86 protein-coding genes, 1 tRNA gene and 9 pseudogenes are annotated in these 114,350 nt (G+C 70.7%); 54 read left to right on the forward strand and 42 right to left on the reverse strand.

Translation table 11 applies throughout. From position 1 onward, the window contains the following. Nucleotides 1-119 precede the first annotated feature (119 nt). The 13 genes and pseudogenes from AB0J04_RS10765 (at nucleotide 120) to AB0J04_RS10825 (ending at nucleotide 14,952) form a co-directional block, all read left to right on the forward strand. Entirely contained in the window at nucleotides 120-1,025 is a 906-nt protein-coding gene (locus tag AB0J04_RS10765; protein WP_363168020.1) for a universal stress protein, read from the forward strand. A 36-nt stretch (nucleotides 1,026-1,061) separates the two neighbouring features. Next, entirely contained in the window at nucleotides 1,062-2,084 is a 1,023-nt protein-coding gene (adhP, locus tag AB0J04_RS10770; protein WP_363168021.1) for an alcohol dehydrogenase AdhP, read from the forward strand. Further along, nucleotides 2,081-2,963 (forward strand): annotated as a pseudogene (locus AB0J04_RS10775) (universal stress protein). Before adhP ends, AB0J04_RS10775 begins: the two are co-directional and overlap by 4 nt. Nucleotides 2,964-3,159: 196 nt before the next feature. Further along, on the forward strand, nucleotides 3,160-5,568 hold the full coding sequence (locus AB0J04_RS10780) for a phosphoketolase family protein (RefSeq protein ID WP_363168022.1): 2,409 nt from the start codon (nucleotides 3,160-3,162) through the stop codon (nucleotides 5,566-5,568). Between the two features lie 52 nt (nucleotides 5,569-5,620). Continuing rightward, nucleotides 5,621-6,406 (forward strand): glyceraldehyde 3-phosphate dehydrogenase NAD-binding domain-containing protein, encoded by a 786-nt coding sequence (locus AB0J04_RS10785; protein WP_363168103.1) that lies wholly within the window; start codon nucleotides 5,621-5,623, stop codon nucleotides 6,404-6,406. 153 nt (nucleotides 6,407-6,559) lie between these two features. After that, nucleotides 6,560-9,268: a GNAT family N-acetyltransferase gene (locus AB0J04_RS10790; protein WP_363168023.1), complete on the forward strand. Its 2,709-nt coding sequence runs from the start codon at nucleotides 6,560-6,562 to the stop codon at nucleotides 9,266-9,268. Between the two features lie 13 nt (nucleotides 9,269-9,281). Continuing rightward, nucleotides 9,282-10,019: a CBS domain-containing protein gene (locus AB0J04_RS10795; protein ID WP_363168024.1), complete on the forward strand. Its 738-nt coding sequence runs from the start codon at nucleotides 9,282-9,284 to the stop codon at nucleotides 10,017-10,019. Nucleotides 10,020-10,035: 16 nt separating this feature from the next. Next, on the forward strand, nucleotides 10,036-10,533 hold the full coding sequence (locus tag AB0J04_RS10800; RefSeq protein ID WP_363168025.1) for a flavodoxin domain-containing protein: 498 nt from the start codon (nucleotides 10,036-10,038) through the stop codon (nucleotides 10,531-10,533). Between the two features lie 186 nt (nucleotides 10,534-10,719). Then, nucleotides 10,720-11,790 carry a zinc-dependent alcohol dehydrogenase family protein gene (locus tag AB0J04_RS10805; RefSeq protein WP_363168026.1) on the forward strand — a complete coding sequence of 357 codons (1,071 nt, stop codon included), beginning with the start codon at nucleotides 10,720-10,722 and terminating at the stop codon, nucleotides 11,788-11,790. A gap of 19 nt (nucleotides 11,791-11,809) precedes the next feature. Then, nucleotides 11,810-12,484: a pyridoxamine 5'-phosphate oxidase family protein gene (locus AB0J04_RS10810; protein WP_363168027.1), complete on the forward strand. Its 675-nt coding sequence runs from the start codon at nucleotides 11,810-11,812 to the stop codon at nucleotides 12,482-12,484. A gap of 112 nt (nucleotides 12,485-12,596) precedes the next feature. Next, complete coding sequence (locus tag AB0J04_RS10815; protein ID WP_363168028.1) at nucleotides 12,597-13,037, forward strand: pyridoxamine 5'-phosphate oxidase family protein; 441 nt, start codon at nucleotides 12,597-12,599, stop codon at nucleotides 13,035-13,037. A 179-nt stretch (nucleotides 13,038-13,216) separates the two neighbouring features. Beyond that, a complete protein-coding gene (locus AB0J04_RS10820; RefSeq protein ID WP_363168029.1) occupies nucleotides 13,217-14,047 on the forward strand; it encodes a universal stress protein in 831 nt (276 codons plus the stop codon). Between the two features lie 50 nt (nucleotides 14,048-14,097). Next, nucleotides 14,098-14,952 carry a universal stress protein gene (locus AB0J04_RS10825; RefSeq protein ID WP_363168030.1) on the forward strand — a complete coding sequence of 285 codons (855 nt, stop codon included), beginning with the start codon at nucleotides 14,098-14,100 and terminating at the stop codon, nucleotides 14,950-14,952. 6 nt (nucleotides 14,953-14,958) lie between these two features. Here the strand turns inward: AB0J04_RS10825 and AB0J04_RS10830 are convergent, their stop codons facing one another. The 6 genes and pseudogenes from AB0J04_RS10830 to AB0J04_RS10855 all read right to left on the reverse strand — a co-directional run. Further along, on the reverse strand, nucleotides 14,959-15,423 hold the full coding sequence (locus AB0J04_RS10830) for a pyridoxamine 5'-phosphate oxidase family protein (protein ID WP_363168104.1): 465 nt from the start codon (nucleotides 15,421-15,423) through the stop codon (nucleotides 14,959-14,961). Nucleotides 15,424-15,888: 465 nt separating this feature from the next. Continuing rightward, a complete protein-coding gene (locus AB0J04_RS10835; protein WP_363168031.1) occupies nucleotides 15,889-17,460 on the reverse strand; it encodes an oleate hydratase in 1,572 nt (523 codons plus the stop codon). Nucleotides 17,461-17,853: 393 nt separating this feature from the next. Next, nucleotides 17,854-18,048: pseudogene (locus AB0J04_RS10840) on the reverse strand (hypothetical protein); the annotation flags it as partial. A 159-nt stretch (nucleotides 18,049-18,207) separates the two neighbouring features. After that, nucleotides 18,208-18,399 (reverse strand): annotated as a pseudogene (locus tag AB0J04_RS10845) (hypothetical protein); the annotation flags it as partial. Between the two features lie 111 nt (nucleotides 18,400-18,510). After that, the gene (locus tag AB0J04_RS10850; protein WP_363168105.1) at nucleotides 18,511-18,879 is read right to left on the reverse strand and encodes a CBS domain-containing protein; all 369 of its coding nucleotides are present in this window, start codon (nucleotides 18,877-18,879) and stop codon (nucleotides 18,511-18,513) included. A 57-nt stretch (nucleotides 18,880-18,936) separates the two neighbouring features. Further along, nucleotides 18,937-19,172: pseudogene (locus AB0J04_RS10855) on the reverse strand (PEP/pyruvate-binding domain-containing protein); the annotation flags it as partial. 228 nt (nucleotides 19,173-19,400) lie between these two features. Between AB0J04_RS10855 and AB0J04_RS10860 the strand changes: the two are divergent. Next, nucleotides 19,401-21,119, forward strand: coding sequence for a GAF domain-containing sensor histidine kinase (locus AB0J04_RS10860; protein WP_363168032.1), 1,719 nt, complete (start codon nucleotides 19,401-19,403; stop codon nucleotides 21,117-21,119). 12 nt (nucleotides 21,120-21,131) lie between these two features. Here the strand turns inward: AB0J04_RS10860 and AB0J04_RS10865 are convergent, their stop codons facing one another. Both AB0J04_RS10865 and AB0J04_RS10870 read right to left on the reverse strand, forming a co-directional pair. Further along, the gene (locus tag AB0J04_RS10865; RefSeq protein WP_363168033.1) at nucleotides 21,132-21,608 is read right to left on the reverse strand and encodes an FMN-binding protein; all 477 of its coding nucleotides are present in this window, start codon (nucleotides 21,606-21,608) and stop codon (nucleotides 21,132-21,134) included. A 7-nt stretch (nucleotides 21,609-21,615) separates the two neighbouring features. Then, nucleotides 21,616-22,968 carry a ferric reductase-like transmembrane domain-containing protein gene (locus AB0J04_RS10870; RefSeq protein ID WP_363168034.1) on the reverse strand — a complete coding sequence of 451 codons (1,353 nt, stop codon included), beginning with the start codon at nucleotides 22,966-22,968 and terminating at the stop codon, nucleotides 21,616-21,618. Between the two features lie 234 nt (nucleotides 22,969-23,202). Between AB0J04_RS10870 and AB0J04_RS10875 the strand changes: the two genes are divergently transcribed. From AB0J04_RS10875 to AB0J04_RS10895, 5 genes and pseudogenes are all read left to right on the forward strand, one after another. Next, complete coding sequence (locus AB0J04_RS10875) at nucleotides 23,203-23,952, forward strand: response regulator transcription factor (RefSeq protein ID WP_363168035.1); 750 nt, start codon at nucleotides 23,203-23,205, stop codon at nucleotides 23,950-23,952. Further along, nucleotides 23,949-25,466, forward strand: coding sequence for a HAMP domain-containing sensor histidine kinase (locus tag AB0J04_RS10880; protein WP_363168036.1), 1,518 nt, complete (start codon nucleotides 23,949-23,951; stop codon nucleotides 25,464-25,466). The genes AB0J04_RS10875 and AB0J04_RS10880 overlap by 4 nt, the downstream gene beginning before the upstream one ends. 411 nt (nucleotides 25,467-25,877) lie before the next feature. Next, nucleotides 25,878-26,075, forward strand: coding sequence for a hypothetical protein (locus AB0J04_RS10885; RefSeq protein WP_363168037.1), 198 nt, complete (start codon nucleotides 25,878-25,880; stop codon nucleotides 26,073-26,075). Nucleotides 26,076-26,336: 261 nt separating this feature from the next. Further along, complete coding sequence (locus tag AB0J04_RS10890; RefSeq protein ID WP_363168038.1) at nucleotides 26,337-27,251, forward strand: universal stress protein; 915 nt, start codon at nucleotides 26,337-26,339, stop codon at nucleotides 27,249-27,251. Between the two features lie 294 nt (nucleotides 27,252-27,545). Continuing rightward, nucleotides 27,546-27,737: pseudogene (locus AB0J04_RS10895) on the forward strand (Hsp20/alpha crystallin family protein); the annotation flags it as partial. Nucleotides 27,738-27,839: 102 nt separating this feature from the next. Here AB0J04_RS10895 and AB0J04_RS10900 read toward each other — a convergent pair. The 3 genes from AB0J04_RS10900 to AB0J04_RS10910 form a co-directional block, all read right to left on the reverse strand. Then, nucleotides 27,840-28,496, reverse strand: coding sequence for a CBS domain-containing protein (locus tag AB0J04_RS10900; protein ID WP_363168039.1), 657 nt, complete (start codon nucleotides 28,494-28,496; stop codon nucleotides 27,840-27,842). Between the two features lie 114 nt (nucleotides 28,497-28,610). After that, complete coding sequence (locus AB0J04_RS10905) at nucleotides 28,611-28,832, reverse strand: hypothetical protein (RefSeq protein WP_363168040.1); 222 nt, start codon at nucleotides 28,830-28,832, stop codon at nucleotides 28,611-28,613. Between the two features lie 30 nt (nucleotides 28,833-28,862). Then, the gene (locus AB0J04_RS10910) at nucleotides 28,863-29,588 is read right to left on the reverse strand and encodes a CBS domain-containing protein (protein ID WP_363168041.1); all 726 of its coding nucleotides are present in this window, start codon (nucleotides 29,586-29,588) and stop codon (nucleotides 28,863-28,865) included. Between the two features lie 196 nt (nucleotides 29,589-29,784). Between AB0J04_RS10910 and AB0J04_RS10915 the strand changes: the two genes are divergently transcribed. From AB0J04_RS10915 to AB0J04_RS10940, 6 genes are all read left to right on the forward strand, one after another. Further along, nucleotides 29,785-30,660, forward strand: coding sequence for a universal stress protein (locus tag AB0J04_RS10915; RefSeq protein WP_363168042.1), 876 nt, complete (start codon nucleotides 29,785-29,787; stop codon nucleotides 30,658-30,660). Nucleotides 30,661-30,727: 67 nt separating this feature from the next. Beyond that, the gene (locus AB0J04_RS10920) at nucleotides 30,728-31,453 is read left to right on the forward strand and encodes a beta-phosphoglucomutase family hydrolase (RefSeq protein WP_363168043.1); all 726 of its coding nucleotides are present in this window, start codon (nucleotides 30,728-30,730) and stop codon (nucleotides 31,451-31,453) included. After that, a complete protein-coding gene (locus AB0J04_RS10925; protein ID WP_363168044.1) occupies nucleotides 31,450-33,819 on the forward strand; it encodes a glycosyl hydrolase family 65 protein in 2,370 nt (789 codons plus the stop codon). The genes AB0J04_RS10920 and AB0J04_RS10925 overlap by 4 nt, the downstream gene beginning before the upstream one ends. Before the next feature lie 121 nt (nucleotides 33,820-33,940). Further along, the gene (locus tag AB0J04_RS10930) at nucleotides 33,941-34,372 is read left to right on the forward strand and encodes a universal stress protein (RefSeq protein ID WP_363168045.1); all 432 of its coding nucleotides are present in this window, start codon (nucleotides 33,941-33,943) and stop codon (nucleotides 34,370-34,372) included. A gap of 78 nt (nucleotides 34,373-34,450) precedes the next feature. Continuing rightward, nucleotides 34,451-35,347 (forward strand): universal stress protein, encoded by an 897-nt coding sequence (locus AB0J04_RS10935; protein WP_363168046.1) that lies wholly within the window; start codon nucleotides 34,451-34,453, stop codon nucleotides 35,345-35,347. A gap of 162 nt (nucleotides 35,348-35,509) precedes the next feature. After that, on the forward strand, nucleotides 35,510-36,514 hold the full coding sequence (locus AB0J04_RS10940; protein ID WP_363168047.1) for a hypothetical protein: 1,005 nt from the start codon (nucleotides 35,510-35,512) through the stop codon (nucleotides 36,512-36,514). On the opposite strand, the gene AB0J04_RS10945 is transcribed toward AB0J04_RS10940, so the two are convergent. The 3 genes from AB0J04_RS10945 to AB0J04_RS10955 are packed head-to-tail and all read right to left on the reverse strand — an operon-like array spanning nucleotide 36,486 to nucleotide 38,333. Next, the gene (locus AB0J04_RS10945; protein WP_363168048.1) at nucleotides 36,486-37,115 is read right to left on the reverse strand and encodes an ABC transporter permease; all 630 of its coding nucleotides are present in this window, start codon (nucleotides 37,113-37,115) and stop codon (nucleotides 36,486-36,488) included. The genes AB0J04_RS10940 and AB0J04_RS10945 overlap by 29 nt on opposite strands. A 33-nt stretch (nucleotides 37,116-37,148) precedes the next feature. Continuing rightward, on the reverse strand, nucleotides 37,149-37,337 hold the full coding sequence (locus AB0J04_RS10950; protein WP_363168049.1) for a hypothetical protein: 189 nt from the start codon (nucleotides 37,335-37,337) through the stop codon (nucleotides 37,149-37,151). Nucleotides 37,338-37,343: 6 nt separating this feature from the next. Continuing rightward, nucleotides 37,344-38,333 carry an ABC transporter ATP-binding protein gene (locus AB0J04_RS10955; protein ID WP_363168050.1) on the reverse strand — a complete coding sequence of 330 codons (990 nt, stop codon included), beginning with the start codon at nucleotides 38,331-38,333 and terminating at the stop codon, nucleotides 37,344-37,346. A gap of 239 nt (nucleotides 38,334-38,572) precedes the next feature. On the opposite strand from AB0J04_RS10955, the gene AB0J04_RS10960 reads away from it, so the two are divergent. After that, entirely contained in the window at nucleotides 38,573-39,793 is a 1,221-nt protein-coding gene (locus tag AB0J04_RS10960; RefSeq protein WP_363168051.1) for an IS110 family transposase, read from the forward strand. Nucleotides 39,794-39,874: 81 nt separating this feature from the next. Here AB0J04_RS10960 and AB0J04_RS10965 read toward each other — a convergent pair whose 3' ends face one another. Continuing rightward, entirely contained in the window at nucleotides 39,875-40,753 is an 879-nt protein-coding gene (locus tag AB0J04_RS10965) for a universal stress protein (protein WP_363168052.1), read from the reverse strand. A gap of 293 nt (nucleotides 40,754-41,046) precedes the next feature. On the opposite strand from AB0J04_RS10965, the gene AB0J04_RS10970 reads away from it, so the two are divergent. Both AB0J04_RS10970 and AB0J04_RS10975 read left to right on the forward strand, forming a co-directional pair. Further along, nucleotides 41,047-41,877 carry a universal stress protein gene (locus AB0J04_RS10970; RefSeq protein ID WP_363168053.1) on the forward strand — a complete coding sequence of 277 codons (831 nt, stop codon included), beginning with the start codon at nucleotides 41,047-41,049 and terminating at the stop codon, nucleotides 41,875-41,877. Continuing rightward, on the forward strand, nucleotides 41,874-44,621 hold the full coding sequence (locus AB0J04_RS10975) for a cation-transporting P-type ATPase (protein ID WP_363168054.1): 2,748 nt from the start codon (nucleotides 41,874-41,876) through the stop codon (nucleotides 44,619-44,621). The genes AB0J04_RS10970 and AB0J04_RS10975 overlap by 4 nt, the downstream gene beginning before the upstream one ends. Before the next feature lie 936 nt (nucleotides 44,622-45,557). Here the strand turns inward: AB0J04_RS10975 and AB0J04_RS10980 are convergent. The 3 genes and pseudogenes from AB0J04_RS10980 to AB0J04_RS10990 all read right to left on the reverse strand — a co-directional run. Further along, nucleotides 45,558-46,559 (reverse strand): nitroreductase family protein, encoded by a 1,002-nt coding sequence (locus AB0J04_RS10980; protein ID WP_363168055.1) that lies wholly within the window; start codon nucleotides 46,557-46,559, stop codon nucleotides 45,558-45,560. A gap of 174 nt (nucleotides 46,560-46,733) precedes the next feature. Further along, nucleotides 46,734-47,030 (reverse strand): SHOCT domain-containing protein, encoded by a 297-nt coding sequence (locus AB0J04_RS10985; protein ID WP_363168056.1) that lies wholly within the window; start codon nucleotides 47,028-47,030, stop codon nucleotides 46,734-46,736. 477 nt (nucleotides 47,031-47,507) lie between these two features. Then, nucleotides 47,508-47,636, reverse strand: a pseudogene (locus tag AB0J04_RS10990) (CBS domain-containing protein); the annotation flags it as partial. Between the two features lie 334 nt (nucleotides 47,637-47,970). Here AB0J04_RS10990 and AB0J04_RS10995 point away from each other — a divergent pair. From AB0J04_RS10995 to AB0J04_RS11020, 6 genes are all read left to right on the forward strand, one after another. Then, nucleotides 47,971-48,840 carry a universal stress protein gene (locus AB0J04_RS10995; RefSeq protein WP_363168057.1) on the forward strand — a complete coding sequence of 290 codons (870 nt, stop codon included), beginning with the start codon at nucleotides 47,971-47,973 and terminating at the stop codon, nucleotides 48,838-48,840. Further along, on the forward strand, nucleotides 48,833-50,353 hold the full coding sequence (locus AB0J04_RS11000; RefSeq protein WP_363168058.1) for an AAA family ATPase: 1,521 nt from the start codon (nucleotides 48,833-48,835) through the stop codon (nucleotides 50,351-50,353). Before AB0J04_RS10995 ends, AB0J04_RS11000 begins: the two co-directional genes overlap by 8 nt. Nucleotides 50,354-51,165: 812 nt before the next feature. Beyond that, a complete protein-coding gene (locus AB0J04_RS11005; protein ID WP_363168059.1) occupies nucleotides 51,166-51,507 on the forward strand; it encodes a metalloregulator ArsR/SmtB family transcription factor in 342 nt (113 codons plus the stop codon). Next, nucleotides 51,504-53,258, forward strand: a complete 1,755-nt coding sequence (locus tag AB0J04_RS11010; RefSeq protein WP_363168060.1) for a SulP family inorganic anion transporter — start codon at nucleotides 51,504-51,506, stop codon at nucleotides 53,256-53,258. The genes AB0J04_RS11005 and AB0J04_RS11010 overlap by 4 nt, the downstream gene beginning before the upstream one ends. Next, the gene (locus tag AB0J04_RS11015; RefSeq protein ID WP_363168061.1) at nucleotides 53,255-53,506 is read left to right on the forward strand and encodes a hypothetical protein; all 252 of its coding nucleotides are present in this window, start codon (nucleotides 53,255-53,257) and stop codon (nucleotides 53,504-53,506) included. Before AB0J04_RS11010 ends, AB0J04_RS11015 begins: the two co-directional genes overlap by 4 nt. Nucleotides 53,507-53,692: 186 nt before the next feature. After that, nucleotides 53,693-54,118, forward strand: coding sequence for an ATP-binding protein (locus tag AB0J04_RS11020; RefSeq protein ID WP_363168062.1), 426 nt, complete (start codon nucleotides 53,693-53,695; stop codon nucleotides 54,116-54,118). Between the two features lie 653 nt (nucleotides 54,119-54,771). Here the strand turns inward: AB0J04_RS11020 and AB0J04_RS11025 are convergent. Next, nucleotides 54,772-54,906 carry a hypothetical protein gene (locus AB0J04_RS11025; RefSeq protein ID WP_363168063.1) on the reverse strand — a complete coding sequence of 45 codons (135 nt, stop codon included), beginning with the start codon at nucleotides 54,904-54,906 and terminating at the stop codon, nucleotides 54,772-54,774. Nucleotides 54,907-55,116: 210 nt separating this feature from the next. On the opposite strand from AB0J04_RS11025, the gene AB0J04_RS11030 reads away from it, so the two are divergent. Together AB0J04_RS11030 and AB0J04_RS11035 are read left to right on the forward strand one after the other, a co-directional pair. Then, nucleotides 55,117-55,467, forward strand: coding sequence for a metalloregulator ArsR/SmtB family transcription factor (locus AB0J04_RS11030; RefSeq protein ID WP_363168064.1), 351 nt, complete (start codon nucleotides 55,117-55,119; stop codon nucleotides 55,465-55,467). A 115-nt stretch (nucleotides 55,468-55,582) separates the two neighbouring features. Further along, nucleotides 55,583-55,825, forward strand: a pseudogene (locus AB0J04_RS11035) (transposase family protein); the annotation flags it as partial. Between the two features lie 82 nt (nucleotides 55,826-55,907). On the opposite strand, the gene AB0J04_RS11040 reads toward AB0J04_RS11035, so the two are convergent. Next, complete coding sequence (locus tag AB0J04_RS11040; RefSeq protein ID WP_363168065.1) at nucleotides 55,908-56,387, reverse strand: adenylyltransferase/cytidyltransferase family protein; 480 nt, start codon at nucleotides 56,385-56,387, stop codon at nucleotides 55,908-55,910. 251 nt (nucleotides 56,388-56,638) lie between these two features. Here AB0J04_RS11040 and AB0J04_RS11045 point away from each other — a divergent pair, with 251 nt between their 5' ends. Further along, a complete protein-coding gene (locus tag AB0J04_RS11045) occupies nucleotides 56,639-57,388 on the forward strand; it encodes an isocitrate/isopropylmalate family dehydrogenase (RefSeq protein WP_363168066.1) in 750 nt (249 codons plus the stop codon). A gap of 251 nt (nucleotides 57,389-57,639) precedes the next feature. Here the strand turns inward: AB0J04_RS11045 and AB0J04_RS11050 are convergent, their stop codons facing one another. The 10 genes from AB0J04_RS11050 to AB0J04_RS11095 all read right to left on the reverse strand — a co-directional run bounded on the left by AB0J04_RS11050 (nucleotide 57,640) and on the right by AB0J04_RS11095 (nucleotide 75,039). Beyond that, on the reverse strand, nucleotides 57,640-60,309 hold the full coding sequence (locus AB0J04_RS11050; protein WP_363168067.1) for a glycoside hydrolase family 78 protein: 2,670 nt from the start codon (nucleotides 60,307-60,309) through the stop codon (nucleotides 57,640-57,642). A 5-nt stretch (nucleotides 60,310-60,314) separates the two neighbouring features. Further along, nucleotides 60,315-61,892 (reverse strand): DUF4038 domain-containing protein, encoded by a 1,578-nt coding sequence (locus AB0J04_RS11055; RefSeq protein WP_363168068.1) that lies wholly within the window; start codon nucleotides 61,890-61,892, stop codon nucleotides 60,315-60,317. Nucleotides 61,893-61,899: 7 nt separating this feature from the next. Beyond that, entirely contained in the window at nucleotides 61,900-64,434 is a 2,535-nt protein-coding gene (locus AB0J04_RS11060; protein ID WP_363168069.1) for a glycoside hydrolase family 3 C-terminal domain-containing protein, read from the reverse strand. Beyond that, complete coding sequence (locus AB0J04_RS11065; RefSeq protein WP_363168070.1) at nucleotides 64,431-66,611, reverse strand: beta-galactosidase; 2,181 nt, start codon at nucleotides 66,609-66,611, stop codon at nucleotides 64,431-64,433. The genes AB0J04_RS11060 and AB0J04_RS11065 overlap by 4 nt, the downstream gene beginning before the upstream one ends. A gap of 204 nt (nucleotides 66,612-66,815) precedes the next feature. Next, on the reverse strand, nucleotides 66,816-68,333 hold the full coding sequence (locus AB0J04_RS11070) for a glycoside hydrolase family 43 protein (protein ID WP_363168071.1): 1,518 nt from the start codon (nucleotides 68,331-68,333) through the stop codon (nucleotides 66,816-66,818). Next, nucleotides 68,330-69,247, reverse strand: a complete 918-nt coding sequence (locus tag AB0J04_RS11075; protein ID WP_363168072.1) for an ATP-binding cassette domain-containing protein — start codon at nucleotides 69,245-69,247, stop codon at nucleotides 68,330-68,332. The genes AB0J04_RS11070 and AB0J04_RS11075 overlap by 4 nt, the downstream gene beginning before the upstream one ends. Beyond that, nucleotides 69,244-71,109 carry a dipeptide/oligopeptide/nickel ABC transporter permease/ATP-binding protein gene (locus AB0J04_RS11080; protein ID WP_363168073.1) on the reverse strand — a complete coding sequence of 622 codons (1,866 nt, stop codon included), beginning with the start codon at nucleotides 71,107-71,109 and terminating at the stop codon, nucleotides 69,244-69,246. The genes AB0J04_RS11075 and AB0J04_RS11080 overlap by 4 nt, the downstream gene beginning before the upstream one ends. Then, entirely contained in the window at nucleotides 71,106-72,047 is a 942-nt protein-coding gene (locus tag AB0J04_RS11085) for an ABC transporter permease (RefSeq protein WP_363168074.1), read from the reverse strand. The genes AB0J04_RS11080 and AB0J04_RS11085 overlap by 4 nt, the downstream gene beginning before the upstream one ends. Nucleotides 72,048-72,137: 90 nt before the next feature. Continuing rightward, nucleotides 72,138-73,667, reverse strand: coding sequence for an ABC transporter substrate-binding protein (locus tag AB0J04_RS11090; RefSeq protein ID WP_363168075.1), 1,530 nt, complete (start codon nucleotides 73,665-73,667; stop codon nucleotides 72,138-72,140). Between the two features lie 376 nt (nucleotides 73,668-74,043). Continuing rightward, a complete protein-coding gene (locus AB0J04_RS11095; protein WP_363168076.1) occupies nucleotides 74,044-75,039 on the reverse strand; it encodes a LacI family DNA-binding transcriptional regulator in 996 nt (331 codons plus the stop codon). 287 nt (nucleotides 75,040-75,326) lie between these two features. On the opposite strand from AB0J04_RS11095, the gene AB0J04_RS11100 reads away from it, so the two are divergent. The 5 genes from AB0J04_RS11100 (at nucleotide 75,327) to AB0J04_RS11120 (ending at nucleotide 78,772) form a co-directional block, all read left to right on the forward strand. Beyond that, nucleotides 75,327-75,839 carry a hypothetical protein gene (locus AB0J04_RS11100; protein ID WP_363168077.1) on the forward strand — a complete coding sequence of 171 codons (513 nt, stop codon included), beginning with the start codon at nucleotides 75,327-75,329 and terminating at the stop codon, nucleotides 75,837-75,839. Between the two features lie 441 nt (nucleotides 75,840-76,280). Next, nucleotides 76,281-76,796, forward strand: a complete 516-nt coding sequence (locus AB0J04_RS11105; RefSeq protein ID WP_363168078.1) for a hypothetical protein — start codon at nucleotides 76,281-76,283, stop codon at nucleotides 76,794-76,796. Nucleotides 76,797-77,093: 297 nt separating this feature from the next. Then, nucleotides 77,094-77,696, forward strand: coding sequence for a peptidoglycan-binding protein (locus tag AB0J04_RS11110; RefSeq protein WP_363168079.1), 603 nt, complete (start codon nucleotides 77,094-77,096; stop codon nucleotides 77,694-77,696). A gap of 132 nt (nucleotides 77,697-77,828) precedes the next feature. After that, on the forward strand, nucleotides 77,829-77,990 hold the full coding sequence (locus AB0J04_RS11115) for a hypothetical protein (RefSeq protein ID WP_363168080.1): 162 nt from the start codon (nucleotides 77,829-77,831) through the stop codon (nucleotides 77,988-77,990). Next, nucleotides 77,987-78,772 carry a peptidoglycan-binding protein gene (locus tag AB0J04_RS11120; RefSeq protein ID WP_363168081.1) on the forward strand — a complete coding sequence of 262 codons (786 nt, stop codon included), beginning with the start codon at nucleotides 77,987-77,989 and terminating at the stop codon, nucleotides 78,770-78,772. The genes AB0J04_RS11115 and AB0J04_RS11120 overlap by 4 nt, the downstream gene beginning before the upstream one ends. A gap of 322 nt (nucleotides 78,773-79,094) precedes the next feature. Here AB0J04_RS11120 and AB0J04_RS11125 read toward each other — a convergent pair whose 3' ends face one another. Beyond that, a complete protein-coding gene (locus tag AB0J04_RS11125) occupies nucleotides 79,095-80,588 on the reverse strand; it encodes a tyrosinase family protein (RefSeq protein ID WP_363168082.1) in 1,494 nt (497 codons plus the stop codon). A gap of 239 nt (nucleotides 80,589-80,827) precedes the next feature. Continuing rightward, complete coding sequence (locus AB0J04_RS11130; protein WP_363168083.1) at nucleotides 80,828-81,577, reverse strand: hypothetical protein; 750 nt, start codon at nucleotides 81,575-81,577, stop codon at nucleotides 80,828-80,830. Between the two features lie 294 nt (nucleotides 81,578-81,871). Here AB0J04_RS11130 and AB0J04_RS11135 point away from each other — a divergent pair. Then, nucleotides 81,872-81,948 (forward strand) — tRNA-Met (locus tag AB0J04_RS11135). A 551-nt stretch (nucleotides 81,949-82,499) separates the two neighbouring features. On the opposite strand, the gene AB0J04_RS11140 is transcribed toward AB0J04_RS11135, so the two are convergent. After that, nucleotides 82,500-83,375 carry a LysR family transcriptional regulator gene (locus AB0J04_RS11140; RefSeq protein WP_363168084.1) on the reverse strand — a complete coding sequence of 292 codons (876 nt, stop codon included), beginning with the start codon at nucleotides 83,373-83,375 and terminating at the stop codon, nucleotides 82,500-82,502. A 122-nt stretch (nucleotides 83,376-83,497) separates the two neighbouring features. On the opposite strand from AB0J04_RS11140, the gene AB0J04_RS11145 reads away from it, so the two are divergent. The 5 genes and pseudogenes from AB0J04_RS11145 to AB0J04_RS11165 all read left to right on the forward strand — a co-directional run bounded on the left by AB0J04_RS11145 (nucleotide 83,498) and on the right by AB0J04_RS11165 (nucleotide 88,066). Further along, entirely contained in the window at nucleotides 83,498-84,496 is a 999-nt protein-coding gene (locus AB0J04_RS11145) for an NADP-dependent oxidoreductase (protein WP_363168085.1), read from the forward strand. Further along, the gene (locus AB0J04_RS11150; protein WP_363168086.1) at nucleotides 84,493-84,894 is read left to right on the forward strand and encodes a nuclear transport factor 2 family protein; all 402 of its coding nucleotides are present in this window, start codon (nucleotides 84,493-84,495) and stop codon (nucleotides 84,892-84,894) included. Before AB0J04_RS11145 ends, AB0J04_RS11150 begins: the two co-directional genes overlap by 4 nt. A gap of 492 nt (nucleotides 84,895-85,386) precedes the next feature. Further along, a pseudogene (locus AB0J04_RS11155) lies at nucleotides 85,387-85,679 on the forward strand (IS701 family transposase); the annotation flags it as partial. A 475-nt stretch (nucleotides 85,680-86,154) separates the two neighbouring features. After that, nucleotides 86,155-87,648 (forward strand): APC family permease, encoded by a 1,494-nt coding sequence (locus AB0J04_RS11160; RefSeq protein ID WP_363168087.1) that lies wholly within the window; start codon nucleotides 86,155-86,157, stop codon nucleotides 87,646-87,648. Between the two features lies 1 nt (nucleotide 87,649). Further along, nucleotides 87,650-88,066, forward strand: coding sequence for a universal stress protein (locus tag AB0J04_RS11165; RefSeq protein ID WP_363168088.1), 417 nt, complete (start codon nucleotides 87,650-87,652; stop codon nucleotides 88,064-88,066). 542 nt (nucleotides 88,067-88,608) lie between these two features. Here the strand turns inward: AB0J04_RS11165 and AB0J04_RS11170 are convergent. The 4 genes and pseudogenes from AB0J04_RS11170 to AB0J04_RS11185 all read right to left on the reverse strand — a co-directional run bounded on the left by AB0J04_RS11170 (nucleotide 88,609) and on the right by AB0J04_RS11185 (nucleotide 92,127). After that, nucleotides 88,609-89,394, reverse strand: a pseudogene (locus AB0J04_RS11170) (sulfite exporter TauE/SafE family protein). 146 nt (nucleotides 89,395-89,540) lie between these two features. Next, nucleotides 89,541-90,002, reverse strand: coding sequence for a GNAT family N-acetyltransferase (locus AB0J04_RS11175; RefSeq protein WP_363168089.1), 462 nt, complete (start codon nucleotides 90,000-90,002; stop codon nucleotides 89,541-89,543). Beyond that, the gene (locus AB0J04_RS11180; RefSeq protein ID WP_363168090.1) at nucleotides 89,990-90,598 is read right to left on the reverse strand and encodes an aspartate carbamoyltransferase; all 609 of its coding nucleotides are present in this window, start codon (nucleotides 90,596-90,598) and stop codon (nucleotides 89,990-89,992) included. The genes AB0J04_RS11175 and AB0J04_RS11180 overlap by 13 nt, the downstream gene beginning before the upstream one ends. A 131-nt stretch (nucleotides 90,599-90,729) precedes the next feature. Continuing rightward, nucleotides 90,730-92,127 carry an MFS transporter gene (locus tag AB0J04_RS11185; protein ID WP_363168091.1) on the reverse strand — a complete coding sequence of 466 codons (1,398 nt, stop codon included), beginning with the start codon at nucleotides 92,125-92,127 and terminating at the stop codon, nucleotides 90,730-90,732. 103 nt (nucleotides 92,128-92,230) lie between these two features. Here AB0J04_RS11185 and AB0J04_RS11190 point away from each other — a divergent pair, with 103 nt between their 5' ends. Then, nucleotides 92,231-92,851, forward strand: coding sequence for a TetR/AcrR family transcriptional regulator (locus AB0J04_RS11190; protein WP_363168092.1), 621 nt, complete (start codon nucleotides 92,231-92,233; stop codon nucleotides 92,849-92,851). Between the two features lie 291 nt (nucleotides 92,852-93,142). Further along, entirely contained in the window at nucleotides 93,143-93,364 is a 222-nt protein-coding gene (locus AB0J04_RS11195; RefSeq protein ID WP_363168093.1) for a hypothetical protein, read from the forward strand. A gap of 392 nt (nucleotides 93,365-93,756) precedes the next feature. On the opposite strand, the gene AB0J04_RS11200 is transcribed toward AB0J04_RS11195, so the two are convergent. Continuing rightward, nucleotides 93,757-93,921 (reverse strand): hypothetical protein, encoded by a 165-nt coding sequence (locus AB0J04_RS11200; protein ID WP_363168094.1) that lies wholly within the window; start codon nucleotides 93,919-93,921, stop codon nucleotides 93,757-93,759. Between the two features lie 239 nt (nucleotides 93,922-94,160). Between AB0J04_RS11200 and AB0J04_RS11205 the strand changes: the two genes are divergently transcribed. Beyond that, entirely contained in the window at nucleotides 94,161-94,877 is a 717-nt protein-coding gene (locus tag AB0J04_RS11205; RefSeq protein ID WP_363168095.1) for a hypothetical protein, read from the forward strand. Between the two features lie 314 nt (nucleotides 94,878-95,191). Here the strand turns inward: AB0J04_RS11205 and AB0J04_RS11210 are convergent, their stop codons facing one another. The 3 genes from AB0J04_RS11210 to AB0J04_RS11220 all read right to left on the reverse strand — a co-directional run bounded on the left by AB0J04_RS11210 (nucleotide 95,192) and on the right by AB0J04_RS11220 (nucleotide 98,746). Then, entirely contained in the window at nucleotides 95,192-96,145 is a 954-nt protein-coding gene (locus tag AB0J04_RS11210; RefSeq protein ID WP_363168096.1) for a 5'-nucleotidase, read from the reverse strand. A gap of 193 nt (nucleotides 96,146-96,338) precedes the next feature. Then, on the reverse strand, nucleotides 96,339-96,923 hold the full coding sequence (locus AB0J04_RS11215; protein WP_363168097.1) for a GNAT family protein: 585 nt from the start codon (nucleotides 96,921-96,923) through the stop codon (nucleotides 96,339-96,341). 338 nt (nucleotides 96,924-97,261) lie between these two features. Continuing rightward, complete coding sequence (locus AB0J04_RS11220; RefSeq protein WP_363168098.1) at nucleotides 97,262-98,746, reverse strand: alpha/beta hydrolase; 1,485 nt, start codon at nucleotides 98,744-98,746, stop codon at nucleotides 97,262-97,264. Nucleotides 98,747-99,447: 701 nt separating this feature from the next. Here AB0J04_RS11220 and AB0J04_RS11225 point away from each other — a divergent pair. From AB0J04_RS11225 to AB0J04_RS11235, 3 genes are all read left to right on the forward strand, one after another. Then, the gene (locus AB0J04_RS11225; protein WP_363168099.1) at nucleotides 99,448-100,377 is read left to right on the forward strand and encodes a L,D-transpeptidase family protein; all 930 of its coding nucleotides are present in this window, start codon (nucleotides 99,448-99,450) and stop codon (nucleotides 100,375-100,377) included. A 190-nt stretch (nucleotides 100,378-100,567) separates the two neighbouring features. After that, nucleotides 100,568-107,113 carry an RHS repeat-associated core domain-containing protein gene (locus tag AB0J04_RS11230; protein ID WP_363168100.1) on the forward strand — a complete coding sequence of 2,182 codons (6,546 nt, stop codon included), beginning with the start codon at nucleotides 100,568-100,570 and terminating at the stop codon, nucleotides 107,111-107,113. Between the two features lie 429 nt (nucleotides 107,114-107,542). Further along, nucleotides 107,543-108,208, forward strand: coding sequence for a hypothetical protein (locus AB0J04_RS11235; protein ID WP_363168101.1), 666 nt, complete (start codon nucleotides 107,543-107,545; stop codon nucleotides 108,206-108,208). Between the two features lie 116 nt (nucleotides 108,209-108,324). Here the strand turns inward: AB0J04_RS11235 and AB0J04_RS11240 are convergent, their stop codons facing one another. Then, on the reverse strand, nucleotides 108,325-113,277 hold the full coding sequence (locus AB0J04_RS11240) for a LamG-like jellyroll fold domain-containing protein (protein WP_363168102.1): 4,953 nt from the start codon (nucleotides 113,275-113,277) through the stop codon (nucleotides 108,325-108,327). Nucleotides 113,278-114,350 lie beyond the last annotated feature (1,073 nt).

Below are 114,350 nucleotides of genomic sequence, written 5' to 3' on the forward strand. Positions count from 1 at the left end.
ATCGGGGCCGACCGGCCCCCTGCACGGCTCGGCCCCGATCCGGGACCAGTGGCCCCTGCACGAGGAACCGCCCGAAGACGATTCTGTAATCGGATCCCTCGCCCCTGGAGGTGGAGATCATGCTCCGTACCATCACCGTAGGTCTCGACGGCTCGCTCGAGAGCCGGGCCGCCGCGGAATGGGCGGCTCGCGAAGCGGAACTGCGCGACCTGCCTCTGAAACTCGTCCACGTGTGGGAGCCGGTGCCCGAGCCCATGGCTCAGGCCCCGCTTCTCGGAGCGGAGACCCAGCAGCACTGGACCGAGAGGATCCCGCGCGAGGCTGCGGAGGGCATCAGCCTGCGCCACCCCGGCGTCGAGGTGATCCGCGAGCAGATCGCCGGCCACCCGCGTGACGTCCTCGCGGAGGCGGCGAAGAGCGCCGACCTGCTGGTCCTGGGATGCCGAGGCTTCAGTGGAATCGGCGGGTTCATGGTCGGCTCGGTCGGCCTGGCCGTCGTGGCGCACGCGGACCGCCCGGTGGTGCTGGTCCGCGCGCTGGAGGTCGCCGCCGACGAGCACGAGCCGGACCCGGTCGGTATTCCCTCCGCCGCGACCCCGTTCCGGCCCGTGGTTCTCGGACTCGACGTCGAGCACCCGGACGAGACGCTGATCGAGTTCGCGTTCGACGCTGCCAAGCGCCGCGCGACGTCTCTGCGGGTCGTGCACGGCTGGAACCCGCCTCCGTACTACGCGTACGGCGCGCCCGCCAACCCCGCACTGCACGAGGCGCTGGCCCTCGGCGACGCCGAGGCGCTGGCCGAGGTGGTGCGGCCCTGGCGGCACAAGTACCCGGACGTCGAGGTCGTCGAGGAGTCCCGCTACGGCAGCGCTGCCGTCCACGTCGTGGACGCCTCCCGCGAGGCCTCCCTCGTCGTCGTGGGCCGGCGCGTCCGCCGCAGCCCGTTCGGCGCCCACATCGGCCATGTCACGCACGCCGTCCTGCACCACTCCACCGCCCCCGTCGCCGTCGTCCCCCACGGCTGACCCACCCCCACCCACCACTTCGAGGAGAAGAGAACCATGAAGGCAGCGGTCGTACGAGCGTTCGGCGAGCCTCTGGTCATCGAGGAGCGCCCCGATCCGGAGCCCGGCCCCGGCCAGGTCCGTGTCCGGGTGGAGGCGTGCGGGCTGTGCCACACCGACATCCACGCGGCGCACGGCGACTGGCCGGTCAAGCCGAACCCGCCGTTCGTCCCCGGACACGAGGGCGTCGGCCTGGTGGAGGCGCTCGGCGCCGGCGTCACCCACCTGTCCGTCGGGCAGCGGGTCGCCGTCCCGTGGCTCGGCAAGGCCTGCGGGCGATGCGAGCACTGCCTGTCCGGCTGGGAGACGCTGTGCGAGCAGCAGGTCAACACCGGCTACGGCTGCGACGGCGGGTACGCCGAGAAGATGCTGGCCTGGGCCGACTTCGCCCAGCCCGTGCCCGACGGGATCACCGCCCTGGACGCTGCTCCGCTGACCTGCGCGGGGGTGACGACGTACAAGGCGCTCAAGGTCGCCGACGTCAGGCCCACGCAGCTCGTCGCGATCTCCGGCGTCGGCGGCCTCGGCCACCTCGCCGTGCAGTACGCGAAGATCGCCGGAGCCACGGTCGCGGCGATCGACGTCACCGACGAGAAGCTCGCGCTGGCCGCCGAACTCGGCGCGGACATCGTCATCGACGCCCGCAAGGAGAACGTCGGCGAGGTGCTCAAGCGGCACGGCGGCGCCCACGCGGCCATCGCGCTCGCGGTGAACGACGCGGCCTTCGAGGCGGTCAACTCCGGTCTGCGGCGCGGCGGCAAGCTGGTCATGGTGGCTCTGCCCGCGCACGGCACGGTCCGCGTCCCCATCTTCGACACCGTCCTGAACGGCACCTCGGTGATCGGCTCGATCGTCGGCACCCGGCAGGACCTCGCCGAGGTCTTCCAACTGCACGCGGCCGGCCGCACCAAGGTCATCTACGAGGCCCGCCCTCTCGCCTCCGTCAACGACTGCATCGACGAGGTGCTGCGCGGCGAGGTCAAGGCCCGGATCGTCTTCGACCTGGACGCGGGACGGTGAGCGCCGTGGTTCTCCCGATCGTCGTCGGCGTGGACGGCTCCGAACCGAGTCTGCGGGCCGTCGACTGGGCGGCCGACGAAGCCGCCCTGCGCGGGGCGGCCGCTGCGGCTGGTGTACGCCTCCCTCTGGGAGCGCTACGAGGGCGAGTCCCTCGCAGGGGATCTCGACAAGCCGGCCGAGCAGGTCACGGCCGAGGACATCGTGCGGACCGCCGCGCAGCGCGCCCGCATGCGCCGCCCGGACGTCGAGGTGTCCACCGACGTACTGCCGGAGGAGCCCGAGTACGCCCTGGTCCGCGAGGGACGCAACGCCTGCGCACTGGTGCTCGGCACCCGCGGCCGCAGCGGCTTCGTCGAGATGCTGCTCGGCTCGGTCAGCCTGACCGTCGCCGCCCACGCGGACTGCCCGGTGATCGTGCTGCGCGGCAGCCACGACAACCGGGTCCGGGCAGCCGCGCGCGGTCGGGTCGTCGTGGGCGTCGGCGAGCAGGCGACGGACTCCGCCGCCCTGCGATTCGCCGTCCAGGAGGCGAAGCTGCGCCACGCGACCCTCGACGCCGTACGGGCCTGGCGGTGCCCCGCGCACGAGACCACCGACCACCCCCTGCTCGCCGGGGAACCCGCGCGGCTCCACGAGCAGCATGCCGTCGAGGTCCTGGACAAGGCGCTGAAGGACGCACCGGCGGATGTGGACCTGCACCGACGCACGGTCGAGGGCCCCGCCCGCCGGGTCCTGCTGGACGCCTCGCACGAGGCGGACCTGCTGGTGGTCGGCGCCCGGCGCAACCCAGGACACCTCGGGCTCCAGCTGGGGCGCGTGGCCCACGCGGTGCTGCACCACTCCGCCTGCGCCGTCGCGGTCGTACCCGAGCAGGTGTGAGATGAGAGAGGGCCGGCTGCTCAGAGGCTCTCCGCGTGGTCGGGGACGCGGGTCCTCGGATCACGCGGCGGGCGTACGCAGCCGGTCCGCTGCCCGCCTTCTCCCACGCCTGCTCCGGCACCGCCGCCTTCTTGCCCGCCATACCGCCGTCCACCGCCCGATGAACGCCACGCCGACGACTTCCGGAGTGCCACCCATGTCCAAGGTCGAACACCAGGACGCCCCCGTACTTTCCGAACTCTCCGAACTCTCCGAACTCTCCGACGAGGAACTGCGCACCCTGGACGCGCACTGGCGGGCCGCCAACTACCTGGCCGCCGGACAGATCTACCTGATGTCCAACCCGCTGCTGACCGAGACCCTGAAGCCGGAGCACATCAAACCGCGACTGCTCGGCCACTGGGGCACCTCGCCCGGCCTCAACCTCGTGTACACCCACCTCAACCGGGTGATCAAGGCGCGCGGACTCGACGCGCTGTGCGTCTGGGGACCGGGCCACGGAGGGCCGTCCATCCTGGCCAACGCCTGGCTGGAGGGCAGCTACAGCGAGACGTATCCGGATGTGCCGAGGGACGGGGAGGGCATGGCGCGGCTCTTCCGGCAGTTCTCCTTCCCGGGCGGTGTGCCGAGTCATGTCGCCCCGGAGACGCCCGGCTCGATCCACGAGGGCGGTGAGCTCGGCTACTCCCTCTCCCACGCCTACGGCGCCGCCTTCGACAACCCGGACCTGCTGGTCGCCTGTGTGATCGGGGACGGCGAGGCCGAGACCGGGCCGCTGGCCGCCTCCTGGCACTCCGACAAGTTCCTGGACCCGGTGCACGACGGCGCCGTCCTGCCGATCCTGCACCTCAACGGCTACAAGATCGCCAACCCGACGGTGCTCGCCCGGATCCCGGAGGCCGAACTCGACGACCTGCTGCGGGGATACGGCCACGACCCGATCCATGTGACCGGCGACGACCCGCTCCAGGTCCACCGGGCCATGGCGGCGGCGATGGACGACGCCCTGGACCGCATCGCCGTGATGCAGCAGACCGCCCGCGAGGACGGTGTCACCGAGCGCGTGCACTGGCCGATGATCGTGCTGCGCACCCCGAAGGGCTGGACCGGCCCCGCCGAGGTGGACGGGGAACCCGTCGAGGGCACCTGGCGAGCCCACCAGGTCCCGCTGGCCGGCGTCCGGGAGAACCCCGAGCACCTCCGCCAGTTGGAGGCCTGGCTGCACTCGTACAGGCCCCGGGAACTCTTCGGCGCCGACGGCAGTCCCGTCGCCGACGTCCTCGCCTGCGTCCCCGACGGCGCCCAGCGGCTCGGCGCCACCCCGCACGCCAACGGCGGGCTGCTCGTGCGCGACCTGCCCATCGCACCGCTGGACGAGTTCGCCGTGCCCGTCGACAAGCCGGGCACCACCTTGCACGAGCCGACCCGGGTCCTGGGGGACCTCCTGGCCCGGGTGATGAAGGACACGGGTACACGCCGGGACTTCCGTCTCGTCGGCCCCGACGAGACCGCCTCCAACCGTCTTCAGGCCGTCTTCGACGTCAGCGGAAAGGCCTGGCAGGCCCAGCACCTGCCGGTCGACGAGCACCTCGAGCATCACGGCCGGGTCATGGAGATCCTGTCGGAGCACACCTGCCAGGGCTGGCTCGAGGGCTATCTGCTGACCGGCCGGCACGGACTGTTCTCCTGCTACGAGGCCTTCGTGCACATCGTCGACTCCATGGTCAACCAGCACATCAAGTGGCTGAAGACATCGAGGGAGCTGCCGTGGCGCGCGCCCATCGCCTCCCTCAACTACCTGCTCACCTCGCACGTGTGGCGTCAGGACCACAACGGCTTCTCCCACCAGGACCCCGGCTTCGTCGACCACGTCCTCAACAAGAGCCCGGAAGTCGTGCGCGTCTACCTGCCGCCGGACGCCAACACCCTGCTGTCCGTGGCCGACCACGCCCTGCGCAGCCGCGACTACGTCAACGTCATCGTCGCCGGCAAACAGCCCTGCTTCGACTGGCTGTCCATGGACGCGGCCCGCGAGCACTGCGCCCGGGGCGCCGGTGTCTGGGAGTGGGCAGGCACGGAGAACGGCGGCGAGCCGGACGTCGTCCTCGCCTGCGCCGGCGACGTGCCCACCCTGGAGGTGCTGGCTGCCGCCCAGCTGCTGCGCCGACACCTGCCCGACCTCGCCGTCCGCGTCGTCAACGTGGTCGACATGACCCGGCTGCTGCCGCGCGAGGAACACCCGCACGGCATGAGCGACTTCGAGTACGACGGCCTGTTCACCACCGACAAGCCGGTGATCTTCGCCTACCACGGCTACCCGTGGCTGATCCACCGCCTGGCCTACCGCCGCACCGGTCACAGGAACCTGCACGTGCGCGGCTACAAGGAGTCCGGCACCACGACCACGCCCTTCGACATGGTCGTCCGCAACGACCTCGACCGCTACCGGCTGGTCATGGACGTCATCGACCGCGTCCCCGGGCTCGCCGTGCGCGCCGCCGCCGTACGGCAGCAGATGGCCGACGTCCGCACCCGGCACCAGGCCTGGATCCGCGAGCACGGCACCGACCTGCCCGAGGTCGCCGACTGGACCTGGAACGCCTGACCCCGCCCCTCATTTCCGGAAGGAACTCACCGCCACGACCGTACGCGTCGGAATCAACGGCTTCGGCCGCATCGGCCGCACCTGTCTGCGCGCCGCCCTCGACCGGGCCGAGGAAGGCACCCAGGACGTCGAGGCGGTCGCCGTCAACGACATCACCTCACCCGCCACCCTGGCCTCCCCCAGACTTCGTCCGGGGGGACCCCAGCTGGAGTACGACTCCACGTTCGGACGCATCGGACGCGCGACGTCGAACACGAGGCGGTTCCGGGACTGGATCGTCTCCGCCGCCTCCTGCACCACCAACCGCGTCGCCCCGATGGTGAAGGTGCTCCACGAAGCCTTCGGCAGCGAGCGAGGCATGATGACCACCATCCACGGCTACACCAACGACCAGTCCCTGCTGGTCGGCCCGCACAAGGACCTGCGCCGGGCCCGCTCGGCCGCCCTGAGCAGCACCAGCACCATCACCGGTACCGCCCGCGCCGTGGGCCTCGTGGTGCCGGAGCTGGCCGGCGCGCTGGACGGGGTCGCGGTCCGGGTGCCCGTGGAGGACGGCTCGCTCACCGACCTCGCCATCGTCCTCACCCGGGAGGCGAGTGCGGACGAGATCAACGCCGCGTTCGGGGCGGCCGCGGACGGTCCGCTCAATGGCATCCTGCGCGTCTCGAAGGCCCCGATCGTCTCCCGCGACGTCATCGGCGACCCCTCCTCCTGCATCTTCGACCCGGCACTGACCCAGGCCAACGGCACGCTGGTCAACGTCTTCGGCTGGTACGACAACGAGTGGGGCTATACCAACCGCCTCCTGGACCTGACGGCGCCGGTGGCTGACGACTGACGCGTCCCGACCGCTCGTCGTAACAGCGGAAGCGGGGCCGGTCGGCGGCCACAGGAGGGCCGACCGGCCCCGGGGCGGCCCCGTACAGCCCATGCGCTCCTCCTCCGCTCCGCCGGACGATCGAAGTATCGAGAGTTATGGAGGAGACCCGCGATGACGGACGACCTGCTCGACCGGCCCACGGTCCACGCCCTGCTCGCGGACGGCGCCACCGTGTGCATCCGGCCTGTGCTGCCGGGTGACCGCGAACAGCTGCGAGGGCTCTACGCGGAGATGTCGCCGGAGAACCTCCGCCTGCGCTTCTTCGCGGCGAGTCGGCGCTCGGCCGCGATGGCCGCCGACCGGGCCTGCGCCCCGGCCCGCCCGGGGTACCGGGCCCTGCTGGCGGAGGTGGACGGCAGGGTGATCGGCCTCGCCGAGTACGACACCGGCGGTGCGAAGGACGGCGCGGACAAGGCCGGCGCGGAGATCTCCATCGCTGTCGCCGACGGCCTGCACCACCGGGGCGTGGGCACCCTGCTCGTCGAGCACCTGGTCTCGGCGGCGCGGGCGGAGGGCATCACCACCTTCACCGCCGACGCCTTGAGTGAGAACCACGAGGTGCTCCGCCTCTTCGCCGACCTCGGCCTGCGCACCTCCCGCCGCTTCGAGGGGCCGGAGGTGCGCTGCACCGTCCACCTCGACCAGGACGACACCTACCTGTCGGCCGTCGAGGCCCGGGGCCGGTCCGCCGACGTGGCCAGCCTGCTGCCCCTGCTGCGGCCGTCCGTGGTCGCCGTGGTCGGCGCCGGACGGACCCCCGGGTCTGTGGGCCGGGCCATCCTGCACCACCTGCACACGGGCGGCTTCACCCGGCGCTTGTTCGCCGTGAACCCCAAAGTCACGTCGCTGCTCGGGGTGCCGTCCTATCCGTCCGTCGCGGCGCTGCCCATGCCCCCCGACCTGGTGATCGTGGCCGTGCCGGCCACCGCGGTACCGGCCGTCGCCGACGAGTGCGGCCGGGCCGAGGTGCGCGCCCTCGTCGTCGTCACCGCCGGCCTCGACCACACGCAGGCGGAGGCCCTGCTGACCGCCTGCCGCACCTACGGCATGCGCCTCGTCGGCCCCAACTGCCTGGGCATCTCGAACACCGAGCCGGAGGTGAGCCTCGACGCGACCTTCGCCGCCGAGCACCCCCGCCCCGGGACGGCCGGAGTCGCCGTGCAGTCCGGCGGGGTCGGCATCGCGCTGCTCGACGGACTGTCCCGACTGGGCATCGGCGTCTCCTCCTTCGTCTCGCTCGGCGACAAGTACGACGTCAGCGGCAACGACATGCTCCAGTGGTGGGAGAGCGACGGACGCACCGACCTCGCCCTGCTGCACCTGGAGTCCTTCGGCAACCCGCGCGCCTTCTCCCGCACCGCCCGCCGCGTCACGCGCCGCATCCCGGTGCTCACCGTCGACGCCGGCCGCACCGAGGCGGGACGCAAGGCCGCCGCCTCCCACACGGCGGCCGCCGCCACCCGCACCATGACCCGCGGCGCGCTGTTCACCCAGGCCGGCGTCACCGCCACCCGCTCGGTCGGCGAGCTCCTCGAAACGGCCGCCCTGCTGCACTCCCAGCCGCTGCCGGAAGGCAGCCGCGTCGCGATCGTCACCAACGCGGGCGGCGCCGGAGTGCTCACCGCCGACGCCTGCGCGGAGGCAGGACTCACGCTTCCCCCGTTCACCCCCGCGGTGATCGACGAACTGCTCGCCGTGCTGCCGGACGGCGCCGCCATCGGCAACCCGATCGACGCCACCGCCGCCGTGTCGGAGGAACAGCTCACGGAGTGCGTCGACCGCCTGACCCGGTGCTCCGGCATCGACGCCGTCATCGTCGCCCTCGTGCCGACGGCGGTCGCCGCCGCCACCGGTGACGACCTGGTGCGGGCCGTCACTGCCGCTCCCGGCCGACGGGCGCGGCCCGTGCTCGCCGTCCGTCTGGAGCAGGAGCGGTCCGTCCGGTTGCTGCCCGCCGCGGACGGCGGCACGATCCCCTCCTATGCCGAACCGCAGGGGGCGGCCCGCGCGTTGGCGCACGCCGCAGAGCGTGCCGCCTGGCTCGCCCGGCCCGCCGGCGTCGTCCCCCACCTCGACGACATCGAGACCGAGCGGGCGCGCACCGTCGTGGCCGAGTACCTGGCCACGCGGCCCGACGGAGGCTGGCTCGACCCGCGCACCTGCGCCGACCTGCTGGCCTGCTACGGCGTCCCACAGATCCCCTGGGCGTGGGCCGAGAGCGAGGACGAGGCCGTGCTCGCCGCCGACCGGCTGCGTGGCGTCGACGGCCGGGTGGTCATGAAGGCCCACTGGCCCGGGCTGCTGCACAAGTCGCAGCACCGAGCGGTCCACCTGGACCTGCGTGGTGACGCTCAGGTGCGGGCCGCGTTCCGCGACCTGGACACCCGCTTCGCCGGGCTGATGACCGGCGTGGTCCTGCAACCCCTCGCCACCCGAGGCACCGAACTCTTCGCCGGCGTCGTCCAGGACGAGGTCTTCGGGCCGCTCGTCCTGTTCGGGCTCGGCGGCACCGCCACCGAGGTCCTCGCCGACCACGCGGGCCGTCTCGCCCCGCTCACCGACCGCGACGTCCACGAGCTGATCACCTCGCCGCGGTGCGCCCCCCTGCTGCTGGGCGCGGGCGGAAACGCACCCGTCGACCTCGAAGAACTGGAACAGCTGCTCCTGCGGCTGTCCCGGATGGCGGCGGACCTGCCGCAACTCGCCGAGGCCGACTTCAACCCCGTCCTGGCGACACCGGACGGCGTGACCGTGCTCGACGCACGGATACGCCTGCTGCCGCGCCGCCCCCAGGACCCGTATCTGCGCCGACTGCGCTGAGGAGGCAACGACCATGAGGCACGACAAGGTCGGCTCCGTGATGATCACGGACGTCGTCCGCGCCGAGTACGGCACCCCGTTCAAGGAGGTGGCCCGACTGCTGGCGGCCCACCGGATCAGCGGACTGCCGGTCGTGGACGAGGACGACAAGGTCGTCGGGGTCCTGTCCGAGACGGACCTGATGATGCACCAGGCGACCGCTCCGGACCCGTACGAGCCGAAGCACCGCGCGAGGTTCTCCGAACTGACGCCCGGCGCCAAGCGTCGGACCGCGAAGGGCAAGGCACGCACCGCCGGTGAGCTCATGACACGGCCACCTGTCACCGTGCACGCCGACGACACCATCGTCCAGGCCGCTCGCGCCATGGCCCAGCGGCACGTGGAACGGCTTCCCGTCCTCGACGAGGAGAACCGGCTCGTCGGGATCGTCACCCGCCGCGATCTCCTCCAGGTCTTCCTGCGACCTGACCAGGAGATCCGCACCGAGGTGATCCAGGAAGTCCTGGTGCGCGCGCTGTGGCTGCCGCCGCGCAGTGTCCAGGTCTCCGTGGAGGAAGGCGTCGTCACGCTCACCGGACACATGGAACGCAAGAGCGAGACGGAGATCGCCCTGTCCATGACCCGCCGGATCGACGGCGTGGTCGACGTGGTCGGAAAGCTCACCTACCGACTGGACGACGCCCGTCTGCGCACCGAGGAACAGGCACAAGCAATGCACGGTGTGGCCGACGACTGGCTGCGCCGACTGTGAGAGGAGGCGGATCACCATGACCGACACCGTGTTGGTCACCTACGGAACGACGAACGGATCCACGGCGGAGATCGCCGAAGCCGTCGCCGAAGTCCTGCGCAAGAGCGGAGTGACCGTCGAGTCGAGTCCGGCCCGGTCCGTGACGAGCGTGGCGCGGTACGACGCCGTCGTGGTCGGCGGCGGGCTCTACGCGGGGCGGTGGCACAAGGACGCGCGGCGGTTCGTCCGCCGCAACCGCGTCCTCCTCGCGCAGCGGCCCGTGTGGTTCTTCAGCAGCGGCCCGCTCGACGCCTCCGCCTCCGAGCGGGACATCCCGCCCGTGCGGGGCGTGCAGAAGGCCATGAGCCGACTGGAGGTCCGAGACCACGTCACCTTCGGAGGGTGCCTGGAGGACGGTGCCAAGGGGTGGGTGGCCGGGATGATCCTCCGCTCCGGAAAGGGCGGCGACTTCCGGGACTTCGGCGCGATCGAGGCCTGGGCGGGAGGCATCGCCGACGCCCTGACGCACGCGTAGGGGAGGAGAGGAGCTGCTCGGCCCCTGTTCAGGTGGGCCCGACGGGGTCTTCTCACCGCTCGCGGACGGTAGGGACCGTCCGGCGGGCGAAGGGGGCCGGACGGCCCAAGCGGATCAGGCGATTACCGGACAAGATGGGCGTATGGGGCAATCTCTTCAGTCGAGCGAAGGACGGTGAGAAGCGTCATGAAAGGCTTCGTGTTCCACGGCCCCGGGCAGTCCGCCTGGGAGGAGGTCCCGGACCCTGCAGTCAAGGAGCCCACCGACGCCATCGTGCGGGTGGGCGCCGTCACCATCTGCGGCACGGACCTGCACATACTCAAGGGTGATGTCCCCGAGGTGCGCTCGGGCACGGTCCTGGGCCATGAGGCCGTCGGCGAGATAGTGGAGGTCGGCGGGGACGTCCGGACCGTACATCCGGGCGACCGGGTGCTGGTCTCCTGCATCAGCGCCTGCGGCCGCTGCCGCTACTGCCGTGAGGGCAGTTACGGCCAGTGCCGGGGCGGTGGGGGGTGGATCCTCGGCCACCTGATCGACGGCACTCAGGCCGAGTACGTCCGCGTCCCCTACGCCGACCTGTCCGTGCACGCCCTGCCCAGCTCGGTCGAGAGCAAGGACGCAGTCCTGCTGGCGGACATCTTCCCGACCTCCTACGAGGTCGGCGTCCTCAACGGGCGGGTACGTCCGGGCGACACCGTCGCCGTCGTCGGGGCCGGTCCCATCGGACTCGCGGCGATCGCCACGGCGCGACTGTTCGCGCCCGAGCGGATCGTCGCCGTCGACCTGGCCGCCTCCCGGCTGGAGGCCGCCAAGCAGCTCGGAGCCGACGCCGTGGCCGACGCCCGGGAGGACCCCGAGCAGCTGATCGCCGATCTGACCGACGGGCTCGGCGCCGACGTGGTCATCGAGGCGGTCGGCGTGCCGGAGAGCTTCGAGATGTGCACGCGCATGGTGCGGCCCGGGGGGCACGTGGCGAACGTCGGCGTCCACGGCAAGCCCGCCACGCTGCACCTCGAAGACCTGTGGATCAAGAACGTGACCATCACCACCGGCCTGGTCGACACCCACTCCACCCCCACCCTGCTGCGCATGGCCGCCGCCGGCCGGCTGCCCACCGCTCAGCTGGTCACCCACACCTTCCCGCTGGATCACATGGAGGAGGCGTACGACGTCTTCGCCCGCGCCGCCGAAACCGGCGCCCTCAAGGTGGTGCTCGGTGGGCAGCCGCACGACGAGGTCGCCGTCCCGGCGACCTGACGAGAGGACGTGACGGGCGATGGCCGAGCACGCACAGGCGAACGTGACCGAGGGCGCACCCTCAGGCGACCTGGGCCGCCGAATCGCCGCACGCCGCGCCCTGCTCGGGCTGACGCGAGAGGAGACGGCCGCCCGAGCGGGCATGGCCCCCAACTATGTGGCGCACCTGGAGCAGCACCCGGACGCCGCGCCGAGCCGAGGCGCACTGCTCGCGCTGGCGGCCGTCTTGCGGACCACGGTGTCGGCGCTCACCGGAGGCGACGCCGATCTGCCGCCCGGTCCCGGACAGGCCGGGCGGGCTCCCGAATTCACCGAGCTGAGCAGGGCCGAGTGCGCCGAACTGTTGTCGGCGCACGGTGTGGGGCGCCTCGCGGTGTCCACGGCGCTCGGGCCGGTGATCGTCCCGGTGAACTACAGCGTCGTCGACGACACGATCGTCTTCCGCACCGCGCCCGGGGCGACACCGTCGCTCGGGGTGGGCTGCCCGGTCGCCTTCGAGGTCGACCGCATCGACGACGTGTTCAGCGAGGGCTGGAGCGTGTTGGTGCGCGGCCACGCCCGCACGGTGACGGACACCGGCGAGGAGCGTCGGCTCGCCAAGCAGGCGTACAGCGCGCCGTGGACCGGCGGCCGACGCGACCAGTGGGTGCGCATCGAACCGTACGCCGTCACGGGCCGCCGCATCGCGGTCTGAACAGGGCCTTTCTCAGGAGGCCGGGGACCGATGGTCCCTGGCCGGCGATGCCGGCGCCGCTTGACGATGGACAGTGCAGTACCGCGATGTCAGGTGAGAGACGAGAAGGCAGATGGACGCCAACGACGGATTCCGCGAACTCGACCGGCAGGAGTGCCTGCGCCTGCTGGCCACAGTGCCAGTGGGACGCATCGTGTACACCAGGCAGGCGCTGCCTGCCGTCCTGCCGGTCAACTTCCGCCTGGACCACGACGGGGCGGTGCTGGTGCGCACCTCGGCCTCGTCGGCACTGGTGAGCGCGATCGACGGAGCCGTGGTGGCCTTCGAGGCCGACGAGGTCGACGCCGCCACCCAGTCCGGCTGGAGCGTCGTGACCATGGGAACGGCCACCCTCGTGACCGACCCCGCCGAGCACACACGGCTGCTGCAGACCGGACCGCGTTCCTGGGCGCCGGCGCCGCAGGAGGTCTTCGTGCGCATCGACCCCGAACTGGTCACCGGACGCGAACTCGTCGGCGGACGCACCCTGTACGGAGTGCACCCTCCCTCCTGAGCACCATGCCTTCGCGCGGTCCGAACGGCCCTTGGAACAAGGGCCGTTCGGCCTTTCCGCAGGTTCTCCCGGCTGCTGCCCGGAGCGGTGCAGCACGAGGAGCATCGTCAGCGGAGGCAGGCGTGTGCGTCGAGCGCCGCTTGCATCGAACGGTCACCCGAAGAAGGGACAGGTAGGCCATGACCTCGCATCGCACAGTCGTCGGAGTGGACGGCTCTCTCATTTCCGTAAGGGCGTTGGACTGGGCCGCGGCCGAGGCTGTCCGGCACGGCAGCGCTCTGCGCGTGCTGTACGCGGTTCCCGACCGCGACGAGGCCGCACCGGTCCTGGGCTACGCCCTCTCGCGCACCCGCGCCCGGCATCCGGACCTGCCCGTGGAGACCGTCGCGGCGGAGGGTGGTGCGGTGCGTGCGTTGACGCGCGAGAGCGCGGACGCGGACCTCACCGTCGTGGGAACACGCGGCCTGGGCGCGCTGACCGGCCCGGCGTTCCGTTCGGTGAGCCTGCGGCTGGCCGCGCTCGCGCAAGGACCCCTCCTGGTCGTCCGAGGGGACCACGCATGCGACGACGGCCGGGACGTGCTGCTCGGCCTCGCGGACGACACGGACGAGCAGGCGGCGGCGTACGCCTTCCAGGAGGCCGAGCGGCGCGGTGCGAGGCTTCGCGTCCTGCATTGCCCGAGTCATCGGCACGTCACTCCTGAACTGCCCTCCCTGGTGCCGGCGCGCAGTCCGGGCCAGGAACGGCTGGCCAGGGAGGCCCGAGCGGAGGAAGCCGTGCCGCGCTACGCCCTCACGCAACTGCAGGACCGGCACCCCGACGTCACGGTGGAGGCCCACACGGTCCGCGCCGCTCCCGCGGACGAACTGCTCGCGGCGACGCAGGAGGCCGCGGTCGTCGTCATCGGAGCCCACCGCCGCACGAGCGTCCTCGGCCCGCGCCTGGGCCCGGTCGCCCACGCACTGCTGCACCGGGCGCACTGCCCGGTGGTCGTGGTGCCCCACAGGTGACCGGCCCGCTGCCGCGCCATCGTGAGCCGCTTCCCGAAGGAGACCCGCCCATGTCCCGTACCGTCACCCTCGGTCTGGACGGCTCGAACGAGAGCCTGTCCGCAGCCGATTGGGCCGCTTGCGAGGCCGCGATGCTCGAGATTCCTCTCCGAGTCGTACACGTGGGGGAGCAGCAACCCCACGACTACGTCCCGTTCGCGGGCGAACTGATCCCCCCGCCGGGAGCGGACCGGTCCGCCCGCCTGCTGATCGAGGCGAAGGCCCGGCTGGTCCACCGCCACCCCGGTGTACAGGTGACTGCCGAGCAGGTCGCCGGCCGACCGGTGCCGACCCTGGTCGCCATCGCGAGGGAGGCCGAACTCCTGGTGCTCGGATCGCGCGGCCTCGGCAGGGTCGCGGGCGTCCTGCTCGGCTCCGTGGCCCTGGCGGTCGTGGCCAGGGCCGAGGGACCGGTCGTTCTGGTCCGCGGTGTGGACCGCGCGGGAGAGGAGTGCCGCCCGGGTGTCTTCGGCAGGTCCGCCGACCCGACGCCGTACCGTGATGTGGTGCTCGGACTGGATCTGCGTGGCCCCGACGACCGTGTCCTCGAGCTCGCGTTCTCCGCTGCGGCCAGGCGGGCCGCAAGGCTGCGTGTGGTCCACGGCGGCGAACCGGAGGCCGACGCACGAGAGGGGTTGGCCGACGTGCTCCGTCCCTGGCAGGGCAAGTTCCCGGGCGTCGAAGTGACTGAGGAGGCCGTGATCGGGGACGCGGGCGCGCACCTGGTGGACGTCTCGCGTGACGCCTCGCTGGTCGTCGTGGGACGCCGCAACCGCGTGGGCTCGCTCGGCCCGTACATCGGCCCGGTGGCGCGCACCGTCCTGCAGCATGCGGTCGCGCCGGTCGCCGTGGTCCCGCACGACTGACGCCGTTCAGGCCGACGGCGACGGACCGTTGGCCGTGAGGCGGACCCCGGTGATCAGATCGGGGCTGATGCGAACGGCATGATCCATTCTCTGTGACCCCCACGGACGCAACAACGCCTGATAGTGAGCCAGTTCCCGCGGGTCCGTGACCAGCCGCGCATAGCCCGTGACGACCACGCTCCACCCAAGGTGGGTGTCGGGGTCGATGTCGTCGGCCTCGTAGGCGACCACGGCGCCCTCACCCCCGGTCTGCCGGGTGTACCGGGTCAGCGCGGCGTCACCGTGGGTGCGGATGACGATGTCGCCGTCGACCAGGACGTGGTTGACCGGCCGGACCGTCGGCAGCGCGTGCTGGGTGAAGACGATCCGCCCCAAGGAAACGCTGCCCAGCAGTCGCAGCGCCTCGACGCCGTCCACCTCGACACTCCTGCGTGCTTCCGAGGTGTCCGATCGGCCGTCGTCGCCGGCCACGGCAGGTGTCCGTATCGTCGGGTCGCTCACAGTTCTCCGTCTCCCGCGGCCACACGTGGGTCTGACCGAACCATTCGAACCGTGTGGGAGCTTCTCGCGCCAGGGCCGTTCGGCCCCAGGTCGGCGTCCGAAGGTCCCTGCCTCGCACGCCTGATCGCGTGGCGCGTGAACGGAGCGACACCGCGGGGGATCGGTGCCGCTCCTGTCCTCACTGTCTCTCGGAACGCGGCGCTCCCGCAGCTGCCGACGGTCCTCGGCCGCGGGGCCGGACGTCCCTCACGACGGTCACGACGTCGGCTTCGGCTGCACGTCAGTGGCCGGCGTCGGCACGGCGACCGCGAAGTGCCGGCCGCGATCGTCTTCGTGGCGGACATCGGGCCGCACGTGGCGGCAGTTTGCCGACCGCCTGGTTCGGACCGTCCGGCGCGACGGCTCACCGCCGCTTCAGCGAGGCGACGTTGATGATCACCGGCGGTGCATGGTCTCCAGAGCGGCGGCCAGTACGTGGGGATCGTGGTGGCCCTTGTAGACCCCCGGCGGCTGCTTGTCCAGCTTCAGGAGCTGCGCCACCGCCGCCCAGGCGGTGCGTACGGAGTACTCCACGGTGAAGACGACGTCGTCGGGCACCTCGGCGAACTGCCCGATGAAGGCGAGGTTGACCGACCCTTCCGGGATCACCCGGGGTCGGTCGTCGCGGCGGCGGGCCAGGAACTGACTGGTGATGTACGGCATCACGCAGGGCACGACGGTGGAGGTCGCCAGGACCCGGGCCGCTGTCCGCTCGTCGAAGGGGAGATGGTGCAGGACCTCTTCGAGGATCTCCCGGCCGGTGCACATGGTCATCGGCTTGGGCGTGTGGTTGCCGGCGCGGCCGGGGAACAGGCCGTAGCCCCACCAGACGCCGACGTCCTCCGGCTGGTCGCGGTAGACGGGCTGGCGGCCCGCGACGACGGTGAGCAGCCAGTTGGACTCGGTGAAGGTCATCAAGCCGCCCTTGCCGGTCGGACGGCCGCTGAACTCCTCCAGAGCCCTCAGGAAGGCGGGGTCCTTGGTCGTCACGGTGAACGACTCCCAGCGGGATTCCTTGACGTGCTTGTCGAAGGCGCTCGGGTTGCCGAAGTTCTCGCGTCCGCGGGCCAGCCGGTGCCACAGCAGCCAGGCGTCCGAGCGTTGCGGGGCCGGCGGGGGCGCGCAGGTGTGCGAGCCGCGGCTGGAGGCGTCCGTCATGGAGCCGTTGGTGACGAACACCAGGTCCTCGGGTGCGACGGTGATCCTCTCGTCGCGGCCGCCCCTGCTCAGGTAGATCGTCTCGACCGTGCCGCTCCCGACCCCCGGGGTGAACCCGAGGTCGGTGACGTGGCAGCCGGTGTGCACGGTGACCCCGCGCTCGCGCAGCCACGCTGTCAACGGCCGCACGATGGAGTCGTACTGGTTGTAGCGCGTGCGGTGGATGCCCGACATGGTCGCGAACTCGGAGAACAGATGGACGAAGCGCCTCAGGTAGCGGCGGAACTCGATCGCGCTGTGCCAGGGCTGGAAGGCGAACGTGGTGCACCACATGAACCAGAAGTCGGTGGTGAAGAAGTGTTCGCCGAAGCAGTCGGTGATCCGCTTGCCGTCCAGATGCCCCTCGGGAGTGGCCAGGCAGCGGACCAGCTCCAGACGGTCCCGCTCGGAGAACCCCATCGACGTCGTGTCGACGATCTTGCCGTCCCCGTCGACGAGACGGGCGATGTCGTCCCAGGCGAAGTCCTCGTGGCCGGACAGGATCTCGTCGGTCACCGAGACGGCGGGGTCGTCGAGGGTGGGGATGCCGGACAGCAGGTCGTACGTACAGCGGAACTCGGCCTCGAACATCCGCCCGCCGCGCATCGTGTAGCCGGTGTCCGGTGTGCCGCCGGCGTCCAGGCTGCCGCCGAGGGTCCGCTGTTCCTCGAAGAGCTGGACGTCGGAGCCCTTGAAGCCGCCGTCGCGGATCAGGAACGTCGCCGCGGCCAGCGCCGCGATTCCGCTGCCCACCAGATATGCCTTCGCCATCACACAACTCCTCGTGCTCGCTGCCCGATCAGGAACCGTGGGTTCCACGGTGTCCCGCGGGCCGGGGTCTCGTCAGTGGGCCGTTGGTCACTTCACTGGTCCGGTCGGCCCTCGAACCGGGTCCCGGCGGTCCGGTCGGTGGACCGTGACCGACCGGACCGACTGCCACTGTTCTCGTCACGCTGTACCGGAGTGCTCCGCCGCGCCGCCGGGTCCTGCGCCGGGAACCGGCCGCCCCCCTCCGCCGCGCCACGGCGGGACCGTCGGCCGTTTCCTGTCGTCCCAGGCGTGGGCAGCCTGGCCGGTCCGGCGGCGCAGCCGGTCCTGAAGCCGGTCGACGACCTCCGCGCCTGTCGCCTCCTCGGCCGCCGCGACCACCTGACGACCGCCGAACGCGCACACCACGCCGACGGGCTCGGCCACCTCGGTCATGTCGTCGATGTCGTCGATGTCGTCGCGGGCGATGACGCCGACGGTCTTCATCGGGCCCATGCTGTGCGTGACGTACTCGCACGCGAACATGTTCTTGGCGGCCTTGTCCTCGAAGACGCCACGCCCGGTCTCCTCGACCGCGAGCCGCGCTAGTGCCGCGGCAGGCAACGTTCGCCCCGTCGCGACGCCCGGCACGCACTCTCGCCGCACCGGCCGAAAGCCCAAGTACGTCCAGTACGAGGACTTCCGGCCGGCACGCCGAGAGCACGCACCGAACGCCGCTCCTTGACGGGCGAACGTTGCCTGCCGCGGCACTAGCTCGGTGTGCTGGTCCAGGGCGGCGACCGAGGCCTTCTTCACGATGTGGTCGACCTGCTCCTGATCGAGCGCCTCGTAGTCGGCGAGTGCCTTGAGCCCGTTCGTCACCAGGCGGTCCACCGCGATGCCGATGTCGGACGGCGCGGCGGCGGGGGCGGTGGTCGCGATGCGGTCGTCGTGGCGGGTCATGAGGTCGAGCCTCCGTCGTCGAGAGGGCGGTGCCGCGCGGTCGGCGGCACCGGGAGGGAGCGCAACCGCGGGGGATGGGTCCGATACTGCTCCCACCAGCAGCGTCTCGCGTCAGAGGTGTTCCGCCCCAGGTCCCGTCGGTCCCTTGCCGGGGCCGACCGGCCCCGAAGCGGTGGGGGCGGTCAGCCTGTTGACGACGCCGACCACACCGTCCACGCGATACGTCAGCCGGATCACGAGCGGAAGGTCTCCGCTGTGCTCCAGGGGCCCTTCCAGCGTGGCCATGCCGTCGCGGACCGAGACGGTCACGCCGTGGTCCGGTCGGCCGAGGGCGTGGGTGAGTACCTCGTCGTGGACCTCCCGGCGGATCTCGCAGTCCGTGCGCAGGAAGACGCGCAGCAGGTCGCGTCGGGTGGCGATGCCGATCAGCCGGTCCTCCTCGTCCACGACCGGAAGGCGTTCGACCCCGTGACGCTCCATCACGCGCGCGGCGTCCGCGATCCGTTGCTCCGGATGCACGGTGACCGCGGGAGCAGTGAGCGGAACGGTGTTGCGGATGCCGGCCACGACGTCCTCGCCCTGCGCGTTCGCCAGGTAGTCGCCGTACAGGCCGGGCCGTCCCGTGGCCGGGTCGCGGGTGAAGGCGACGCCGCTGCCGGAGTCAAACCCAAAATTGAGAAGACCATGGTCTGCACGTTGACGGCGGTGCCCAGGTCGTCCGGGATGTGCTCGCGGCGGCGGTACAGCCGGGCGCGCTCGCCCTGCCAGGACTCGCGGGTCCGTCCCTCTCCCGTTGGATGTGCCCTGATCCGCCCGTCGTGGGGTGCGACGCGCAGGGGGCAGTGGCGCAGGCCGAGCCCGCCGTCGGCTGAACCGGAGGCGTCAGAGCGAGCCGGGGGCACTCGGCCCGATTCGCTTCCCCAGCCAGTGGCGGACCACTACCGTGGCACATGATCGGACCAATGGGTGTCCGTGCGTTGAGGGGACCTGGAGGATCACCGGTGGGAAGCCCCGAGGAGCCCCGCGTACGGCTGCCGCAGCTGAGGCTGGACGAGCTGCTGGAGGAGCTCCAGGCCCGCCTGGACGCGGCCCGCGGCACACGGGACCGGGTGCACAGCCTGCTGGAGGCGGTGCTGTCGGTAGGCCGGGAGCTGGATCTGGAGCAGGCCCTGTTCAGCATCGTGGAGGCCGCCGCGGTACTGGTCGACGCGGAGTACGCGGCGCTCGGCGTGATCGGTCCCGACGGCAAGCGGCTGTCGGCCTTTCACACGATCGGCGTCAGCGAGGAGCAGATCGCCCGGATCGGCCCGTATCCGGAGGGGCACGGCATCCTGGGGGAGCTGATCCGCCACCCCGAGCCGCTGCGCCTGGCGAAGATCTCCGAGCACCCGAACTCATACGGCTTCCCGGCACACCACCCGCCGATGAACACCTTCCTCGGCGTCCCGATCAGTGTGCGCGACCAGGTCTTCGGAAACCTGTACCTGACCGAGAAACGGGGCGGCAGCCAGTTCGACGAGGACGATGTCTCGGTCACGCTCACGCTGGCCGTGGCAGCCGGAGTCGCGATCGACAACGCGCGTCTGTACGAGGAGTCCCGGCTGCGGGAACGCTGGCTGCAGGCGAACGCCGACATCACCCACAGCCTGATGTCAGGCAGTGACCGCACCGAGGTCCTCGCCCTGATCGCGGAACGGGCCGGGGAGATCACCGGATCCGCCCTGTCGGCGGTCGCGCTGCCCATGGCGGACACCCGGTCGCTCGCCGTGGAGATCGCCGTCGGTACGGACGCCGAGGCCCACCGGGGCCTCGTCCTGCCGATGGACAGCAGCCTGATGGGGCTGGCCTTCTCCGGTGCCGCCCCGGTGTCCAGCGCGGACGTGGGCCACGACGAACGGATCTCCCTGGAGCCTCCGCGGTTCGGCGGACTCGGCCCTGCCGTGGCCGTGCCCATCGGCGCGGGCGAAGGGGGTCCGCGAGGCGTGGTCCTGCTGGCGCGAAAGGCCGGTGAGCCGGTCTTCTCGACGGCGGAGACCGAGCCCCTGAAGGCCTTCGCCGCGCAGGCCGCCGTCGCGATGGAGCTGGCGGAACGCCGCCAGGACGCCCAGGAGGTCGCGGTGCTCAAGGACCGCGACCGTATCGCACGGGACCTGCACGACCTGGCGATCCAGCGGCTGTTCGCCACCGGCATGACACTGCAGAGCGCCGGCCGTTTCATCGAGCACGAGGAGGCCGCCGAACGCGTGGTGCGCGCGGTCGACGACCTCGACGAGACCATCAAGATCATCAGGTCCACGATCTTCGGCCTGCGTACCCGACAGGGTGCGGGGGAGGCCGGCCTGCGGGCGCGCGCCGTACGGGTGGTCGGGGAGGCCGCGCCGGTCCTCGGCTTCGCCCCCGGCGTCCGGATGGAGGGACTGCTGGACACCGACGTACCGAAGGAGATCGCCGACCACGTGGTGGCGGTGCTGTCCGAGGCCCTGACCAACATCGCTCGGCATGCCCGCGCGAACCGCGCCGACGTACTCCTGGCCACGGACGGGCGCGAGGTACGGCTGTCGGTCACGGACAACGGTGTGGGCATCCCCGCCGACGGCCGCCGCAGCGGGCTGCGCAACATGGCGGAGCGCGCCGAGCAGTTGGGCGGCCGACTGGAACTGGGGAAGCCCGAGGGCGGCGGCACCGCGCTGGTGTGGCGGGTACCGGGGCGGAAGCAGTAGGCCCGGCGGGCGTCAGCGGTCCGCGGAGTCCAGTGCCGACTGCAGTGATCGGCGGTAGCCGTCGCTGGTGTACGTGGCTCCGGAGACCGTGTCGATGCCGGCGCTCTGGGCCGTGAGAGCTTCTCTGGTCAGCTGCGGGACGGCGTAGGCGTTGATCTGCTGGTCCCTCGGGTTCTCCTGGGGGTAGTCGAGTGCGGTGATGTCGGTGAGTCGCCCGTTTTTCAGCGTGACGCGGACCTGGACGGGGCCGTAGCGGGTCTGGACGGAGTCCCCGGTGAGGGTCTGGGTTCCCGTCGCCGCCGATCCGCTCGATCCTGTCGATCCCGCCGACGTGTTGGAACTGCTGGTCGGCGCGGGAGAGGCCGCCAACCCGGCGACGGTCGGCGTCGTGTGCGGCTTCAGCGACAGCAGCAGCACCATCCCGGAGACGGTCGCGGCGCTCGCCAACACGATGCGGCGCAGCGGACGGTTCTTCTTCAACGTGTGCAAGACGGCCTCACAGCTCGAAGGACTCGTGGTGGATGCGGCGGTCCGGGACCCCGGCTGTGCGCAGTTCCTCGTACAGGTCCCGCGCGAATTCGTGCGGGCCGCACAGGTACACGTCGTGGGCGTCCAGGTCGGGTACGACCGCGCGCAGGGAGTGGGCCGTGAGGTCGGGGCGCCGACCGTGCTGGCCGTTGAGCGCGTACAGCACCTTCGCCCCGCGCCACTCTGCTACGGCCGCCAACTCGCCGCCCAGGGCGAGGTCCTCGGCCGTGCGGGCGCGGTAGAGGAGGGTGACGTCGCCGGGCAGCGTCTCGAACAGGGCCCGCAGCGGGGTGATACCGACACCGCCCGCGACCAGCAGGGACTTGTGCGCGGTCCGCCGGTCCGCGGTGAGCGCCCCGTAGGGGCCCTCCGCCCACACGCGGGTGCCCGGCCGCAGCAGGGCGACCGCGGCACTGTGGTCGCCGAGCGCCTTGACGGTGATGCGCAGCAGGTCCGGGCGCGGCGGCGCCGACAGGGAGTACGGCGTGGACGTCCAGCGCATGCCCTCGGTGAGGAACCGCCAGCGCAGGAACTGCCCGGGCCGCGCGTCCATCTCGTCCAGCCGTCGGCCACGTATGACGACGGAGTACACGCCCGGCGCCTCCCGGTGCACGGAGTCGACCCGCAGCCGGTGGCGGAGGTTGAGCCGTACCGGGGCGAGGATCCGGAACCACACCACCAGGGCAGCGACGCCCAGGTACAGCGCGTACCAGGCGGCCTGGGCCGGCCGGCTGCCGATGAGGTCGGACCCCAGGGCGAGCTGGTGGCCGAAGGAGAGGAAGACCGCGGCATACGTGAGCAGGTGCACGTAGTACCAGAACTCGTGACTGACCCGACGGCGCAGCGCGCGGGCCGAGACGATCCCGACCGCGAGCAGGATGACGGTGCCGGCGGTGGCCTTGAGCATCTCCGGATAGTCCAGGACCACGGTGAGCGTCTCGTCCAGGAGCGAGGAGCCGTCCTGGGCGGCGTACCCGAGCAGTATCAGCACGACGTGCGCCACCAGCAGACAGACCGTGTAGCGGCCCGCCATAGCGTGCCAGCGCGTCACCCGGTCCGCCCCGATCCGTCGCTCCAGGAGCGGGACGCGGGCCATCAGACCGACGAGGACGGCGCAGGCGTACCCGCACAGCAGTCCCGCGATCCGTCCGGCGCCCGTCAGCCAGCCGGCGGCGCCCACGACCGACCCCGTGTCGTGCCACCACAGGGCGACCACGGCGGCGGCCCCGCCCCACAGGACGGCGAGCACGGGGCCGGCGGGGGAGCGTCGTGGTGCGGGAGTCGCGGGGGAGACCCTTCGTTGCGCGTACGCCGTCGTCATCCGTATGTCCCTTCGGCTGTCCCCACGACCCCGTCCTTTCGGCCGTCCGGGACGACACTGTGCCGACGCAACCTCTGAGCCCGCTCTCAGCACACGGTGGGCGGCGCGGCCCCGTCGCAGGTGGGAAGGGCCGCCCGACGGTCCGAGCGGACCGGCGGCACGGCGGACTCAGAGCGAACTCAGAGGTCGACGGAGCAGCCCGGGACACGCCGAGACCGCATCCTGGTACCTGAGATGAACACTTTTCGCCCGCGCGGCCACGGCCGCCCCGCACTGACCCGGACCGACGGCGCCCCGCTCCGGGTCCTCGTCGTCGACGACGACCCCGACCTCGCCGAGGTCCTCTCCGGCGCACTGCGCTACGAGGGCTGGGAGGTACGCACAGCGGGCGACGGCGTCTCGGCCGTCGCCGCGGCACGCGAACTGCTGCCCGACGCCGTCGTCCTCGACGTGATGCTCCCGGACACCGACGGCTTCGCCGTGCTGCGCTCGCTGCACGCCGTGCGCCCCGACGTGTGCGTGCTCTTCCTGACCGCACGGGACGCCGTCGAGGACCGCATCGCGGGCATCACGGCGGGCGGCGACGACTACGTGACGAAACCGTTCAGCCTGGAGGAGGTCGTCGCCCGCCTGCGTGGTCTGCTTCGCCGTGCCGGAATGGCCCGGCAGACGGAGGACGGGCCGCGGCTGACCGTCGGCGACCTGGTCATGGACGAGGAGGCCCGCGAGGTCATCCGCGGCGGAGAACTGATCGAGCTGTCCCCGACGGAGTTCGAAGTGCTGCGCCTGCTCATGCGCAACCCGCGACGCGTCCTCAGCAAGGCGCAGATCCTCGACCGCGTCTGGTCCTACGACTTCGGCGGCCAGGCCCACGTCGTCGAGCTCTACATCTCCTACCTGCGCAAGAAGGTGGACGCGGGCCGCCCGCCCATGATCCACACGGTGCGGGGCGCCGGATACGTGCTCAAGCCGGTGGCCCGGTGAGGACGGGGCCGCGGCAGCGTCTGGCGCGTGAGGGACGGCGGCTGTCGCGACTGCCCAGGCCGCACACGCTGCGGGCGCGGCTCACCGCAGGGCTCGTCGTGCTGCTCGCGGTCAGCTGCGCGGCCGTCGGGGTGGCGGCGGTGGTGGAGCTGAACGGCTTTCTCACCGGCCGTCTCGACCAGCAGCTGCGCGAGGCGGGCGTGCGGTACCCCGCGAGCCTCGAGCACGGCGGGACGCTGCCGTCCGACCACGACGGCGATGAGGACGGTGACGGTGACACCCGCCGTCAGACCGTCGGAACCTTCGGCGCCCGGCTGGTCGGCGACACGGTCACCAACGCCGCGGTGGTGGGCTCCAGCACGGGCGCGGGTGCGCAGAACGTTCCGCTCGGCGCCGCGGACATGAGAACGCTCGCCGAGGTGCCGGCCGACGGCAAAGGGCACACGATCGACCTCTCGGCGCTGGACGACTACCGCGTGATGGCGGTCCAGGGCAGGGACGGCGATGTCCTGATCACCGGGCTGCCGACGGAGCCCGTCGAGGCCGCCGTCCACCGGCTGGAACTGGTCGCCGCGGTCGTCTTCGGCGCGGCGCTCGCCGTCGCCGGAGTCGCGGGGGCCCTCTGGGTGCGCTGGTCGCTGCGCCCCCTCAGCCGGGTGGCCGCGACCGCCACCCGGGTCAGCCGGCTGCCGCTCTCCAGCGGCGAGGTCGAACTCTGGCCGCGCGCCCCCGAGGGCGACCCGCGCAGCGAGGTCGGACGGGTCGCCCGTGCCTTCAACATGATGCTCGGCCACGTCGAGGACGCATTGACCAAACGGCACGCGAGCGAGGAACGGCTGCGCAGCTTCGCCGCCGACGCCAGCCACGAGCTGCGCACGCCCGTGGCATCGGTCCGCGGCCACGCGGAACTGGCGCTGCTGCACCCAGGCCCGGTGCCGCGGAAGGTGGTGCGGGCCCTGGAACGCATCGAGGCCGAAGCGGCCCGCATGGGCGAGATGGTCGACGACCTGCTGCTCCTCGCCCGCCTCGACGCCGGCCGCCCGCTGGAACGTCTCCCCGTCGATCTGACCCGCCTCGTCCTGGACGCCGTGACGGACGCTCAGGCCGCGGGCCCCGGACACCGCTGGACGCTGGAGCTGTCCGAGGAGCCGGTGACGGTGCCGGGCGACGCACACCGGCTCCAGCAGGTGCTGGCCAACCTGCTGGCCAACGCGCGCCTGCACACGCCCGTCGGCACCACGATCACCATCTCGCTGGGGACCGGCGGCGGAACGGCGGTGCTGAAGGTCCACGACGACGGCCCCGGCGTCGCCGCGGACGTCCAGCCCAGGGTTTTCGAACGCTTCACCCATGGGGAGCGCCGCCGTGCGGAGGCCGCGGGCGGCGGCACCGGCGCCGGCCTCGGCCTGTCGATCGTGGCGGCGGTGGCAGAGGCCCACGGCGGAAGCGTCACGCTTGAGAGCGGCCCGGGGTCGACCACCTTCACCGTACGGCTCCCAGAAGGCAACGGGTGATGAGATGCCGCTGCCGGCGGGCGGAGGACTGTGGCACGGCAGGGCGGGAAGGACGCCACCCGCTTCTCGCGGATCCTGATTGCGCGGTGCGCGGCCCTCTGCGGCCGCTTCTCCGCGTCTTCGTCGGGTCCTTCCCGCCACCTCCAGCACACCACCAGGACCGCACGGCCACCAGGGCCGACCGGCCCCAATCGCACCGCCTGCCGCGCGACCCGGGTCACGCCCTCGTGGGCTTCGCGGCCCCCAGGGCACGCGCGTCCGCGGCCTCGTCGACGCGTACCGTGCCGTGCGGCCCCGTGTACAAGGGCCGTTTCGGACCTCTGCGCGGTCCCCTCGGCTCATGCGCACCTACGTGTTGCGGAGTTGGCTGGAAGCAAGGAGAACGAGGCCGACCAGGGAGGGCTGAGGACAGTGGGTACCAGTCTCACACCGGAGTTCTGGGAACGGTTCGTGGTGCTGCTCGTGCTGGCCGTGGGGCTGACATGCGTCCTCACGGCGGCCTTCGACGGTCTTGCCGTCCGGCTGCTGCGCCGTCGGACCCCCAAGGCGCTGCCGCAGATGCCGCACCGGCCGGTTCGCAAGGACCACCGCACGTCGGTGCACTGCTGACGTGCCTGACCGGCATTGCTTCCATGGGCTGGGGACTTGGTTCCCGACCCATGCTGCTGAGCCCGACACCCGCGCCGCAGTCACCACCCTGCCCGGCCGGAGGGTCGGTTCCTTCGTCCGGTGATTGATCCCGCCGTGACAGGCACAGCGTCAGTCGCCGTTTCCTGAGGGCCGATCGGCTCCCGGCCGGGACTTCTGGCCCCTCCTGTGGCAGCCGCGTGGCCCGGAGACTGACGGTGCACCCCTGAAGGAGGTCCGCACATGCCTGCCATCACCGTCGGTCTCGACGGCTCGCCCGAAAGCCTCGCCGCCGCAGACTGGGCCGCTCGCGAAGCAACGCAACGAGAGGCGCCCTTGCGTCTCCTGCATGCCCGGGACTCGCTGCGTCCTCTGTACACCCCCTTCATGGGGGCTTCGGCGCCAGGCGTGATCGAAGCTCAGCGCGACTGGGTCGCTCACCTGCTGCGCGAGGCGCAATCCCGGCTCACGGAACGCCACCCCGGCCTGCGGATCACCGCCCAGCAGGCCGAGGACGAGGCCGTCCCGGCTCTGCTGGCGGCCGTGGAGGACACCGAATTGCTGGTCCTCGGGTCCCGGGGCCTCGGCACGGTGGCCGGGTTCCTGGTCGGCTCCGTCGCCCTTGCCGTGGTGGCGCGCGCCGAGCGGCCCGTCGTCCTCGTGCGGGCCGGTGAGCACGCCGAGGGCGAGCATCTGCCGGACGCCACGGGCGCCGCGTCGAGCACCACCCCCTACCGCGACGTGGTGCTGGGGCTGGACCTGGAGGAACCGGCCGACGCCGTCGTCGAGTTCGCCTTCGAGACCGCCCGTCGTCGCGCGGTCGGCCTGCGGGTCGTCCACGGCTGGAACCCGGCGGCCGTCTACGGCTACGGGGCCGTCCTGGATTCGGGACTCAACGCCGAGCTGGCGGAGGAGGCACGGCATGGACTCAGCGACCTCCTGCGCCCGTGGAACGACAAGTTCCCCGGCGTGGAGGTGCGCGCGCAGGCCGTCATCGGCAGCGCAGGCCGTCATCTCGTGCACGCCTCGCGGGACGCGTCGCTGGTCGTCGTCGGGCGGAAGAGGAACCACGCGTTGGTCGGCGGTCGCATCGGCCCGGTGACGCACGCGGTGTTGCAGCACGCCTCCGCGCCGGTAGCGGTGGTGCCGCACGACTGACGGATCCGGCGCCACAGCCGACCGGGACGCTGCCCGAGCTGTTCGGCTGGGCCGAGGGAGGATTCCCCGGGATGCGCACGGCTCCGGGGCTGCACGGCATCCGCGTCTAGGCCCGGACTTCGCAGGTCACTCGTTCGTGACTGCCGAAACCATGATCGACGACCGGGTCCGACTGGGGCTGACCGAAACCCGGGCACCGTGCGATGCCCAGGTGTGCGGCTCTGTTTGACGCCGGTCGAGCATGTCCGATTGATCTTCACGAACGGGTGACCTGCGGACGACGGGTCTAGGAGCAGCGCAGAAGAGACGACCGGGAAGCACCGCACGGAGTTCCGCTACGGCGCCTTCGCCCGTTCCGTGCGTCTGCCGGCCGGAGCAAAGGGCAAGGAGGCGACCGCGGAGTACAAGGACGGTGTTCTGACCGTCACGGTCCCGGTCCCGGAGGAGAAGGCGCGGACCAGGACCATTGCGGTGCGGCGCGGCTGAGACAGGGCATGTCGGGCCGCATCGGGTGTGCGCGGCCGGTGGATCGCCGACCGCGCACACCGCTGCCGCGCTCGACAGCCAGGGAACGCACGGCACCGCGTGCTACTGGGCGCCGATCGCGCCGGTGAGGTGGCAGCGGACGTCGACGATTCCCTCGACGGCCCGCGCCAGACGCTCGGCCACCGGTATCAGCTCCGCGCCGTCCACCCATCCGGTGAGGGTCACGACGCCGTCGGAGACCTCGACCCGGATGTGGTCGGCGGGCAGCGGGAACAGGCGGTCGACGACCTCGTGACGTACCTCCTCGGTGAGGTCCTCGTCGTCCCGCAGGAACACCTTGAGCAGATCCGAGCGGCTGACGACGCCATCGAGCTTGCCCCCGTCGTCGATGACGGGCAGCCGCTTGACGTTGCGCCTGGCCATGATGCGTGCCGCCTCGGCCAGTGTGGTGGTGCCGTGCACGGTGACCGCCGGGCTGCTCATCAGCTCCTCGGCGGTCAGCGCGCCGGCTTTCGCCAGGTCGGACAGGCGCCGCCGCTGGGTGATCCGGTCCGGATCGTCGTCCCGGAACTCCTCCTTGGGCAGCAGGTCGGCCTCGGAGACGACGCCGATCACCCGGCCCTCGCCTTCGAGTACGGGGAGCGCGCTGACCTTCCACCGTTCCATGAGCCGGACGATGTCCTTGAACGGCGCGTCGCGGCCCACGGCGACGACGGCGTGTGTCATCACGTCGCTCACGACGTGCGGGCTGGTTTGCATGATCTCCTCCTTGAGGTGATCAGGAGGGGCGCCCTGCGCTCGGTCCGGGAGAACCCGCAGGGCGCCCTTCCACCAGAACGGGGCGCAGGGCGTGCCCCACGCCAACGGCGACTGTCACTTCCGGAACTCCCGGTGGTCGTCGTTCTTGCCGAAGTAGTGCCGTTCCTCGACGAATTCCCGTTCCCCGGGGCGCAGGACCGCGCCCGGCGTCGACAGGAAGGCGATGAGACCCAGGACGCCGACCGCCATCAGTGCGAAGCCGACGACGAACGAGCTGTAGCCGAACACCAGGCACGTGCCCAGCACGGTGGCGACGATCAGAAGGAGGGGGATCATGGCCGTTGTCCTTTCTTGAGCACTCCCCGTTCAGAGCTTGCGCAGCCAGTCGTCGGCGACGCCGTGCACGGCGAGGCCGGTGGGCTGCGGGGGCTTGTCGTCGATGCGGTAGGAGAGGTGGTCGACGACGTCCACGACGCCGTCCAGCCGCCGCGTCATACCGACCGCGACCGGGATTTCGCTGCGCCGTTCCAGCTGACCGGTGAGCGTGACGACACCGTCCCGAACGGTCGCCTCGACGGTGTACGGGGCCAGCCAGAGCGTGTTGAGGAAGACTTCCTGCTGCACGTCGCGCTGGATCTCGTCGTCGGTGCGCAGGAAGACCTGGAGCAGGTCCCGGCGCGTGACGATGCCGACGAGGGTGCCTTCCTGGTCCACCACGGGCAGCCGCTCGACGCGGTGTTCCGTCATGAGCCGGGCGGCCTCGGCGACCGTGGCCTCGGCGCGGACGGTGACGGCGGGCTGCGACATGATTCCGTCGGCCGTCCGGGCACGGTTCTTGGCTTCGGCGTGCCGGGCGCGGGCGCTGAGCACACGCCGACAGCGCGCCCAGAGGCCGGCGGACTCCGGCTCGCGCTGCCGCAGCACGAGGTCGGTCTCGGAGATCACACCGACGACCATGCGGTTCTGATCGATCACCGGGAGCCCGCTGATGCGGTGCTCGTCGAGCAGGCGCACCACTTCCTTGAACGGCGTGTCGCACCGTGCGGTGACGACGTCGCCGACCATGAGGGCGCCTGTCCTCGTGGGCTTCATGACTGAGCCTCGCTTTCATGGGTGGCAGCGATCACGAACCCCCTTCAGGGGCCTCGACTTCAGCTTCCTGCCACGGGCGCGCGGACCACATGGGCCGAACGGCCCGGCCAAGGGCCGACCCGCCCCTCGTGCGGCCCGCCGGTCGGTGCGACCGTGAAGTCGGAACCCTGTGGCTGTCTGGAAGGCGGTGGGGAGGATGACACTTCCCCTGGTCGTGGGCGTCGACGGATCCGATGCGAGTCTGACGGCGGTGGACTGGGCGGTGGACGAGGCCGCCCGGCTCGGTATCCCGTTGCGGCTGGTGCACGCCTCGCGCCGGGCGCGGTACGAGCGAGCCGTTCCGCCCGACAGCCTCAGCCGCCCGTCCGAGCGCGTGCTCGTCGAGAACCTCGTCGCCTCCGCGGCCGAACGTGCCGGACGGCGCAACCCTGACGTGAAGATCACCACCGACATCGTCCCCGACGACGCCGTGGACACCCTCCTGCGCGAGGGCGACGACGCGTTCGCCCTGGTGACGGGAGTGCGGGGGCACGGTGGGCTGATGGGCCTGCTCCTCGGCTCCGTGAGCCTGGCCGTGGCGGCTCGCGCGCACTGCCCGGTGATCGTGGTCCGGGGCGACAAGGCGGGCCTGGCCGGCTCCCACGAGCGGATCCTGCTGGGCGCGGGAGAGCCCGTGACCGGTGCCGAGGCCGCGCGCTTCGCCTTCCGCGAGGCCGAGGCGCGCGGCTGCACCCTGGACGTCGTACGCGCCTGGCGCTGCCCCGCGCACGCGAGCGCCGACGATCCCGCCCTCGCGGACGAACCGGTGCGCCGGCACGAGGAGCGGGCGTCGGCCGTGCTCGACACGCTGTTGCGGGATGCCATGGCAGACCACCCGGCTGTCCGGGTGCGGCGGGTCACGGCCGAGGGACCGGCCCACAGCGTCCTCGTGCGCCGCTCGGCCGCCGCCGACCTGGTGATCGTCGGGGCCCGGCGCAGGCACGGCCACCTCGGGCTCCAGCTCGGCCGGGTGAGCCACACCCTGCTCCACCACGCGGACTGCCCGGTGGCGGTAGTGCCGCAGTCGGCGTGAACGTTGATCGTGCCCGCCCGTAGGGGGAGTGATGACGGCTGTTTGGTCACGTGACGTGCTCGCGCCCATGCTGCGGAGCATCGAGGCGGTCGTGTTCGACACGGACGGAGTGATCACCGACTCGGCGAAGGTGCATGCGGCCGCCTGGAAGATCGCCTTCGACGCCTACCTGGCCGAGCACCCGCCCGAGGATCCCGCGCAGCGGCGTCCCTTCGACCCCGGCGACGACTACCTGCGGTATGTGGACGGCAGGTCCCGGCTCGACGGCGCCGCCGCCTTTCTGGCGTCGCGCGGCCTCGACCCGGCGACGGCGATGGTGTGCACCGTGGCGGCGGACAAGGAGCGACTGTTCACCGAGCGGCTCCGCGAGCATGGCGTCGACGCGTATCCGGGGACCGTGCGGCTGGCACGCGCGCTGCGCGCGGCCGGGGTGCCCGTCGCCGCGGCCTCCGCGTCGAGGCATGCGGGCGAGCTGCTCGCCGGGGCGGGTGTGCTGAATCTCTTCGAGGTCCTGGTCGACGGTGGTGAGGCGGCCCGCCTGGGACTCGCGGGGAAGCCGCGGCCCGACCTGTTCCTCGAAGCGGCACGTCGGCTCGGTGTTCCGCCTGCCCGCGCAGCCGTGGTGGAGGACGCCCTGGCGGGCGTCGAGGCGGGCCGCCGCGGGGGCTTCGCCCTCGTCGTCGGCGTGGACCGGACGGCCGGTGCGGACACCCGGGACAGGCTTCTGCGGCACGGCGCCGACATCGTCGTACACGACCTCGGAGAGCTGCTCGACGAGGGGGTACGACGGTGACAGGCTGGACGTGGGAGTACGACGGCTACGACCCGGCGGAGGAGCGCCTGCGGGAGTCGCTGTGCACGCTGGGCAACGGCTACTTCGCCACCCGGGGGGCGCTCCCGGAGTGCGCCGCGGACGACGTGCACTACCCCGGCACCTACGTGGCCGGCTGCTATGACCGCCTCACCACGGACATCGCGGGGCGTCGGGTGGAGAACGAGGACATGGTCAACGTCCCGAACTGGCTGCCGCTCCGGTTCCGCCTTGCCGGGCAGCAGTGGCTCACCCCGGACACCGCACCGGTGCTGGATCACCGGCAGACGCTGCACCTGGCCTCGGGGCTGCTGGAGCGCCGGACGCGGTACGCGCTTGGCGAGGGGCGGGTGCTGGCGGTACGGCAGCAGCGGCTCGTGCACATGGCCGACCCTCATCTGGCGGCGCTGCGCACCGAGTTCACGGCCGAGGGCTTCGCCGGCGACCTCGACGTCGAAGCGGCGCTGGACGGTGGGGTCACCAACTCCGGGGTCGCGCGCTACCGGGAACTGGACGGCCGTCACCTCACTCGGCTGCATGCCGGGTCCGTTAAGCCGGACACGGTGTGGCTGCGCTGCCGGACTCGTACCTCCGATGTCCGCATCGGCATGGCGGCCCGAGTGAGCGCCGACTCCCCGGTCACCGACCGGCACGAGGAATCGCGTGTCGGCCAGCGGGTGCGTCTGCGGCTGCTGCCCGGCCGTACCGTCACCGTCGACAAGACCGTCGCCCTGCACACCTCCCGCGATCCCGCGATCAGCGACCCGTTGGACGCCGCGATCGACCGGGTGGGCGCGGCGCCCGTTTTCGACGAGCTGCTCGAAGACCATCTGACGGCCTGGGACCAGCTGTGGCGGCGGGCCGAGTTGGAGGTCGCCGGGGAGGCCGGCGACATTCTGCGGCTGCACCACTTCCACGTCCTGCAGACCCTCTCCCCGCACACGGCCGATCTGGACGTCGGCGTCCCGGCCCGGGGGCTGCACGGGGAGGCGTACCGCGGCCATGTCTTCTGGGACGAGCTGTTCGTGCTGCCGTACCTCAACCTGCACTTCCCCGAAGTGTCCCGCGCCCTGCTCCGCTACCGGCATCGCCGCCTCGACAAGGCTTGTGCCGCCGCCCGCGCGGTCGGCCGGCGCGGCGCGCTGTACCCCTGGCAGAGCGGCAGCGACGGGCGCGAGGAGACGCAGGAGCTCCACCTCAACCCTCGCTCGGGACGCTGGCTGCCGGATCACTCGCGGCTACAGCGGCACATCGGCTCGGCGGTGGCGTACAACGTGTGGCAGTACTGCGAGGCCAGCGGCGACGCCGAGTTCCTGCACACCAAGGGCGCCGAGATGCTGCTGCAGATCGCGCGCTTCTGGGCGGACTCGGCCACCTGGGACGAGCATCTGGGCCGCCATCGCATCCGGGGCGTGATGGGTCCCGACGAGTACCACGACGCCTATCCCGATGCGCGGCAACCCGGACTCGACGACAACGCGTACACGAACGTCACGGCTGCCTGGGTGCTCACCCGTGCTCTGGAGGTGGTACGGACCCTGCCGGAGCCCCGGCGGCGCGAACTCGCCGAGCGCACCGGCCTGGACGACGGCGAGCTCGAACAGTGGGAGGACGTCTCGCGCACCCTCCACGTGCCTTTCCACGACGGCGTCATCAGCCAGTTCGAGGGCTACGGGGACCTCGCCGAACTCGATTGGGAGGGCTACCGCGTGAGGTACGGCGACATCCGGCGCCTGGACCGGATCCTGGAGGCGGAAGGCGACACCGTCAACCGCTACAAGGCGTCCAAGCAGGCCGACGTCCTGATGCTCGGCTACCTCTTCTCACCGGCCGAACTTCGCGATCTCTTCGGCAGACTGGGCCACCGGCTCGACGACGACATCTGGCGGCGCACCGTCGACCACTACCTCCACCGGACCAGCCACGGCTCCACGCTGAGCGGCTTGGTCCACGGCTGGGTGCTGGCCCGCGCGCGGCGCGCCGAGGCGTGGAGGTACTGCCAGGAGGCCCTGCGCGGCGACATCGCCGACCTGCAGGGCGGTACCACGGGAGAGGGCATCCACCTCGGTGCCATGGCCGGCACCCTCGACCTCGTCCAGCGGGGGCTGACCGGGCTGGAGACCCGCGAGGGGGCGTTGTGGCTCGATCCGGTGCCGTTGCCGGAGCTGTCGTCCTATGGATTCTCCCTTCGTTATCAGGGGCACTGGGGTGTCCGGCTGCGCCTGGAGCGTGGAGGGCTGGAGGTGACGGTACCGCCGTCCGACCGTTCGCCGATCGATATCCGGCTGGCGGACCGAGCGGTCTGCGTGCAACCGGGCGAGAGGTGCCACCTCCTCCTTCCGGACTGACGGCCGGCGTCATGGAGAGGGGCCGGACGGCCCCCGGAGGGGACCGGGCAGCCTCTGCCCCCGCACGGGCCGCGGAGTGACGCTGGTACCGGATGACAGAACGAGCGTGGGAGGTGCCGAGATGCTTCGACCCGTTGTCGCCGGAGTCGACGGATCCGCCGAAAGCCTGGCCGCTGCGGCATGGGCGGCTCGCGAGGCCGAGCGACGGGACAAGCCGCTTCACCTCGTGCACGCCTGGCACACGGCCGGCCCCATCGGCCTCGGCCCCGGCGACATCGGACTGGTCAAGGATTCCTGGCAGGGCGAGGAGTGGCTGAGCTTCCTCAAGGCGGTGCTCCAGGTGTGGCGCGACAAGTACCCCGACGTCGAGGTCCTGGAGACGGTCGTGGACGAGAAGCCTTCTACGGCGCTGGTCCGGGCCGCCACCGGAGCGAGCCTCCTCGTCGTGGGACACCGCCTCAGCGAACGCCCTGTCGGCCCCCGCACCGGACCCGTCACCCATGCCGCGATCCACCACGTCGGCTGCCCCGTCGCCGTGGTGCCCCACTTCTAGGAAGAGCCCGGACCGTGCTGCGCGGGTCCGTTGCCGAAGGCCCCGCGGCAGCGCGGACAGAACAAGGAGGTGACGGTCATGACGAGGCCAGTGGTGGCCGGTCTGGACGGTTCGAAGGCGAGCCTCGCCGCGGCCGACTGGGCTGCCAGGGAAGCCCTGCGCCGCGGACTGCCGCTCCGTCTGGTGCACGCCTGGGAGGGCCTGCCCGACGACGGCGCCGACGCGGACCTGCCCGAGATCCGGGTACCCCAGTACCGCGCGCGGCGGGTGCTGTGCGGGGCCCTCGAACTGCTGAACGAACGGTATCCGCGGCTGTACATCGCCGCCGAGCAGGTACGCAAGCAGCCAGGTCCCGCGCTGCTCGCCGAGGCGGAGAGCGCGGAGCTGCTGGTCATCGGGAGTCAAGGGACGGGTGGCGTCGGCGGGTTCATGTCGGGGTCGGTCGCCATGGCCACCGTCGCTCACGTCGACCGGCCCGTCGTCCTCGTCCGGGCGGGCGAGACGGCGGCGGACGAACACCTCCCCGACGGTTCGGGAAAGGCGTCGGCCGATACCCCCTATCGTGACGTCGCGATCGCCGTCGACACCGGCGGGCCCTGCGACGACGTCCTCGACTTCGCGTTCCGCGAGGCCGAACTCCGCAAGGCGCCGCTGCGCGCCGTGCACGCCTGGCACGTGCCGCTCACCAGGGGCGTCCCGAGCGTCGAGGAGCGTACGCGGATCCGGGAGGAGGCGGAACGCGAACTCGTGGAGCTGCTCGAACCGTGGCGTGCGAAGTACCCGGGCGTGGTCGTCCGCGAGAACCTCCACGAGGGGCGTGCCGCCCACGTCCTCGTACGCGCGGCGGGCGGGGCCGGGCTGCTGGTCGTGGGCCGCCGGCGGCGGCGTGCTGAGGTCGGCTCGCACACCGGTCCGGTGGCCCACGCGCTGCTCCACCACGTGCACCGGCCGGTCGTGCTGGTCCCGCACGACTGACGTTCGCTTGCGGGCGTCGACCGACCCGCCTGCCGCACGGCGTCGTCGAGTCGACGTCGTGCGGCAGGACGGCGAGGTCCCACAGATCGCGGCTGGGGCGAGCACGTCACAGCTCTCGGGGACCGCCCGTCAGAGCAAGCCGGAGAAAGGGTGGTCCTGATCATGTTCACCGTCCACGCAGACCCCTGCCACGCATCCGCCTACCTGGTCCGAGCCGCAGTCACCGCACCGTCTCCGTGCAACACGCAGCCCTGGACCTTCGTCGCCGAGGACGAGGACAGGGGCATCGAGGTGCACGCTGACGGAGCCCGGAGACTCCCTCTCGCCGACCCTGCCGGCCGGGAATCGGTCATCAGCTGTGGTGCCGCTCTTTTCAACGTCCGGCTGGCGATGCACCACCTGGGCTTCAACCCGGTCGTCGAGCACTTCCCGCGCCCGGCGGACCCGGCGTTCCTGGCCCGGGTGGCGTGGGGTGCCTACCAGCGCCCCTCACCCGAGGACGAGCGGCTGTTCGGTGCCCTGCGGCGCCGCCACACGGTGAGCGGGCCGTTCCTGGCGGAGCCGCTGCCACCGTCGCTCCCTGACGACCTGCACGAACACGCACACCGTGCGGGCGCCGTACTGGATTTTGTCACCGACCGGGCGGGCCGGCGGCACCTGGCCGAGCTGGTCCGGATCGCCGAGGACGCGCACAGGTCCCGTCCGGAGTACGCCGCCGAGCAGAGGCGGTGGACCTGGTGGCCCGGCGCGCCGCGGTACGACGGGATCCCCGTCGACACCGACGTGACACACCCGGATGTCACGATCTTCCCCGGACGGGACTATGTCGACCTCACCCGGATGTTCCCCGCCCCTCCGCAGCGACGGTCCTCGCGAACCGGACCGGTCGCGATCCTCAGTACGGACCGTGACGACCCCGCGGCCTGGCTCCGGGCCGGTGAAGCCCTCCAGAGGATCCTGCTCGAAGCGGCGGACCACGGGGTCATGGCGGCCTTCCACACCCAGCCGCTGGAAGTGCCGTCCCTGAGGGGGAGGATCCGGCAGACGCTCAGCGGCGGGGCCTTCCCGCAGATGATCTTCCGGCTCGGGTATCCGCCGTGTGTACGGCCGCTGCCCCGGCGCCCGGTCGCTGAAGTCCTCAGGACGGCCGGCGCCGGCCTGACCTGAGCCGCGCGCCCGTCCGAAGACGTGGTCGCCGCGTGCGCAGTCGTCGTGCCAGACGGCTTCCGGTCAACCGATGTCGCAGAGCGAGGGAGGCAAGGATCAGGAGAGCCACCGCGAAGGCGCCGCGCACGCCGAGGTCTCCCAGGATCGAGTACAGATCGCCGTCCCCGGACAGCAGGGTCGTCCACGCCTCCACGGCCCAGGCCTGCGGTGTCGCGTGTCCTGCGGTGCGCAGCCAGTCGGGGACGAGGGCCAGCGGCCACATGCAGCCGCCGAGCATGCCCAACGAGATACCGAGCGCCGGCCCCACCGCGTGCACCTGCTCCGCGGTGCTGAACACCGCCCCGGCCAGGACCCCGGCTCCGGTACCGACCACCGCCCACACGACGACCAGGACCGCTGCGGCGAGCGGATCGCCCCACGCGGCGTCGAAGGCGAGCGCGCCGATGCCCACGATCAGCAGGGACTGCAGGAGCGCGAGCAGGAGGCAGGCCGCGGACTCGCCGAGCACGAGGGAACGGGGGGAGACCGGAGCCGCGAGTGCGCGGGTGTACACGCCGGTCCTGCGGGTCTGCACGATGGCTGCGCCTCCGGAGACCGTCAACGGCCGCAGCGGCTATCTCCCCCTGGGCTACAGCTACAGCACCCCCACAATGCTGGTGCTGTTCGTGTTCATCAACGCTCTCGGTAACCCGGCATTGCTGCTGAACGCCAGTGCCATCAGGCCCGCGATGAGCACCGGTGCCAGGAACACGATCACCCAGGCCGAGCGGTCGCGCAGCCGCTGGCGCAGGTCTTTGGCGGCGATGGACAGCACCGTACGCATGACGGCTCACTCCCTCAGTGCCGTGCCGGTCAGGTGGAGGAACACCGTCTCCAGGTCGGGTTCGTCGATCTCCACGCCGCGGATGTCGAGACGGCCCTGCTCACGGGCGAGGTCGAACAGCTCCGGCAGGAGACTCCGCGCGTCTTTGACGATCAGCTCGACCACGTTGCCGCGCTCCCCGGTCAGGGCCACGCCCTCCACCCGGACGAGCCGTCGGCACACCTCCGTGTACCCGGCCACGTCGCCGACGGCCGTGAGCCGTACCCGGTCGCGTTCGGACACCAGCGACACCAGCTCGCGGGTGGTGCCCTCGGCGACCAGCCGGCCACGGTCGATGATGCCGACGCGGTCGCACAGCCGCTCGGCCTCCTCCATGTAGTGCGTGGTGTAGAGGACGGCCATGCCGTCCTCGCCGAACCGCGTGACCCTCTCGAGGATCGCGTGCCGGCTCTGCGGGTCGACCCCGACGGTCGGCTCGTCCAGCACCAGCAGGGTCGGCGCGTGCACCAGCCCGGCTCCGATGTTGAGGCGACGGCGCATGCCGCCCGACAGCGAGTCGACGCGGTCACCGGCTCGGGTGCCCAGGTCGATGAGCTCCAGCACCTCGTCCACCCGGCGCTCCAGACGGCGGCGGGGCAGCCGGTAGAGCCTGCCGAAGAAGCGGAGGTTCTCGCGGACGCTGAGGTCGGGGTAGAGCGCCACGTCCTGCGGGACGAAGCCGATCAGCCGCTTCGCCGGTCCCGCGTCCGTGCACACCGCCTGCCCCGCCACTCGCACGGTTCCCGAGTCGGGACGCAGCAGTCCGCACACCATCCGGATCGTGGTGGTCTTGCCGGCTCCGTTCGGACCGAGCAGGCCGTACGTCTCACCGGGCGCGATGCGCAGGCTCACGTCGTCGACGGCCGTTCTGTCCCCGAACCGTCTGACGAGGTGCGCGCAGTCGAGCAGTGCGGCTTCCCCGGCCGGGCCGGGCGGGTGGCTGGTCCGGTCGCTCATTAGAGGACGATCCTTTCTGCAGCCCTCTTCGGTAGGGTTGTGACCTCTCGGTCCCGGTGGGTGCATGGCCAGTGTCGCGAGCTGCTCGACGGCCAACATGAGTTCCGCCAGCCCCGCCGGGCCGAGGCCGTCTGATCGGCTTCAGGGACACGCCCCGCAGAGGGCCGATTAATGAGCTCCCGGCAGACGACCTCACCACCGGGCAGGTGCTCCGTCACAGGCACAGGAGTACGACCTTCGTGTTCATCGGATGGGACTGGGCGACCGAGACCCATGACGTGACCGTCATGGACGCCACCGGCGAGCGCATCGACCGGTGGGAACTCGCCCACACCGAGGAGGGGTTCACCAAGACCCTGGCCCGGCTGCGTAAACACGGTGCCCCGGCAGACCTGCCTGTCGCGATCGAGACCACCCGTGGCCTGGCCGTCGACCGTCTCCTCGCTGCCGGGCACCCCATCGTGCCGGTGCACCCCAACGCCTTCCACGCCATGCGGGCACGCTGGGGCGCCTCCAAGGCCAAGACCGATGCCGGCGACAGCATGAAACTCGCCGACTACCTGCGCACCGACGGACACCTGCTGCCGAGGCTGGAGCCCACCGAGCAGGCCACCCTCGACCTCCAGGCCCTTACCCGGCAGCGCGCCGACCACATCGAGGCCAAGGTCGCCGCCGTCGACCAGCTCGCCGCCCTGCTGGACGAGCACTGGCCCGGCGGCAAGGCCGTCTTCTACGAACTGGACAGCGACATCGCCATGGCCTTCCTGGAGCGCTACCCCACCCCGGCCTCCGCCGCCAGACTCACCGCCGGACGCCTTGAAGCCTGGTGCAAGCGCCACGGGTACTCCGGGAAGAAGCCCGGCAGCATCCTGATCGAACGCCTGCGCTCGGCCCCGAAGGCCGCCTCCCGCCTCGGCGAACAGGTCGCCGGACAGCTCGTCCGGGTCCAGGTGCAGCTGGTGCAGGGCATACGCGCGACGATCCGCACCTTGGACAAGTCCATCGCCGAAGCAGCCGCAACCCATCCCTACGCACCGCTGTTCGCCACCATGCCGCGCATCGGCAAGGTCAGCCTCGGGCAGGTCATCGGTGAGATCGGCCCGATCCTGGAACGCGCACAGAGCTGCGAACAGCTCATCGCCGAAGCCGGCGTCGTCCCGGTCACCCGTGCCTCGGGCAAGGCCCGCACGGTCTCCTTCCGTTTCGCGGCCAACCGCAGAGCGCGCCTCGCGCTGACCACCTTCGCCGACAACAGCCGACACGGCAGCGACTGGGCCGCCAAGATCTACAACGACGCCAGGGCGCGCAAGAAGCGACACCCCCACGCGATCCGCATCCTCGCCCGAGCATGGCTGCGCGTGATGTGGGCGTGCTGGCGCGACGGGGTCTGCTACGACCCCGTGATCCACCAGTCCAACAGCAAGATCAACACGGCCGCGGAGACGCCTTTGGCGGCATAGAGGTTGACTCAGGAAACTCATGTCGTCACCTCGATCGCGGAGCCACGGGTTCGAAAGTGGTGGGCTCGAGTGTGCCTTGTCTCAGTCATGCGGCACGACGGCGACGGGGCTCGGAGCGTGGTGCAGCACCGAGTGCGCGACGGGGCCGAGTTTCCACGTCAGGTGGGACGGATGGCGATGGCGGCCCACCACGGTGAGCCGACTGCGGGCGGCGGCGGACAACAGGGCGTGCGCGGCCGATCCCGTGACGACCTGTTCCACGACGGGGACGTCCGGGAACATCTGTCGCCACATGGCCACCGTGCTGGTGAGCCGCGTGCGTTCCTCCGACTTGTGCCGGTCGTCGGCGCGTTCGGGGGAGGTCAGATGCGGGGCGTGGCGGGGCAGGGCCCGCACCACGCGCACACCGATGCCGTACGACTCCGCGGTGGCGAAGGAGAATTCCAGCAGCGGGTCGCTCGCCGGCCCCGCCACCGACAAGCCGACCACCACCTCGTCACGGTCCGCCGCGGCCGGATGACCCCAACCGGCCTCGACAGCGAGATCGCCGGCGCGGACGGTGACCGTCGGGCATTGTGCGAGGCCCAGCACGTGCAGGCTGATGGAACCGAGGAGGAAACTCGCCGCCGAACCGAAGCCGCGCGACCCCAGCACCAGCAGAGACGCGCCTTTGCTGTGGTCAAGAAGGGCATGTGCGGCGGTGTCCGACACCAGTTCTGTCGTCAGAGTCAGATCGCCGTGCCGGTGCAGCAACTCGGTCTCCAGGCGTTGGAGCAGTTCCTGCCCGTACCGCTGCTTGCTCTGGGTCTCCTGCGGGATCGGCACGTCGAGCGGCTGCGTGGTCCACGAATGGAGCAGGACCAAGGGCAACCGCCTGCGAGCGGCCTCTTCGGCGGCCCACCACGCGGCCGTCACGCTCCCGGGCGATCCGTCGAGTCCGATCACGACGGGTCCGGTCATCACACACCTCCCGTGTCCGGCGCGACGGGTGACCGAAGCCTCGGCGACCGCGCGCAGTTCCCTCCATCGCCTCAATCCTCAGGACTCCGAGCCCGCCGGGGACAGGGCCGGACGGTGTGCTTCGGGGACCGACCGGCCCCTGCCGGAGCGATCTGCGCGAGGGGACCGTGGAGTGAGGAAGCAGGACAGGGCCGCCGGACCCGAGGGGGCCGGCAGCACAGGGCTGTTCGCCGTCGCGTCGGGGAGCACCACCGCTCCGGTCCTGAAGTGTGCGAGAGGAAAGGGGGAGCGTCATGAACGGCCCTGTACTGGTGGGAGTGGACGGCTCGTCGTCGAGCCTGGCCGCGGTGGAGGCCGCCGCACGGGAGGCCGTCCGGCTGGGGGTGGAGCTCGGGCTGGTGCATGCCTGTGAGTGGCCGGCTGCCTCTGTGCCGCCAGGCGTGCATCCGTGGGATCCGGGCGGCTCAGGGTCGTGTGGCTCGGCGAACGGCGCGCTGACGGAGGCCGAACGCCGGGCTCGCAGCGCCGCTCCCGCCGTGCGAGTGACGCACACGGTCCTCATGGGCGAAGCCGCGTCGGTGCTGGAGACCGAGTCCCGCGGGGCGTCGCTCACCGTCGTGGGCAGCCGGCCCGTGAGCCGGGCCGGCAGCGGACGACGCGGTTCGGTCGCCGCCCGGCTGGCCGCCCACGGAAGTTCTCCGGTGCTCATGGTCCGGGGCCGGCCGGACTCCGCCGGTCCCGTCGTACTCGCCTGCGACGACGGACACGTCGGCCGACGAGCGGCCGAGTTCGCCTTCGCCGAGGCCTCGGCGCGCGAAACGGACGTGGTCGTGCTGAACGGGTTCGCGACGAGGAACGGGCGGCCCCGGAACGGGCTGGGGCCCCACGACCCACTGGCCGCGCTGCGGGAGAAGTACGGGGACGTCACCGTGCGCCGTCCCCGCGTCCGGGGCGGGACACGCCGAGCGGTCATCGAAGCGAGCACGCAAGCCCAGCTCGTCGTGGTCGGCGCGCGGCGGCGGGGCGAATGGCCCGCAGTCCTGCAGGCCACGATCAGCCGTGCGGCCCTGCGGCGCGCCGGCTGCCCTGTCGCGGTGATCCACGAAGAGGGAGAGAACCGGTGACCGGGCCGACGACGACCGAAAACGCGCGGGCACGGGCGGTCACGGGGCGGTCCGCGGCATTGGCGGACGCATACCGGCTCGATCCCGCCCAGGTGGCGGCCTCGCTCGACGTCGACCCGGCAACGGGTCTGAGCACCGTGCAGGCCGACGAGCGGCTCGCCGCGTACGGGCCGAACCGGCTTGCCGAACCGGCCCGGCGCCCGGAGTGGCTGAAGTTTCTGGACCAGTTCCGCAACTGGCTCATCGGCATCCTTCTGATCGCCGCCGTAGTGGCCGCCGCCCTGGGCGACATCAAGGACGCCGTGGTGATCACCGTGGTGCTGCAGATCAACGCCGTCCTCGGCTACCTGCAGGAGCGGCGCGCGGAACACAGCCTGGAGGCCCTGCGCCGGATGCTCGTACCCACCGCCAGGGTGCGCCGCGACGGCCGGGAGCAGGTCGTCGAGGCGCACACCCTCGCGCCCGGCGACCTGGTGCTGCTGGAAGCCGGCGACCGGGTTCCGGCCGATGGACGACTGATCGTCGCGGAGTCGGTCGAGGCGGCCGAGGCCGCCCTGACCGGCGAGTCCCAACCTGTCGTCAAGAGTGTGGCCGCGACGCCCGGCGATGACGCGACCCCGGTACCGCTCGCCGAGCGCACCGGCATGCTCTTCATGAACACGTCCCTGACCCGCGGTCGTGCCGAGACGATCGTCACGGGTACCGGGATGAGCACCGAACTGGGCGCGATCGCCGCCGAGTTGCGCTCCGGGACAGAGCCGCCCAGTCCCCTTCAGATCCAGCTGGACAGCCTCGGCAAGCGGCTCGCGCTGGTCAGTGGTGTCGCGGTCGTCGTCTACGCCCTCGCCGCGCTGATCCACGGCGAGGCGCCCGCGGACATCGCCCTGCGCGCCGTGGCTCTGGCCGTCGCCGCGATCCCCGAGGGCCTCCCCGCCGTGCTCGCGCTCACCCTGGCGCTCGGTGTGTACCGGATGGCGCGCCGCGGGGCGATCGTCAAACGCCTGGCCGCGGTCGAGTCCCTCGGCTCGGCGACGGTCGTGTGCAGCGACAAGACCGGCACGCTCACCCTCAACGAGATGACCGTACGTTCCGTGTGGACCGGCGGCAGGTCCTACGAGGTCACAGGCGAGGGGTACGGGACGCAGGGTGACGTCCGCTCGGCCGACACCCAAGCCCCCATGGGTCAGGACGACTTGCCGGACGTCCTCCTGCCCTTCGCCCTGTGCAACGACGCGCGCCTGACGGACGAGGGCTTCCTGGGCGACCCCACCGAGGCCGCGCTGGTGGTGCTCGCGGCGAAGGCGGGCCTGGACGCCGACCGGCTCCGGACACAGAGCCCACGAACGGGCGAACTGCCCTTCGACGCGGCCACCAAGTACATGGCCACCTTCCACACGGAGCTCGACGGCCGCACCCGGGTCTTCGTCAAGGGCGCGGTGGACGTCCTGCTGGACCTGTGCACAGACGTCCATGCCGGTGACGGCGTGCGGAGCCTCGACGACGAGGGCAGGAACGAGATCCTCGCCGTCGTCTCGCACATGGGTGGCAAAGGCCTGCGGGTGCTGGGCGCGGCAACCGCGCTGCTCGACGACGCCCCGGCCATGGTCACGCCGGCCTCGCTGCCCGGACTGACGCTGACGTCGATCGCCGGTATCGCGGACCCGCCCCGCCCCCAGGCCCGAGAGGCGATGGCGCTGTGTCGCTCGGCCGGAGTGGCCGTGAAGATGATCACCGGAGACCACGCGGACACCGCAGCAGCCATCGCACGCGAACTGGGGATCGACGCAGACGTCGTCACCGGCGCGGAACTGGACCGTATGACGGAGGACGAACTCGGCCGGCGTGTCAACGGCATCGGTGTGTTCGCGCGCGTCGCTCCGGAGCACAAGGTCCTGATCGTCCGCGCCCTGTCGAGCCAGGGGCACATCGTCGCCATGACCGGTGACGGAGTCAACGACGCCGCCGCGCTGCGGGCCGCCCACATCGGAGTGGCGATGGGGCGCACCGGCACCGACGTGGCCAAGGAAGCCGCGGACATGGTCCTCACCGACGACGACTTCTCCACCATCGTGCGGGCCGTCCGCGAGGGCCGCGCCATCTACGGCAACATCGTCAAGTTCGTACGCTTCCAGCTGGCCACCAACATCGGCGCCATCCTGACCCTGCTGGGAGCCGCCCTGGCCGGACTGCCCGCGCCCCTCACCGCCGCTCAGCTCCTGTGGATCAACATCATCATGGACGGTCCGCCCGCGATGGCCCTGGCCGTCGACCCGGCCCGGGACGACGTCATGAGGCACCCGCCGCGCGACCCGGACGAACGGATCCTGGACGCCCGCCGCCTCCTCGCCGTCGGCCGCGCGGGCGCGGTCATGGCCCTGGGCACGGTGGGGCTGCTCGCCCTCGCCCGTCAGCGCGTCGGCGCGGAGACGGCCCTGACGATGGCGTTCACCACCTTCGTGCTGTTCCAGCTGGTCAACGCGCTCAACGTCCGTGCGGACGACGGCCCGGTGCTGGGCCGTCACCAGCTCCGCAACCGCACTCTGTGGCTGTGCCTGGCCGGTGTCCTCGTCGTGCAGGTCGTCGCGGTGCACTTGCCGTGGGCCAACAGCGTCTTCGGCACCGTGCCGTTGGACGCGGAGCAGTGGGCGGTGTGCCTGGCCACGGCGTCCAGCGTGCTCCTCGCCGAGCTGGTGGCGCGTGCCGCGGGGCGGGGGAGTCGGCGCGGATCGACATCCTCCGAGTGACGCTTTCGGGACAAGTGGGGCCGCACGGCCGGATGTTGCGGCCGTGCAGCCCATTCCGCCGGCCCATTCCGCCGGACGAGCCTGGGAGCCGGGGCCTGCTCTCTTTCGCCAGAACCCTGCGCCGGGGCCGACCGTCCCTGGAACCGGGGCCGTTCGGCCTCTGCGCCCGCACGTGGGAGGCGTCTCGGATGCTTCCGGCGCCGCCTCGGTCTCCGCACTGCGCGCCGCACACGAGCGGTTCGCGACGGAGGCCGGCCATGAGCGGGACGTGCGCGGTCTCGTGGCCGACTCCTGGCGACGCTGTCAGGCGTGCGGTGTACATCCCGACGGCAGCCGGCAGCCGGCAGCCGGCAGCCGGCAGCCGCGGCTGCGCTGGGCGTCCGCGACGAACTGAACTCCTGCCGTCGGGTCCATGCCCTCGCCGCCGTGCTTCCCCTGTTCCGCGAACTGCCGGCACCAACGCCCCCGGCACGGCACTGGAGTTGGGCCGAGCCGGGCAGATCGTGACGGGCGCGCACTTCAGCGCCGCCGTGCACGCCTGGTCCTGCGCCGCCGCCCTGGCGGCCGAGGCACAGCTCGCCCGGATGCCGTCCGTGCACCTCCTCGGACCGGACGGACAGGTGTGCCGCGGCGGCGAGGAGTCCCCGGCCGAGGTCCGCGTGCGGACGCTGGGCAGGGACGGCGCCCTGCTGGAGCGCGCGGGCCAGGTGCGCTGCCTCAGTCCGCGGCACAGCGAGATCGTGCCGGTGCTCGCCCTGGAGGGTCGGGGCGTGACACGCCAACGGCGGTCTGGCTGCCGAGCAACTCGACGACCTGCGCTCCTGCCTCTACGGCCTGAACGCCGTCCTGTGTCTGCACTTCACCCAGGAAGAGGAGAACTGCTTCGCCCTGGCGTCCTCTGCGCACGACGGAGCCCGGCCGGGCTCATGAGCGGGCTCACACGATGTCGAGTACGTCGTCCACGGGGCGGCGCGGTGTGCCGGGGCCTGCGGGGCCGTATCCGAGCCGGAGCACCATCTGGACGAATCCCATCGCCGACTGCGGGTCGCGCACGATCCATCGCAGTTCGGGCCATTCGAGGGCCTGGGACGTGAGTGAGGTGGCAAGCCCGTCGAGGGTGGCCTGGAGCAGAACGCGTTGCATGGCCTGGCCCGCCAGCATCCAGTCCCGCGGCCGGTCGCCCACGGTGCCCAGTACGGCGAGCTGGGGCGCGTTCTCGAACGCGGCGGCCTCGCGACCGGGAATGGGGCGTCTGCCGGCGAAGTCACGCACGGGCGCCCTGCCGGAGCGCCGGCGAGGGCCGAAGGCATACTCCGGTATCCCGTCGTTCGCGGTTTCCGCCGCTTCTGTGCCTACACGGGTCCAGCGCCTCAGCTCCCCGGCCGCGGCAGCGTCCATGGCATCGCGCCCCTCGGCGTCGCGCACAAGATCCAGCAGTGTGTGTACATGCCATACGTCGGGGAAGACCAGCCGCGCCCCCTCCAGGAGAGCGGCGGCGCCCAGGGCATCCTTGATGGCCTGGGGTATCGCCTCGTCGGTGAACGGGTCACGGCTGGTACGGCGGCGGTGAATCGCCGGATACAGCGGCACGAGGTCTTCCTCGAGGTCGTTCCCGGGAAGCGCTGGGCTGGTCAGGCGTACCCCCGCGAGCAGGCGCGGGTCCGCGGGGTCGGGTAGCAGCGCGGTGGCCGTTGCCCAGCCCGCGCGGGCCGCGGCGACGCGCAGGTTGAACAGGGCAGCGGCGCATCCCAGGTGAAGTCCGCGGGTGGTGGGGTCGGCCTGCGGCATCGCGCGCTCGAGATCCGAGTACACCTGGAAGGTGTCGGCACCGCGCAGAAGTCGAAATCTCCACGGTTGCGCGTTGTGCATGGACGGAGCCGCCGCGGCGTCTTCGACCAGGGCTGTCACGGTCTTCGTGTCGAGCTCACGTACGGACACTGGACCTGCCTCCCTCCAGGGCCGACCGCCATCCACGGAATGGGCGATTCCCGTCCCATCCACTATTCCACGGTGGTCCCGGACGCGTATTCCACAGCGCTCCGGGGCACGTGACCGCGGAACCTGGAGTGTGCGGCGAAGGCTCCCCCGACCGGCACGGTACGAATCTCTCGATCAGCTCTTGCCGAGCTGTGGACCGCCACCGTCACGCAGGACGGTCAGGCGGCGGCGGTATTCGTCCTCGTCGATCTCTCCGCGGGCGAAGCGTTCGGCGAGGAGCCGCTCGGCGGCGGGCCCGCGCTGTGCGGGACCGGTCGTCACCCCGGAGCCGGCCGACCGGAACAGCAGGACGCCGAGGACGATGAGGAGGGCCCAGAAGATGATCATGCCGAGCGACATGACGAACCAGCTCCACCCACTCGGATCATGGCCGTACCAGAGCATCACGGTCACCCACTTCCTCGCGTCCACGGGACGCGGGCTTCACGCCCGTGGTCTCGGTGCGTCACTCTCACCGTCGCCGCCGTCCGCTCGTCCGTCATGGGCCGAAGAGCCCAAACCGGCCGGGGCAATGGTCCCTGACTCTGAGGGACCGGCCGAGGCGCGAGCTGGGGACAGGGCCGTGATCACGCCTCCCGTTCGATACCGGTCACCGGTGATTCGAGGGGCGAGCGAGTTGTGGACGGTGCAGTGCGAGACGACCGTGAGCATGGCGGCATGGCGGCAGGGCGTTGAGCGGACTGCCTGGGTGCGCAGAACGAAGCGGTTCGGTACGCCGGATGCCTCGATGGCGACGTCGGCACCCGGTCCCCCGGACAGCTCGACGATCACGTTCCGTGACCTTCCATGCTGCTTTCTGCGCACTCATGGGCTGTGCGTCGGCGGCCTGTGCCCGCAGTGGTGGTGAGTGGGACCGAGTTCGGACCTGACAGGCACGACTTGCTTTCAAGCCTTGGCATCGATCGTGATCGGTTTGCCCTGTTCCAGCCGGCCGGCGGTCACGGTCCCGGGGTCCTTGCCCCTGGCGAGACACTTCACCACGATGTCGCGGTCCCTGATGATCCCGGGGAGTCGGTCGCCGCCGCCGCACTGGTGACGGTTCCCTCCCGTGTCACCCACACACGCACGGTGGCGCCCTTGGCAGTTCCCGGCTCCATGAGGGCCGCTTTCGTCCGCACGACACGAGGGCGTCGGTCCAGCTCCGTCGATGCCGACCGCCAAGGGGAATCGCCGCCGCACCTGTCTCCTCACGTGCGGCTCCACATGCGCCGGGGAGGGGATTGGGGTACTCCTCGAAGGAGAGCAGTACCGCGGTCGGCATGCCTGCGACGTCCGGAGCATGCACGCCATCGGAGTCGTTCGCCGTCATCCACCGTCGTATCCAGCTTCGTACGAGACGGAGGCCGCCGCCATGCAACCAGTCGTCACCGTGGGCCTCGACGGTTCACCCGGGAGCCTCGCGGCTGCCCGGTGGGCCGCCGACGAGGCCGAGAAGCGCAGGCTCACGCTGCGCCTGCTGCACGCATGGCCCCTGCTCGCGCCGGAACAGGCCGGTGTTCCCTCAGAAGTCGATCAGAACTACTGGGCCAAGCGTCTCGTCCACACCGCTCAAGCCGAGTTGCAGGCACACCATCCGGCCCTGACCGTCGTCGGGAACCTGACCGCCGAAGACGCCCAGGAGGCGCTGCTCCATGCGGCCTCCGATTCCGAGATGCTCGTGCTCGGTTCACATGGGCTGGGGTCCATCGCGAGCTACTTCATGGGCGACGTCAGCATGCCGGTCGTGGCACGGGCCGAGCGGCCGGTGGTAGTGGTTCGCGCCGAAACCCGGGACGAGGGAACTGCCTCCGCGCCTGCCGGTCGTGTGGTGGTGGCGCTGAAACTGCGCGAACCCTGCGACGAGGTACTCGACTTCGCGTTCCACAGCGCCGCCGCCAGGGGTGTTCCCCTCCTGGCCGTCCACGGCCGAAGCGTGCCGCTCCACGCGCGCACACCCTGGGGAGTGGACCACCACGTCAGCGAAGAGATGACGAAGGACGCGCGTCAGGAGCTGGACAAGGTCCTCCGCCCCTGGCGCCAGAAGTACCCGCAGGTGGAGGTGGCCGACGGCATCCGTCTCGCGAGCCCCGCCAAGGCCGTCGTGCAGGCCTCTGAAGGCGCCGCGCTCCTGGTCGTCGGCCGTCGCGCACATCGGCACGGTGTGTCACCCCACCTGAGTCCCGTCGCCCACGCCGCCCTCCACCACGGACACTGCCCTGTCGCCGTCGTCCCCCATGAGTGAGTCCGGCCACCCCGGCGGGCAGGCTCCGCGCGCGGAGGTGTGCGAGACCCATACCGCGATCGTGTTTTTCGCCGGAGATCGCGCCTACAAGGTCAAGAAACCGGTGTCCCTGGGATTCCTGGACTACACCACACGGGCGGCGCGCCGGACAGCGTGCGAACGCGAAGTCGCTCTCAATCGCCGCTTCGCCCCCGACGTCTATCTGGGTCTGGGCGAATTCGGCAGCCCGGACGCCGAAGCACCCGAACCCCTCGTGGTGATGCGCCGCATGCCCGCAGACCGACGCCTGTCCCGTCTCGTACGGAACGGGGCCGCCCTGGACGACGTCCTCCGGGCCGTCGCGCGGCACCTTGCGGTGTGGCACGCGGACGCGCCCCGCGGTCCGGATGTGGACGCGGAAGGCACACGGGACGCGCTGTCATCTCGGTGGGAGGCCAGCTTCGCGCACGTGCACGCGTCGGCCGACGACGGCTCCGTGCCCGACGGGGTGACGGAGGTGGAACGGCTGGTGCGCCGCTATCTCGCAGGACGCGAGCGGCTCTTCGCCTCCCGTATCGAGCAAGGGCGGGTGGTCGACGGTCACGGAGACCTGCTCGCCGAGGACGTCTTCTGCCTGGACGACGGCCCCCGCGTCCTGGACTGCCTGGAGTTCGACGACCGGCTGCGCTACGTCGACGGCCTGGACGACGCCGCCTTCCTCGCCATGGACCTGGAACAACTCGGCGCCCCGGAGGCCGCCGCCTACTTCCTCGCGCGGTACAGCGAGTACTCCGGTGATCCGGCGCCCGCGTCGCTGTGGCACCACTACGTCGCCTACCGCGCGTTCGTCCGCGCCAAGGTCTCCCTGATCCAGGCCCGCCAGGGCGCGCCCGGCGCGGAGGCGGCGTCACGACGGCTGGTCTCGACGACGCTGCGCCATCTGCGCACCTCCGCCGTCGGCCTGACCGTCGTCGGCGGGCTGCCGGGCAGCGGGAAGTCCACCCTGTCCGGTGCGCTGGCCGACCGGCTGGGGGTCACCCTGCTCAGCAGCGACCGCGTCCGCAAGGAACTCGCGGGCATTCCCGCGGAGCAGTCCGCGGCGGCCGGCTACGGCGAGGGCCTGTACACACCCGAGTGGACCGCCAGAACCTACGCCGCCCTCCTCGACCGGGCGGCCGCGCTGCTGTCCGCCGGTGAGTCGGTCGTCCTCGACGCCACCTGGTGGGACACGGCACAGCGCGAAGCGGCACGGCGCGTCGCCGAGCGCACCAGCGCCGACCTGGTCGCCCTGCACTGCCACGTCCCGGACGACGTGTCAGCGGCCCGCCTGAGCATGCGGGCCTCCGGCCCGTCCGACGCCGACCTCGACATCGCCACCGCCATCGCGGCCAGGGAACCCGCGTGGCCCGAGGCCGTCGCCGTCGACACCAGTGGCACGTTGGATTCCGCGGTCGCCCGGGCGCTGGCGGCCGTACGGCCGTGGGGCACCGGTCAGGCCCCGGTCTTCCGCCGCCCCTACATGGAGCCGGACTGACGGGAGAGACACGGATCAGGGCACGCAGCGGATCGTGCCGGCTCACCACACCGACGAGCCGACCGTGATGGTCGGTCACGGGGCGGTGAGCGGCCGGACGCTCGACCGAACCGGGCGCCACGCGCCGTACGCGCTACACCTGCGGCAGCCGGGGACGGGGGAGTCGACCGCCTGGCAGGCACGGAATGCGGTCGTGCAGATGGGCGTCTGCGGTTCGATCAGTACCCAGCATGCACACCAGGCGCAGCCGACTCCCCCGCCGACCGGACCCCAGCCCTGGGGCCATTGGTCCCTGTTGCGACCAGCGAGATGGGGCCGGAAGGTCATCCGGCAGGGACCGCCAGCCCCAGGTGCACCACGACCTGCGGCTTCTGGCTGTCCCGGACATGGAGAACGATCAGAACGCACGGCCCCGGGCGTCGCAAGCCGGGGGAGGCCGGCCGCCGGCCGCGCGCAGACTGTCGACCCGACGTGAGGCGTCGGCCGACGGGCGCGCCGTGTTCGGCCAGACCGACGGCAGGGGGGAGGGGTTCTACCGCGACCGCTGGTCGCACGACAAGGTCGTGCGCTCCACGCACGGCGTGAATTGCACCGGCTCGTGCTCGTGGATGGTCCCTCACCGGTCCGCATCCGCCACCGCCGTTCGACTTGCCGCCCTGCCTGCGAAGGAATCATCCGGGCGGCAATCGGATGCTGAATTGCAAAATTTCGCAATTAGTTAGATGCTATGTTGGCTGTGCCCGCAGGCTGCTGCGGACACACCCATCTGTGCCGGCCCCGTGTGGGGATGTCGTCGGGGAGATCGAGGGGCCGTGTCCGTTCCGCTGTACCAGGCCAAGGCCGATTTCTTCCGGTTGCTGGCGCATCCGGTACGGATACGGGCGCTGGAGCTGCTGCAGCACGGGCCGATGCCGGTGCGTGATCTTCTTGCGGCGATCGAGGTAGAGCCCTCCATCCTGTCGCAGCAGCTGGCGCTGCTGCGCCGCTCGGGCATCGTCACCTCGCAGCGAGAGGGCTCCACCGTGGTCTATGCCCTCGCGAGCGGGGACGTCGCCGACCTGCTGCAGGCCGCGCGCCGGATCCTGACCGAGATGCTCACCGGGCAGAACGAGCTGCTGGCCGAGCTTCGGGAAACCGAGGTCGCCGCGCGATGAGCACCTCCTTCGGCTTTGACCGGGTCGGGGCCCGGCTCGCCCCGCTGCTGCCCGGCCGTCCCGATCTGACGGAGATGCGCCGGGATCCGCGCCGGGACCTGCTGGCCGGCCTCACGGTGGCGATCGTCGCGCTGCCGCTCGCACTCGGATTCGGTGTCTCCTCCGGGCTCGGCGCCGAGGCGGGGCTGGCGACCGCGGTGGTCGCCGGTGCGCTCGCGGCGGTGTTCGGCGGATCGAATCTGCAGGTGTCCGGGCCGACCGGGGCGATGACGGTGGTGCTGGTGCCGATCGTCGCCGAACACGGGCCCGGCGCGGTGCTGACCGTCGGACTGATGGCGGGCGTGATGCTCGTCGCACTGGCGGTGCTGCGGACCGGCAAGTACATGCGGTACGTGCCCGCACCCGTCGTCGAGGGCTTCACGCTCGGCATCGCCTGCGTCATCGGCCTGCAGCAGATTCCGAACGCCCTCGGCGTGCCCAAGCCCGACGGCGACCGCGTCCTCGTGGTGACCTGGCGCGCGCTGGAGGAGTTCGCGAAGAACCCGAACTGGACCGCCGGCGCCTTCGCCCTGGCAGTCGCCGCCCTGATGCTGATCGGCGCTCGCTGGCGGCCCACGATCCCCTTCTCCATCCTCGCGGTGATCGCAGCCACGATCGTGGCCCAGGCGGCCGGCCTGGATGCGGCGAAGCCGATCGGTGACCTGCCGTCCGGTCTGTCGGCTCCGTCGCTCGCCTTCCTCGACCCGGGCGCGCTCGGCTCGCTGCTCGCCCCAGCGGTTGCGGTGGCCGCGCTGGCCGCTCTGGAGTCCCTGTTGTCGGCCTCGGTCGCCGACGGCATGACGGTCGGCCAGAAGCACGACCCCGACCGTGAGCTGTTCGGGCAGGGTCTGGCCAACATCGTCGCCCCGTTGTTCGGTGGTGTCCCGGCCACCGGTGCGATCGCCCGCACCGCGGTCAACGTCCGTACCGGCGCGAGTTCCCGGCTCGCCTCCCTGGTCCACGCCGCGGTCCTCGCGGTGGTCGTCTTCGCGGCAGCACCCCTCGTCTCCCGGATCCCGCTGGCCGCGCTCGCGGGTGTGCTGATTGCCACTGCGATCCGTATGGTCGAGGTCGGCTCGCTGAGGGCGATGGCGAAGGCCACCCGTTCCGATGCGCTGGTCCTCGTGCTCACGGCGGTCGCGACGCTCGCCCTCGACCTTGTGTACGCCGTGATCACCGGCCTGGTCGTGGCCGGCGCTCTGGCTCTGCGTGCCGTCGCGAAGCAGGCCCGCTTCGACCAGGTCCCCCTCGACCGCGGCGACCACAGCGCCGAGGAACATGCCCTGCTCGCCGAGCACATCGTGGCGTACCGCATCGACGGGCCGCTGTTCTTCGCCGCCGCGCACCGCTTCCTGCTGGAACTGACCGAGGTCGCGGACGTCCGGGTCGTGATCCTGCGGATGTCGCGCGTGTCGACGATGGACGCCACCGGCGCGCTCGTGCTGAAGGACGCGGTGGAGAAGCTGACCCGGCGCGGGATCCTCGTCCTGGCCTCCGGCATACGCCCCGGCCAGCGCCAGGTCCTGGACTCCGTCGGCGCGCTGGAACTGCTGCGGCACGACGGCCGGGACCACGTCACCACCCCGGAGGCGATCCGGGCCGCCCGCGAGCACCTGGAACTGGCAGGGGTCCTGCCGACCCCCGCCCACCGGCAGATGACTGTCCCGAAAGCCGCGACGTCCCCCGAATCCCGTGAGGAGCCTGCCCGATGACGCTTCCCCCTGCGGCCCTGCACATGGCCGAGGTCTCCGGCGCGGAGGCACTGTGTCTGGTGGAGGGCAGCAGCCTGGGGCGGTTGGTGTACGTGCGTCGGGAGCAGACCGTCGTACGGCCTGCCCGGCACGTGCGGCAGCACGGGCGTCTGATCGTCCGGGCCTCTTTCCGGGCGACTGTGGTGCCCGAGGCGGTGATGTGTCAGGTGGACGAGATCCGGGTCGTGACGGCACCGGCTGGACGGTGACCTTGTCCGGCCCCGCCGAAGCGATCACCGACCCGAACGAGGCCGCCCTCCCCATTGCCTCAAGGGCATGGGAGGTGCACCCATCCGCCGCACCCTGGCCGACCGGAGCCATGGCCCGCACGGCGCCGTACTGCGCATTCACCCCAAGACCGTCACCGGTTTCTGTCTCGCCCGCGCGGAGAACTGATGTCCACCGAGCTTGAAGCGCTGCCCCAACGGCACGTACTCACCGTCCCCAGCGAGCCGCCCGCCGTCCGCCTTGCGCGAGAGACCGCGGAACAGGTGCTGGTCGAGTGGGGAATCGGTCTGCGCCACCCCACGGTGGATCCGGCGCTGCTGATCCTGGGCGAGCTGGTGACCAACGCCGTCCGGCATGCCGCCGTGCTCTCCCCGCAGGTCACCGTGATCTACGCGGCGGGCGCGGACTGTCTGGCCTTCGCTGTGCACGACCGCCACCCCTATCAGCCACCGCTGTACGGGGCGGCCACCGCAACCGGCGCGAGCGGGCTCGGAACCGTCATGGAGCTCGTCATCACCATGGGCGGCACCGCGGTGGTCCGTGGTGACGCCGACGGCCGGGGCAAGAGCATCTGGATCACCCTCCCTCTCTGACCGGAGCGCAGACCCTCACCATCCGACCCGCGCAAGGGTGTGCATCACCATGACCATCGACTCGGGCCACACCGTCCAGGACCGCCGTGGCGTCCACGTCCTCTCCCTCGCCGGATGCCTCGGCCCCGACGCTGTGAGCCGCTTCACCGGAGCCGTCGGCTGGGCCCTGGCCCCGCGGCGCCGGCCCTGTCGTCGATCTCACCGAGCTGCATCGCTGGCCGACAGCAGGGCAGCCGGCCGTCACCGACGCCGCTCACCGCTTCGCCGAAGCGGGCCGCAGCCTGGAGCCGGCCGCGATCCCCGCCGACGGCTCCCTCGCCTCGGCCGGTGACTGCGCCCGCCCATCCCGGTCCACGCCGGCCTGACCTCCGCGCTTGCCGCACACAGCAGCGGGCAGCGGGCAGTAGGCAGCGGGCGGATCGGAGCGAGGAGCGCCAGGAGCGGCGCACCACGGGCCGGCCGGAGGGCGAGCCGGTAGCCGACCCGGCCCGGTCGTCCCCGGGCGAAGGCGTCGTCGCCGTCTCGTACCGGTACGAGCGCGCGGGCGTCCTCCTCTGCGGCGATCACGATGTCTTGGGCGAGCCCGTGTCCGCCGGCTCACGACGGCCCGAGGCGCCGGCGGCGACCGCGTGGGCGAGGTCGGTGGCGCCGTCCTAGGCCGCCTGCGCGGCGACTGCCTCGACGGGGAGCGGGCCCGCGCCCTGCGAGTGCAGGTCGCCGATGAGGGCTCCGGCGCCGAGGAAGCCTTGCACGGCGGGAAACCGCGCAGTGAGGTGATACTCACGCAAACCTCCCTCACACAACCTCGGTAATTGCTAATGTTGGCAATTCGAGAGTTCGCCACTGCTGGAATCGGCGGTGCGGTGTCTCGGCGCGGATTCGGTTTGGCCGGTTGCGCGGGTGAGGACGGGCCGCATGTGTGTGACGAGTGGGTGGATACGATGCGCCGAGGTCCGGCCGGCGGTGCAGTGCTGTTGCTGCGGGGAGGAGACGGCCCGGTGAGTACGCCGCTGTACCAACTGAAGGCCGAGTTCTTCAAGACGCTCGGGCATCCGGCACGCATCCGGGTCCTGGAGCTGCTGAGCGAGCGCGAGCACGCGGTCGCGGAGATGTTGCCCGAGGTGGGTATCGAGCCCGCGCACCTTTCCCAGCAACTGGCGGTGCTGCGGCGGGCGAACCTGGTCGTGACGCGCAGGGAAGGCTCCACGGTGTACTACTCGCTGACGAGTCCGCATGTCGCCGAGCTCCTGCGGGTCGCCCGCACCATCCTCTCCGGGGTGCTGACCGGCCAGGCCGAGCTCCTCGCCGACCTCCAGGCCGCCCGGATCCAGGCCGAACCGCCGTCGTGACGGCGGCCCGCACACGGCGGCCGTCTCCCGTGAGCCGGGCAGCGGACGCGGATCGGGAGACGGCCATCCCCGCACGTCAGCCAGGCATTACTCGGCTGATGCCCCGGGACGATCCGCTGCCTGTCCGGTGTGCGGACAGCCGACGAGGCGGGTGCATGGTTTCCACGGGCGCGTGATCGCGGACGTGCCGGTGGACGGACGGCGGGTCGTGGCGTCGGTGCGGGTCCGGCGCCTGGTCTGCCCGGTGTTCAACTGTCCGCGGCAGACGTTCCGTGGGCAGGTTCCCGGCGTCGTGGCGCGCTACCAGCGCCGCACCAACCGCTTGGCCCGCCAACTTGGCTCTGTGGTCAAGGAGTTACTGAGATCTAACGGGTGGTGTCGCGGGGCTGTGTGTCCTGAACTGCAGGGACCCGTGTCCGCCGAGCGGCATCACACGAAGATCACGAGGAGCCGCCTCGCGCCAGGCACCTGCGAATGAGGTCAGTGGTGGAGACGCCCGCCGTGTACTCCACGAGCTGCAACTTCCCCGCAGCGGCCACCGGACCGAAGACCTCTTCGACGGCATCCGGCGAGATGTCGTCTCCGTGCACGACCACCGCGATGTCATGATCGTCCAGGAACTCGGTCGTCACGCGTTCCGGAGCGTTCGGTATCACCGCGTCGACGTAGCGGCACGACTCGATCACCGTGACCCGCTCGGCCAGAGTCATGATGGGCCTTCGCTTGTACCCGGTCACGACCTCGTCCGAGAGGACGCCGACGATCAGCCGCTCTCCGAAGGTTCGCGCGGCCTTGAGAAGCGCCACATGGCCAGGGTGGAAGAGATCTCCCACCATGTCGACGTAGACATTCCTCCGCTTGCTCGTCTCAGCATGGTCGGCCACAGCCGCTGTCCCCCTCTGCGTCGTCCGGCTGACCAACCCTGATGTGATCACTCACCACTGTCAACCACGGCCCCGATGCAACGATCCCTGACGATCTTCGTCCGGTGTCGGTCGGTGGAGGCGTGCCCTTGCAGTTCAGGAGGCACGGCTCGCGACATCACCCGTTGAATGTCAGCAGCGGGCCGGGCGGGCGCCCGCCTCTTCCGTGTGCCGGCCTGCGCGATCTCCCGCTCGACCGCCCCGCGTATGGTCACGCGCAGGCCGCACCGTCGCTACGCGTCCCGCGGGTGCTCGGCATCGACGACTTCGCCCTCAAGCGTCGGCCCCGCGGCAGTATGACTGCCGGCCCGGCTGCTGCAACACCGTCCGCACCGACACCCACGCCCGTCTCATACGCGAACGCGCCGACGAGATCGACCAGCTCGCCGCCACGCCCCCAGCCCAGTCAGCAAGCGCCTGCACGCCGACGCCAACCGGCTCCGCTCGCCTTCGATCTGGCCCGCACCCGCAGCCGCCGCAAGGTCTCGTCGGTCACCAAGAGCAACGCCCAGCAGTACGGCATGGTGCTGTGGGACGACGTCTTCAAGCGGGTCGCGCTCGACTACCCGGACGTGGAGACGGAGAGCGTCCTGGTCGACGCCATGTCGGCGAAGTTCGTGCTGAAGCCGGAGGATCTGTCGGTGGTCGTCGCGTCCAACCTGAACGCCGACATCCTCTCCGACCTCGGCAGCGCGCTGGCGGGCAGCCTGGGCCTCGCCGCCAGTGCCAACCTCAACCCCGAGCGCCGCTTCCCCAGCATGTTCGAGCCGGTCCACGGCTCCGCCCCGGACATCGCCGGACAGGGCCTCGCCAACCCGATCGGCGCGGTCGGCAGCGCGGCCCTGATGCTGGACCACTTCGGCCTGCCGGACCAGGCGGCCCGGCTGAACAAGGCGATCGAGACGACCACGGCCGCCGGCATCCTCACCCGCGACGTCGGCGGCAGCGCCTCGACCGAGGACGTCGTCAAGGCCCTGATCGACGCGCTGAACGCCTGAGAGCGAGGAGGGGACTTCTCTTCAGCCACGACGTAGGCGACAGGGCCGGTGCTCGACCAGCGTGCGAGGCGCAGGCCGAATCCGCTCGGCATGCCCCGGAAGTTCAGGGGCCGGCTGCTGGAGCCGTCGGTGACAGCATCGAAGAAATCGTCTGTGACCGGGAGGAGCGACACGTTTCGGTGCAGTGGTACGGCGGCGGCCTCACCTTCGCCCGCCGCGCCGGACGCCAGTCCGGTTCGGCCACCCGCGGTTCACGGATGTCGGATCGGGGTCGGCGGCCAGGCCGGGGCGGCGTAGGGACAGTGGAACGTGTGGCGTCCCGACCCGATCTCGAACGGGTCTCTGCCGTCGGGGAGTCGGACCTCGGCCCGGGTGTTCGGGGGGACCACGACCTCGACGACGAGGGTGTCTGCCGTGCTGCCCTCGATGCGCCAACCCGCCTCGGCCCTGCCGTACGGGGTGTCGTGGGACGCCTTCGCCCAGGTCAGGTCGCCGCCCGGGAGCGGGGCGATGCGCAGCCGCCGCCAGCCGGGTTCGGCGGCGGCGAGGCCCGCCACCGTACGGTGCAGCCAGTCGGCGACGGCGCCGAGCGCGTAGTGGTTGAAGGAGGTCATCTCGCCGGGGTTGACGGTGCCGTCGGGCAGCATCGAGTCCCAGCGCTCCCAGACGGTGGTGGCGCCCATGGTCACCGGGTACAGCCACGACGGGCAGTCCTTCTCCAGGAGCATCCGGTAGGCGAGCTGCGGTTCGCCCGCCGCGCACAGGGCGTCGCAGATCAGCGGCGTGCCCGTGAAACCGGTGGCGATACGGAAGGACGCGCGGCGCACGATGTGCGCCAACCGTTCGGCGGCGCCCCGCCGTTGGCGTTCCGTCGGCAGGAGCGCGAAGGAGAGCGCCAGCGCGTACGCGGTCTGGGTGTCGGAGGCCAGCCGACCGTCCGGCGTGACGAAACGGTCGGCGAACCGCTCGCGTACCGCAGCCGCGTGCGCGCGGAAGCGGACGGCGTCGGCCCTGCCGTTCAAGTGCCCGGCGCGGTACAGGAGTTCGGCGGTCTCGGCGAGAACCTCGGCCGAGCGGACGACATACGCGTTGGCGACGAGGTCGCCGTCGGTCCGCGCCTCGCCCGGACGGTCCGGCGGGGCCTGCGGGTCGAGCCAGTCGCCGAGTTGGAAGTCCTGCCGCCACAGCCCGTCGCCCTCGGCGGTCAGCCGGATCGTGGCCTCGCCCCAGGCCCGCATGCTCGGGTACTGGGTGCGCAGCACCTCCAGGTCCCCGAATCGCCGGTACAGGGTCCACGGCAGGAGCACCGCGACGTCGGCCCACACCGCCTGCGCGCCCACGCCCTGGAACGCGGTCGGCAGTACGTCGGGGACGACGAGGGGCGGTACGCCGTCCGGCCGTGCCAGCTGCTCCGCGGACAGGTCGCGCAGCCAGCCGACGAGCATGCCGGAGCAGTCGTGGAGGAAGGACGCGGTGGGCGCGAAGACCTGGATGTCGCCGGTCCAGCCCATGCGTTCGTCGCGCTGCGGGCAGTCCGTCGGGACGTCGAGGAAGTTGCCGCGCATGCCCTGTACGACGTTCTCGTGCAGCCGGTTCACCAGCGGGTCGGAGCACTCGAACCAGCCGGTGCGGGCCATGTCCGTGTGGAGCACGACCGCCTCGACGTCGGCCGGGTCGAGCGGTCCGGGCCAGTTCCCGATCTCGGCGTACCTGAAGCCGTGGAAGGTGAAGAGCGGTTCGTACGTCTCCACGCCTCCGCTCGTCTCCTCGCCTTCGCCGCGCAGGACATAGCTGTCAGTGGCGGCGGCGATCCGCAGCGGACGGATGCTCGGTTCGCCGTCCTCCAGCACCTCCGCGTGGCGCAGGGTGACCTCGTGGCCTGCGGTCCCCGAGACGCGGATGCGCAGCCGGCCGACCAGGTTCTGGCCGAAGTCCAGGACGGTCCTCCCGGACGGTGTCGTGGTGACCGAGACCGGGGCGACGGTCTGGGTGCGTCGTACGGGGGGACCGGTCGGTGCCACCAACTCCGCTCGGGACGGAGGGAGTTCGCGCACGGGTACCCAGCCGGACACATCGTGTCCCGGCGCGGACCAGCCCGGCCGCTCGCGCCGCGCGTCGTAGGCCTCACCGTCGTAGATCTCCGAACGCAAGACCGGGCCCTCCGCCGTGCGCCAGTGCTCGTCGGTCACGACGGTCCGCACTGTGCCGTCGGCGTACACGATCTCCAACTGGGCCAGGAGCACGCGGTGTTCGCCGTAGATGTTGCGTCTGCCGCCGTGGAAGCCCAGTCGCCCGGTGTACCAGCCCTCGCCGAGCAGTGCCCCGAGGGTGTTCTCGCCGGTCCGCAGCAGGGGGGTGACGTCGAAGGTCTGGTAGCGCAGCCGGTGCGGGTAGGAGGTCCAGCCGGGGGCCAGGACGTGATCGCCGACGCGCTCGCCGTTGATCTCGGCCTCGTAGACGCCGTACGCGGTGATGTACAGCCGGGCCGAGGCGACGCGGCCGGTGAGGGCGAAGTCACGGCGGAGCAGCGCGACGGGCAGCGGCTCCCCGGCGGGGGTGCTGTCGGGGGTGACGGGGCGGGCCGTCCAGTCGGCCGGTGCCAGGAGTCCGGTCTCGGCGTACGAGGTGCCCGACCAGGGCGACGGCTCGTCCTCGCCCTCACCCCAGACGCGTACGCGTACGCCGACGCGTTCCCGGGAGCCCAGCCGTCGCCCCGGCCAGGGCACGAGGAGGGAGTCGGCGGACGCCACGCGCCCGGTGTCGGCGAGGACCGTGCCGTCGGCCGCGGTGATCTCCACCTGGTGCGCGGCCTGCCGCCAGTTCGCGGCGTCGGTGAGCGTGCGCCAGCTCAGGCGGGGAGCGGACTCGCCGATTCCCAGGGGCTCGCGGTGATGCTCGAAGGCGGGAGGTGCGACATGCACAGGGATCAACTCCGGCTCGGGTCATGGCAGATGTACACCCGTGGGGCACCGCCCTCGTCAGGGACGGGGTCCCCGGCGGCGGCGCGCACGCCCTCGCGGACGGTCTCGCCGGTCCGGGGGTCGACCACCCGGTAGGGGAGCGGGACGTGTCCCGGGTCGGTGACGAACAGCGGGCCGCCCTCCTCCGCGTAGCAGAGGTACAGCACTCCGGACACGGACAGGCCCCGGGGCGCCAGGGCGGACCGCCAGTCCGGTCGCAGGTCCGTCAGCGGAAGGCCGTCGAGGATCCGGGAAATGCGCCCGACGTGGCGCGAGCCCTCGAAGTCCAGTGCCTCCTGCCAGCCCGCGTCCTTGGCCAGGAAGAACTCTTCGTGGCCGGGTTCGGCGGCGTGCAGCCGCCACTGCCACAGGCTCGCCGCGCCGTAGACCACGCCCATCGTGCCGCCGGCGCACAGGTTGCTCCAGGCCTCGTGTCCCTGCCACCAGCCCGCGGCCCGGCCGGGGCGGCCGGTGTTCTCGTACGTCGGCTCGCCGTTGGCGACCGCCTTGGGCGGGGTGTTGCGCCACATGTCCGCGACCCGTTCCTGGACGTGCCCGCCCATGTGGCCGGTCTGGCACCACTGGAAGTGCAGCCAGGCCTCGCTCTGGTGGGCGCGGTTGTCGGAGTGCGGACGGTAGTGGACGCCGCAGGGCTGGCCGTAGCCGTCCCAGCGGCCGACCTCCGCGCCGCCCGCCGCGATCTGCGGCTCGCCGCCCTCGCCGTCGGCGCCGACCAGGTACACCACGGGGGCGGCGCCGTAGCGGGCGACGAGATAGCGGCAGTAGCGCGCGTACTCCTGCGGCGGGACCACCGGACCCGCCACCCGCAGGCCCTTCCAGCCGAAGCCGTGGAAGAGCGGCTGGAGCACGGGGACGATCCCGTGGTCGCGGAGGATGCCGATCAGCCGGTCGAGGTACCGGAAGTACGCCGGGTTCAGCTCATTGACGTGACCGGTGGGCAGGTCCTCGAAGCCGACGTCGAAGCCCTCGTCCGCGGTGCGGTCGCGGGGCCCGCGCGCGTCCATGTCGGGCTGGACGCTCATCAGCAGGGCCGCGTTGAAGCCCTTGGCCCGCCGGTCGGCGGCGTACTGCGCGACCTGTTCCTCGGTGGCCCGCCAGGGCAGGGCCCAGGCGGTGTCGCCGACCAGCAGCGCGGGCGTCCCGTCGGCGTGCACCAGGTTGCGTCCGCCGGGAGACATCCGCCAGAAGCCGTGCCGGTGGAAGGCGTCGCCGTCGTCCGCGGCAGGGCGGACGACCAGCGCTCCGCCCTGCCCGGACAGCCCTTCGTCCGCGACGGAAGCGCCGCTGCGCCAGGTCCAGCGGCCGTCCGGCTCCGGGGAGGCGAACCGGACCTTCCAGGTCCGGCCGCCGTCCCAGAAGGCCGGGCGGCGCAGTGCGGTCCCGGACTCATGGGTGAACTCGGCCCATACGTCGACGTCCGTGTAGGGGTTGGCGTAGTCGCGTGCGCCGGTCAGGGTGATCTCGGTCTGCCGCCAGCAGGCGACCACCGGTTCCGCTTCCGCTTCCGCTCGTCTGTCCGTCATGACCGGCTCACTCCTGGCCGACGGCGACGTCGGCGGTGAGCGGGAGGGCAGTCGACGACGGACCCGCTTCCAGCCTGAAGGTACCCGGCTCGACGGCCCAGCGGCCCGCCTCGGCGTCCCAGTGCCTGAACGCCCGCGCGTCCACCGTCACCGTCGCGACGACCTCCTCGCCGGCCGCGGCCTCGACCACGGCGAAACCGGCCAGCCAGCGGACCGGGCGCTCCACGCCGCCGCTCGGACGGCCGGCGTACACCTGCACGACCTCCTTGCCGTGCCGCGTGCCACTGTTACGTATCCGTACCTGCGCCGTGCAGTCGGCGCCGGGCCGGGCCTCACCCTGGACGTCGATCGAGACGTACTCCCAGGTGGTGTAGCCGAGTCCATGGCCGAAGCCGTAGCGGGGCGGCTGCCAGCCGGCCCGGCCGGTTCCCCGGTAGCCGATGAACAGCCCCTCGTCGTAGGCGAGGACGCCGTCGACCGGCTCGGTGGCGGGCAGCCCCCGCTCGGACGCGGGCCAGAGGGTCGGCAGCCGTCCGCCCGGCTCCGCCACACCCAGCAGGACATCGGCGAGCGCGTTGCCGAACTCCTGCCCGGGGAACCAGGCGAGCAGCACCGCCGCCACCTCCTCGGCCCAGGGGAGCAGCACCGGGGCCCCGGAGTTGACCACCACGACGGTACGGGGGTTGGCCTCGGCGACCCGGCGGACGAGTTCGTCCTGCCGGCCGGGCAGGGCCAGGCTGTCGCGGTCGAAGCCCTCGCTCTCGACCTCTTCGGTGGTGCCGACCACGACCACGGCGACATCGGCCGCGCGGGCGAGTGCCACGGCCCGCTCGATCTCCTCGTCGTCGCTGCCCTGCGGCGGCTGGAGGTTGAGCTGGAACATGGTGACCGTGTCACCGATGGCGTCGTCGGCGGAGACGATGTCGTCCTCGGCCGAGACGATGTCGTGGGTGAGCACGACCTCGGTCTCCTCGCCTTCGGCCAGGTCGACGGTGTGGAGCCGCTGGGGCGGAGTCATCAACCCCTCCACCAGGTCCGTACCCGGCGGGAGTTGAAGGCGTACGTCGAACACCTCGGCCCCCGCGACGGACATCCGGAAGCGGCCGGTGCCCGAGCCGCCGATCGCGTACTGTCCGGCGTCGGCCGCGCGGACCACGGTGTGCACCTCCACCCGGGCGACCTGGCCGATGGGCACACCGGGGCCGTAGGATCCCATCCAGGTGTAGGCGGCCCCGGCGCGGCGCTCGGAGCCGAGCAGGGTTCCGTCCGCGGCGAGGAAGCGCACCTCCGTCCCCTCGCCCGAGCCGTCGGGGTGGCGGAGGTAGGACAGTGCCGCGACGGGTGTGCGGGTCTGCGGGGTGACGCCGATTCCGTGGGCGACCTCGACGTCGTCCCCCAGAGCGGCGCGGATGCCGTCGAGCGGCGAGACGGTGTGGGGCGGGAAGACGGTGGCGCTGCCTCCGCCGAGGGTCCGGGCCACGGCGGCGTTGGGGCCCAGGACGGCGACCCGGCTCAGGGCCGCGCGGTCCAGCGGCAGTACGGCGTCCTCGTTGCGGGCCAGCACGAACCCGGCGGCGGCGGTCTCGCGCAACCGGGCCGCCACCGACACGGCGTCGTGCTCCGGCGGCCCGGCGGTCGTGGGCACCTCGCTCAACGCGCCGACCCGGGCGGCGAGGCGCAGCAGCCGCAGCACCTTGTCGTCCACGAGCGCCTCGTCGACCTTGCCCTCGCGTACGGCGGTGACCAGCGCATCGCCCCACGGGCCGATCGGGCCGGGCATCACCAGGTCGAGCGCCGCGCGTGCGGACGGCTCGGTGGTGCGGGCGGCGAACCAGTCCGACATCACCAGCCCGTCGAAGCCCCAGTCGTCGTGCAGGACCTCGCGCAGCAGCGGGCTCTCGGTCATCGGGTGCCCGTTGACCCCGTTGTAGGCGGCCATGACGGCCCAGACGCGGCCCTCGCCGACGATGTGCTCGAACGGCGTCAGGTAGAGCTCCCGCAGGACGCGCTCGTCGATCCGCGCGTCGAGCGTCATCCGCTGGGTCTCCGAGTCGTTGCCGACGAAGTGCTTCACGGTGGCCGCCACGCCGCCGCCCTGGACGCCCCGGACGTAGGCGACGCCGATCCGCGCGGTGAGCAGCGGGTCCTCGCTGAAGCACTCGAAGTGCCGTCCGCCGTAGGGGGTGCGGTGCAGGTTCACGGTCGGGGCGAGGAGGACGTCCACGCCCTTGGCGCGCGCCTCGTGGGCGAGCAGCCCGCCCAGCCGCTCGATCAGCGGCTCGTCCCAGGTGGCGGCCAGCGCCGTGGGCGAGGGCACGTTGGCGGAGGGGCTGCGCTCGTCCCACAGTTCGCCGCGGACTCCGGCGGGTCCGTCCGAGACGACCAGCCGGCGCAGGCCGACGGCGGGCTCGGGATGGAGGGCCCAGAAGTCCGCGCCGGTCAGCAGCCTCACCTTCTGCTCCAGGGCGAGCGCGCCGAGGCGCCGGGCGAACTCGGCTTCGTCGGCCGCGGGCGGTGCGTCGGTGGTGGGCTGCCGGGTCACGGCGTCCTCCTCGAAGAAGTGGGGTCGGTGGGGGAAAGGGGCGTCGCGGGGGCGTCGTCCGCGCGCTCGATGAGCACCCGGACGTCCCAGGGCCCGAGCGCGAGCGCGGTTCCTGCGGCGAGGTCCGCACCGGTGAACAGGTCGCGGACGTCGCCCGGTAGGCGGTAGTCGACCGGCTCCCAGGCCCAGTTGTGGACGAAGCGCAGGACGGCTCCGTCGGCGGTGGCGGCGGACGTGCAGGTGACGGAGGCCGGCCGGTCCTCGCGCCAGGCGTCGGACGGAAGCGAGACCGCGGCGACCCAGTCCGCGAGGCTGTGCGAGAGCTCACGGTCCGGGACGGTGCCGACGTACGTCACCCGGCCGCCGCCGTGCTCATGCGTGGTGACGGCGGCGAACTCGCCCAGATGCGGATGCGCGTACCCGGCGAGGACGGCGGCGCCGTCCGGGATCAGCCCGTCGGCCCAAGCGGTGGCCTGCCCGTGCAGGGCGGGGCCGTTCGACGTCCCGTCCCCTTCGGTGATCGTGACCGGCGTCAGCACATTGGTGAACTCCTGGTAGTACGCGCCCGCGGCGGGGCGCAGCACTCCGGGCATGACCGTGTGCCGGGCCACGGCCTCCTCGTCGGCGTAGCCGGTGCGTGGGGTGAGGACGAGATGGCCGCCGGCTTCGGCGTACCGGCGCAGCAGATCGAGGGTCGCGTCGTCCGCGACGTACAGCGCCGGGACGACCAGCACCGGCCAGCGGGCCGCCAACTCATCGGGTTCGGAGGGCAGTTGCTCCGGGGAGACGACGTCGACGGACAGCCCGGCGTCGAACAGCCCCCGGTAGAACGCGGCGACGATGCGGTCGTAGGACTGCGGGTCGCCGAACCAGGCGGGGGCGTTCCCCCTGAGCGGGGCCATGAACTCCATGGCCCAGCGGCTGTCGGCGGACAGCAGCAGCGCGACGTCGCTGCGGGGCCGCAGGCCGTCGATCGCCGGGCCGGACTGCTGCAACTCCCGCGCGATCACCGAGAGTTCCTGGTACGTCCGGCCGGGCTCCAGACTGTGGCCGAGGATGCCGCCCCAGTAGGTCTCCGCGCCGTAGTGCAGCGAGTGCCAGTGCCAGTACTCGATCATCCGCGCGCCGCGCGCGACCATGCTCCACACCGCCTGGCGGGCCTGGCCCCGGTACAGGGGGAGGTTGTCCGCGGAGCCGCCGATGGAGGTGGCGTTGGTCTCCATGACGAGGAAGGGCTCCTGGCGGATGCCGCGCGCCAGGTCGGTCTGGAGGTAGAGCCAGGCGGGGCCGGACCAGGGGACGAAGAACGGATGCAGTCCGCCGTCCGGCTCGTCGGGACCCGGCAGGGCCAGCCCCTCCTGGGTGGCGTAGTAGATGTTCGCCCCGGCGACGTCGAGAGGCCGGCCGATGGCCGAGATGTCCAGGCCCTGCTGGCCGAGGGCGACGCAGGTGGTGACGAAGTGGTGTTCCGGCACGAGACCGCGGACCAGCTCGGCGTGCCAGGTGATGTACTCCTGGGTCAGCCGGGACTGGTAGCGGCGCCAGGCGAGGTCGTACGACGGGGTGGAGTTGCCGTCGGGGGTCCACAGGTCCGCCCAGTCCTGCAGCCGGTGGGACCAATAGGTGAGCCCCCAGCGGCGGTTGAGCGTCTCGACGTCGCCGTAGCGTTCGCGGAGGTGGTCGAGGAAGCCCTGGAACACCGAGTCGTTGTGGAAGAGCCGCAGGCCGGGCTCGTTGTCGACCTGCCAGCCGATGACCGCCGGGTGGTCGCCGTAGCGCCCCACGATCTTGCGGATCAGCCGTTCGGCGAGATGCCGGAACGCGGGGTGCGAGTAGTCCGCGTCCTGCCGCATGCCGTACGGGACGGTCTCCCCGGTACGGGAACGGGCCGCCGTCTCCGGGTACTTGCGGCGCAGCCACGGCGGGACGGCGTAGGTCGGGGTGCCCACGATCGCCTTGATGCCGCGCTCGTGGGCGGCGTCGAGCACCGGTTGCAGCCAGTCGAGGTCGAACTGCCCCTCGCGGGGTTCCCAGGTCGACCAGACCGACTCGCCGACCCGGATGACGCCGAACCCGGCCTCGGCCATCAGATCGAGATCCTGAGCGAGCCGCTCGTAGGGCTGGTACTCGGTGTAGTACGCGGCTCCGAAGAGCATGCGCGGGAAGAAGGTGCCCATGCGGTACTGGTGACTTTCTGTCGGTTCGGTGCGCCGGGAAGCGGCGGTGCGGGCTTTGCGGCTCGCGCGGTCCGGCTCCTGAGCGGGTGGGGCGAGGTCGGCTGAGGTTCGGCAGCGCCCTGAAGGGGCGCGGGGAACTGCGCGACCAGCCACGACGGTGCCGCAGACGGTCGACGGTACATCGCGGCACTTCCAGCGGAGCGCTCAGTCCTCGCCCCGGTAGCTGAACCGGTCGAAGGCGACGGTTCCTTCAGCGGCGTACATGCCGACGACGCGGCCCGTGAACGACGCCGCGGTCTCGGCGCAGACATAGCGGCCGTCGAGCACCGCGAGCTCGACCGGTCCGCCGCCGGAGTCGATGGCGGTGTCGGAGTCGGTGTCGGGAACGACGGACAACCGGACCAGGTCCGGGCCGAGGGCGTCGAGGCCCATGCCGCCGACCGGCTCGGTCTCGATCCGCACGGTCACCGGACCCGGGGGAAGCGGCTGCTCCCAGGTCTGGCAGAGCCCGCCCACCCGGGCGCGGGCACGGGCGATGCCGGCGCCCACCTCGATGTCGTAGTGGTGGCGTTCGTCGATCCGCAGGCTCAGCCCGCCGACTCCGCCGGCGCTGTCCACCCGGACCGAGAAGACGGCCGACTCGTGCTGCTGGCGGCGGCCGACGAAACGTGGCCGCGGGTCGTCCATGGTGGAGCCGTCGGCGTGCACGACGAGGTGGCCCGGGCGCTCGGTGAGCGAGGACCAGTCGGCGGCCGGTGTGCGGATGGAGAGCCATTCCAGACCGAGTTCGGCGCCGGTGAAGTCGTCGTGGCGGACGACCGGTCCGGTGGGCGGGGTCAGCCGGACCGGTTCCACCACCGGCCAGCCGTCGACCCATTCCAGCGCGGTGCTGAACGTCTCCCGGCCCATGGGAGAGAAAGCCCTGGTCAGACCGCGGGGCCGCATGCCCGGCAGGATCAGCGCCCAGCCGCCGTCGGGGGTGCGCACCAGATCGGCGTGGCCGGTGTTCTGGACCGGGCGGTCGGTGCTGCGGGCGCTGAGCACCGGATTGGCCGGGCAGCCCTCGAAGGGGCCGTCCGGACGGGCGGCACGGGCGATGCTCACGGAATGCCCGCGCTCGGTGCCGCCCTCGGCGATCAGGAGGTACCAGACGCCGTCGATCTCGTACAGGTGTGGGGCCTCGGGGAACATCAGTCCCGTGCCCGACCACAGCGACCGGGGTTCTTCGAGGGCCCGGCCGGTCTCGAGGTCCATGCGGACCTGCTGGACGCCCAGATGCTCGCCGGCCCGGTCGCCGTCGAGCTGCAGACCCGAATAGGTGACGAAACAGGTGCCGTCGGAGTCCCAGGCGAGGTCCGGGTCGATACCGGACACCCCCTGCATGACGACGCCGTCGGACCAGGGTCCCTCGGCCCGTTCGGCGGTGAAGATCAGACTGCCGCGCCCCATCGCGTCGGTGACGACCAGCCAGAAGCGGCCGTCGTGGAACCGGACGGTGGGCGCCCAGGCGCCGCCGAGCGTGGGGACCTTCTCCAGCGCGAGCTGCCCGGGGCGGGTCACCACATGGCCGATCGGCTCCCAGCGCACCAGGTCGCGGCTGTGGAACAGCGGCAGGCCGGGGAGGTACTCGAAGCTCGAACAGGCGAGGTAGTAGTCGTCGCCGACGCGGGTGACGCTGGGATCCGGGTGAAAGCCGGGGACGGCGGGGTTGGGCAGGGTCATGCGCGGTCTCCCGACGTGGCAGCGATCGTGGATACGGCTCTGGAGGCGCCCGGGGACGAGCCGGCCGCCGCCAGCCGCCGCCGCTCGGCCCGGCGCTCCGCCTGCCGCTCCGGGTCCGGCACCGGCGCGGCGAGCAACAGCCGTTGGGTGTAGGGGTGTTCGGGCGCGGTGGTGACCGTCGCCGCGTCCCCGGTCTCGACGATCTCTCCGCCGCACATGACCGCCACCCGATGGCTGATGTGCCGGACCACGGACAGGTCGTGCGTGACGAAGAGATAGGCGACGCCGGTGCGCTCCTGGATCTCGACGAACAGGTCCAGCACCCGGGCCTGGGTCGACAGGTCCAGTGCGCTGACCGGCTCGTCGCAGACGATGACCCGCGGGTCCCGGGACAGCGCCCGGGCGATGGCGATGCGCTGCCGCTGGCCGCCGGAGAACTCCCGGGGCAGCCGCTCCCCGGCGTCGGCCGGCAGCCGGACCTGGTCGAGGAGGTCCTTCACCCGCTTCTCGGCCTCCGTCCGAGAGGTTCCCGCGACTCTCAGCGGCTCGCTGAGGATGTCGTTCACCGTCATCGCCGGATTGAGCGAGGTGTACGGGTCCTGGAACACCACCTGGATGTCGTCGCTGAGCGCCCGGCGCTCCTTTCGGCCCAGGCCGGAGATGACCTTGCCGCGGTAGCGGACGGCGCCGGAGGCGACCGGGGCCAGGCCCAGGACGGCTCGGCCCAGGGTGGTCTTGCCCGATCCGGACTCGCCGACCAGCCCGAGCGTCTCGCCCGCGCCGATGGCGATCGACACCCCCTTCAGCACCCGGAACGGCGGCTTGCGCCAGCCTTTCGACGGGTACTCCACGACCACGTCGTCGGCGACCAGCAGGGGTTCCGCCGGGAGTTCCTTGTCCAGTGTCCCGGTCATGCCGGACCCTCCTGACGTGCGGTGCTCGTGATCGCTGCGCTGTTCGCGGGCCCCGCGACGCCCGCCGACACCGTGCGGCCGAGCGCGGACCGCGGCTCGGCGTCCTCCAACGTGGACGCCAGGAGCATGCGGGTGTACGGGTGCTGCGGATCGGCGAACAACTGCCGTACGGGCGCGGACTCCACGACGGCGCCGGTCTGCATCACCGTGACGCGGTCGCAGATGTCGGCCACCACGCCGAAGTCGTGGGTCACCAGGATCACCCCCATGTTCCGCTCGCGTTGAAGGGACCGCACCAGGTCGAGCACCTCGGCCTGTACGGTCACGTCCAGCGCCGTGGTCGGCTCGTCGGCGATCAGCAGGTCCGGTTCGCAGGACACCGCGCCGGCGATGAGGACGCGCTGCGCCATGCCGCCGGATATCTGGTGCGGATAGGAGTGGAAGACCCGTTCCGGGTCGGCGATGCCGACCCGCTCCAGCAGGCCGAGAGTCTTCGTCCTCGCCTCGGCCGCCGACACCCCGAGGTGCCGGCGCACCGGCTCGACCAGCTGCGCGCCGATACGGAAGGAGGGGTCGAGGTTCGACATCGGCTCCTGCGGCACATAGGCGATCCGGCGGCCGCGGTACCGGTTCATCTCCGCACGGCCGAGCCCTCCCAGCTCCGTGCCGTCGAACACCAGTCGGCTGCTGGAGACCTGGGCCTCCCGGGGCAGGAGGCCCAGGACGGCGAAGGCGGTCTGGCTCTTGCCCGAGCCCGATTCCCCCACGAGCCCGAGGACTTCACCCCGGCGCACCGTCAGGGAGACTCCGTCGACGACGGTCTTGCCTCCCTCGGCCGTCGGATAGGAGACCTTCAGGCCTTCGAGGACGAGCAGCGCGTCGTCCGCCTCGGACGTGCTCATGCCGGATGTGACGGGCGGTGTCCGCTTCGCCGCGGCCTGCTTGCGGGCCGTGGCGAAGCGTGGCCTGCGACCGTTCGCCGCACTTCCGTCCAGCGCGTCCCGCACGGAGTTGCCCAGCAGGCCGAACGCGGCGACGGTCACCGCGAGCGTCACTCCCGGCCAGACCATCAGGACCGGCTTGGTGTAGATGTTGGCGAAGGCGTCGTTCAGCATGGAGCCCCAGCTCGCCTGGATCGCCGAGCCCAGACCGAGGAACTCCAGGCCGGACTGGATGACGATGCCGAGACCGAGCATCTGGGCGGCCTGGATGACGGTCGGCGCCTGCACGACGGGCAGGATGTGCCGGCGGATGATCCGGGGGTCGGCCAGGCCGGACACCCGCGCCGCGTCCACGTACAGCTCTTCGCGTACGGAGATCACCGAGGCGCGGATCAGCCGGAAGACGCCCGGCGACATCAGCACGCCGAAGACCGCCATGGCGACGTAGGTGTTCTGCCCCACCGCCGACATCACGACCAGCAGCACGATGATCGCCGGTACGGCCATCAGCAGGTTGGCCAGCCAGCTGCTGACGGCGTCGAACCACTTGCGGTAGTAGCCGGCCACCAGACCGGCGGGCACGCCGATCACCAGGGCGACGGCCACCGCGATCAGGGCTCCCAGCAGACTGGTGCGCCCGCCGTAGAGCAGTCGGGACAGGACGTCTCGGCCGACGCCGTCACCGCCCAGGGGATGCTGTCCGCTGACCGGGGCGAGGCTGTCGGTCAGCGAGGTGTGGGCTGGGTCCTGACTGGTCAGGAGCGGTGCGAACAGGCTGGCCAGCGAGATGAGCGCGAGGAGGACCAGACAGGTCACGGCCACCGGGCTGCGCAGGAGCCGGCGCAGGAGGCCCGCCCGCCCGGGTGCGGCGACGGCCAGGGCGATCGTGTCCGGCGTTGCCGCGGGCTGGGGGAGCGTCATGCGACACGCACCTTCGGGTTGAGCCATCCGTACGCGACGTCCATCAGCATGTTGACCACCACGACGATGGCGACCATGACCACGACGACGCCCATGACCACCGGGGTGTCGCCCTGGGATCCGGCGGTCGTCGCCTGGCTGCCGATCCCGTTGAGGCCGAACACCTTCTCGACGACCACCGCGCCGCCGACCAGACCGATGAACTGCAGGGCCAGCACGGTCAGCGCGGCCGGGGCCGCATTGCGCAGCGCATGCCGGAACAGCAGGCTCCGCTCGCTGATGCCACGGCTGCGGAGCGTGCGTACGTAGTCCGCGCGCAGGACGTCGACCATGGAGCCGCGCACCTGCTGGGCGGTGGCGGCGATCGCCCCGACGGACAGCGACAGCGCCGGGAGGGTGATCGACTTCAGCCAGCCGCTCGCCGAGTCCGCCAGCGGAACGTAGCCGGTCGCGGGCAGCCAGCCCAGGTCGACTCCGATCACCACGGCGAACACCAGGGCCACCAGGAAACTGGGCACGGCGAACCCGAGGACCGCGAGCAACTGCACCGACTGGTCCAGCACACCCCGGCGGACCGCGGCGGCCACGCCCAGCACCGTGCTCAGCACCGCCGACAGCAGCAGCGCCGCCAGCACGATCGACAAGGTGACCGGCAGCTTGTCGGCGAGTGAGCCCGTCACGGACTCACTGCTGAACCACGAGCTGCCCAGGTCGCCGTGCACCGCGTCCGCGAGCCAGTGCCCGTAGCGGACCACGAAGGGATCGTCGAGCCCGAGTTCGGCGGACTTGGCGGCCACCTGCTGCTGGGTGGCGGTCTGCCCCACGATCTGCCGCACCGGGTCGGAGCCGGTGAGGCCCATCAGCGCGAAGGTCGTGGTCGCGATCACCAGGACCAGGACCAGCCCGGCGGCGATGCGCCGGATCAAGAAAACGATCATCAGTCTCTCCACCTTGCCTCTCCCTGACGGGTGTTCGTCGGCGGCCGGACGGGAGCGGGAGAACCGTTCCCGCCCGGCTCGCCGCCCCGGTCAGCCAGTGGGCTTGAAGTTGTAGATCGGAGGAACGGCGGCGAACGCCTGCGGGGTGAAGGTGACGTTCTTGGTCGTCGCGTAGGTGCTCTCCACGGAGTCCCAGGGCGCGTTCCACGCCTGGTCGACGAGGTAGGTGTTGAGCTCCTTGAACAGGGCGTCCTGGGCTGCGCCGGTCGCCGACCGGGCCTGGTCGATGAGGTCGGTGACCTTGGCGTCCTCGGTGTGCAGCGGATTCCACAGAGCGGTCTCGGCGACCTCGATCTGGATGGTGTCCCAGGGGCGGAAGGAGGCCAGCGTCATGTAGGACAGGGCGTACTTGCCCGCGATGAGGGCGTTGACGAACTGGGTGACCGGGATCTTGTCGACCTTGACCTTGATCCCGATGTCCTCGAGCTGCTGGATCATGGCCGCCTGCTGGTCCGGGAAGACCGCGGAGACGTCCGGCACGGTGACCGAGAAGCCGTTCGGGTAGCCCGCCTCGGTCAGCAACTGCTTGGCCTTCGCCGGGTCGTAGGAGTACGTGGAGTCCAGCGAGCTGTCGAAGGCCGAGCTCGCGGGGTTGAAGATCTGGGTCGTGGCCTTGCCCAGTCCCTGCTTCGCCGTCTTGACGATCGTGGACCGGTCGAAGGCGTAGTTGAGGGCCTGGCGGACCCGGACGTCGCCGAGCGCCTTGACGATCTTCCCTTCGCGGTCCCAGATGTACACGCCCTCGACGTCGCCGGAGGTGTACTCGGTGACGTTCAGTCCGCTGCTCTTGGCCGGCGCGACGTTCTTGGCACTGGCCAGCAGCGCACCGTTGACCTGTCCCGAGCGCAGCGCGTTGAGCACGGCGGTCGGGTCGGTCAGCGGCTTCAGGACGATCTTGTCGAAGGGGAAGGCGGCCTTGTTCCAGTAGCCCGGATTGCGCACGAAGGTGTACGTGCTGCCCGCCGTGGTGGCGGACTTGTCCAAGGTGTAGGGGCCGGAGCCCACCGGGGCCGCCTTGAGCGTTCCCGCGGTGATGGCCTGGGGGCTGGCCATCATGCCGGCCACGTTGCCGAGGTTCGGCACCAGCGAGGGGTCGGGGGCCGAGAGCTTGATCGCGACGGTGGTGGCGTCGACGACGTCGACGCCGCTGATGCTCGTGAGCTGGCCCGCCGCCTCGCTGCTGCCCTCCTTGGTGTGCAGCAGATTGGCCTTGACCGCCGCCGCGTCGAAGGCGGTGCCGTCGGTGAACTTGACGCCGGTGCGCAGGGTCAGCGTGAGCACCGTGCGGGCCGCGTCGTACGACCACTTGGTCGCCAGGTTGGGCTTCACCTCGGCGGTCGGGGACAGCCGGAGCAGCGAGTCGTACACCGGCTGGTAGTACTGCGTGTTGTTGCCGAGTCCGGCGTCGGCCAGGTCCCACGGCTGCGCCGCGACCAGGGGGGCCAGGGTGAGGGTGCCGCCGGTGGCCGCCTTGCCCGAACCGGAGCCCGAGCCCGAGCCGCACGCGGCCGAGGACAAGATCAGGGCAGCCGATACGGCCGTCAGCGCGATTCTTCGCATGGGTGCTCCGCTGGTGAGTGGATGACCGGGCGGCGTCGGGCAGCGAGCCGCCCTCAAGGGCCTCGGAGGTAGGGGAAACCAGGTCCTGACGCGGCCTTGACCGTTCTTGGCGGTCAGCCGTCCCTGGTGGAAGGGGCGTTCGCTTTCCACCGTTTTCGGTGGGGTGAACGGGCGTACTGATACGGCGTACTGATACGTACAAGTGAAACGTATGGGTAACGTAGCCCCGCACTTTGGCGGACCACAAGACTCGTGCGTCAGCTTTTCCCGGGAAGCGGGGAGCCGGGAAGCGGGGAAGCGGGGGAGCGGGGGAGCGGGGGAGCCGGGAAGTCGGAGCGGCGGCGCCGTGGGGCGCCGGGAGACGGACCGGTCGGCGTCAGGCCGACTCGCGTACCACCAGGCTCAGCGGAGTCACCTGGGGCGGCGTCGGCAGTGATCGCCCGGTCACGCCGTTGACGATCATCCGGGCCGCGCGGCCCACGAGGACGTCGAGGTTGTTGTCGATGGTCGTCAGCGGCGGCATGGCGAACGGCGCCAGCTTGTCGTTGTCGACGCCGATCACGGCCAGGTCGTCGGGGGCGGCGAGACCCACCCTGCGCATACCTGCGAGGAGGGCGAAAGCCGTCTCGTCGTTGTAGGCGCAGACCCCCGTGACGGAGGGGACAGCCGCGTGCCACTGCTCGGCGGCCGCGGCGGCCGCCGAGATGTCGAGGGGCACTTCCAGTACGACGGGGGGTTCCAGACCGAGTTCCGCGCAGGCGGCACGAGCGCCGTCGAGCCGCAGCGCCAGGAATTCCTGAAGCCGGGTGTCCCCAGGAGCGGCATAGCCGATGCGCGAGTGCCTCGTCGCCGCCAGTCGCTCGACCTGCATGGCGCCGATGAGATGCTGGGGGATGGTCAGGACGCCCGGGTCGGCTGTCGGGCTCATTCCGGCGCCGACCACGTGGATGCCGGCGGCGCGCATGTTGGCCGCGTCCGCGGCGGAGATGTCGAAGACCGTCATCACGGCCGCCGGCATGAGTTCCCGCCACAGCGACTCCAGCGGAGAGTGCCGCTCGCGCCGGGTGACGAGGTTCAGGCCGTGCCGCTCCAGCTCGTCGCCGAGGAGCTCGACCAGGGCCGTCAGGGTGCCGCCGACCGGAACGTCCGGAAGGAACATCAGCACCAGATCGCTGCGGCCCAGGCGCAGCGCGCGGGCGGCGGCCGACGGTTTGTAGCCGAGCTTCGCCACCGCGTCCAGGACTCTGCTCCGGGTCTGCTCGGAGATCTTCTGGTTGGGCGCGTCGTTCAGCACATAGCTGACCGTGGTCTGTGAGACCCCTGCCTCTTTGGCGACATCGGTCGCCGTCACACGGCCGGTCCTGCGCGCCACGGGAGCCTCCTGGAGAACATGTCGGACAAGCCGCTACGGCGCGTCCGACCGGGCCGTAAGCACCACTGAATCGTAACAGTGAAGGTGCGGGGCACCAGAGACTTCAGACACCCCGCACCAGGAAATCCGGGCCGGGAAATCCGGGCCGGGACGGGCCTCGGGGCGGGGAGTCGGGCGTGGTGCTCAGCCGAGCTGAGCGACCTTCGGGGTGTCGCCGGTGGCCGCGGTGCAAGCATCACCCCGGTCGCCCTCAGTCGCCCTGCACCGCGGCCGACGTCCGCTACTGCTTGGCCCGATCCGCGCGGTTCCTCCACTGGCTGCGCGAACGGGACACCGTGCTCGCCGCCTGCGGCCAGCACGACACCGACTCCTGGCTCGCAGAGGGCACGGTGATGCGGTTCAAGGCCCGCGGCTTCGTCCGATGGGCCACCCGCCACGACCGCATCCGTCGCCCGGTCGCCTTCCCGTCGATGCCCAGCGGCAGGCTGTTCCGGACGCTGCCCGATGACGCCGACCGCCGGCGCCTGGTCCACTGCTCCCTGTACGACGACTCCATCGCCACTGCCGACCGTGTCGCCGGCCTCCTCCACGGCCAGCCCCTCACCAAGATCGCAAGCCTCGCCACCGGCCAGGTTCTCGCCACTGAAGAGAGCGCCCGCCTCGCCCTCGGCTCCCACCCCGTCGCCGTCCAGCCCACCCCCGGACCACCTCCTGCTTGGCCTCACCGAAGACCGCGACGGCGCCCTCATGCTCGGCCAGAGCGCCGATCACCCCTGGCTCCTGCCGCAACACGGCACTGATGGACCTCGTTCGAAGAGATTGCACTACGCCAGCCAGGCAGCGACCGAACCAGTGAACCTGAAACCACGTCAACCCGCCGTGACCTGCTGGTCAGTCACTCCCGCCCAGCGGGGGAACCTCGGGCCGGCGGACGACGGAAACCTCGCATTGATCAGTCATGACGTCAGCAGCACACGAGACAAGCCAGCCTCTGCCTGAGCCCCTCGGACCACTTCCGATACGCGCCCTACGAGCTCCTGCACGATCGGCGCTGAGACGTCGAGCCCTTGGTGGCTGATCATGGTCGGGTGGTCGGGTACGCGACTCGTACAGCGATCATCAGTAACCGTCGGATCACGGGTCTGACGGCGAGATTGATTGCTGAACTTGTAGCTGAAGTAGGCCCGTTGTGGCATGAGCGTCGCCAGGCAAGGCTTGCCACCCGGCCGCGGACGCGGGCCGTGGGCGCGGGCCGTGGGCCGTGGGCCGTGATCAACGAGGTGCGGCCCCTGCTTGCCGAGCGAGGGCGCGCCGTCAGCCCCCACGTGCGGCTGCGGACGCTGGCCGAGGTCGTCGACTGCCTCGGCGCGAGCGGGAAGACCGGCATCGTTGACGGAACGGAGATCCGGGTCCGTCGTCCTGCCGCCGGACGCAAGGACGGGGCCGCAGTCGTAATCCTTGCCGACGCCGGCTGTCAGGGACTGGGCGTCCAGACCGGGGGCCGGGTGGTGACACCACCACACCGCAGGTTCAAGAAGAACGCCCCTGAGTGGTACGAGGAGATGCACGAGCGGCGACGCAAGGCGCACTTCTCACGCCGTATCCGGGGCGAGCACGGCACCGCACATCTGAAGAGCTGGCGGACACTGGCCTGTCACCTCGACCGCCGCGAGCACATGAGCGACACCATCCAGGCAATCGCCGGACTGCTGTCCCACCAGCGGACCATGGACCTGAACTCGACACGACAGATGTGAACACGGACCACACCGAAGTCCGCGGCGCCTCACCGTCAACCGTGCACGAGCTCGTCAGCCCTCTGTTTGCCCCATACCTGACATTGTCATATGGTGGAAATACCCTATCCTTCACGCCTCGCAAAGCCGCTCGCACCCCACAGAGGCGCGACCAAGAGGGTCCTGATCCCTATGTGTATACGTGCCGATTAAGGGAAACTCGCAGCGGAATTTCATCCCTTACCGCAGGCACAGTTACCACATTCCAGCAATATCTCCTCCCCGGATCAACAACTGAGAGGGGTGGCGGGAATGAAGATGAGCCTGACCGAGCTGCGCGCCCTCGCCGCACAGGCAGGGTTCACCGGCAGTGACATCAAAATCGCGGCGGCCGTCGCCATGGCAGAGTCCAAAGGTGACCCGGTCGTCATGGGAGACCAGAATCTGGTCGACCACAAGTGGGGGCCGTCCATTGGTCTCTTCCAGATACGCTCGCTCAAGCACCCAGGGCAGTTCTCCAAGCCGGACACGCTCAGGGTGGAGGCGAAGCTCAAGGGTCCGCTCTACAACGCCAAGACGGCAAAGGCCATCAAAGACGCGCACAACTGGACCCAATGGTCCACGTTCACGAGCGGGGCCTACAAGCAGTACATGGATGGCGGCCCCGCCGACTTCGAGCCGTTCCCTGGCGCGTTGTTCTTCCACGCCGGAAAGAAGTCGCCGATCATCGCCGCAATGCATCGTCGGCTCGTCGCCGAAGGCTGCAACCGGTACCAGTCGAGCGCCCACGCCGACGTATGGGGCCCGGGCGATGTGAAGTCCTTCGCCGCCTGGCAGCAGAAGCTCGGCTTCGAAGGCGATGATGCCAACGGCATCCCCGGCAAGACCGGTTGGGACAAGCTGCAGGTCCCCAACGTCTAAGACTTGAGCGTGACGTGAATGGCCGTGTCAACCAGCAGTTCTACGCCTCGACTCAGTGGCGTCAGATTCGAAACCAGATCATCGAACGTAGAGCTGGCGACACAAAGTTGTGGTAACTGAAAGGACGGCGTCATGCCCGAGAAGAACTTCGACCACGGGGACGTGGAGGCGGCTCTCGAGAAGACCGACACCGCCGACGGACCCGGCACCGACAACCTCGATGCCCTTCCGGAGAGCGACTTCGTCCCCTTCGCCGAGGACGGCGTCGAGAACGACGCGGAGGCCCCCAAGTGACCGCCACCATCGCTTACGACCGTACCGTCTCGAATCTCATCGACAAACTTAGTGCGACGGGCCACGTCACCCACAAGTCCTACAAGAAGACATCGGTCACGCTGCACCACAACGGCGGCCGGCTTTCGCACCAGGATGTGCTCAACGTCTGGAAGACGCGTCCGGCTTCGGCCCACTTCGACGTGGACGCCGCCGGTGCCGTCGCTCAGTACGTCAAGGTGAACGAGTACGCCTGGGCCGTCGGCAACATGGCCGGCAACCAGCGTTCGATCAGCATCGAGATGGCGAACGCAACGCTCGGGCCCGCCTGGACGGTCGCCGAGGCCACCTGGAAGAACGCCGCACGTCTCGCTGGCTGGCTCTTCGCCAAGGTGATCGGCGAACGCCCCAGCAAGAGCAACCTCTTCTACCACCACCACTGGTCCTCGACCGCCTGCGCCGGTCCGCACATGAACAAGCTCTACGACAAGGTCCTCGCGGCGGCTCAGGAGGCGTACGACCACTTCAAGGAATCACCCCCCGTCCCCGGGTCGGATACCGAGCCGTTCCCTGGCGCGTTGTTCTTCCACGCCGGAAAGAAGTCGCCGATCATCGCCGCAATGCATCGTCGGCTCGTCGCCGAAGGCTGCAACCGGTACCAGTCGAGCGCCCACGCCGACGTATGGGGCCCGGGCGATGTGAAGTCCTTCGCCGCCTGGCAGCAGAAGCTCGGCTTCGAAGGCGATGATGCCAACGGCATCCCCGGCAAGACCAGTTGGGACAAGCTGCAGGTACCCAACTGACGGCGCCCTCGACGCTGCCGGAGTTCCTGTCCGGAGTGAGCCCGGCTGTCGCGGCGTCGAGGTCTCGGAGCAGATGGAGTGCGAAGCCGCAGTGAGGCCGGGTAGCCGGCCGGCGTCGACCGCGTCGATGCCGTAGGTGACAGGAGCGTGCTCGGCGATCAGCCCGCTGTGCAGTCGGGTGACGGTGGTGCGTCCCTCGGCGAATCGCCGCTCCGGCGGCACGAGGCCCGGCGGGGCCCAGAAGCCGACCCAGCCCGGTCGGCCGAGCCCGTCCGGGCAGCAGGCACCGCCGGCCGGTGGGTGTACCGCGGCAGCTGGACGGCTACACGGTGGTGAGGCTGACGCTTCCGAAGCTGGGCTGTGGTGCGGCCGCCTCGGCGGCGGCTTCGGCGGCAACCGCCACCGGCTGGGGGACGGACGGCACGATGGAGATGGTGGCCGGCCCGTCCGGCAGCAGACCCTCCTCCTGCAGGCGGAGAACCTGCTCGGTGACATCGAAGCTCACGTCGTGGCCGCCGTGGTCGTGAAGCGCACCGTCGACGTCGGCCGCGCCGAAGAAGGAGATCCAGCCGACGAAGTAAGGGCCCGCCGGGTCGAGTTCGCCGCTGGGGCCGTTGAGGAAGACGTGGAACGGCGTTCCGGGCGGCAGGTCGGTTCGCACATTGTGCACGGTGAGGATCAGGGTCTGCGGCGCGCTGCGGGCGGTCATGGACCGCATAGCCCGGCTGACGTCGCCGGCCGGTTCCAGGGACACCTCGGTCGGCTCGTGGAGGCTGAGGAGCTGCCGGGGGTTGCCGACGGCGGTGGCCAGGACCCGTTCGCCCGCTTCGGGAACCTGGGCAGGCGGCACGACCACGGGCCGCGTCCCCGTCCCGTCAGTCAGCGACTCGTATCCGTAGTCGCGCGGATCGATGCCGAGGAACTCCCTGCTCGTGGGCTTCTGGATCTGCCCGTTCTCGTCGAAGAAGAGGAACGTCTGGTCCAGCCAGGACGTGTGGTCCGGGTTGAGGTTGTCCTTGCTCAGCCAACTGGACCATAGCCGGTCGATGTTGCTGTGGTGCAGCCAGAAGATCGGATCACGGGCGGCGCCCGCCACGGACCCCATCCAGCCGCCGACACCACCGTGGACCTGGTTGTGCGGGACGTTCTCCAGCTCGCCGAAGCCGCGGCGGAAGTGGTCCATGGATGTGTAGCTGATCTCACTGCCGAAGCTCGGCTGGTCCGTCTGACGGGTGTGCGTGGCGGCGAAGACCGTCTGGCTGATGGCGGTGAAGGGATTGATGTCCGTGTAGGGGAGCACCTCGAAGGCCGCGTTCGTGCCCGGGCTGCGGTGCGGGGTCTGCCAGAAGTCCGCTACGGATGCCGCCTGCTTCTCCGGCAGGAAGAGCGGGTTGTCGACCGTCAGTGTGGTGCCGTTCGGGCTGTCCGGCATTTTCGGGCTGCGGAAGGCCGCCGGAAGGGCGCGCGAGGTGAAGTCCTCGATCGGGTCCGAGGTGGGCTTGTCCAGCGCGTAGTCCCAGTAGGGCAGGGCCCAGCCGGTGGAGGGGTCGGGGGTGATGCTCTCCTCGGCGGCGATCTCCTTGATGGTCGCCCGGACGATCCGCTCGAAGTACCACAGGTAGCCCCGGTGCCACGGCAGGAAGAACCAGCCACCGTGCGGACACTGGCTGAAGGCCTCGTGCGTCTGCGTGATGGTGGGTGGGACGCCGTGGATGCACCCCTGGAAGACCCAGCTGGTCGGATCTGTGGCCGGCCGCTGCTGCATCCTCCCCACAGCCCGGGCATACCAGTACAGCGCCGGATCCCAGTCGCTCATGTTGCTCGCGTCTCGCCGCACAAACGCGACACCGTTCGCCATGTTGCTCCTAGCTTGGTCGGGACGCCCGAGTAGGGCGCCCCTGATCCGTACCGGCGTAGGCGGCCGCCCCCCTCGCCTTCGGTCCAGAAACCTTCACAGAGGTGAACCCGCCGTGCCATCCGGCCGAGGGGCACGGGCGGACCAGGGCCCAAGTCTTCTGAACCGGCCGGAGCCTGTCGCGGACGAAGGGCGTGCGGTCAGCGCAGGACCAGTACGGCCGTCATGGTGACGATGGCAGCCGACCCGAGCGCCAGCAGCACCGGCGGCCCCGCCGACTCCCGGGTCAGGCCCTGGCGCTGGGCCAGCGCCAGGGCCGTGCTCGCACCTCGCAGCAGCACCCCCGCGACCGCTGCCAGCAGCAGCGCATGCACCCACTCCGGAACGGGAGCCATCTCGGTGATCCAGCCGCCCACGAGCGGGCTCAGGCAGACGGCGATCAGCCACGGGGGCAGGCGCCGTCGGCTCCGTGCATCGAGGACCGCCGTCAGCGCGAGCCCTTCACTGACGGAGTGCACGACCAGCGCGGCCACCACGGGCACCGAGGCCAGCAGGACCACCGTCATGCCCTCGACCAGCCGGTGCAGCACGAGGGCCACCGCTGTCCCGGCACTCGCAAGACGCTCCGGCTCACCCCGCTTGTGTATCAGGCGTCCCGCCGAGGCAAGCAGGAAAGCCGTCAGCACGGTGACCGGCACCACCCAGCCGGACAGCCCCGCCTCGCTCGCCTCATGAAGCGCATGCGGCACGATGTCGACCCCGGCCACTGCCAGCAGCACTCCCGACGCGGCCCCGAGCAGCATCGTCGAGTGACGCGACCAACGTCGCCCAGACCAGGCCCCGACCAGCGTTCCCGCCGCGATCAGCACCAGCCCCAAGTACTGCCCGAGATCGAACTCTCCCCATGACAGCGCGAACTGTGCTCCTGCCTCGACACCCGCACCAACCACCGTTCGCCTTCAATGAAGCAAGGGCACCAGGAACGTCGACCAGCCGTGGCCCCGGAGCCCTGCGAGGAAGAGAGGAAAAGCTGAACCGCCGGGCTGCGGCACGGGGCCAGGCTTTCGCGACGCTGCCACATCTCCTGCCCGGTCGCATGCTGTCGGCCTGCTCCAAGGGGCATTCGCACATCGCGGGCCGCCCGGGCGGGTCGGTCGCCCTGGCCATCCAGTCGCGCGTACAACTCCGGCAGTGGGTAATGGTCCGCATGGATCACTCGCATGCCGTAGGCTGTGGTCTATCGACGCGGGGTGGAGCAGCTCGGTAGCTCGCTGGGCTCATAACCCAGAGGTCGCAGGTTCAAATCCTGTCCCCGCTACCAACTCCGGCCCCCTTGACACCATGTCAAGGGGGCCGGACGCGTTGTGCGGCATGGTGAATGACCTCGCCCCGCTCCTTCGTCCACATTCGCAGAGGCTCACGCTCCCCGCCTCGGCAGGAAGGCCCCGCGCGGTGACGGGGCGTACGACATCGACGGGCGGGCGTACGGGGACATCCTCGCGGGCCATGGCCTTCAGCGCACCGGACGAGCGTTCCGCACCGGGTGTGACGCGCGGGGAGCAGAAGCGGAGATCCACCGGTCGGCCGTGCCCGGCCGGACCGACCACTGGCCCGGCACCCGGACCCGCCACGAGGTCGAGGCCGACGGGTGGCGGGCCGTCACCGGCGTCTCGGATCTGAAGCTTCCCTGCACCCTCACGCGATACGGCAACGGTTCCTGGTCGAGCCGGCGTGCTTGATCGCCGTTCCACTGGGGCGGACGCTGAGCCGGCACGACCCAACCTCGAGCGATACCGGCAGATGCGCGACGAACACGGCGCGGGTGAGCACCGCTTGGTGCAGTTCGGTGCCAAGCGGGTCGGCTGGTCCCGGTCAGGCTGCCGGGGCGGTCAGGACGGCCTTGGCGGCCAGCCGGAGATTCCTGATCATCGGATTCGGGTCGCCCTTGCGGCTGACCAGGACGACCCGGCTGGGGGGAGCGCCCTCGATCGGGACGGTGACGAGGTCGGGACGCAGTAGGCTACGCCGATCGCCGACCGGTAGCACGGCGATCGCCCTGCCACTCGCGACGAGTTCGAGCTTGTCCTCGTAGCTCTCGATCGGCGGCACGCCGGCCCCGAGGATCCGGTAGGAAGTCCAGTCCGCGGTCTCGAACGCGCACGGCGCCGCCTCCTCGCCGGCCAGTTCTTCCGCGGCCACCGACGCGCGGTCGGCCAAGGGATGGCCGCGCGGGACCACGAGCATCCGGGGTTCCTCGTACAGCGGGGTGGTGAACACGTCGTCGGCGGCGAGCGGCAGCGGGGCCCGCGCGATCAGGGCGTCGACGCGCTTGTCGGACAGCGCCCCGACGTCGCGGCAGTTCAGGTACCGGGTGGCGATCTCGGCGTCCGGGTGACGGCGGCGCAGTTCCCGTACGGCGGCAGTGATCACCAGGTCTTCGACGTAGCCGATGACGATTCGTTCGGTCTCGGCTTGTTCACGCACGACCGACTCGGCCTGGCGGGCGGCCTGCAGCAGGGCTTGGGCCCGGGGGAGGAACTTCTGGCCGGCCGGAGTGAGCCGGGTGCCCTGGGGTACGCGGTCCAGCAGTCGTGTGCCGAGATACTTCTCGAGCCGTTGGATCTGGCGGCTCAGCGCCGGCTGGGCCACGTGCAGGTCGGCGGCGGCCCGGCCGAAGTGCTGGTGCGTCGCCACCACGGTGAAGTAGCGCACCAGCCGCAGTTCCAGGTCCTGTCCGAGATCGTTCACCCTTCCAGCGTACGCGTCATGCCGTTTCGGAATGACCAGGTTGCCGAACCGGTCTTGGACGGACATGCCGTCCTGGGCCTTGACTGAAGGAACAACGTTTCCCCGAGAAAGCGACAGGCACGATGAAGGCGATCCAGTTCCACGAAGCGGGCGGGCCGGAAGTTCTGCAGTACGACGAAGTGCCGGTCCCCGAGATCGGCCCGGGCGAGGTGCTCGTCCGGGTGCACGCGGCGGGCATCAACCCGCCGGACTGGTACCTGCGTGAGGGAATGAAGGTCATGCCGGCCGAGATGAGGCCGGCGCTGGAGTTCCCCCTGACCCCCGGAACGGACATGTCGGGCGTGATCCAGGCGGTCGCTCCGGACGTGCTGGGGTTCGCCGTCGGTGACGAGGTCTTCGGCATGCTGCGGTTCCCCGGATTCGACGGCCGGACGTACGCCGAGTACGTGGCCGCGCCGGCTTCGGACCTGGCTCACAAGCCGGCCGGTATCGACCATGTGCAGGCGGCCGGTGCGCCGATGGCCCTGCTTACGGCCTGGCAGTACCTGGTTGATCTCGGCCACGACGTGCCGTCTCCTTTCACCGGCCGGGTGCACCAGCCGGTGCCGATCACGCCAGGGATGACCGTGCTGGTCAACGGGGCCGCCGGCGGAGTGGGCCACTTCGCGGTGCAGCTGGCGAAATGGAAGGGGGCACACGTGATCGCGGTGGCCTCGGGCCGGCACGAGCAGTTCCTGCGCAAGCTCGGCGCCGATGAGTTCATCGACTACACCACGACGCAGGCCGCGGACGTGGTCAGCGGTGTCGACCTGGTGATCGACACCGTCGGCGGCCCGGACAGCTCACGCTTCCTGACCGTGCTCAAGCGCGGCGGCACCATGCTTCCGGTGTTCTTCGCCGAGTACGACCCGGAGGAGACGGCGCGTCTGGGCATCACGGTCTCGAACATCCAGGTGCGTTCCAACGGCCCCCAGCTCGCCGAGATCGGGCGCCTGTTCGACGAGGGCAAGCTCCAGGTCGGGGTGGACAGCACCTACCCGCTGCCCGAGGCGGGCAGCGCACACAAGCGAGCCGGGCAGGGCCACATCCAAGGCAAGATCGTGCTGACGGTGGTCTCGTGATCGCCGAACTCCAGCAGGCGGTGGCGAACTACGCCCACGCCCTGGACGAGCTGAATGTGCCCGAGCTGGAAGCGGTCCTGACCGAAGACACCACCTGGACCTTCACGATGCCCGGACAGGGAGTGCTCGGCCCGGTCGCCGGACGCGCGGCGGTGCTCGACTTCGTCCGTGCCGGGCATGCGGCCCAGACCGGAAAGGTGCGGCACCACCTGAGCAATGCCGTGGTCACGACCGCGGACGCCGCCACCGCTGAGGTGCGGGCCTATCTGGTGCAGACGAGGAACACCGGCGAGAGCATCCAGATGATCTCGACCGGGGTCTACAGGTTCGGCCTGCGCCGGTCCGACGGTGGGTGGCGGATCGCCGAGCTCACCCTGACGCTGGACAACGCCTTTTAGGGCGGGGCCGGCACTCCAGCCGTAGATCGTTCTTGGCTGGTGTTGCCTATGCTCTCCGCGGTTTGCGTGGCCTGCCCCGGCTGCCGTACGGCCGGCTTCGTCCCTGGGCCGGCGTCGCGGCGTCGAACCGGGCCTTGCCGGCCATTGCTCGTGGTTCAGATACGACCGTGGTCGCAGTCGATCGCCACGGGACAGCCGAGGCCCGGCCGACCAGGGGCATGGTCTCGTCGTGGTGCGGAGCGAACTGCGCAACGGTGACGGTGGGTATCTGATAGTTCAGGCTGCGGACGTGTTCGATGAACGCGTCTGGCAGCGAAACACGGTGCGTTTCCATGTATAGGCCGCGGCCACCGTCGATCATCGGTCTGTGAAGACAAACGATCACGCGGTGGCCGCGGGTGACGGCGTAGCCACTCCCCGCTGGCAGGAAGCCTTCGAAGGCCTGATGGACCGCGCCACCGGCGAACTCGCCTGCCGCCGCTGCTCCTCACCCTGGACGAGCACCACCTCCGCCGCTGCACGTCCTGGTCCCGCTGGGTCACCCTCGCCATGCTCGCCCATGCCTTCCTGGCCGTCGTCCGCGCCGACGAGCATCGTTTCCGTCCCGGCCCCGCCGACCCTGATACCGATGACCTGCAACGAAATCCAGCGACTTTTCATAGCTCTCGTCGCCCGACCCGTCCACGGGGCCGGCCACTGGCTTCGCCTGGTCCCACTGGAGGCGTCGTCATCAAGCCCGTTCCCAGCTCGGCAACTACAAACGCCAAGCGGCGACCCAAGCATGATCGTGATCAACAGTTGGAGTGCTGGGCAAGGGCGAGCGCCCAGTCGGGTGAACCGGTCCAACAGGCGCGGGGGCGCGGTCTTGTTCGTCATGGGCCCGTCCGTCTGGCTCGGCTCCGCCCGACGTCTTTCGTGCGGCGGCAGGTCCAGGCCGGCGGCTGGAGGACCCGGGTGCTCACTCTCCACCCGCCGCCGCGGGTGAGGCCCTGCTGGTGCTGACGCATGCCACTGGCGGCCACCTGGCGACCTACATCATGAAGTTCTCTCGTCACTCGGTCGTCGACGCCTGAACCCGCCCGCGAACGGACCGGCGTACCGACAGGTCGGTCCGCCTCATCGAGCGCTCGTCGCCGTCGGCTGAATGCCTCGAGGCCACGCAGCCGAGTGAAACGCGGTCCCGCACAGCGCTCGTGCCACGGGGAACCCGCGGACTCCCTGTTGGATGACCGCAGGTACCCACGAGTGAGGTGAGGGCGTATGGCGGACAGCAGCGTGGACGCACAGCCACCGGAGGGGCTGAAGGCCGACGCGATCGGGTTCGTCGACGCACTCGTCATCGGGCTCAACTCCACCTCTCCCGCGTACTCGCTGGCCGCGGTCGTCGGCCCGGTCGTGGTCCTCGTGGGCGTCTACGCCCCCGGCGTGATGGTGGCGTCCTTCGTGCCGATGCTGTTGATCGCGTCGGCGTTCTACTACCTCAACAAGGTCGACCAGGACTGCGGAACGACCTTCTCGTGGGTCACCCGCGCCATGGGGCCGTGGGCGGGCTGGCTCGGGGGCTGGGCCATCGCGATGACCGGGGTCCTGGTCGTCGGGTCGCTGGCGGACGTCGCCGTCACCTTCGCCCTGCTCGCCTTCGGCCTCGACAGCTGGGCCGACAACGACCTCGTGCGCCGACTGCTCGCGGTGTTGCTCATCGTCGTGATGACCGCCGTGTGCGTCGCGGGCACCGAGATCTCGGCCCGGGTGCAGAACGTCCTCATCCTCGCCCAGGTCGCCTGCCTGCTCGCCTTCGCCGTCGTGGCGATCTACCGTGTCTACGCAGACAAAGGCATGTCCGATTCCGTCGACCCGTCGATCAAGTGGCTGAACCCCTTCGGCGCCGGAGGCGCTTCGCTCACGGCCGCTCTGCTGCTGGGCGTGTTCATCTACTGGGGCTGGGAGTCGGCGGTCAACCTGACCGAGGAGACCGAGGACCCCGCCAGCGCGCCCGGCAAGGCCGCCGTCTGGTCGACGGTCGTGCTCCTGGTGACCTACGTCTCCGTCGCCTTCGCCGTCGTGGCCTACGCCGGAACGACCTTCCTGACGGACAACGCCGGAGAAGAGGAGTTCGTCTTCGCGCTGCTGGCCGGCGAAGCGATGGGAGACTGGGACTGGGTCGTCCTGCTCGCCGTCTCCACCTCCGCGCTGGCCTCGACGCAGACGACGATCATCCCGGCGTCCCGCACGGCCCTGTCCATGGCGCGCCGGCACGCACTGCCCCGGCACTTCGCCCACATCCATCCACGCTTCCGCACGCCCGATGTCAGCACGTGGTGGGTCGCCGGCATCGCCATCGCCTGGTACATCCTGGTCAACCAGATCAGCGCCAACGCCCTGTTCGACTCCCTCACCGCGCTGTCGCTGTTGATCGCCTTCTACTACGCGCTCACCGGGGTCGCCTGCGCCGTGTACTACCGCCGCCATCTGACGGAGAGTCTCCGCAACTTCGTACTGATCGGGCTCGGCCCACTCGTCGGCGCGGGGCTGCTCGCCTGGCTGCTGGTGGAGTCGGTCACCGACATGGCGGACCCGGCGAACTCCTACAGCGGTGTCTCGTGGTTCGGTCTCGGACCGCCGCTCGTCATCGGGATCGGCATCGCCGTCGCAGGCGTGGTCCTCATGGTCGTGTGGCGGCTGATGTCTCCGGCCTTCTGGTCGGAACGCCCTGATGCGGCCGATCCCGAGCTCGTGCACCGGAAGGAGCACTGACATGGCGGTGATCCTCGGATACGACGAGTCCCCAGGCGCGGTCCGCGCCCTGCGAGTGGCCTTGGAGCTGTCCGCGGCGTTGGCCGAACCTCTCGTCCTGGTCTACGGCGCCGCTGCGCCGGGAGGCTCGGGGGGCGAGTACCGGACCCACCAGGAGGCCGTTCGCGAGGTCGGACGCGAGGCACTCGGTCACGCTGTCGCAGCGGCCGACGCCGTCGGTGTCGCGACGACCGTCGAGATCATCGACCAGAAGCCGGCGCAGGCCCTCCTGGACTCCGCGTCGCGCCATGGCGCGCGGTTCATCGTGGTCGGCAGCTGGGGAGAGAGTCCCGTCCGCGGTGCACTGCTGGGCTCGACACCTCACAAACTGCTTCACCTCTCACCCGTCCCGGTGCTCTGCGTCCCGATGGAGGCATGAGGTGGTGACGGCCGTCCCAGGGCGGGTGGGACATGGCCCTCACGGCGGCGGCATGGCCGTGTGGTCCGGGAACCGTGGGCGCAGGGACACCCTTGTACGCGCCGTAGAGGTCTGTCGACTGTGGTGGCCGTGTGCGGATGGCGCCGGGACCGCCCGGTGGCCGGCTCGGCCACACCCCCGAGGGGCCGAACCGGCGCCTCCGGGGCTGGTGCCGCCCGCGGGTACGGGTCCTCGTCGACGCCGTCCCTTCCCGTCACGGGCCTGGTGGACGAAGGCCGCCTCCGCCCAGTCGCAGTCGTCGGCAGCAGCGTGCTGGTCAGGCCGTGCGTGTGTTCCGTGCCGGGGCGTGGCGACCGGAGTCTGACCGTGTGGGCTTCCCCGTCGACGTTGCGTTCGCCGAGTTCGTCCCGACTCTCCCGGTCGGGGCGAACTGGCGCTACGAGCCCAAGTTATGGACAGGGTTTGTTGCTGTCCGTTGTCCGATGCCCGTTGAGAGCCCTCCGTCGTAGATCCCCAGCCGAACCGAGCCGAGCGAGCCGACCTCAGGCCAGGGTCTGGGCGGCGTAGAGGGCGCCGAGGGTTGTGGCGAGGGTGCCCGAGCAGGAGGCGTAGGACTCGTTCGGGCAGGCGGGGTTGGAGGCGTGCGCCGAGGCACCGCCGATCAGTCCGCCGGTGCCGCAGGCGAGTCCGAGCCCCCAGTCGGGGGCGACGTCTCCGGAGCTCACCAGGGACAGCAGTGCGTAGGCGGCGGCGCCGACGAGGGACGTGGCGAAGGTGGCGGCGAGCGCGGCCGGGGCGACGCGTGCGACGGGCAGGCCGCGTCCGGCGAGGATCGGGCCGAGGAGGGAGCCGCCGCCGATGCCGTAGATGCCGCCGACCACTTCGACCGCCAGGGCGAGACCGGTGAGTGCGCGTGGAGGCAACTCGCCTGCGGACGGCTTCTGACGGTGTGCCCGGGTGAGGGTGCGCAGGCACAGCCACAGGCCGAGCGGCAGCAACAGGGCGGCGATCAGGAGCCGGAAGACGCCTGGGCCGGGGAGGGCGAAGACGCGGATGGCGGCGCCGAGCACGACGCCGGGCAGCGTGCCCAGCACCAGGCGCCGGGCAAGGTCACTGCGCAGGGCGCCGTCGCGGCGGTAGCGCCACAGAGCGCCGGGTCCGGCGACTACGTCGAACAGCAGGTTGGTCGGGGTGACCGCCGGGCTGGGCACACCGAAGACGCTCAACTGGACAGGAAGGAGGAAGACGGCTCCGGACACGCCGACCGGCGCGGTCACGATCGCGATCAGCAGGCCGGCGGCCAGCCCTCCCGCCGACGTCCAGTCCACCGGTGCCCCCGTTTCGCCCGCCCGGTCAGTATCAGCGCCTCGGCTGCCGTGAGGGTGGCCTGCAACAAGATGTTCATGACGGCGGGAGCAGCCGGACGCGTCCGCGTCTTCTTTCGAGGGGACGGCGGTCGGGACGCAGCAGTTGGCTATGGTTCGGCAGGTGAGCCGCTGAACCCGGGGCTCTCGCCCATGACGCGGTACATGCCGGTCGAGTCGTGCAGGGCGGTGTCGGCGAAGCCGAACTTCTCGTAGAGGAAGCGTGCGGGGCCGTCGGCGATGAGTGAGACGTAGGCGGTGGCGGGCGCCCGGCGCTCCAGCTCGGCGGTGAGCGCGGCCATGATGCGCTTGCCGAGGCCGCGTCCCTGGTGCGCGGGGTGTACGCACATGTCGACGATCTGGAACGCGGTACCGCCGTCACCGATGATCCGCCCCATGCCGATGGGCTTCCTCTCGTGGTGAAGAACCACCCCGTGCCAGGTGTTGGGCAGGGCGAGCGCGACCGCCTCGGGGTCCTTGTCCGAGAGGCCGGCATCGGTGCGCAGGCGGCGGAAGACCTCGACGGAGGGCACGCCCGCGCTCAGCACGTACGAGTCGTTCAAGCTGTCCACTTCCGACTGTCCGCTTCCGATCGTGCGGTGTGTGCGGTGACGGCCTGCCCCGGTGCTCGGCTCGTTGGTCGGTGGCCGGTTTCGGCGTGGTCGCCGTGGTCGCTGAGCTGTGCTTCGAACCAGTCATGCAGGGCGTCGACCAGTGCGGGCTCGTCGGTGGTGTAAGTGAGGGTGGCCCCGTCGGACCGTTCCCGGTAGCGCACCTCGACGCGTTCGTGGCCGTCTTCCAGTTCTGCCAGGCCGGGCATGGTCTCTCCGTGGATCTGGGCGGGGTCGCCGAAGTCTCCCTGGCCGAACGCCTTGGCCTCCTGCTGGAGGTGGGTGCGTAGGAGATTGATCTGCTTGGCGTCGTCGGGCTGGTCGGCGACGACGTCCTGGACCCCGCCGGCCTCGGTGGGGGTGAAGTGGTGGGTGGTCTGTTCGAGGTCGAAGGGCATCACGGTCCGGCCGCGTTCGGCGACCGCTTCCTGCCGACCGGTTCGCCCGCTGTCGCCGTCCTCCTCCATGACGCCGATCAGGAGGACTGCGGCCAGTGCCGCTGCGATACCTGTCGCGGTGATGCAGGCCGTCGGCAGCCGACGCTTGCTGTATTTCATCCAGGGCCTCCGTGTCGTGGGTGGGACGGCCGGCAGGGTGCATGGGGCGGTGCATTCGGCTTCGCTGCGCCGAGGCCGCCAAGTGCCGGCGCGGCCCGTCCCTGCCGGACTCTGGGGCTGTCGGCTTGGGCCTACTGCTGCTTGGCGGGGATCAGCCACAGGGTGATGACGGCGGAGACCGCGGCCAGGCCCGTGGCGACGAGGAACGCGTCGTCGAAGCCGGAGCCGGTCTGGGCGCCGGTGTGGGCGGCGATGCTCGTGGCGGCGGCGCTGGAGACGGCCGCGGCGCCGGCCGAGGCGCCGAACTCGTGGAAGGTGCTGACGATGCCCGACGTCACCCCGGCCTCGTGGGGTGCGACGGTGGCGAGCGCGGTGGCGGAGGCGACGACGAACAGGGCGCCCAGTCCCGCCGCGGCGACGCTCACGCCGGTGACCATCGCGGCGGTTCCGGACCAGAGCACCGGCAGGAGGAACCCGGCGGCAGCGACGGCCAGGGAGACCGCAGCCAGCAGCCGTGCGCCCAGCCGGCCGATCACCCGGCCGGCTGCTGCGGCGGCGGCCATGGTCAGCAGCGCCACCGGCAGGAACAGCACGCCGGTCATCAGGGCACCGTGGCCCTGTCGGTTCTGGAGGTAGAAGGAGCCGAGGAAGAAGGCCCCCACCATCAGCGCCGTCGTGACAGCGATGACGAAGGTGCCCGCCACCACCGGGCGTCGGCCGAGCAGACGCAGATCCATCAGCGGCGCCGCCGCCCGGCGCTGCCAGAGGGCGAACGCCGCGTAGGCGGCTGCCGCGGCGACGACCAGGGCAACCGTGACGACGTTCAGCCAGCCGTGGTCACCGGCACGGATCAGGGCGTAGATGAAGGCGCCGGTCGCGGCGGCGACCAGAACGGCGCCGGGTATGTCGAGGGAACCGGTGCCCGCGCGGGGCAGGCGGGGCAGGATCCGGGCGAGCGCGACGAGGACGACCAGGCCGACGGGGACGTTGACGAAGAAGACCCAGGCCCAGCCAGGACCTGCCGTGATCAGTCCGCCCAGCAGCACGCCGAGCGCGGCGCCCCCGCCGCCGAGCGCCGACCAGATACCCAGCGCGCGGTTGCGCTCGTCGCCGTCGAACAGCCGCACCACCACCGACAGAGCGGCGGGCGAGAGCATCGCGGCGCCTACCCCCTGGGCGATTCGCGCGGCGAGCAGCAGCGGGGCACCGGTGGCGAGTCCGGCGGCCAGCGACGCCGCGGTGAACACGGCGAGCCCGGCCAGGACGACCCTCTTGGGACCGAACAGGTCCGCGGCCCGGCCGCCGAGCAGCATCAGGCTCCCGAACGTGAGGGCGTATCCGCTGACCACCCAGGTCAGCGCCGCGCGGCTCAGGTCCAGTTCCACGCCCATCTCAGGCAGTGCGATCGCGACCACGGTGATGTCGAGAATCAGCATCAGCTGGGCCAGCCCCAGCAGCCCCAGGGCCGTCCAGCGCAGCGGATGCGGTGCATCCGGTGCGCGTGTGGTGGTGGTTTCCGTGTCGCTCATGACGTCACCCTTCGCCGTTAAGTCGTACAGGTGTGTTCACGTTATACGCCCGGGGGGTATAAGCCAAACAGCGCTGTACGACTTACTGGGGTACTGTGGGCGCATGGGCAGCAAGAACTCCACCGCCGCCAAGCGCGCCGACGCGCTGCGCAGCATCGAGGCGATCGTGCAGGCCGCCGCCGAATGCCTCGGACGCAACCCCGAGGCGAGCATGAGCGAGATCGCACGGGCCGCAGGCGTGGGCCGGGTGACGCTGTATGCGCACTTCACCTCCCGGGCTGAGGTCGTCGACGCGGCGATGAGCCGCGCCATCGACCGAGGCAACGAGGTCCTGGACACGGTCGACCTGACTGATGACCCGCGGCTCGCCCTGGCCCGGTACATCGAGGCCGGCTGGCACCTGGTGGACGAGGCCCAGGCGCTGCTCGCCGCCGCGCAGCGGGAACTCCCCGCGGGGCGCATCCGCGAACTGCACGCCGGGCCCGCCGCCCGGGTCGAGGCGCTGGTCGCCCGTGGCCGCGCCGAGGGAGCTTTCCGTACGGACCTGCCGACCGCCTGGATGGTCAATGTCCTGCACGCGGTCATGCACAGCGCGGCAGAAGAGATCCGCGCCGGCCGTCTCACCTCCGACCGCGCCGCCGACCACATCACCGCCACGGTCCTCGCCGCCTTCACGTCCCCGGGCACACCGGTACCCGAGACCGGCGGCGGGGCCCGCCGGTAACCCGAAGCGAAGAGCTGCGAACCCCGAGGAGTCCTCGGCCGGTCCGCCCGAACGGTGATCTCGGCGGCGAGGCCGGAGACGAACTCGGTCACCAGCTCCCGTCTCACCGTGCGGAACTCCAGCTCGCCGCCGGCTCCTCATCCGGCGCTGAAGTGCCGCCCGCGCCAAAGGTGTTCGGATCCTGTGGGTGCCGACCGCTGGCCCAGCTCGCGGCGGACCGCGGTGTTCAGCACAGTGATGCGGGCGACCATGCGCAGGCCACCTGAATCGTCGTAGCGGCCCAACAGGATCGTGAGCGGACTCTTCGGCGAGCCGGTGACCGCGGCGGTCACCGCTTCCCACGTGATGCGGGACCACTGGCGAAGCGCCGTGATCCGGAAGCCGCAGTATTCCCCTGACGGTTGGCAGGTGCGCGTGATCGCCCCGCACACCTGGACGAACCGGGTCGCCGTGATCCACCCCGACGACCCCGACCCTCGCATGCGCGCCGAGCGGGGCGAAGCGATCCGCTGAAGCCGCTGCTGCGCCGAGTCAACAGGGCGGCATCGTAGGCCGGTGCGCGACTGCGAGAGCCGGGTCGGCCGTCGTCGGAGCGCACGGTGGCGGTATGGGGAGGGACGGGGCGCCCCGGCTGCGGCTGGTCGTGGTCACTGACGATGGCAGTGGGCCGCGGTTGTGCCAGGGGTGTGGTGGTCCGCTGATGCCGTCGGCGAAGACGGCGCCCCTGCTCTGCTCGTCGGCGTGCCGGTCGTGCCATTGGCGGCGGATGCGGCTGGCACGGCGCGGACCGAGGCGGTGCAGGCCGACGTGACGGCTACTGCACCGAGATGCCGCACCAAGATGCAGCGCCGGGTCGGTGGCGGTCCAGTTCACCGTAGATGTCCACGACCACGTCGGCCACGGCCTCACCCTCCTCGTGACGCCCCGACTCCGCCGACCGGAGGGCGAGGCTGCCTGCCGCGGGCGAGCGTGAACAGGAACATCTCCGTCCGGTTGCTGTCCAACTCCCGGTGGCACGCCACGTCGGTGACCGCGGCAAGCTCCTCCTCGACCCGGCCGAACTCCGTCATGTCAACAATGTTCGCCCTGTCATGACGCATCGTTTTGTTGCTGCGCACGGAGGCGCCGGCCCGTTTCCGGACTACCGGAGGACCGGCGTCCGCGAGTAGGTCGTCGACTCGCCGACCACGGCAATGTTCGAGCGGCTTCAGTCGCATCACGAACGATGACCGCGTGCGGTGCGCTCGCCGAGGATGATCACAGCCAGAAAACGAGTGTGCGGTTGCACAGCCTTGACCGATCATGGAGTGTGGCCGAACTTCTGACGATCAGCACCTTGACCTTGCAGCACAGGATTCCGGACGACTGGGCGGCGGATCCCTGGGCCGAAGTGCATCCTCTGATCGACGGCGTGGACGTCCTGAAGGAAGTCCATCCGGAAGGCCTCGGGCTCAGCTGCCGACACTGGAGGGGGCCGGCCGAGAGCTGGCCGCTGGCGGTCACGGAGGAACCCCGCCGGATCATGATCACCGAGCCGACCTGCACGGCAGGCTGCTGCGGCGCCCTGTACGTCACGATACGCCGCGAGGGCGATCAGGTGATCTGGGGCGCCTGGGAAAACACCAGCAACATCACAGCGGTGCCGGCGGACTTCCGCTTCGACAGTGCTCAGTACGAGGCTGAGCTCGCGCGGGCCGCTGCGGACCGCAGCTGGGAAGAGCCAGTGGACACCGTTGCTCGGCTCCTCGAGCAGACGCTTGCGGACAGCGGCTGGTTCGAACGGTGGGGCTGTGTTCTCACGAATTGCTGGCCACGACGTGAGGAGCCCGGCCTCCGCGAGGAGTTCACCAGCCCCCAGGGCGTTGACGTCGACTTCCACCAGGTCCGGGGATCAGGCGAGAGTACGGACCTCTACCGGTACGAGTTGTTCGTCACCCGCGATCACCCCGTGGAGGAGCAGGTACGGCGGCTGACGGACCGCATTCTGGCGGACGATCCGCGGAAGACCGCTGAGATGCAACGCTGAGGACCGGCTACCGGTGACACGGTCGCGACGGGGCGGCATCGGGCAGCCGGAACGACGACGTGGCTGAACGTATGAAACCGACGGTCATCATTGACACCTGGGTCTCCGATCACTACGGAGATCCGCATGCCGAAGTCCACCCCCACCGCCCCACCGCCCCGCCGCTTGACCGTGTGGCCAAGCGGCGTCCGGCCGTCATACGCCATGTCGAAGAGGTCACCGGGAACGTCGCGATGTCCTGCCGGTACTTCGGGATCAGCCGGCAGGCGTACTACACCTGGTACCGCCACTACCAGGCACCTCCGTCCGGGAACCTACTCGGACGTTTCGGTGATCTCCCCTTGGTTGACGACCCCGAATGGAATATGGACACTCGGGGTTGTCTGGGAAGTTCCTTTGAGGTGAATTTCCTGGTCGTCGAAGAAGATGTGAGGCCTCAGTACATCCATGATCGAACTCTTGTCGATGCCGCCGAGGAAGAAGGCGTCATTGACTGTCACTCCCCACTTGTTCAAACTCAGTATGGCGCGCTCATGCGCTGGCGCATTGCGTGCTGTAACGATGGATACATGGACGCGGATCGTATAGTTTTCATTCTCCCTGCGGCGTTCCTCCTCTTTTCGCTGCAGTTTGTTTATTTCGCGTAGGAAGTCTCGGAGTGGGCCTGCGTCGTGAGGGGTGGCGACGTTCATGGTCTCGTGAGCGCGGAATCCCTCAATACCGTCCTGCTGGAAGACGCGCTCCGATTCGTCGCCAGCGAGGACGCCATCGAAGTCGAAGGCGATACGCAGGTCCCTGTCCTCCGGGTCGTCGGCTACGGCGGAACCCAGAACCCGTCCAGCGGGTAGCCCTTCGGTCACGGCTTCCCGTACGTCGTTCTCGTCCGCGGACAGGAACAGGGACATGTGCAGAGCGCGCATGAACTTGTACGGTGCTCGGCCTTGCATGAATATGGCGCGGCTTATGGGTAGGTCGTGTGACTTTATGGACCGCATGACTCGAAGGCCCGTGTCAGGGTCGTTGCGGGAGAGGATGATGACTTCGACCAAAGGGTCGCCGGTAGGGTTCAGGTCATTCAGTGACAGGATGCGGCGAATGAAAGGAAAGGCGACACCTGGTTGGAGGGTGTTGTCGAGATTTGTTCGCTGATAGATGCGATAGCCCTCCTCGCCTTCCTGTCGGAATACCCCATCCGATTCCTCGAGGTCGAACAGGGCACTCGATGCTATCCCGATGACCAGCCGGTTTTCGAGGCTATAGGGCGGCATGGCGGCCCCCTTTCGTGGGTCGGAAGGTTTTCCTGTCTCTCTACGAGCCCATCCGCCCAGCCCTGGCCGAGGGCCCGGACCCTCCATGCAGGGTGGCCGTCGGCATTGTGCCGGTAGAACTCGGAAATGACCATGGCCCGGATGGAGAGGCCGGCGGGGCCCTCCTGCTGTTTGCCGAGGAGGAGATGCTCTCTTAACGCCGCTCTTCGCGGGCTGGAATCGGCACGGCCGTCGGCCGCCACTCTCGCCTGATCAACCCGAACACCCACGAGTCGGATACCTCGCCGTTCACGACGCAGTCCTCCCGCAACGTCCCTTCACGCACGAATCCGATCTTCTCCAGGACCCGGGCGGATGCCACGTTGCGCGTATCGGTCTCGGCCTGAACTCGATTCAGGTCCAGTGTGTCGAATGCCCACTGCAGCAAGGCGTGCGCGGCCTCCGTCGCATAGCCGTGGCCCCACATCGCATCGTCGAGGACGTAGCCCAACGACGCGCTGCGGTAGTCCGGGCGCCATCCGGTCAGACCGCACCAGCCGACGAAGGCCCCGTCAGAAGCGCGGTCGATGGCCACCCGCGCTCCGGTGCCTTCGTCCGCCATCTTCCGGCACATGTTGATGAAGCGTTCGCTGCGGGCCCGTTCGTTCCACGGTGGGGAGTCCCAGTAGCGCATCACGTAGGTGCTGCTGTGCAGCGCGAAGAGCGGGTCCGCGTCGGCGTCGGTGAAGGGGCGCAGTCGCAGGCGAGCGGTGGGCAGTATGGGGGTGGCCAAAGTCATGCGCACCATCCTGTGTCCTCATGGGGCGGGCAGAACACCGAATATCCGATCCCGGTCCGGCCCTCACGACCAAGGCACCGCCTACCAGCAGACCCTGCACGGCACGACTGCTCGGCCTGCCCGCCGACGACCCAGACATGAACGTCACCCACAGCCGCCTCGCCTGCCAAGGCTTCCTCACCCAACCCGGACGAGGCCTCTACGAGAAACGGACTTAACGACCTCCGAGAAAACTCACGCACGCGTGCCAGGGCTTCCTGGTCGTCGGTGAGTTGTCTGCGCGTCACGATCGTCTTCCTACCGGATCCGCCCCCAGGCGGATCCGGATCGGCAAGCTGTCAGGACGGCACGGCGGGGCAGCTGGTGCCCCGGGGCGGGACTGCCAGGTCGGTGAGGTAGCTGTCCACGGCGTCCTCCATGCACGGGCCGCTGGTGACGCTGCCGTGGCCGTGGCCCTCGTAGGTGAGGAGCACGCCGCTGCGGCCGAGCTGCCGGGCCACCGAGACCGCCCACGGGTAGCCGGTGGCGGGGTCGTGCAGCGCGTTGGAGACCAGGATCGGCGGGGCACCGTGTGTGTCAAGGCGGTGCTGCGGGTTGGCGGTCGGCGCGCCCAGACACGCCGCTGCCATGTGTATCGGCAGCAGGTAAGGCAGGTCAGGCGCGGTCTTGTTCATCATGGCGACGAGCGAGGCGTACTCCTGGTAGTCGCGCACGGGCAGGTGCCAGTCCGAGCAGAAGACCGGGGTGGCCGGAGGCAGCGGCGCTATCGAGGTGGGCGACGCGGGCAGCGGCTTGCTCGCGTCCATCCCCGCGATCGCCGTGGCCAGGCCCGCGAAGTCGGCCTGGTAGAACTTCCGGAACGCGATCTTGTTGACCAGGTCCGAAGAAGACAGCGAGGTGCCCGGCTTCGCCGGGTCCTCCAGCTCGCCGCGCCCGGCCCGGGCCAACAGGCCCTGCCAGACGGCGCGGACGTCGCGGGCGTGCAGCGCGCAGTCCGCGGCACCGTCGCACCACTTCACGAACTCCTGGAATGAATCCTCTGCGGTGGCCGCCTCGGACTGCAGGAAGCCACGGGTGGTCCGGACGCTGTGGTCCATGACGCTCTCCAGCACCATCGCGCGCACGCGGCGCGGGTAGGTCTCGGCGTACTGTGCCCCGAGCAGCGTGCCGTACGAGCTGCCGTGGAAGGTCAGTTTCCGCTCGCCGAGGGCGGCCCGGAGGGCGTCCAAGTCCCGGACCGTCTGGGCGGTGTCAAGGTGGTCGAACACCGGGCCGGTATGGGCCCGGCAGTCGGCACGGAGCCGCCTGTTGTACGCCATGGTGGCGTCGAAGTCCGCCTGGCTCTTCAGCTCCGGTGACGGCCGTTTGGCAAGCAGGTCGCCTGAGCAGGTCACCGGGCTGCTGCCGCCCACGCCGCGCGGGTCGAAGCTGACGATGTCGAACCTGCGGCGGGCCTCGGGGCTGAACCGGCTGATACGGCGCACCACCATCTCCACACCCGAGTCGCCCGGCCCGCCGGGGCCGAACACCATCGAGCCGACGCGTGCGCCGGGGTCGGTGGCCTTGCGGCGGGCAACGGCCAGGTCGAGTCTCGGCCCGTCCGGGTGGGCCCAGTCGACCGGCACCGAAAGGATGGCGCACTCGGCTCCCGGCTTCGCCGGATCGTCACACGGTGCCCACCGCAGGGCCCCGGTGGCAGACGGCGACGCGTGGACCGCGGGAGCGGCGGCGAGGCCGGTGATGACGGCCATGGCGGTTCCCACCACCATGGCCGTGCCCTGCGCGGCGATGCGCCGCATGGCGGATCTGCTCCTTAACGGCATGGATCCTCCTCCTCGTGAAGAGAGCGGTCGTGTCAGGCGTGCGGGCCCGGCCGGGGGCACCGTCGTCACGTTAGGTGCACTGTCGCTTATGTGGTGCCCCTGTCAGGGGTTTTTCCGGGTCAGGTCGGGGAGCGCTCAGGGGCGTTCGGGGCGCGGGACGAAAACGGTCAGGGTCGGGTCAGGGGAAGGGATCCGTCGCAGTCTCCATCGATCTGTCAGCCACGACGCCGACCTCTGCAAAGAGGGAAACACCGTCGAACTGCTGACCAACAAGCTCAAGGCCGCGGCATCGCCACCCGATACGACAAGACCCCACAGACAGCTACTTCGCCGGCCTGCTCCTGCGTGCCTCGATGATGTGGGTCAACTTGTGGGTGCAGCCCGCCGACCCCGGCCACCGCACGGGCGCCGGGGTCAGCAGTCCCGCCGGCCGGCGAACGCACGGTCGTCGACTGTTTCCACTCCGGCGAGCTGCTGCCGGGCACCATTGCCAAACCATTGGCAATGGCACACCGAATCGTGTGCTCACCTGCAGTCATAATCTTTTTCGCGTGGGCGAATCTGGCTTTGGCGACTGTGTTTGCTGAAGCCCGAGATGTCTTCGGCCGCGCACTGACCGGCAATCAACTTGCGGCGCATTCGCCATGTCTTGGTCGGCAGCCACCACTTCCACCCCTACTGCTCTGGAGACTTCCCCTCGTATGTCGGCCTCCTCCGGGCGCCACGCCCGCCCCCGCACCCCGGTGTTGCGCAACACCACCACCGCGGCGTCACTGGCCGCCGCCGGGATCGGCGCCGGCCTGTTGGGTGCCACCGCCGCCCAGGCCGCCACCCCCGCCGGCGCCACCCCGGTCAGCAGCTACACCGTCGTCAGCGGCGACACCCTGTCCGGCATCGCCGCCAAAGAGCATGTGCCCGGCGGCTGGGCCGCGTTGGCCAAGGACAACCACATCGCGTCCCCTTACGTGATCCACCCTGGCGAGAAGCTCAACCTGCCCGCGGGCTCCTACGTCACCAAGCCCGCCGCCCCGCCCTTCCCGGTCGCGGTCGCCGTCGGCAAGGCCACCCAGGTCATCACCGTCAAAGCCACCGGTTCCCACGCCACCGTCACCAGCTGGCAGATGAGCGGCGGCAGTTGGCACCAGGTCGTCACCACCGCCGCCGCCCGCATCGGCTCCAACGGCGTCACCAGCGGCACCACCCGCAAGCAGGGCACCGACACCACCCCCACCGGCACCTACACCATCACCCAGGGCTTCGGCGTCGGGGCCGACCCGGGCACCAAGATGCCGTACCACAAGGTGACCAGCGTCGACTGGTGGGTCGAGGACCCCACGTCCGCCTACTACAACCAGATGCGGACCTCCACCCAGGGCGGCTTCCACCTCACCGAAACCGGTGACGACGGCAGCGAGCACCTGATCGAGTACCCCACCCAGTACAACAACGCCCTGGTCATCAACTACAACATGGACCCGGCGGTCAAAGGCCGCGGAGCCGGGATCTTCCTCCACGACCTCGGCCCGCAAGCCGGCCCCACCGGAGGCTGCGTGGCCCTGCCCGCCGCCGTCATGACCCAGATCATGAAATGGATAGACCCCACCGGCCACCCCGTCATCGCCATCGGCTAGCCGGGCTTTCGGTCTGGTGATCCCGGCACCTTTGCATTGCATTCAGCGCGCCATTTTTTGGTCAGATTTTGATCGTCAGAACTAATCCATGACTCACGCGAGTCCATTTCCAGGGGGCAGGCCTGCTATGGCAAAGGGAGAAAACCAACCGACCATCGGAACGGGGAGACGTATACCCCGGCCTTCCCTCGTGCGGGGCCTCCTCGCGACGGCGGTGACGATGGCCGTCGCGCTGACGACCCTGGCCGCCGCGCCCGCGGCGCACCGGCAGCCGCCCGTCCCACGGAACACCGAGCCGGTCCCGGTCCACGCGGTCACCTCGCACTACCTCAAGCCGAAGAAGCTGCTCTCCTGGAAGCCGGCCAAGGTGGTCTGGCCCACGGGCTCCGCCCGCGTCGACCTGCCCGGTGCCGGAGGGCGAGCCGGGTCCCTGCCGGTGTGGCTCGGTACAGCGGGCCACACCGCCGGCACATCGCACGCCGCCGCCACGTCGCCGGCCGCCGCCGCATCGCACGCCGCGTCGAGCCGGTCCGCGAGCCGTGCGACGGTCACGGTACTGCCCCGGTCGGCCGCGCAGGCCGCGGGTGTCGACGGCGTCCTGCTGAGCGTCGTACCCGACGCGGGGACTCAGGCGCGCACGGCGCGTCTGACCGTGGACTACCGGTCGTTCGCCGACGCCTACGGCGCGGACTGGGCCTCCCGGCTGCGGCTGGTCGCGCTGCCCGCGTGTGCGCTGACCACCCCGAAGGCGCCTGCCTGCCGGACCGCGACCGCCCTGAAGTCCAGCAACGACGCCGACACCGGCCGGGTCTTTGCCGATGTGGCACTGAGCTCGTCCACGGTCTCAGCGCCCACCGCGAAGGCTTCCACCGCGAAGGCTTCCGCCGCGAACGCTTCCACCGCGAAGGCTTCCGCCGCGCCGGCCGTGATGGTGTTCGCCGCGACGTCGTCGTCCGGCGGCGGCGGTGGCGGTGACTTCACCGCCACGTCTCTCAAGCCGTCAGGTTCATGGCTGGCGGGCGGCAGCACCGACGCCTTCGACTGGTCCTACCCGCTCAGCGCCCCTGCCGTCCCGGGCGGGCTCACCCCGGGCCTGAAGATCAACTACAACTCGCAGAGCGTCGACGGACTGACCTCCTCGACCAACAACCAGGCGTCCATCGTCGGCGACGGCTTCTCGCTGCCGGAGAACTACATCGAGCGTTCCTACCGGTCCTGCCACCAGAACCCGTCGGGGACGACGAAGACCTGGGACAACTGCTGGTCCGACGACAACCAGTTGACGCTGTCGCTCAACGGATCGACCACCTCGATCATCAAGGACGACACCACCGGGACCTACCGAGCCCAGGGCGACACCGACGAGCGGATCCAGTACCTGACCGGGGCCTCCAACGGAGCCCAGAACGGTGAGTACTTCCGCGTCACCACCCCCGACGGCACCCAGTACACCTTCGGCCTCAACCACCTGCCCGGATACGCCAGCGGTAACACGGCCACGAACTCGGTGCTGACCGAGCCGGTCTACGCGACGGCCTCCGGGCAGCCGTGCTACAACGCCACCTTCTCCTCCTCCTGGTGCCAGCAGGGCTACCGATGGATGCTGGACTACGTCAAGGACACCCACGGCGACGTGATGTCGTCCTTCTACACCGACGACACCGACTACTACGCGCGGGACCTGGGCAGCACCGCCAACACGCCCTACACACGCGACGCACGGCTGACGAGGATCCAGTACGGCCAGCGCGACGGCTCGGTCTACTCCACCAGCCCCGACGCCCAGATCTCCTTCACCTACAACGGGCGCTGCAAGACCGCCCCGACCGGCTGCGCGGTCTCCGGCCTGTCCTCCTCGACGGCCACGAACTGGCCGGACGTCCCCTACGACCTGAACTGCGCCAACGGCGCCTCCTGCACCTCGCAGTCACCGTCCTTCTGGTCCGAGTACGAGCTGACCGGCGTCCAGACGCAGGAACTTGTCGGGACGACCGAGACCAACGTGGACTCCTGGGCGTTCACCTACGCCTTCCCGGCCACCGGCGACGCCACGACCCCCTCGCTGTGGCTGTCGTCCATCGTGCGCACCGGCCAGGACACGAGCGCCGGCGGCTCGACGGGCTCGCTGAGCACGGCGCCGGTCACCTTCTCCGGTACACCGATGTCCAACCGCGTCGACCTGACGGACGGTTACGCACCCATCACCCGCTACCGGTTGAACACGATCACCACCGAGTCCGGCGAGGTCATCAGCGTCGGCTACTCGGCCCCGGCGTGCGGGAGTTCGACGCCGGGCGACGACAGCCAGAACACCTCGCTGTGCTTCCCGTCGTACTGGACGCCCAGCGGGTCGACCTCGCCGATCAAGGACTGGTTCAACAAGTACATCGTCACCACCGTCACCCAGCAGGACCCGACCGGCGGCGGGGTCGCCGACGACACGGTCACCACCTACACCCCCGTCGGCAGCCCGGCCTGGCACCACGACGACAACCCGCTGACCCCCTCGAACCAGCGCACCTGGAACGAGTGGCGCGGGTACCAGGGGATGAAGGTCTCCACGGGCACCGCCCCGGACCCGAAGACGGAGACGGACTACGCCTACTTCCGCGGCATGGACGGCGACACCCTGCCGGGCGGCGCGACACGGTCGGCGAGCATCACGGACTCACGCGGCGACACCGCCGTCCCGGACTCCGACCAGTACGCGGGAATGACGTACGAGACGATCCTCTACAACGGGTGGAACTCGGGCAAGGCCGTCAACGACACCGTCACCGACCCGTGGTCGTCCCCGGCCACCGCCACGCACACGCCCGGCGGCGGGCTGCCCGCCCAGAAGGCCTATCTCACGGGCACCGCGCGCACCCGGGTCTACACCCCGCTCGCCTCCGGCAGCACCCGTGAGACGGAGACCGACAGCACCCACGACTCCGACGGCCGGGTGACCAAGTCCGACGACAAGGGCGACGTCTCCACCGCCTCGGACGACATCTGCGCCACCACGGCCTACGCCGACAACACCTCGGCCTGGATCCTCGACACCCCCGACGAGACCGACACCGTTTCGGCCGACTGCGCCGACACCCCTTCGCTGCCCGGTGACGCCGTGTCGGACAAACGGATCTACTACGACGGCTCGGCCACCTTCGGGGCGGCGCCGACCGTCGGCGACCCGACGACGATCCAGCAGGTGACCTCCTACAGCGGCTCGACACCGACCTGGTCGACGATGTCCACGCTGACCGTCGACGAGTACGGCCGGACCCTGTCCAGCACCGACCCCGACCAGCGCACCACCCACATCGCCTACACGCCGACGACCGGCGCCTCACCCACCTCCGTCACCACCACCGACCCGCTCACCCACACCGTCACCGAGACCCTCGACCCGCTCCGCGGCCTGGAGCTGAGCAAGACCGACGCCGCCGGCTACATCACCAAGGCGCAGTACGACGCCCTCGGACGGACCACCGCGGTCTTCCGTCCCGGCATCACCGCGGCCGCCGCCAAGTACACCTACGCGCTCTCGCAGTCCTCGCCCAGCGTGGTGAGCACCCAGACGCTCAACGACGACGGCAGCTACGCCGTCAGCGAGTCGCTCTACGACTCCTTCCTGCGCCTTCGGGAGACCCAGACCGGCACGGTCGACGGCGGACGGACCGTCACCGACACCGTCTACAACACCGACGGCTGGGTCGCCAAGACCACCAACCCCTACTACACCACCGGCGCTCCGGGCACCACGCTCGTCCAGGCGCAGGACGGCCAGATCCCCTCCGAGACCGGCTTCGCCTACGACGGAGCGGGCCGCAAGACCCTGGCCACCGCCTATGCGCTGGGCACCGAGACCTGGCACACCGGCACGGTCTTCGGCGGGAACTTCACCACCACCGTCCCGCCGGCCGGCGGAGTCGCCGAATCCCAGCTCACCGACGCCCGCGGCAACGTCACGGACCTCTACCAGTACCACTCCGGCGTCCCGGCCGACCCGGTCGACGACCCCGGCGGCGACTACTCCGACACCCACTACACCTACAACCCCGACGGCTCGAAGTCCGGCGAGACCGACCCGGCCGGCAACGCCTGGAGCTGGCACTACGACCTGCTCGGCGACCAGACCTCCGCGAGCGACCCGGACGCCGGCACGTCGAGCGCGACGTACGACAACGCCGGACAGATCCTCACCACCACCGACTCCCGCTCCAAGACGACCAGTTACTCCTACGACGGGGGCGGGCGGAAGACGGCCGCCTACGACACCACGGGCGGCGCCACCCCCTCCACGGGCAACCAGATCGCGTCCTGGACGTACGACACCCTCAAGAAGGGTCTGCTCACCTCCTCGGCCTCCTACCAGCTCGGCACGTCCAGCCCCACGGTGACCGACACCGTCCTCGCCTACACCAACCTGGGCGAGGCGGCCGCCACCCGCACCACCCTCGCCGACCTCCCGGCCGGCGTAGCCGCCCTCGCCCCCTCCGGCGGCTACACCACCTCGTACACCTACAAGACCACCGGCACGCCGGCCACCCAGCAGGACGCCGCGGCCGGCGGGCTGCCCGCCGAGACCATCGCCACCGGGTACGACCAGTACGGCGACCCCACCAGCCTGGCCAGTACCGGCACCACCGCCTGGACCTACGTCAACGCCGTCGGCTACGACGAGTACGGCCACCCGCTGCAGTACTCCATGGGCCCCACCACCGGCTGGGTCGACCTCACCCTGCAGTACGACCCCCAGACCAACCAGCCCACCGACGCCAAGACCACCGACTCCAGCAGTTCCACCGTCGTCGACGACACCTCCTACAAGTGGTCCGACAACGACCTCTCCAAGGGCACCGGCCTGCTCGCCTCGGTGACCGACGCGCAGAACGGCGGCGCCACCTCCGACACCCAGTGCTACGCCTACGACTGGAACGTACGGCTGTCCGCCGCCTGGACCGCGACCGACCACTGCGCCAACGCCCCGGCGGCCGGCAGCAGCTCCACGGTCGGCGGGCCCGACCCCTACTGGGAGAGCTGGACCTACCGCGCCGACGGCGAACGGCTGACCGAGACCGACCACGACACCGGCGGCGACACCACCCACGACACCACCACCACGTACGCCTACCCGGCCCCCGGCTCGGCCACCGACCAGCCGCACACCGTCACCTCCACCACCGCCACCGGACCGGGCGCGACGGCGGACACCGCCTCGTACACCTACGACAGCGCGGGTGACACCACCGCCGTGGGCGGCGGCGCCCTCGGAAACCAGACCCTGACCTGGAACGACCAGGACAAGCTGGCCACCGACACCACCTCCGCCGGGAGCACCGGATACCTCTACGACGCCGACGGCAACCTCGTGCTGCGCACCGGCCCCGGTCAGGCCACGCTCTACCTCGACGACGAGGAGATCGTCGAGAACACCAGCAGCCACGCCCTCAGCGGCACCCGGTACTACACCCTCGGCGCCACCACCATCGCGGCCCGCAGCAGCGGCGGTGACATCCAGTACCTGATCCCCGACCGGCAGGGCACCGACACCCTCTCCATCGACTACCAGACCCAGGCAGTCACCCGCCGGCAGTACCTCCCCTTCGGCAAGGTCCGCGGCGCCGCGGCCGGCTCCTGGCTCGGCGACAAGGGTTACATCGGCGGAATCTCCGACTCCGGCACCGGCCTGGAGAACCTCGGCGCCCGCGAGTACGACGCACAGACCGGTCGTTTCGTCTCCCTCGACCCCCTCCTGGAGTCCTCCGACCCCACGCAGATCTCCGGCTACGACTACAGCGGGAACGACCCGGTCACCGGCAGCGACCCCACCGGAGACAGCTGGTTCAGCTCCATCGGCAACGCCGTCTCCGACTTCGCCCAGACCGCAGGCGACGTCATGCAGCGCACCGACTGGGCCCAGGCAGCCCTCGGAGTCGGCGAACTGATACTGGGCGCGGCTGCCGACACGGGCGGCACGGCCCTCATGGCGACGGGCGTCGGCGCTCCCCTGGGAGCGGCGCTCGACGTCGCGGGCACCGGACTGGCCGTCTCCGGAAGCGCCACCGCCATCGCGGCGGTCGCGGGCCCGAACATCGCCTACGCGGTACAGGACGGCGACGGCGGCGGCGGGAGCGGCGATCCCACGCACGAGGCCGCGTCGGGCGGCACAGACGCCGGCGCCTCCAGCCTCCGCAACGAACACAAGGGCCCCGACGGCAAACCGCTGCTGACCGAGGAGAACGCCTACAAATCCCTCGAGGGCGGTCCGGACGACACGACGGCGGAGGTGAACCCGGAGGCGAAGGGAAAGAACGAGCAGGGCCAGAAGAACCCGGACATCAAGTTGCTGGACCGCCAGGGGAACGTCGTCGGCTACCGCGAGGTCAAGACGATCGCGAACCCCAAGCAGGCACGGTTCATGGAGCAGCTGTCGAGTGCCACCAAGCAGCTCAAGGCCAAGGGAATGAAGATCAACGAGATCTTCTTCCAGGTGCCCAAGACATCGGATGCCTACAAATGGCTCGGTGACTGGCAGAAGCAGCCGGGCCGGGACATCTCCAAGTGGCGTGGGTACACCGTCCGCGTCGTGGACGACACCGGCGAGGAACTCGGCACCTATGACCTGGGGGATTCCGGCCTCCATGACCTGAGCAAGGGCGGCGGAGGCGGAGGCGGCTCCGGGCCCACGGACGCGGAGAGAGCCGGGTTGTTGAACAAGGAGAGGGCGATGGAGGCAGAGGGTTTCTGAGCGCCCTCCCACCGGCAGGGGGCGCCGCGCCGCGCCTCCTGCCGGACCGTTTCACGAGACAAGGAAGACATGTCGCTGACCCGCGCGGCGGCGGTGGGGCGGGCCCGCGCCGCCTTCGACCGCGTTGCCGGGGCCTTCCCCCGACGCCCCGGCAGACCTCCCGGCGGCGTTGCGGGCATTCTGCGACGTACTCGGGCCCACGAGCGCCATCGCGCCGGAGGAGCTCCTCAGGGACCGGGGAGACTTCGTGCCGGCGGCTGCGTTCGACGCGGAACGTGCGCTGGGCCGGGTCGGCGAGTTCCTCGACGACCTCGCATATGACCACTCCCGCCACAATCGGCGCGGCGACGATGCGGCTTCGCGTGGACGCGAGTACAAGTGATCGATCCTGGTGGGGTGGAGACCACGCTGGGAAGGGTGGAGGAAGACATGTGCGAACCCGTTGACGTGGTGTGTTACCAGTGCAGGATCACGCTGCAACTGCTCGATGCCCCGGTCCCTCGAGAGGCGTGGTGGAAGTTCCTGCATGAGCATGCCTACCACCCGGTGGAGCTGCTGTGGGAGCACTCCGAGGCCCACGAGAGGATCGACATCGACTACATCGATGTGGACAGCGACATCAAGGGCGACCCGTCGTTCGCAGAGTACGCGGGGGAGTGGACGGGCCGCCCGCTCGCCCTGCACCCCCGGCCGATCGCCCGTGCGGTGGCCGAAATCGTGCGGCGCGCCCAGGACGCCATGGACGCGCGCGAGTGGCGTGCCGCACCGGGCGACGCGACTGTGGCCGAGGGGATCTTGCAGTCCATGGACTTCGCTCCGCCGCCCGGGGCGGTGGTCGACGAGGCCGCCGTCCGCGCCCGGTCGGCTGCCGTGGAGGCGGCGCGGGAGAGGCTTCACCAGGCCGCGGCCGGACCGGTCGGTGAGCACTTCGGGGCTCTGCTGAAGGAGCTTCTGCTCGCCCTGCCCTCCTCCGGGGACCTGCCCGTGGACGAACTGGTCGCCGAAAGCGGCCCCCTGGCCTCCCCCCGGCTCTGGGACGCCGAGCGGGCACTGCGGCTGATCCAACACCTGCTCAACGGCATCTCCTTCCGGTAGCCGGACCGCAGACACAGACACAGACACAGACACAGACACAGACACACGAACAGACGGACGGGACGGCTCCGGTGCGAGCCGTCCCGTCCGTCTCTCTCTCCGTGTGTCTGCGGGGATCAGGGAATCTGCTGGTACAGCGCCGTGATCTGGTTGGCGCTCAGGGTGTAGTTCCAGGCCTGGACGTCACTGACCATGCCGGGCAGGTGGTCGGTCTGGTTGCCGTCGTAGAGCGCGCGTCCGACGGTGAAGGAGCCGGTGCTGCTCCAGGGCGTGACTCCCGTCGTGGTTGCGGCGAGGGCGCCGCCCACGTAGAGGCGTCCGGTGCGGGTGGCGGCGTTGTACGTGCCGACGAGGTGGGTCCAGGTGCCGGCGGTGGCTCCGGCCGAGTAGGCCACATGGGACGTCGGGTCGGCCACATCGCTGTCGGTGAAGGCCATCGACCAGGCAGGCTTGTTCTGGGACGAGTAGTCGTACTTCAGGAAGAAGGCGCTGTCCTCGGTACCGTCCTGGGCGGCGACCGTGACGTTGTGGGTCGGCAGCGATGCCAGGTTCACCCAGGCCGAGACCGAGTAGCTGCCCGTGGTGTCGAGCACCTGAGCGCTGCTCGTCGCGTCACCGCTCGTGCCGTCCAGGGCCAGGACACTGCCCCGGGTGGCGTCGGTCGTCCAGGTCGTCGTGCCGTTCAGGGTGAGCGGACTGTTGCCGACGTCGGGATCGGCCAGATTGGCGTTGAGGGTGTTCAGGGAGTCGGTCGCCGCGGTGTCGGTCGCCACCGGCATGCCGGTGCCGTCGTCGAGGTTCCAGGTGTCCTGGGGCGACAGCAGTGCGGTGGACAGTGCGCCGAAGGCGGGGTCGGTGAGGTTGACGTGATCGCCGGAGTCGGCGCCGGAGGCGAGTCGCTCCTCGCCGTTGCCGTCGAGGGTGGGGTCGGCGACGGCGGCGTCGAAGTCGGCGAAGTACACGGCCGGGGTGGCCCAGGGGTTGCCCAGGTTCATTCCGCCGAGGAAGGCGTTGACGTCGGTGCGGTAGCCGTCGACCGTGCTGGTGCACGGGTCGTCGGGCGTCGCGCCGTCGCCCGTGAAGCCGTCGCAGGGGGTGAGGGAGGTGAGGACGACGTCGATGCCCCATGCCTGCAGTTGCTGGACGAGGGCGGTGTAGCCGTTGCCCTCCAGGTCGTCGCTGGTGCTGCCGGCGAGCAGGTCTTCCAGTCCCTCGTCGACGACGACGGTGCTGATACCGGGCTGGTCGAGGATGTCGCGGTCGATGCGGGACAGGGCGGCCGGTCCTCCGATGGTGGAGCCGTTGTACGTCTCGGGGTTGTCGGTCATCAGCTGGTTGGACTCGATGCCTTCGGCGAGCACGCCGTAGGGCGTCGCGGTCGTGGGCGCGGCCGCGGTCAGCGCGTCGGAGACGCGGTAGCCGTTGGAGTTGGGCAGCGTGGTGCCCGGCTGGAACGGGTCGACCAGGTTTTCCCCCAGCACGGCTTCGGTGGGCACGTTCGCCGACGTCACGTCGAGGCCCGTGACGAGATCCGTGAAGTTGCCGTACGCGGCGGCGTTGGTGGTGAACGGCGTGCCGGTGGTGTCGGTGGTCAGGTCGCCCGAGCCGACGGAGCTGACGTATTCGTAGGAGCCGGTCGCATAGGAGTGCTGGACCAGGTAGGGGACGGAGTTGGTGAGATCGTAGGAGACCAACAGGTACTGGCCCGCGGTGACGTTGAAGCCGATCGGGTCGCTGTACACCATGCCGCCCTCGGGCACGGTGACCGACTGGCTGCCGCCGAACTTCAACGTGGTGATCGTGCCGGTGGGTACCGCGGAGGGGGATGCGGCGTTGGAGCTGAGCGCGATCGTGGCGTGCCCGATGGACAGTTTGCTGGTGCCCAGACCGTTGTCCAGCTTGATGCGCACCGTGCCTCCCGACAGCGAGGGCTTGAGCGCGATCCGGAAGGACTGGTTGGAGAAGTTTCCGCTGAGGAAGTCGTAGTTGCCCTCGTTGGGGTCGGCCCAGGCGCCGCTCCAGGACTGTCCGGAGGCCGCGCCGGCGTAGGTGCCGTTCGCCTCCGGGGTGCCCGCCGTGGTGTTGCGCGTGCCCATCGCGAAGATGTGCAGTGCCTGCTCGTGCGGGCCGGTGCCGGTGGAGATGTCGGGAAGGGTGACCGAGGAGATGGTCTTGGTCGGGTCGAGGGGGACGGAGAAGGCGTAGAGGCGCCGGGAGGCGGTGGTCTGGCCGGCCGCCGCGTTCTTGTGCGGCAGGACCACGGCGGCGATGGGGTTGACCGCGGCGGTCCAGTCGGGGACGGTCAGGTCGTAGGTGGTGCTGGTGCCGTCCGCGTAGGTGATGGCGCCGGTCCCGGGGCAGGCCCCGGTCGGCGTGGTCCCCGTGAAGCAGTAACTGCCGGTGGTCGACGTCCCGGCGGGTACGTAGGGGGCCGTGGAGTCGCCCGCGATCGATCCCGGGTTGGACATGCCGGAGCCGGTCGAGGTGCCCACGAACACCAGGGCGTTGCCGGAACCGCCGAAGGTGATGGTCTGGTTGCCGGCCAGGACGTTGTCCTTCTGGCCGGAGCCGAAGGCGGGCAGGGTGAGAGTGGCCCCGTCGACGGTCACCTTGCCGCCGCTCGTCCAGCCGGCGCCCGCCATGTCGGTCGCGGACAGGCTGTTGCCGGATCCGTCCAGGTCGGCCTGGCCCATGTTGCTGTCGGAGCTGATGCCGATGTTGTCGAAGCAGGCGGTCAGGCCGGCGCACGTGGTGCCCGGATGCCCGGCGGCGATGAACGGATAGGCGAACTCGCCCGAGTCGTCACCGGCGCCGTCGACCGAGTACACGTACAGCGTGTGCGGGCCGGGGGACGGCGGAGTGACGGAGACGGTCGCGCTGTTGGTGGTAGTGGTGACGTACTGGCCGCTCGGCGGGTTGCTGGTGGTCGGCGGGACGTCGAGGTGGTAGACGAATTCGGTCGCGGTCGTGCCGGCGCCCTTGAGGTCGAACTTGCCGACGCTGCCCGCGGCCGCACCGACCACGCTGTCGCTCTGATCGGTGTTCGGGTAGAGGTTGCTCTCCGACACCACGGACGGGGTGTCGGGCGCGGTGGGCTCCGCCGTGAAGTGACAGGTGGGGGACTGGGTGTAGGCGGTGCTGGTCATCCCGTCGCTGATCTTGACGTCCCAGTCCACCGTCTTGCCGTTGGTGAGCCCGGAGATGAAGGACGACGGCAGCGACACGCTCGCGTAGGTGTTGCTGGAGAGGTTGTCGCCACTGGTCAGGGTGGACTTGGTGCTGGATCCGTCGATCCAGTACTGGAAGGTCGCCTGGAGTTTGTCCGCGTTCGGGTCGGAGATCTTGGCCTTCAGCACCGGTGGTGTCGAGGCGATGGTCTTGCCCATGTACGGGTAGTACGGCCCGGTGGTGTCGCACGCCGCGTCGTCCGCGCCGGAAACCGCCGACATGGTGCTTGCGGCCGGGGCGTTCGGCGGGTTGTCGAAGAAGATCTGCAGCGTGGGGTTGTGCGAGAAACGCTTGAACCCGAGGTCGTTGTGGCTGGACTCCATCGAGTCCTCGCTCAGTGTCGCCGTGAAGCTGCTGGAGTGCCCACTGGCCGCGCTCTTGATCGGGGTGAGGACGTTGAGCCCGTTCGTGACCGACCCGTTCGAAGGGCAGTACGTGGGGTTGTAGGCCGGCCCGAAGCTCGCGGAGGTGGAGTAGCTGTTGTAGTGGGGGCGGTTGCTCCAGTCGGTGCCCGAGCCGATGCCCTTCGACCAGTGCAGGTTCACGGTCGCGGTGGTCGAGCACGAAGCGGAGTAGATGTCCGTGGCGTCCACCTCGGCGCTGCTGATGGTCGCACCCCAGATGGTCTTGGACAGCGACCACTGGTAGACCGAGTGCTCGTCACCGGTGTTGCAGTAGCCCTCGGGCCAACCGTTGTAGCCGACGCCGAGGTTGCCGTTGTCGGCGAGGGCCGTCGTCTTGTTGTAGAACGACGTGCCCGGGCAGCCCTGCTTCACCTCGTCGAACGCGGGACTCGTGTAGTCGACGGGGTGCCAGTTGACGGACGGGTCCACGTAGACGGGCCACACGGTCGAACGGGCGGCGAGCATACGGGCGTCCGGCAGCAGCGTCAGGGCTCCGGAGGCGACCTTGGCGCGGACGGGCGCGACACGGGCCGCGAGACCGGGGTGGCCGGCGTCCGAGGCGTCGGCCGCGACCTTGGCGCCGGCGGGCAGACGGGTGGCGGGCAGGGTGCGGTTGGAGTCCCACTGCAAGGGGGCGGGCGCGTCGGCGACCACGCGGCCCTGACGGTCGGTCACCACCAGGGTGCCTCCCGCGTCCTGGGTCAGCCGGCCGGCCCGCACCTTCGCGCCCAGGCGCAACGAGGAGAGCGCCGGGTTCTTCGCGGCCCGCGCGGAGTGCACGACCAGGGTGTCGCTCAGACCCCCGGCGGGGGTCGCCGAGACCAGCAGGTCCACGCCGGCCATGACGGAGCGGTAGGTCGCCGTCTCGCCGGAGACCACCGGGGCGGGCAGCCTCGTCGGCCAGGACAAGGACAGGGACACCCCGCCCGAACTCGTCACCGCGAGCGGGCCGTCGCCGCCACCGGAGAAGGCGACGCTTCCGTAGGCGGTGGCCCTGGGCGCCCAGGTGCCGTCGGCCTCCCGCCGCAGCCGCAGGTCCACCGGAGCCCACTTGCCGGCCTGCTCGACCCGTACCGGGATCGGGTTGGAGGAGAGCCCGAACTTTCCGGAAGGCAGGGCTTCGACGACCTCGGTCGGCGTGGTCAGCGCGTCGACGGCAACGGCCTTGCCGGTGCGGGCCGCCCGGACCGCCGCGGCCCGCATCGCGGTCTGCTCGGCCGGGGTCGTACCGTAACCGCTGGGCAGCGGGACGAGGTTCTTCGCCGTGGGGGCGGTCTTGCCGAGGGGCTCGGTGGAGCCCGTGGAACTCCTCGCATGCGGACTTGGGGTGGTGGCCTGGGCCGGGGTGAGGCCGAAGACGCCGAGACCCAGGGCCAGAAGCCCGGTCACGGCGACTCGGCACCAGCCCGAGCGCCGGCCGGCGCGGGGTATGTGCATGGGTTGAGAATCTCCAAGTCGACACCGGAAGACCGGCTGAGCCAAAGGGTGGGGAGCGGTCGGGGACCTGTCCGTACGCCCTCCCCGCTGTGAAGATTCTGTCCGGACTCGGCGGCTTCGCCGGGCATGTCCATCCCAAATCTGAGCAAGGGGATCGCTAATCCGGGCAAGGGGTTCCCTAAACATCTTCGACGCGCCGACCTTGGCGTTTACCGGCCGACGGGAGATCTCGCGCAGGTGGTCGCCGGGCGGTCGCCGGGGCCTCGGCGAGTCCGGGCAGGGACCCGCGCCGACCCGTTGTCAGCCCTCACGGGGGAGGCGGGGTCGCGTAGTTGACGGAACGACGCCTTTCCCGGGTGGAAGCGTCGCTCTGCCGGTTCCTGCAGTTCCAGCGTCTTCCGTCATTCGGTGCGGGCACGGGCGACCGCATCGCCGAACACCCACAGGCCATACGGGCCGCGCGTGGCGAAGACTGGGCAGCGAACCGGCTTCCACGCGGGGTGCCAGTAGGCCGGCCCGCCGCATGGCTGCCTCGGCGGTGCGCTTGGCACCCGAACGCCCACCCGGCGCCTCAAGTGATCGGTCTGCCGGACGGTCTAACAGCGGCTAACACAATGAGGCGCGTCCTACCGGTCCGGTCTCTTCGCCTGCCGGTCCGGCGTTCGTAGAGCAGCCGCATCGGCGCTTGCCTCCAGGCCGCTGCTCACCTCCCGCAACGGGCGGCGGATGGACGCGGAGAACACGCCGAGGCGGATCGTGGGGGTGGTCGCTGAGCGGCACGCCGGGCTGGCGGGGCTGGCGGGCGAGCCGGCCGCCGACGGGGGCGCTGTCGCTGTCGCCGTTGGAGGGCGACGAACAGGAGCAGGCCGCCGCCGACACGGAGAAAGCGCACGTCACACGACTGGCCCCCTGCTGTGGCGCGGACGGTCCCGCGCATCGAGCGTGGTCTGGGCGGGGCAACGACGCCCCGGCCGAGCTCCTAGACCCGGACTTCGCGGGTCACCGTTTCAGGTCTGTGGCCAGCGGGTCTGTCCGATGTCGGTGTCGAGGAGATCGAGGAGGTGGAGTTGAAC

This window comes from Streptomyces sp. NPDC050263 (genome assembly GCF_040655955.1).
GTDB lineage: Bacteria > Actinomycetota > Actinomycetes > Streptomycetales > Streptomycetaceae > Streptomyces.

Coding starts and splice junctions, on each gene's coding strand:
- AB0J04_RS10765 (WP_363168020.1), top strand. CDS start 120: ATGCTCCGTACCATCACCGTAGGTCTCGACGGCTCGCTCGAGAGCCGG.
- adhP (WP_363168021.1), top strand. CDS start 1,062: ATGAAGGCAGCGGTCGTACGAGCGTTCGGCGAGCCTCTGGTCATCGAG.
- AB0J04_RS10780 (WP_363168022.1), top strand. CDS start 3,160: ATGTCCAAGGTCGAACACCAGGACGCCCCCGTACTTTCCGAACTCTCC.
- AB0J04_RS10790 (WP_363168023.1), top strand. CDS start 6,560: ATGACGGACGACCTGCTCGACCGGCCCACGGTCCACGCCCTGCTCGCG.
- AB0J04_RS10795 (WP_363168024.1), top strand. CDS start 9,282: ATGAGGCACGACAAGGTCGGCTCCGTGATGATCACGGACGTCGTCCGC.
- AB0J04_RS10800 (WP_363168025.1), top strand. CDS start 10,036: ATGACCGACACCGTGTTGGTCACCTACGGAACGACGAACGGATCCACG.
- AB0J04_RS10805 (WP_363168026.1), top strand. CDS start 10,720: ATGAAAGGCTTCGTGTTCCACGGCCCCGGGCAGTCCGCCTGGGAGGAG.
- AB0J04_RS10810 (WP_363168027.1), top strand. CDS start 11,810: ATGGCCGAGCACGCACAGGCGAACGTGACCGAGGGCGCACCCTCAGGC.
- AB0J04_RS10815 (WP_363168028.1), top strand. CDS start 12,597: ATGGACGCCAACGACGGATTCCGCGAACTCGACCGGCAGGAGTGCCTG.
- AB0J04_RS10820 (WP_363168029.1), top strand. CDS start 13,217: ATGACCTCGCATCGCACAGTCGTCGGAGTGGACGGCTCTCTCATTTCC.
- AB0J04_RS10825 (WP_363168030.1), top strand. CDS start 14,098: ATGTCCCGTACCGTCACCCTCGGTCTGGACGGCTCGAACGAGAGCCTG.
- AB0J04_RS10835 (WP_363168031.1), bottom strand. CDS start 17,460: ATGGCGAAGGCATATCTGGTGGGCAGCGGAATCGCGGCGCTGGCCGCG.
- AB0J04_RS10850 (WP_363168105.1), bottom strand. CDS start 18,879: ATGGAGCGTCACGGGGTCGAACGCCTTCCGGTCGTGGACGAGGAGGAC.
- AB0J04_RS10870 (WP_363168034.1), bottom strand. CDS start 22,968: ATGACGACGGCGTACGCGCAACGAAGGGTCTCCCCCGCGACTCCCGCA.
- AB0J04_RS10875 (WP_363168035.1), top strand. CDS start 23,203: ATGAACACTTTTCGCCCGCGCGGCCACGGCCGCCCCGCACTGACCCGG.
- AB0J04_RS10890 (WP_363168038.1), top strand. CDS start 26,337: ATGCCTGCCATCACCGTCGGTCTCGACGGCTCGCCCGAAAGCCTCGCC.
- AB0J04_RS10900 (WP_363168039.1), bottom strand. CDS start 28,496: ATGCAAACCAGCCCGCACGTCGTGAGCGACGTGATGACACACGCCGTC.
- AB0J04_RS10905 (WP_363168040.1), bottom strand. CDS start 28,832: ATGATCCCCCTCCTTCTGATCGTCGCCACCGTGCTGGGCACGTGCCTG.
- AB0J04_RS10910 (WP_363168041.1), bottom strand. CDS start 29,588: ATGAAGCCCACGAGGACAGGCGCCCTCATGGTCGGCGACGTCGTCACC.
- AB0J04_RS10915 (WP_363168042.1), top strand. CDS start 29,785: ATGACACTTCCCCTGGTCGTGGGCGTCGACGGATCCGATGCGAGTCTG.
- AB0J04_RS10920 (WP_363168043.1), top strand. CDS start 30,728: ATGCTGCGGAGCATCGAGGCGGTCGTGTTCGACACGGACGGAGTGATC.
- AB0J04_RS10930 (WP_363168045.1), top strand. CDS start 33,941: ATGCTTCGACCCGTTGTCGCCGGAGTCGACGGATCCGCCGAAAGCCTG.
- AB0J04_RS10935 (WP_363168046.1), top strand. CDS start 34,451: ATGACGAGGCCAGTGGTGGCCGGTCTGGACGGTTCGAAGGCGAGCCTC.
- AB0J04_RS10940 (WP_363168047.1), top strand. CDS start 35,510: ATGTTCACCGTCCACGCAGACCCCTGCCACGCATCCGCCTACCTGGTC.
- AB0J04_RS10950 (WP_363168049.1), bottom strand. CDS start 37,337: ATGCGTACGGTGCTGTCCATCGCCGCCAAAGACCTGCGCCAGCGGCTG.
- AB0J04_RS10955 (WP_363168050.1), bottom strand. CDS start 38,333: ATGAGCGACCGGACCAGCCACCCGCCCGGCCCGGCCGGGGAAGCCGCA.
- AB0J04_RS10965 (WP_363168052.1), bottom strand. CDS start 40,753: ATGACCGGACCCGTCGTGATCGGACTCGACGGATCGCCCGGGAGCGTG.
- AB0J04_RS10970 (WP_363168053.1), top strand. CDS start 41,047: ATGAACGGCCCTGTACTGGTGGGAGTGGACGGCTCGTCGTCGAGCCTG.
- AB0J04_RS10995 (WP_363168057.1), top strand. CDS start 47,971: ATGCAACCAGTCGTCACCGTGGGCCTCGACGGTTCACCCGGGAGCCTC.
- AB0J04_RS11000 (WP_363168058.1), top strand. CDS start 48,833: ATGAGTGAGTCCGGCCACCCCGGCGGGCAGGCTCCGCGCGCGGAGGTG.
- AB0J04_RS11010 (WP_363168060.1), top strand. CDS start 51,504: ATGAGCACCTCCTTCGGCTTTGACCGGGTCGGGGCCCGGCTCGCCCCG.
- AB0J04_RS11015 (WP_363168061.1), top strand. CDS start 53,255: ATGACGCTTCCCCCTGCGGCCCTGCACATGGCCGAGGTCTCCGGCGCG.
- AB0J04_RS11020 (WP_363168062.1), top strand. CDS start 53,693: ATGTCCACCGAGCTTGAAGCGCTGCCCCAACGGCACGTACTCACCGTC.
- AB0J04_RS11055 (WP_363168068.1), bottom strand. CDS start 61,892: ATGACGGACAGACGAGCGGAAGCGGAAGCGGAACCGGTGGTCGCCTGC.
- AB0J04_RS11065 (WP_363168070.1), bottom strand. CDS start 66,611: ATGGGCACCTTCTTCCCGCGCATGCTCTTCGGAGCCGCGTACTACACC.
- AB0J04_RS11070 (WP_363168071.1), bottom strand. CDS start 68,333: ATGACCCTGCCCAACCCCGCCGTCCCCGGCTTTCACCCGGATCCCAGC.
- AB0J04_RS11075 (WP_363168072.1), bottom strand. CDS start 69,247: ATGACCGGGACACTGGACAAGGAACTCCCGGCGGAACCCCTGCTGGTC.
- AB0J04_RS11080 (WP_363168073.1), bottom strand. CDS start 71,109: ATGACGCTCCCCCAGCCCGCGGCAACGCCGGACACGATCGCCCTGGCC.
- AB0J04_RS11085 (WP_363168074.1), bottom strand. CDS start 72,047: ATGATCGTTTTCTTGATCCGGCGCATCGCCGCCGGGCTGGTCCTGGTC.
- AB0J04_RS11090 (WP_363168075.1), bottom strand. CDS start 73,667: ATGCGAAGAATCGCGCTGACGGCCGTATCGGCTGCCCTGATCTTGTCC.
- AB0J04_RS11110 (WP_363168079.1), top strand. CDS start 77,094: ATGAGCCTGACCGAGCTGCGCGCCCTCGCCGCACAGGCAGGGTTCACC.
- AB0J04_RS11115 (WP_363168080.1), top strand. CDS start 77,829: ATGCCCGAGAAGAACTTCGACCACGGGGACGTGGAGGCGGCTCTCGAG.
- AB0J04_RS11125 (WP_363168082.1), bottom strand. CDS start 80,588: ATGAGCGACTGGGATCCGGCGCTGTACTGGTATGCCCGGGCTGTGGGG.
- AB0J04_RS11145 (WP_363168085.1), top strand. CDS start 83,498: ATGAAGGCGATCCAGTTCCACGAAGCGGGCGGGCCGGAAGTTCTGCAG.
- AB0J04_RS11160 (WP_363168087.1), top strand. CDS start 86,155: ATGGCGGACAGCAGCGTGGACGCACAGCCACCGGAGGGGCTGAAGGCC.
- AB0J04_RS11165 (WP_363168088.1), top strand. CDS start 87,650: ATGGCGGTGATCCTCGGATACGACGAGTCCCCAGGCGCGGTCCGCGCC.
- AB0J04_RS11180 (WP_363168090.1), bottom strand. CDS start 90,598: ATGAAATACAGCAAGCGTCGGCTGCCGACGGCCTGCATCACCGCGACA.
- AB0J04_RS11185 (WP_363168091.1), bottom strand. CDS start 92,127: ATGAGCGACACGGAAACCACCACCACACGCGCACCGGATGCACCGCAT.
- AB0J04_RS11190 (WP_363168092.1), top strand. CDS start 92,231: ATGGGCAGCAAGAACTCCACCGCCGCCAAGCGCGCCGACGCGCTGCGC.
- AB0J04_RS11200 (WP_363168094.1), bottom strand. CDS start 93,921: ATGACGGAGTTCGGCCGGGTCGAGGAGGAGCTTGCCGCGGTCACCGAC.
- AB0J04_RS11210 (WP_363168096.1), bottom strand. CDS start 96,145: ATGCCGCCCTATAGCCTCGAAAACCGGCTGGTCATCGGGATAGCATCG.
- AB0J04_RS11215 (WP_363168097.1), bottom strand. CDS start 96,923: ATGACTTTGGCCACCCCCATACTGCCCACCGCTCGCCTGCGACTGCGC.
- AB0J04_RS11220 (WP_363168098.1), bottom strand. CDS start 98,746: ATGCCGTTAAGGAGCAGATCCGCCATGCGGCGCATCGCCGCGCAGGGC.
- AB0J04_RS11225 (WP_363168099.1), top strand. CDS start 99,448: ATGTCGGCCTCCTCCGGGCGCCACGCCCGCCCCCGCACCCCGGTGTTG.
- AB0J04_RS11235 (WP_363168101.1), top strand. CDS start 107,543: ATGTGCGAACCCGTTGACGTGGTGTGTTACCAGTGCAGGATCACGCTG.
- AB0J04_RS11240 (WP_363168102.1), bottom strand. CDS start 113,277: ATGCACATACCCCGCGCCGGCCGGCGCTCGGGCTGGTGCCGAGTCGCC.